Below are 112,442 nucleotides of genomic sequence, written 5' to 3'. Positions count from 1 at the left end.
TCGCCGGCCTTGCGTTCCCAGCCGGCCAGACGGGCCTGCCACTTGGGTGACGCGAGCGGCGGACGATAGCACCCGAAGCGGCGTTTCTCCAGCGCGAAGCCCAGCAGGTTGAGCCAGTCGGCCACCCGTGACGGCGAGATGCAGCGCGCCTGGCGCAACGCATCATGGGCGAACACATGGCGCAGCCCCCAGGTGCTCCAGGGATTGATGCCGACGATCAGCAGATGCCCGCCGGGGCGTACGCTGCTGGCCGCTTCGCGCAACAAGCCGTGGGGCGACAGGCAGAAATCCAGGCCATGCTGCAACACCACCACGTCGGCGGCGTGCTCGCTCAACGGCCAGGCCTGTTCTTCGCAGACGATCTCCACGCCCGGCAACGGCGCGCCCAGCCGCACATTGCGCTGCACCTGCGGCGCCGAGGGCGGTGTTTCGGCGGACGGGCCGTAATGCACCAGATAGCCGCCGAAGAACCGACCCAGCTCGTCTTCGAGCATGCGCCGTTCTTCGTCCAGCAGAAATTGCCCGAGGGGGCCGGACAGCCATTCACGGGCTGCACCGATCAGCGCGAGCCAGTCAGGATCGGCCTGAGCGAACGCTTTATCGATCATTGCATTCTCCAACACGCCAGGAACCTCTAAGATGCGCCAATGTTACCCGCTTGGCGAATTCGACGATGATACAGATCAGTGCCCTGCCCGCCTTCACCGACAACTACATCTGGTTGTTACAGGATCATGCCACCCAGCGTTGCGCAGTGGTCGATCCGGGGGATGCCGCCCCCGTGCAGGCGTGGCTCGACGCGCATCCGGGCTGGGTGCTCGGCGACATTCTCATCACTCACCATCACCACGACCATGTCGGCGGCGTCGAAACGCTGAAAAAGGCCACCGGCGCCACGGTCTACGGACCGGCCAGCGAAAGCATTCCGGGGCGCGACGTGGCGCTCAAGGACAACGACACGGTGCGCGTGCTCGGCTGGGACTTCGACGTCTATGCCGTGCCCGGCCACACTTTGGGACACATCGCCTACTACCATCACGGCCTGCTGTTCTGTGGCGACACCCTGTTCGCTGCCGGCTGCGGCCGACTGTTTGAAGGCACGCCGCAACAGATGCACCATTCGCTGAGCCGTCTGGCGGCGCTGCCGGAAGACACGCTGGTCTACTGCACCCACGAATACACCCTGAGCAACCTGAAATTCGCCGCCGCCGTGGAGCCGGGCAACCGGGACATCGCCGCCCGTCTGGAAAAAGTCAGCCAGCAACGTGCCAGCGGCGTGATGACCCTGCCCTCGACCCTCGCGCTGGAAAAGCTCACGAACCCCTTTTTGCGCACCGGTGAAATATTAGTTACACAAAAAGTGGACGAACGGAACGGCCCTCAAAACCGGGCGCCGAGTGAGGTTTTTGCGGCTCTGCGGGCATGGAAAGATACGTTCTAAGTGGCTTACTGCTTGGTACAAAAATTCTGAATGGTTGACCGCAGGGGGTGCGCTTTCTAGAATCGCCCGACATTTTTGCCCGGAACTTACTTCCAGCCAATGTCGTCATCCATACGTAAGTCCGTCAATTCAGATGCTTTGACCCGCCTGGCGCAAGCCATCGCGGTGGCTGTGTCCGCCACACTGGCGGGCTGTTCCAGCCATGCTCCGCAGACTGAAGCGACACATACGCCGAACATTGCTGCGCGAGCCAAGCAGAAGCCTATCTGGTTGTCGGAAAAGCCCAGCCCGCAGGTGCCTCAGGACATCTGGGAGCGCATGCGCGGCGGTTTCCAGCTGCAGGAAGGTCTGGGCGTGAACCCGCGCATCGAGCAACAGCGCCTGTGGTTCGCCAGTAACCCTTCCTTCCTCGAAAACGCCGGCGAACGCGGCAGCCTCTACATTCATTACATCGTCGAGCGCCTCGAAGAACGCAACATGCCGCTGGAACTGGCCCTGCTGCCGGTCATCGAAAGCGCCTACAACCCGATGGCCTATTCCCGGGCCGACGCGGTGGGCCTCTGGCAGTTCATCCCTTCCACCGGGCGTTACTTCAACCTGCGTCAGACCCGTTTCTACGATGGCCGTCGTGACATCACTGCTTCGACCACGGCAGCGATGGACTACCTGACCCGCCTGCACGACATGTTCAACGGTGACTGGCTGCTGGCACTTGCTGCCTACAACGCCGGTGAAGGCACGGTCAGCCGCGCCATCGAGCGCAACGAAAAGCTCGGCTTGCCGACCGACTACTGGAACCTGCCGTTGCCGGCGGAAACCCAGGCTTACGTGCCGAAACTGCTGGCGCTCTCGCAAGTGGTCCTGACGCCTGAAGCCTATGGCGTGAACCTCAACCCGATCGCCAACGAACCGTATTTCCAGGTCGTCGAAATCAACCAGCGCATGGACCTGTCCAAGGTCGCGGCGGTGGCCAACATCGACGAAGACGAGTTGTTCCAGCTCAACCCGGCGTTCAAGCAGCGCACAACCATCGACGGCCCGCAGCACCTGCTGGTGCCGACCTCGAAGGCGCAACTGCTGACCGCCAGCCTGCAGACCATGCGTCCTGAAGAGCTGATCAGCCCGCGTTCGCTGAAACCGGTGTTCGAAGGCGCCGATCCGAGCGAGATCGCCCAGGCCAAGCGCGCCTATCGGGTCAAGCGTGGCGACAACCTCGGTTCCATCGCCAAGGCCAACAAGGTCGAGGTCAAGGACCTGCAACGCTGGAACAAGCTGACCGGCAAGAACCTCAAGGTCGGCCAGACCCTGGTCATGCGCGACACCACCCAGCCCACGCCTACCCGCAAGAGTGGCGGACGCATCAATACGGTCGTCGCTGCCAACAGCAAGACCAGCAGCAAGGCCAAAGACAAGGACGACAGCAAGCAGCAGACCCAGTACAAGGTCAAACGCGGCGACACGCTGTACGTGGTCGCCAAGCGCTTCAACGTCGAGATGCAACATCTCAAGCGCTGGAATCCGGGCGCTGGCAAGGCGCTCAAGCCTGGGCAGATGCTCACGGTCTACCAGCCGCACTGACAAAGAGCCCCTGAATTTCAGGGGCTTTTTTTGGTTCGAATTTTGCGGTGCCATTAAGATCCACCCCTCACCCCAGCCCTCTCCCCAAGGGGGCGAGGGGGAAAGGGAGCCGATTGGGGGCTTTTCAAATCCTGAGCTCGGCTCGATATTTCAGGTCGGCGTACGTCTCATAAACACCTCGGTCAGTCCCCTCGCCCTCCAGCAATCCAACGTTTCGGGAGGGCTGGGCGGCGTGCCGGTGAGGGGAAAGGGAGCCGATTGGGGCTTCTCAAATCCTGAGCTCGGCTCGATATTTCAGGTCGGTGTACGTCTCATAAACACCTCGGTCAGTCCCCTCTCCCTCCGGGAGAGGGTTAGGCGGGCGGCGTTCCGATGAGGGAGCGCTTTACCTTGCCGATTAACCCCACATTAACCTCTGTCTTTTTCCTGTCCATACAAGCTGTTACTGTACGGCCCACAAAGCCCAAGCCGCCTGGATCGGATCTGACTTGAAGCGTCCCCTCCTCCTGCTCCTGATCAGCCTGGCCTTGAGCTCCCCCGTCAGCGCGACGATCACCGAAAGCCACGGTTATGCGCAGTTCGGCACGCTCAAGTACCCGGCCAGATTTACCCACTTCGACTGGGTCAACCCGCAAGCGCCCAAGGGCGGCACCTTGCGGGTGATGGCGTTTGGCACCTTCGATACGCTCAACCCCTACACCTTCAAGGGCACCAGCCCGGTCACCACGGCGAATTTCCTGCAATACGGCATCAACGAGCTGAACGAGCCATTGATGGTCGGCACCGGGCAATACGCGCCGTCGGGGGACGAACCGGCCTCCAGTTATGGCCTGATCGCCCAATCGGTGGAGTACAGCGAAGATCGCAGCTGGGTGGTGTTCAATCTGCGCCCGCAAGCGCGCTTCCACGACGGCACGCCGATCACCGCGTACGACGTGGCGTTCTCCTATCGCCTGCTGCTCAAGGAAGGTCATCCGCTATACCGCACTGCCCTTCAGGAAGTGCTGCGCGTCGATATCCTCAACCCGCAACGCATCCGGTTTGTGCTCAAGCGCAGCGGCAATCCGTTGCTGATCCTGCGTCTGGGCGAGTTGCCGGTGCTGCCCCAGCATTACTGGAAGGGTCGCGATTTCAAGGCCACCACTTTCGAACCGCCGCTGGGCAGCGGGCCGTACCGCATCACGTCGGTCACGCCGGGGCGGCAGTTGATTTTCGAGCGGGTCAAGGACTACTGGGGCAAGGACTTGCCGGTCAATCGCGGCAAGTACAACGTCGACCGCATGGAAGTCGAGTTCTACCGCGACAGCGATGTGGCCTTCGAAGCATTCAAGGCCGGCGAGTTCGACATTTATATCGAGCATCAGGCCAAGAACTGGGCCAACGGCTACGACTTCCCGGCGATCCGTCGCGGCGACGTGATCAAGGCGCAGATCCCGCACCAGATCCCGACCCAGAGTCAGGGTCTGTTCATGAACACCCGGCGCCCGGCCTTTGCCGATATCAAGGTGCGCGAAGCCCTGGGCCTGATGTTCGACTTCGAATGGACCAATCGCGCGCTGTTCAGCGATGCCTACAAACGCACCACCAGTTATTACCCCAACAGCGAATTCAGCGCCGTCGGCCTGCCGGTCGGTCATGAATGGCTGATGCTCAAGCCGTACAAAGATCAACTGCCGGGGCGGCTGTTCACCGAACCGTTCACGCTGCCGCAGACCGACGGCCGCGGCATCCCCCGGGAAACCATGCGCAAAGCCCTGGCGCTGCTGGCCGAGGCTGGCTGGAAGCTCAACGGCCAGCGCCTGCAGAACGCCGCCGGCCAGCCGCTGCGTTTCGAGCTGCTGCTGGTCAATCCGAATCTTGAGCGGATCCTCCAGCCGTACATCGAGAACCTCAACAGCATCGGCATCGACGCGCGCCTGCGCACCGTGGACCGTGCCCAGTACAAACAGCGTCTGGATCAGTTCGATTTCGACATGATCCTGATGACCCTCAACCAGACTCTCAGCCCGGGGCTGGAACAGTGGCAGTACTTCCACTCCAGCCAGGTCGGGGTCAAGGGCAGCAAGAATTACGCGGGCATCGCCAACCCGGTGGTCGATCATCTGCTCGAGCAACTGCTCGCCGCCCGCACCCGCGATGAACAGGTCGCCGCCGGCAAGGCGCTGGACCGCGTGCTGCTCTGGCAGCACTACAGCATTCCCAACTGGTACCTCAATTATCACCGTCTGGCGTACCGCAACCGGTTCGCCTTCGTCACCACGCCGCCCTACACCCTGGGCCTGAGCGCGTGGTGGCTGAAATCTTCGGAGAAAGATCGATGAAGCCTATCCGCGCCCTGCTCGTGCAGGCCAGCGGTCTGCTGTTCGCCGGGCTGGCCTTTGCCGCCCCGCAACACGCCGTGACCCTGTACAACGAGCCGCCGAAATACCCCGCCGACTTCAAGCACTTCGATTACGTGAACCCCGACGCGCCCAAGGGCGGAATCTTCCGCCAGGCCGGCTTCGGCGGTTTCGACAGCCTCAACCCGTTCATCAGCAAAGGCGTGCCGGCGGACGATATCGGCCTGATCTACGACACCCTGGCCAAACAGGGTCTGGACGAGCCGTTCACCGAATACGGCCTGATCGCCAGCAAGATCGAAAAAGCCCCCGACAACAGCTGGGTACGCTTCTACCTGCGTCCCGAAGCGAAATTTCACGACGGCCACCCGGTACGCGCCGACGACGTGGTGTTCAGCTTCCAGACCCTGACCAAGGAAGGCGCGCCGATGTATCGCGGCTACTACGCCGACGTCGAGGAAGTGATCGCCGAAGATCCGCTCAAGGTGCTCTTCAAGTTCAAGCACACCAACAACCGCGAACTGCCGCTGATCCTCGGTCAGTTGCCGGTGCTGCCGAAACACTGGTGGGCCGAGCGCGATTTCAACAAGGGCAACCTGGAAATTCCGCTGGGCAGCGGCCCTTACAAGGTCACCGAAGTGAAGGCCGGACGCTCGGTGCGTTATGAGCGGGTCAAGGATTACTGGGGCAAGGACCTGCCGGCCAACCGTGGTTTCTACAACTTCGACGTGATGACCACCGACTACTACCGCGACAACACCGTCGCGCTGGAAGCGTTGAAAGCCGGGCAGTTCGATTACTGGCTGGAAATGGCCGCGAAAAACTGGGCCAACGCCTACAACGTGCCGGCAGTGACCGAAGGACGGCTGATCAAGGAACAGATTGTTAACAGCAACCCGACCGGCATGCAGGGCTTCGTCTTCAATTTGCGCCGCCCGGTGTTTCAGGACGTGCGAGTACGGCAGGCCCTCGGTCTACTGTTCGACTTCGAATGGACCAACAAGCAATTGTTCAACGGCGCTTATGCGCGCACCCGCAGTTACTTCGAAAACTCGGAAATGGCCGCCACCGGCCTGCCTGATGCAGAACAGGTGGCGATCCTCGATCCGTTCCGCAGCCAGCTGCCGGCGCAGGTGTTCAGCGAAGCCTTCGAGAATCCGAAAACCGACGCCAGCGGCATGATCCGCACGCAACAGCGCGAGGCGTATCAGTTGCTGCAAGAGGCTGGCTGGAAGATCGTCGACGACAAAATGGTCGACGCGACCGGCAAACCGGTGGTCATCGAATTCCTCCTGGCGCAAACCGAATTCGAACGCGTGTTGTTGCCGTTCAAGCGCAACCTCAGCGACCTCGGCATCGATCTGGTGATTCGCCGTGTCGACGTGTCGCAATACGTCAATCGCGTGCGCTCGCGAGACTTCGACATGATGGTCGGCAGCTTCCCGCAGTCCAACTCGCCGGGCAACGAGCAGCGCGAGTTCTGGATGAGCGCTGCGGCCGACAAGGCCAGCAGCCGCAACTCGATGGGCCTCAAGGACCCGGTAGTCGATCATCTGGTGGAAAACCTGATCAACGCCGATTCGCGCAAAAGCCTGGTGGCCCACGCCCGCGCCCTCGACCGTGTGCTGCAATGGGGTTATTACGTGGTCCCCAACTGGCACATCAAGACCTGGCGTGTGGCGTACTGGAACCACATCGGCCACCCGAAAGTCTCCCCCAAGTACGACATCGGCATTAACACCTGGTGGGTCAAACCCGATGCGAAACCTGCGGTAGAAGTCGAAACCCAACTGCAAGCCGACCCTGTGGGCACGGAGTAATCAGATGCTGGCGTACATTTTTCGGCGACTGCTGCTGATCATCCCGACCCTGTTCGGCATTCTGCTGATCAACTTCGTGATCATCCAGGCCGCGCCCGGCGGGCCGGTGGAGCAGATGATCGCCAAGCTCGAAGGCTTCGAGGGCGCCACCAGCCGCATTGCCGGCGGCGGTGCCGAGGTGTCGGTGGCCGGCTCCTCCTATCGCGGCGCACAGGGTCTGGACCCGGCGCTGATCAAGGAAATCGAGAAGATGTACGGGTTCGACAAGTCGGCCCCGGAACGTCTGTGGATCATGGTCAAGAACTACGCCCGGCTGGATTTCGGCGACAGCTTCTTCCGCGACGCCAAGGTCATCGACCTGATCAAGGAAAAGATGCCGGTGTCGATCTCCCTCGGGCTGTGGAGCACGCTGATCATGTACCTGGTGTCGATCCCGCTGGGGATCGCCAAGGCCACGCGGCACGGCAGTCATTTCGACGTCTGGACCAGTTCGGCGATCATCGTCGGTTATGCGATTCCGGCGTTCCTGTTTGCGATTCTGCTGATCGTGGTGTTTGCCGGCGGCAGTTATCTGGACTGGTTTCCTTTACGCGGCCTGACCTCGAACAACTTCGATGAGCTGAGCCTGGGCGGCAAGGTTCTCGATTACTTCTGGCACCTGGCGCTGCCGGTGACGGCGCTGGTGATCGGCAACTTCGCGACCATGACCCTGCTGACCAAAAACAGCTTCCTCGACGAAATCAACAAGCAGTACGTGGTCACCGCCAAGGCCAAGGGCCTGACCCGCCACCGCGTGCTCTACGGCCATGTGTTCCGCAACGCGATGCTGCTGGTGATCGCCGGCTTCCCGTCAGCGTTCATCGGCATCTTCTTCACCGGTTCGTTGCTGGTGGAAGTGATCTTCTCCCTCGACGGCCTCGGCCTGATGAGTTTCGAAGCGGCGATCAACCGCGATTACCCGGTGGTGTTCGGCACCCTGTTCATCTTCACCCTGCTGGGGCTGGTGGTGAAACTGATCGGCGACCTCACCTACACCCTTGTCGATCCGCGCATCGACTTTGCCAGCCGGGAGCATTGAGATGAACCTGTCCCCTCTCAACCGCCGGCGCTTCGAACTGTTCAAGGCCAACAAGCGTGGCTGGTGGTCGCTGTGGCTGTTCCTGATCCTGTTCGGCGCAAGCCTCGGTGCCGAACTGATCGCCAACGACAAACCGCTGGTGGTGCACTACGACAACAACTGGTACTTCCCGGCGATCAAGCGCTACCCGGAAACCACCTTCGGCGGCGAATTTCCGCTGGAAGCCAACTACAAGAGCCCGTACATCCGCGAACTGCTCAAGGCCAAGGACGCGTGGGTGCTGTGGGCGCCGATTCCGTTCAGCTACCAGAGCATCAACTACGACCTGAAAGTCCCGGCCCCCGCCCCGCCGTCGGCGGACAACCTGCTGGGTACCGACGATCAGGGCCGCGATGTGTTGGCGCGGGTCATCTACGGCTTCCGGGTGTCGGTGCTGTTCGCCCTGACCCTGACCGTCCTCAGCTCGATCATCGGCGTGATCGCCGGCGCCTTGCAGGGCTTCTATGGCGGCTGGGTCGATCTGGCCGGCCAGCGCTTTCTGGAGATCTGGTCGGGTTTGCCGGTGTTGTACTTGCTGATCATTCTTGCCAGTTTCGTCCAGCCGAATTTCTGGTGGCTGCTGGGGATCATGCTGCTGTTCTCGTGGATGAGTCTGGTGGACGTGGTGCGCGCCGAGTTCCTGCGCGGGCGCAACCTCGAATACGTGCGCGCAGCCAGAGCGCTGGGCATGCAGAACGGCGCGATCATGTTCCGCCACATTCTGCCCAACGCCATGGTTTCGACCATGACCTTCATGCCGTTCATCCTCACCGGCGCCATCGGTACCCTCACCGCCCTGGACTTCCTCGGTTTCGGCTTGCCGGCCGGCAGTCCGTCGCTGGGTGAACTGGTAGCCCAGGGCAAATCCAACCTGCAGGCGCCGTGGCTGGGCATGAGCGCGTTTGCGGTGCTGGCACTGATGTTGAGTTTGCTGGTGTTCATCGGCGAGTCCGCTCGCGATGCCTTCGACCCGAGGAAGTGACATGAATCAGGACAATCTGATCGAAATCCGCGACCTGGCCGTCGAATTCGGCATCGGTGATCGCGTGCAACGGGTGGTCGAGGGCGTGAGTTTCGACATCAAGCGCGGCGAAACCCTGGCGCTGGTGGGCGAGTCCGGCTCGGGCAAGTCGGTGACGGCGCATTCGATCCTGCGTCTGCTGCCCTACCCGCTGGCGCGGCATCCGGCCGGCAGCATCAACTACTCCGGGCAAAACCTGCTGGAGCTGAGCGAAAAGACCCTCCGTCACATTCGCGGCAACCGGATCGCGATGATCTTTCAGGAGCCGATGACCTCGCTCAACCCGCTGCACTCGATCGAGAAGCAGATCAACGAGGTGCTGGGCATCCACAAGGGCCTGACCGGCAAAGTCGCGACCAGGCGCACGCTGGAGTTGCTGGAGATGGTCGGCATCCCCGAGCCGCACAAGCGCCTCAAGGCCCTGCCCCATGAGTTGTCCGGCGGCCAGCGCCAGCGGGTGATGATCGCCATGGCCCTGGCCAACGAGCCGGAACTGCTGATTGCCGACGAACCGACCACTGCGCTGGACGTGACCGTTCAGCTGAAAATCCTCGACCTGCTCAAGGAATTGCAGGCTCGATTGGGCATGGCGCTGTTACTGATCAGTCACGATTTGAACCTCGTGCGAAGAATTGCGCATCGAGTATGTGTCATGCAGCGCGGTTGCATCGTCGAACAGGCATCGTGCGAAGAGCTGTTCCGTTCGCCACAGCATCCGTACACTCGGGAACTGCTCGGCGCGGAGCCCAGCGGAGGCCCGGCGAGCAATAAAATCGGGACGCCGCTGCTTGAAGTCAAGGATCTGAAAGTCTGGTTCCCGATCAAGAAAGGCCTGCTCAAGCGCACGGTGGATCACGTCAAGGCAGTGGACGGCATCAATTTCAGCCTGCCTCAGGGTCAGACCTTGGGGATCGTGGGGGAAAGCGGTTCCGGTAAATCCACCCTGGGTCTGGCGATCCTGCGGTTGATCGGCAGCAAAGGGGCGATCCGTTTTGAAGGCAAGCAGCTAGACTGCCTGACGCAAAGCGAAGTCCGGCCGCTGCGTCGGGAAATGCAGGTGGTGTTTCAGGATCCGTTTGGCAGCCTGAGCCCGCGGATGTGCGTGAATGACATCGTTGGCGAAGGCCTGCGGATCCACAAGATGGGCACCGCCGCCGAGCAGGAAGCGGCGATTATTGCGGCATTGAAGGAGGTAGGTCTGGATCCGGAAACCCGGCACCGCTACCCCCACGAATTTTCCGGTGGGCAACGGCAGCGAATTGCCATAGCCCGAGCCCTGGTGCTCAAACCGGCGCTGATCCTGCTGGACGAGCCGACTTCGGCCCTCGACCGGACGGTGCAGCGGCAAGTGGTGGAGCTGTTGCGTTCACTGCAAGCCAAGTACAACCTGACGTATTTGTTCATCAGCCATGACCTGGCTGTTGTGAAAGCGCTGAGCCACCAGCTGATGGTGGTCAAGCATGGCCAAGTGGTCGAACAGGGAGACGCGCAAAGTATCTTTGCCGCCCCCCAACATCCGTATACACAGCAGTTGCTGGAGGCCGCTTTCCTGGCACCAGCCACTGCGCAATAACCTGAAAGAGGAGCAACACATGGGTTTTCTCGCCGGTAAGCGCGTACTGATCGTCGGTGTCGCCAGCAAGCTGTCCATCGCATCCGGCATCGCTGCCGCCATGCATCGCGAGGGCGCTGAGCTTGCCTTCACTTATCAGAACGACAAACTGAAAGGTCGCGTTGAAGAGTTCGCACAGGGCTGGGGTTCGAGCCCTGAGCTGTGCTTCCCGTGCGACGTGGCCAGCGATGAAGAAATCGCCAAGGTCTTCGAAGAACTGAGCAAGAAGTGGGACGGCCTGGACTGCATCGTGCACTCCGTCGGCTTCGCCCCGGGCGACCAACTGGATGGCGACTTCACCGAAGCCACCACCCGTGACGGTTTCCGCATCGCTCACGACATCAGCGCCTACAGCTTCGTGGCCCTGGCCAAAGCCGGTCGCGAAATGATGAAAGGCCGCAACGGCAGCCTGCTGACCCTGTCGTACCTGGGCGCCGAGCGCACCATGCCTAACTACAACGTGATGGGCATGGCCAAGGCTTCGCTGGAAGCCGGCGTACGTTACCTGGCCGGTTCCCTGGGCCCGGACGGCACCCGCGTCAACTGCGTATCGGCCGGCCCGATCCGCACCCTGGCAGCTTCGGGCATCAAGAACTTCCGCAAGATGCTGGCCGCCAACGAAGCGCAAACCCCACTGCGCCGCAACGTCACCATCGAAGAAGTCGGCAACGCCGGCGCCTTCCTGTGCTCCGACCTGGCGTCGGGCATCAGCGGTGAAATCATGTACGTGGACGGCGGCTTCAACACCACCGCCATGGGCAACATCGAAGAGTAATCTTCGCGCTGCCGATAAAAAGCCCGCCTATTGGCGGGCTTTTTCATGCCTGCGTTTTACGATCTCTCAGCCAAGCACACCTATCACCTTGGCATAGGATTCCTGAAGGTTGGGCTCGATTTCGGCAGCAAACAGGATTCGATTGCTGTTCGCTTGAAAAAGACCATCACTCATATATCCGCCGTCGTACCAGACTTTTCCTGCTTCACCGAAGGTCGGATCCAGTTCGCCTGCCTGGTTGATACGTAGCCAGCCGAGCGGCTGCGGCCGGCTCGGAGAAACGAACGTGTGGTACCCAATGACGATTTTCCCGTCTGGCTGCACGACAATCGCTGCAGGAAACACTGCAGCCACAGCAAGATCAACGAACAGCACCTGCCCCTCATTGAATGAAGGATCGTCCACGCCGTTCGGTAATACGCGGTGCACCGCAAGCAGGGAAGCATCATTAGCAGTGGCCAACGTTGCGAAGAATATCCGGTCTCCAGCAATCGACATTTTCCCCAGTGATCCAACATACGACCACTCCCGAAAACCTCGGTCGCCAAACGTTTCGTCGAGTACTCCCTGAGGGGAATAGCAGGCCAGCACCGCCCGCTGGTTGGTCAGGCCATCCGAAGGGCGATCCAGCGTGCCAAACACAATAATTCGCTGATCCGCAAGCTCAGAGACACTGTGGATCTCCGACTTTTCACCCTTGAACCGAACTTCGACACAACCAGACTTCCCGAACGTGGGATCGGGCTTTCCATCCTTGTCAAAACGGTAGATAAGACCGACACGGATGTCTGAACCGTCAGAAGCTGATATTACGAATCCGGAAGTCACCAACAGTTGGTTATCGGATGTCAAACAGGCGTCAGGTTCCTGGATACTCAGCTGATGATCTGGAGGAACGGGGACATCCGGATACGGAATAATGACTGTCCCGTGGATCAAATCAGGCGTGCCGTTATCGTTGAAGCGCGTGAAAGCGATATGTTGCTTGAACGGTTCATTACCGGTCAGACCGAGAAGCAGAAGTTTGCCATCTGCCTTAGCCAGAATTTTCTTGGGTCGGGTATTTTCTGACAAGTTGAACCGCCATCTGACGTCCCCCTCCGGCATGCCGAACTCCGGATCGGCATCGCCGTTAGGCATTGCCCGACGCAAGACACACCAGCCCTGGTCAAACACTCCGTGGACGATTTGCAACTTGTTAGTCACTGTAATGCATCGTGTGCTTGCACGCGCGCTCGAAGGAATATTGATCAATCCATCTTCCGCGAAATCCTTGTCCAGATATCCCGCTGTGTCTTTTGGAGTAACCGCACTCATGCTCTTGCCCTCGACAAATACGAATCTCTCCACCCCGGACAAGAACCGTCATCAAACCCGACAACGGAGGAGAGTCAGTTGAGGAAATACAATTGCATCAAAACAGGCTTGACCGCTACTGACAGAAATAGCAGTTGCGTTATTGCAAAATCAGAGCGCTGATGCCGATTGGCCGAATCTCTCTCCCACAATGTCATTCGCACTCAAGACAATTGGCGAACAACTTATGGATTGGCAAGCTGCGCTGGCTGTAACGCTGCAAAACCACCATCTCCCGATAAAACGTCAGTTCTCCCAGTTCGATCACCCTCACCTTCAGCGGATGCTCCAGCCACAGCCCGACTCTGGGCAACAACGAAACCCCGAGCCCGCATTCGACCATCTTCACGATCGCTTCCAGCTCGTCCAGCTCAAGCGCTACCTGGACATCAATCCGCTGCTCGCGCAGAAACTGCGTCACCAGCCGTCCACCAAACGAGTTGCGGTCATAACGCACGTGAGGATGCTCGGCCAGCAGTTGCAGCGGATCATCGCCCTCAACCGTTGTCGGCACGATCAGCACAAACGGCTCGCGGCGAATAACCTGCGCCGACAGCTCCTTGGGCAATTCGAACGGTGGCTTGATCATGATCGCCAGATCGACTTCCCCGGCATCCACCTGGCTCAGCAGGTTCAGCGACACACCCGGCACCAGTTTCGGCTCCACGCCTGGCGCCTGTTGCCGCAAGCGCAACAAGGCCTGAGGCAACAACCCGGTTTGCGCGGTCGCCACGGCGCCGATTTTCAGCTCACCGCGAAACTCGCTGACATCTTCGCTGACCGCCATGCGACTGAAGGTGGCGAGCATTTCCTGCGCCATCGGCACTGCGCGCTGCCCTGCCGGATTAAGGATCGCCTGTCGCCCGGTGCGATCGAACAGACGCACGCCCAAGGCTTGCTCCAGATTGCGGATCTGCGCACTGACCGCCGATTGCGTCAGGCCGATATGCAGGCCGGCGGCGGCAAACGTGCCATGCCGTGCCACCGCCAGAAAGGTTTTCAGTTCACGCAGCATGGGCGCCTCGACTGATCGAAATAATTTGAGCTCGGCGCAAAAACTATCGTCTTTCAATCGAAAAACACAGCGCTAGACTCAATTCATCCCAACCGTTGATAGAGACCGCGCCTATGTCACTCAGCCCTTTCCACTTGGCCATTCCGGTGCACGACCTCGCCGCTGCCCGGCATTTTTACCGTGAAGTGTTCGGACTCGATGAAGGTCGTTCCAGCGATCACTGGGTCGACTTCAATTTCTTCGGGCATCAACTGGTGATTCACCTGGCCCCGAAAAACGCCTCACAGGAAGCCGCGCACACCAACGCCGTGGACGGGCACGACGTGCCGGTGCCGCATTTCGGTGTGGTGCTGGGGATGGAGGAATGGCATGCGCTGGCCGAGCGTTTGAAATCACTGGGCACGCGGTTTGTGATCGAGCCGGGGATTCGGTTTCAGGGACTGGTGGGCGAGCAGGCGACGATGTTCTTGTTTGACCCGTGCGGCAATGCGCTGGAGTTCAAGGCGTTCAAGGATATCGGGCAGTTATTTGCCAAGTGACTTGTGGTGCCTTCACTGGCGCCATCGCCAGCAGGCTGGCTCCCACAGGGAATGCATTTCAAATTGTGGGAGCCAGCCTGCTGGCGATGAGGCCAAAATTAACAGCGCTTCAAAGCCTGCTTGTGCGCATACATCGCCCCGTCCGCATCCGCCAGCAGCTTGTCCACGGTGTCATGGCGCTGCGGGTTGTATTCGATCTGGCCGACGCTGAAGCGAATCGCGTAACCGCGGTGCAAGGTGGCATTGCGCTCTTCGAGGATTTCCTTGAGCCGTGCCATGATCGCCGTGGTTTCGACATGGCTTGAGCCGGTCAGCAACGCCACGAACTCATCGCCGCCCAGGCGTCCGACCACATCGCTTTCGCGAAAGGCGATGCGCAGCACATCGGCGAAGTTCTTCAGCGCGCTGTCGCCCTCGGCGTGCCCATAAAGGTCGTTGATCTGCTTGAAGTCATTGAGATCGAAAAACAGCAGCGTCGCCGGTTTTTCCAAGCGCGCGCAGGCGTCGAGCGCGTGCTGGGCCAGCATCTTGAAGCCGCGACGGTTGGACAGCAGCGTCAGCTCGTCCATGCTCGCCATCTGCACGGCCATCAGTTCCTGCTCGGCCATGCCGGCGAGATCGCGCAGCAGGTCGCGCTCTTCGTCGTCGAGTTCGCGGGGTTTAGTGTCGATCAGGCACAAGGTGCCCATCTTGTTGCCGTTGGGCACGGTCAGCGGATAACCGGCGTAGAACCGGATGTTCGGCTCGCCGATCACCAGCGGATTATCGTGAAAGCGCTCGTCCTCGCGGGCATCGCGCACCAGCAGCAGTTCGTCCTTGAGAATCGCGTGGCCGCAGAACGAAACGTCCCGTGGGGTTTCGGTCGCGTCCAGGCCCACGCAGGACTTGAACCACTGCCGATCCTTGTCCACCAGCGTGACCAGTGCGATCGGCACGTTGAACAGACGCTTGGCCAGTCGCGTCAGCCGGTCGAAGCGCTCCTCCGGTGCGGTGTCGAGCAGCTTCAGGTCCTGCAGCGCTTGAATGCGCACAGCTTCATTGGCGGGTTTGCCGGGTACCAGCATCACACACTCCTTTGTCGTCGATGCACTTGAGCGTAGACCGAATCAGCAATGACTCAACTTCTCATCCGCCGGCCACCGGACACGGCCCGCCTGCATCGGCCCACAGTTTGAACTGGGTCACGAAGATGTCGTGCGGCACCGGCACCGGCGCGCGCCCTGCCCCGGGATTCCAGCCCCAGAGCACCAGTTTGTCCTCGTTGACGTGTTTGATCAGTGCGGCGAAATCCCGGTCGCCGTTGCTGGCGCGGTCCTTGATCATCGCGCACAAACGGTCCGGCGGCAGGCCGATCCAGGCCATTTTGTGCGCGGCTGGCGGCAGGCTCCAATGCGGCGCGCCCGGTGGCGCGTGAGGGCCGTAACTGGCCGGCGGATTGCTTTCGGCGTGGCAGGTGGCACAGGGCAAACCGGCCGCGCCCTTGCCGTCCATGCCGCGCACCACGCTCATGGCGTGAGGAATGCCGGCGTCGAACTGTAACGGTGAATCCCCGGGAATGTGGCAGTTCTGGCAGCGCGGGCTCTGGAAAACTTTCTGCACCGTGCCGAAAGCTTTCAAGGCTTCCTGATCGTCAGCGAACAGATCCGACGCGTAACCTCCCAGCCCAAGCAGAATCACCGTGCCCAACAACAGATGTCGTTTCATCTCACACCCCCGACAAGAGCAGCGGCAGTTCCCGCAGGCGCTGCCCGGTCAGGGCGAACACCGCGTTGGCCACCGCCGGCGCCGTGGGCGGCACACCGGCCTCGCCGATGCCACCGGGTTTGTCGGTGCTCGGCACGATGTGCACCTCGACCACCGGCATTTCATTGAGCCGCAACACCTGATAGTCGTGATAGTTGGACTGCACGACATGGCCATCCTTGAGGGTCAGTTTGCTGTGCAGCGCCATGCCCAGGCCGAAGGTGATGCACGACTCCATCTGCGCCGCGATACTCTGCGGGTTCACCGCAATCCCGCAGTCCACCGCGCAGACCACCCGATGCACGCGAATCGCCAGATTGTCCTGGGACACCTCCGCTACCTGCGCCACGTAACTGCCGAACGACTCGTGCACCGCCACGCCCAGCGCATGGCCGTCCGGCAGCGGGGCTTTCCAGTTGGCCTTCTCCACCGCCAGGTTCAACACGCCGAGATGCCGGGCATGATCCTTGAGCAGCGTTCGTCGGTACTCCACCGGGTCCTTGCCCGCCGCGGTGGCCATTTCATCGATCAGCGACTCCATGACAAACGCGGTATGGCTATGGCCCACCGAGCGCAGCCAGAGCACGTTGATCCCGGTGGTCGGCGAATGCAGATCGACCTGATGATGGGCCAGGCCCTTGATGTACGGGCTGTCTGAAACGCCTTCGACCGACGTCTGGTCGACGCCGTTCTTGACCATGGTTTTCTCGAGCATGGTGCCGGCCATGATCGACTGCCCGACCAACACATGCTGCCAGGCCAGCGGCATGCCGTCGGTGCCGAGGCCGATCTTCGCCTGATGCAGGAACATCGAGCGGTAATAACCGCCGCGAATATCGTCTTCGCGCGACCACACGGTTTTCACCGGCATCGCGGCAGCCTTGGCCACTTGCACCGCTTCGGCGACAAAATCCGAGGTCGGATTGGCCCGCCGGCCGAAACCGCCGCCGAGGAATTCGGTGTGAATCTCGACCTGCTCCGGTTTGAGCCCGGTGATCTTGCCGGCGACCATCTGATCCAGCGTCTGGAACTGGGTGCCGGTCCAGATCTCGCACTTGTCGGCGCTGATCTTCACGGTGCAGTTCAGCGGTTCCATCGGCGCATGGGCCAGGTACGGCACGCTGTATTCGACGTCGATTTTCTTCGCTGCCTTGCCGAAGTTGCCCTTGGCATCGCCTGCCTGCGCCGCCGAAGTGCCCGGCGTAGCCGCCAGTTTGCGGAAACTCGCCAACAGCTTTTCACTGCTCAGATCAGCGTTCGGCCCCAGGTCCCAATCGACCTTCAGCGCATCGCGCCCGAGTTTCGCCGCCCAGTAATGCTCGGCGACCACCGCTACACCGGTCGGCACTTGAACCACCTTGTGCACGCCGGGGATCGCCAAGGCTTCTGCGCCTTCGAAGGATTTCACCGTGGCGCCAAACGCCGGGGCGCGCGCGACCATCGCCGTCATCAGCCCGTCGAACTGCACGTCCATGCCGAACTTGGCGCGGCCGGTGATTTTTTCCGGGGTGTCGAGGCGTTTGGTGGGTTTGCCGATGACCTTCCAGTCCTTGGCTTCCTTGAAGGTGATCGACTTCGGATCCGGCACCGGCAGTTGCCCGGCGGCGTCCGCCAGTTCGCCATAGGTGGCGCGGTTGTCGCCGGCAATCACCACGCCGGATTCGGTGCGAATCGTCGACGGTGCCACGTTGAAACGCTTGGCCGCCGCTTCGATCAGCATCTGCCGCGCTGTGGCGCCGGCGAGCCGGTAGCGGTCGAACTCCATCCAGGTTGAAGTGGAGCCGCCGGTAATCTGCATCCCGCCAAAACCGGGCATGCCGTAATCGGCCGCCGAGGCTGGCGAGTGCTCGACGCGGATTTTCGACCAGTCGGCGTCCAGCTCTTCGGCGATCAACATGGTCAGGCCGGTCCAGATGCCCTGGCCCATTTCCGAATGGCCGAGCAGCACGGTGACGCTGTTGTCCGCCGCGATCCGCAGGAACGCGTTCGGCGCAAAGACCTTGCCTTCATTCTCGGCTGCCATGGCAAACCGGTTGCCGCCGGGCACCACGAACGCCACCACCAGGCCACCGCCAAGCACGGCGCTGCCCTTGAGAAATCCGCGACGGGATACAGGACTGTTCATCACTCACCTCCCCTCGCTCAGCCGATGTCGGCGGCGCGTTTGACCGCCGCGCGGATTCTTGGATACGTGCCGCAGCGGCAGATATTGCCGGAGAGCGCCTGATCAATATCGCTGTCGGTGGGTTTGGGGATTTTCGCCAACAACGCGGCGGCGGACATGATCTGCCCGGACTGGCAGTAACCGCACTGCACCACGTCCAGCTCGGCCCAGGCCTGCTGCACCGGGTGCGAGCCATCGCTCGACAGGCCTTCGATGGTGAGGATTTTCTGGCCATGGGCGACGGCCGTGGCCGGGGTGATGCAGGAGCGCAGCGGCGCGCCATCGACGTGCACGGTGCAGGCACCGCACTGGGCCATGCCGCAACCGAATTTGGTACCGGTCAGGTGCGCGACATCGCGCAGGACCCAGAGCAACGGCATGTCCGCGGGGACATCGAGCTCCTGATCCTTGCCATTGATGTTCAAGGTCAGCATCGGGGACTTCCTCAGACTCACGGTGTTCTGAAGGGCGCTGCTACGGCTCTCGCTGGCCGTGCGCGCCTCGGCTTATCCCTTTCAGCTAAGCGCATTTTGACCCGACGACCAGCCGCTGCGACCACCGGTCATGGCTGTTTGGTGAGCGGCACCGGCAAGTTCAGCACGATCTGCGCGTCCTTGATCACGTCCAGGCGCAGGATCCGCGTAGCCCCGAGGCCATCGAGCAACTGACTCAGCGGGCCGCCGTTGCGATCCAGCTGCACATCGCGGGGAAACAGGCGTTGGGCAAAGGATAGTGTGTTGCTCTGCACCACGCTCTCGTGCCACAGGCCATCGACCTGATGAATCATGGTGGCGGTGCTCATGCGCGATTGCGGCGTGACGTTTTTCAGGGTCGGCAGCGGCGCTTTCAGCACCAGGTCCGGCAAGCCCTTGGGCCCGTCGATGCGGGCACTGACGCTGGTGCCGATGTTCACGTTGATGTCGGCGCGCCACTTGGGCAGTTGATAGCCGTGCACGCCGCGCACCCGGGCGATTTCGGTGTTCACCGGCAGCGCCAGCACATGGGCGGTGAAACTGCGTCGACGCATGGCGTCCATCAGTTCCCGCGCGTGGGAGCCACGTGCGCCAGGACGACGCACGACAATCGCCACGGAGACTTCGTCGTACGGGTCGTTGTCGCAAACCGAATAGGAGAAAAACGTCAGCGCCACCAGGCCGTAGCCGGGAAACGCCCGCAGCGGTTCAAGCGGCGCAGGCAAGGTGGCGCGCAGTCGGTCCAGCGGCGCCAGGAACAGCAACTGCACGCTGCCGGAACGGTAATAGAAGTTCGGCGCCCAGGTCGGCCCGACTCTCGACGCGACCTGCTGCTTGGGAATGCGCCGGAAGAAGTCGATGTTGCCGGCTGCCTTGTCCCGGGCTACTTCGTCGAGGTTCGGGTTCATCCGGAATCGGTCGTAGTAGCCGCCCTCCAGCACTTCGACCTTGTGCGTTCCGAATTCCACCTCTGTAAAGCGCTTGTTCATGTTCGCTGACCTTCTCGCTGATTGACCCGGCGGATGGCCGGTGAGCAAGACTCTAAGGTTCAACCAAACTTTAAGGTCAAGCGCACAACGCCTATGACCCACCATTCACGCCAGCGATGACCGTTCGGAACTTGCTTGACCTTGAAGTGCACTTCAATCCTAGAGTTGATAACGCTTGTCATCACTCCCTTCGGGGTCACGTTCCGCATTTTCCAGGAGTCGCGAACATGGGATATGTCACAACGAAAGACGGCGTCGAAATCTTCTACAAGGACTGGGGCCCGAAAGACGCCCCGGTGATCCACTTCCACCACGGCTGGCCGCTCAGCGCGGACGACTGGGATGCACAGATGCTGTTCTTCCTCGCCCAGGGCTTCCGGGTCGTGGCCCATGACCGACGGGGTCACGGGCGTTCGAGCCAGGTCTGGGACGGCCACGACATGGATCATTACGCCGACGATGTGGCGGCGGTGGTCAACCATCTGGGGACGCAGAAAGCCGTGCATGTCGGCCATTCCACCGGGGGCGGTGAAGTGATTCATTACATCGCCCGCCATGGCGAGGATCGGGTGTCGAAAGCCGCGATCATCAGCGCCGTGCCACCGTTGATGGTGAAAACCGACAGCAGCCCCGGTGGCCTGCCCAAATCGGTGTTCGACGATCTTCAGGCGCAACTGGCGGCCAATCGCTCGCAGTTCTATCACGACGTGCCGGCCGGCCCGTTCTACGGCTACAACCGGCCCGGCGCCAAACCTTCGGAAGCGGTGGTTCTGAACTGGTGGCGCCAAGGCATGATGGGCGGCGCCAAGGCGCACTACGACGGGATCGTTGCGTTCTCGCAGACCGACTTTACCGCCGACCTGAAAAGCATCTCGATCCCGGTGCTGGTCATGCACGGCGACGATGACCAGATCGTGCCGTATGAAAACGCCGGTGTGCTGTCGGCGAAACTGCTGAAAAACAGCACGCTGAAGATCTATCCGGGCTTCCCCCACGGGATGCCGACCACCGAGGCGCCGACGATCAACGCGGATCTGCTGGCGTTCATTCGCGGCTGATATTAGTCGGGGTCAGGCACCCTGCCTGACCCCGGCTATTCTTCGGCTCGCCCCGTACCCTCGCGATCACGCACGTAGTGTCTGGCCAATGGGAAGGCCGGCAGCCACGACTCGCGACGCACCGTCCACAGCTCATAGGTGGGCTGGAACTGATCCGGTGCATCCAGCGCACCCAGATTGACCTCGACTTCATCACCACTGCGGCCGAACACCGACGAGCCACAGCGCGGACAGAAATGCCTCCCCGCATAGTCATGGGTCTCGCCGCTGATCGTCACCGAGTCCTCGGGAAAGATCGCCGACGCGGCAAACAGCGCGCCATGGTGTTTGCGGCAATCCAGACAATGACAAACGCCGACCCGGTAGGGTCGCCCTGACGCCTCAATCCGCACTTCGCCGCACAGACAACCGCCGGTCAATCGGTCCATGGGACACCTCGTCTGAAAATGGAATATCCGGTGAGTGAAAATAGCAGCCCACTGGGGGAACGCTTACAATCGTGGCCCATTAATACTATTCAGGCAGAACCGTTCTTTCATGGCGCTCGATCCTCTCACGATGCTCACCATTTCCACCGCCCTGGCCGCGGCGGCCGCCCTGTATCTGGCGGTCGAATGGCGCAGCATCCGCGAACCTTCCCTGCTGTTCTGGAGCGCCGGTTTCGCCACCATCACCGTCGGCTCGAGCCTGGCCCTGTTGCGCGCCAATGGTTATCCGCTGATCGGCATCTGGTTCGCCAACGGCCTGCTGGTGGTCGCGCACTGGCTGTTTCTGCTGGGGGTCGCGCGGTTTACCCAGCAGCGGTTGTCACGGGCCTGGTACTTGATGTTCCTGCTCTGGCTTTCGTTGCTGCTGTTACCGGAAAATCCGTCGTGGTCGAAGATTATGCTGATGGCCAACTCGCTGCTGGTGGCCGCTTTGATGCTGCGAGCCAGCCTGTTGCTGCGCCCGCACGGCAAATCGCTGAGCGTCGGCGCGGTGCAACTGCGTTATGTGCTGCTGATCCACGGCGCGTTCTATTTCACCAAGGCGATCATCGCGGTGATTCCGGGCACGCTGATCGATCTGGCGTCGCTGCGCGGCGAGATCATTCAGATTTCCCTGGTCGAAGGCGCGATGGCGATCATGCTGATCGCGCTGTCGATGACCGGCACCGAGCGCTATCGCCGGGAAAAACAGATTGCCGAACTGGCCGCCCGGGATCCGCTGACCGCGCTGTACAACCGCCGCGCCCTCGAAGTCCGCGCACCGCGCCTGCTTGATGAAGTCTCCAGCGCCCGCCCCGGCGCGCTGCTGCTGATCGACATCGACAACTTCAAACTGATCAACGACCTCTACGGCCACACCGCCGGCGACCGCTTGCTTATCGCCCTCAGCGAAATGATCCGCGCGGTACTGCCCAAAGGCGCGCTGGCGGCACGGCTGGGCGGTGACGAATTCGTGATGCTGCTGGGCGATGCGTCCCACGCACAGATCATGGTGCTGGGCAGTGCGCTGCGTGAACAGTTTCAGCAGATGACTTCCCAGACCTACACCACCCCGCAGGCGGTTACCCTGAGTATCGGCGCCAAGGTGTTCGATCAGCCGCCGGCCAGCCTCGCGGCGTTGATCGAACAGGGTGACAGCGCGCTCTACGAATCCAAGCGCGGCGGTCGCAACCGGATTCAGCTGGCCGACTACACCTGACCTATCCTTGCCTGCATCCCGTAACGTCGGAGTTCGCAATGTCCTCGCCTGAATCCACCCTCCTCCAGAGCTGGCACCACAACGCACGAGCCTGGACCGAAGCCGTGCGCAGCGGCGCCATCGAGAGTCGCCGGCAGGTCACCGATCAGGCCATTCTGCTGGCGGTGATGGGGCGTCAGCCGGAGCGCGTGCTCGATCTGGGATGCGGCGAAGGCTGGCTGTTGCGGGCGCTGGCCGAGCGAGGATTCGAGGCGGTCGGCGTGGACGGCGATGCGACGCTGGTCGAGGCCGCGCGGGTGACCGGTTCAGCGCCCGTGCATGTCGCCAGCTACGAAGATCTGGTTGAGGCGAAGGTCGACATCGGCCGTGATTACGACCTGATCTGCGCCAATTTTTCCCTGTTGCATCAGGACATCATTCCGCTGCTCGCGGCGATGAATGCCCTGCTCGTGCCGGGCGGTGCGCTGGTGATCCAGACGCTGCATCCGTGGTCGGTGGCCGCCGGTGATTATCAGGATGGCTGGCGGGAAGAAACCTTCGATGGGTTCCAGGGCGAGTGGTCGCCGATGCCATGGTATTTCCGCACCCTGTCCAGTTGGCTGAATGCGCTGGACATGGCCGGCCTGCAGCTGACTGGCCTGCGCGAACCGCAACATCCGCAAAGCCCGGTGCCGCAGTCGTTGTTCATGATTGCCGAGCGTCGCGGGTAAAAACCTTAGAGCCTCGGCTGAAGCAGAATCCCGGTGTAATGCCGCAAAAACAGCGCGAACCCCGCGCACCAGAGCATCACCGACAACCCCAGCCCCAGACTGGAAAACGGCACCAGCAACACCCGGCAACCCGCCGCAATCAGCACCAGCGCAAAGCCCAGCACCATGCCTTTCGAGGGCTGTAACAACCGGCCGGTGTGACCGAGACTGACCCGCGCAATCATCGCCAGAATCAACCCGCCCACCCCGCCCACCGCCAGTGCATGGGTCGCCAGGCTCTGCTGACCGATCAAGCTCAGATGCCACAGCACCATGGCCCAGATTGCCAACGCCATCCAGCCGTAAGCCAGGTACAGCGACCACAGCAGCGGCACGCGCCACATCCCGCGATCATGCCAGCGGATCAGCCGCATCAACTGCAAACTGCCGGTCAGCACGAACAGGCCCGCCAGCCACCACCGTGGCGAATCATTGAGGCCCGCCGCGAAGGTGACGGCGGTCAGCAGGCTGCCGATCAACAGCAAGCGGGTTGGCAGTGGATTGGCGGCCGGCGCTGGCGGACGGTTCAAGCCGCGCTGGATAAAGAACGGAATCACTCGCCCGCCGATCACGGTCATCAGCGCCGCCACCAGCCACAACGCGCCCAGCACACCCTGGCGTTGCAGGCCGGCGTCGTCGTTGTACAGGCCGACCAAAGTCAGCGCCTGACAACCCGCCATCAACCCAAGCACCAACACAATCGGGTAGTTGTCACGTTTGTGGGCGGCAACCAGATCTCGTCCCAGCATCACCGCCAGCAGCGGCAGAAAACCCCATTGCAGCGCCAGAATCAGCCCGGTCGGCAACGGCAGCCACCAGGCCAAACGCCCGAGCAGCCAGACCGACACCAACGCGATCAACGCCCCGCCGCGCACGCCGGGAATGCCTGTCCAGTTGGGCACCGCCGTCAGCAGGAACCCGGCAACGATCGCCGCCGCGAAACCGAACGGCATTTCATGTCGATGCCAGGCAAACATGCCGCCCGCCGGTTGCAGATCGAACCAATGGCCGCTAAGCCACAGACCCCAGATCAGGATCGCCAGCGCAGCGAATCCGGCCCCGGCCAGAAACAGCGGCCGAAAGCCCAGGCTGAACAGCGGTGCATCGGCGAGTCTGCGCATGTTCAAGCCACCACGGCGGCGTGATGCTGGCCCAGCCGATATTGGGACAGGAGCCGCATCACGTAGCCGATTTTCAGCAGGGTCGGGCCGATGATGGTCATCGCATGCATCGCTACCAACAGCGCAATCGGCATGTGGCCCTGATACAGATAAGCGCCGTAGATCCCGGCCAGCAACATCACGAGACCAGCGACGAGCACTTTGCTCGACAGGTGCAGAACATTCAGCGGATTCTCGAAGAAAGTGAACATGTTTCGTACTCCTGAGCGGATCAGTTTGTACATAAGGCTGTTCAACTTGCGTGCCAGATTTCCAGCCCAGCAAAATCAACGGGTTGTGAAAATACGAGTCAATTTGACACAAACACGAAAGAGTCCTTTTGACACCAGCAAAGGTCAATACGACTACATTCCATCCTCAAAACACCTAACCACTCGATCCATGGCACTGCCAGCTGACCACAGACTGACTACGCTATTAATCCAGCGTGTCTAACCTGCCGAGGATGACTGCCATGCAACGCTTTCAAAAGCTGACGCCGTGCCTGTGGTTCGACGATCAGGCCGAAGCGGCGGCAAAGTTCTACTGCTCGATCTTCGACCACTCGAAAATCACCGCCCTCACCCACTACAGCAAGGTCGGCCAGGAATTCCACGGCCGCCCGGAAGGCTCGGTGATGACCGTCAGTTTCGAACTCGACGGCCACACCTTCACCGGCCTCAATGGCGGACCGATTTTCAAATTCAATGAGGCAATCTCGTTTCAGGTCAATTGCCAGAACCAGGAAGAGGTCGACCATTTCTGGGGCAACCTCAGCGCCGGCGGGCCGGTAGAGGCGCAGCAATGCGGCTGGCTCAAGGACAAGTTCGGCGTGTCGTGGCAGATCGTGCCGGTGGCCTTCATGCACATGATGACCGACCCCGACCAGACCAAGGTCCAACGGGCGATGCAGGCCATGTTCGGAATGAAAAAACTCGACATCGCCGAACTGGAACGAGCCTTCGCCGGCCAGAGCTAATACACTCGGGCACTGGCCTGCCGAGAACTCCCATGATGAAACACGCTGCCGCCAAGAACCCCGAACATGCCCCGCGCTTCTGGCGCGACGACGCCCTGCCCTTCATCGAAGCGCGCGCCATCGCCGACGGGCGTGAGGTCTGCTATTCACGGCATTCCCACGCGCACTTCTCCATCGGCGCGATCACCGCCGGGCGCAGCACTTACGTGCATGAGCAATCCTCGTACGAAGTGGCGGCCGGCACGGTGGTGCTGATGAACCCGGGGGACGTGCATGCATGCAACCCGATCGATGATCAGCCGTGGTCGTATTTGATGTTGTATGTGGAAACGCCGTGGCTGACGGATCTGCAGCATCAACTGGAGTTCAGTGCGGAGCTTGAGTTTCGGCGGTTTGCCGATACGCATTTGAATGATGCTCGCCTGTTTCGCGACTTGAATGCGTTATACGGCGTGTTGGTCGACGAACAGCAAGACGTGCTGCGCAAACAGAGCGCCGCCGTGGAGTTTTTCAGTGACCTGCAACTGCGCCTGAATCCCATCGAGTCACGTTTACGCGAGCCAAACTTCAAACTCGAACGCGCCGCCGACTTCATCCGCCGGCACTGCACCGACCTACTCAGCCTGGACGACATCTGCGCGGCGGCCGAACTGTCACCGTCCTACCTCATCCGCGCGTTCAAACAGCATTACGGCATGACGCCTCATGCGTTCTTGATCAATCAGCGCATTCAGTTTGCCCGCGAGTGTTTACGGCGCGGGCAGTTGATTGCGGATGTCGCGCTGGAGGCGGGGTTTGCCGATCAGGCGCATTTTCAGCGGGCGTTCAAACAGCATCTGGCGGCTACGCCGGGGCAGTATCGGGGTTAACAACAAAAACGGCCCGCGTTGGATTTTGGATCGTTCCCACGCTCCGCGTTCCAGCTCTGGAAGGGACGCGGAGCGCCCCGGGCTGCATTCCCACGCAGAGCGTGGTAACGATCAGGTTACAGAGGCGCCTCGGCCTTCAGTTCCAGATTATCCAGCGCCCGATTCACCGCCAGCTCCCCCAGCATGATCAGTTGCGCAATCCCCAGCAGCACATGCCGGTGCGAACCATCCACCAGCCCGGCGAAGTCGGTGGCCATGACTTTGGCTGAGGTCAGGGTTTCGCAGGCGTCGGCCAGCAGTTCTTCGCTGGCAATGCCGGGGGCAATGAGGTAGCGGGTGTTGGGTTTGAACAGCGGCTTTCTGGGTAGCAACGGATTGAGGTAGTGGTCGAGGGCGCGTTCGGCGGCTTCGTGGAATTTCTTGGAATCGAGGGTTTCGTAGGGCGAGGTGGTGTCGGTTTCGGGTGGGTTTGGCGTTGGTTTGATCATGGTGAACTCCCTGATTGATGGAGCTGCCACGGTTCGCTGCGAAACGAAGGGAGGTGACAGCTGTACGCGGGTTCGCAGACCGGGAATCAAGGAACCCGGCATACCCGAAGGTATCCCGCGCACAACCGCCATTACGCGACCAGCAAAAAATGCTGAACGGAAACGACGCTCTGGGCGCCTTGATTGATCCGGGCTGCGAAACCCGATCGCTGATTCGTCAGCGACCGACCCACAATAGAACCCGCCCCCAAGGCGCACAAGCCGGCGGATTCTGGCTGATGCGTAGGCAATGGCGCAAGGTGTTGTGGCTTGCCGGAAGTATCCTTAAACACCTTTAAACCGCCCCAGCCACCCCGCCGCTTCGCCACAGCTGATTACTCCCTCACACTTTTTCGTGCCATTTCAAATCTGTATTCAGAGCGATCAACTGTGTTTACCCGTTCACTTTCATAAGTCTACATACCCGGAAAGATATATATATTTATCGCCAACAAAGTTTCAGGCCTTTAAAAACAGCCTCCCCTCTCATTCACGCCAAACCAAAGAAACACTTCGAACATTAATCCACGTGAACTTTTCGACCTGGATCCTTACTCTAAAAACCTGTCTACCGCACAAACACGACAATCAACAAACAACCACCACACCTCATTTATTTCGCCATTAGAGAATGGATTCCGAATCATGAAGCCAATGGACAACTATGTTTACGATTCCACAACCACACTTCAGAAAAAGGCAGTAAGCCAGACCATTACAAACTTTATCAGCGATGAATACGCCATTGAACGCCTTGGCTGGAAATGGGATGAAATTCTGGTTCCGTGCGTGGAGGACAGCACATTTGACCGAATTCATCGCAGCGGCAAAATCTCGCTTGCCATACTTCTGCGCCACGACGACTTTCGCTTTATACGCGCTCGCCGCAAGATTCCGGACAACGCTGTTTTTCTGCTGGATGAGAATGCTCGACTCTATTCCAGCTATCGAAACATGGTCTCCAGCGGAGGCCGGCCCGCTACCCCGTTTGTTTCTCTGCGAGAGATCACCGCTGATATAGCAGGTCTGGCTGACTTCGCCGACAACCTTCCGATATTGGCCAAGGTCGCCGCCTCCAGTGGCGGCTGGATCATTACAGGAGACGAAGTTACGGTCGGCCAGTGGCTGCGTTTCCACGGGCTGCAAGTGCCGGACAACGAACAGGACACCCGCAACCTGCTTGATCTGTTGAACTTCTCGACATTGCCCGCGCCGCCGAAGTACGGAAACTATTGGCAACTTCTGGACGCGTCCGACGAGTCGCCATTCAAACTTGAGGGAAATAACCGGTCTATCATTCTTGATCTGATACAAAGCTACACCCGTGATTTTGAAGCCATCGTCAATGTCCTCGGCAGACGTTTGCTGATTGAAAGCACATCGGGTGACGGCGCTATAACCAGCACGGACTATCGCCTGCAGCAATTGATCGAAAGTGCTGCGTCCCGGCACGGGCAACATTACCTGTCCAGATTGGGCTGGCTTAATGAACAAGCAGAAACAAAACAATCGACGGAGCTCATGGAGCAACTGGCGGTTGCCGTGATCTTGCTTGACCTCGACCCGGCGCTCGATATCGCCAATACCCACTTCGCCGGTTTCGATCTGTATTCCAGACGTTACTTCAAACAATATCCTTCCCGGGTTCGGGCAGACCTGGAAGCGCATCTGATCAAGAACCTGAACGTCGAGCCCTCGCTCGCCCCTCTGGTATCGCAGATGGTTCTGGCGGGGATGGCACCGGAATATCTCTTTAGCGATTGGCCGTCCAGCCTGTTGATGGGGACGCCGGCCTGGGTGATCGCCACGCAGGCCGTGCATCTGGTCGAAGCGTTGGCGCCTGGCGCCAGCCGCAAAATGACTTATCAACATTTGATGGGGTTCAGCCAGTCGACAAAAGCGCTCGCGCCACTGGCAGCACTGCAGGCTGAGGGCTCAGTGGATCCGGTGGTGACCTGGGCCTGGATGAACGGCTTCATCACGCGAGATGCGCAAGGTGAACTCGGCGCGCAAGAGATCGAGCGCGCCATACGCGAATACGATCATTACATTGGCTTGACGCTGGAAGCCGCCGAACACTTTTCCAGGCCGTTTCCCGATCGCAGACAGCTCGCATTGAAAGAGCTGAAGACCCAGGAACGCGATTGCGACCCCGATGAGCTGTTGGTCAAACATCGCGGCTCGGGCGGTGGCGCCGGTCGCAAAGTGTCGGTGCTGGATCTCTACATGGGTGACGAACTGCACACCCAGGACTGGGATCGCATCAGGGGCACCAGTATCTACAAATCCTTCCCGGAGCTGCCCTATCTCTATCCCGTTGCCGAGCTTTACGAGTCGGCGACCACCCGTCATTTCGACGCTGTACTCGGGGGGCTGGCGCGCAATATCCAGATCGCCATTTCACAGGTACTCCCGGAAGATGCAGCGTCCCTCGAATACGGTGCGATCGGGGTCTATTGCGTTCAGAAAATGAACTACAGACCCGCGCGGACCAACGGCCGCGGCGGCATCAGTCCAGCTACGTACCTTCCGGGAGAGACCGGTCGTTACGGTGTCATTCTCTGTGTGAAGCACGGTTACGCCGTCAAGTGCTTTGAGCTGCTTCCACTCAGGATGGAGTGTCGCTACAACCCGGATCTCGAAGCGTTCTTCGAGCCGCTGGTATCCGGAAACTTCTACCAGCTCGACACTCGTTTCGCCGACCAGAAACAACTTGAGAAGGTCCCCATTGATCTACAGGCCTACCTGCAAAACGTGCCGCCCAAAACCGGCGTCCAGTCCAGAATCCAGGTCCGCAGGATCGGTGTCCTTGAAGCACCCGCCGACCACAGCGACCGGGATAATCAAATCCCCCTTTATCGATCCTCTCGCATGGAGACACTGGGTTGGATGGTCGCCAGGAAAAATCCGTACACCACCGAGCAAGAGATTCACCAGCTGGGTCTGCAGCAAACCGCACGAGAAAAAGCGATTGAAAAGACCGACGCCATCTTCAACATGATTCTCAACCTGATCATTCCCTTCAAGGGTTGCGTGGAAGGACTGAACTCCGGTGATCCGAAAAAGCAGGGTGGTGCCATTTTCGACTGCATTGTCGATGCCGCGGTATTGGCGATAACCCTTTTCGCCGCACCCGTTGCCATCGCTGCCGCTGCCAGCAAAGCCGCGACCATCGCCGGCAAACTGCTGTCGGCCTCGAGGATTCTGGCAAGCACGGCCCTCAGCCTGTTCAACCCGTTGTCGGGTTTGCCGCAACTGCTCAAGGCCGGTGGCAAACTGCTCGGCCGAGGCGTCGCCAGGCTGAGCGGCCATGCCCTCTCGCTGGCACATCATGCCAGGCAGCAACTCAGGTTCTTGACCGGCGCAAACAGTTACGACCTGCTCAAAGTCATTGATCACACCGGCTCGGCGGCACAGGCGCGAATGTCTCTGGACACGGTTTCCCATGCGCGGGCACTGCTGAAAAGCGATGCCATCGAAACCGCTCAACACATTGTCACGCGCTTGAGCGACACGAACTTCAAATTGCCCAAAGGTGCTACCGAAACTGAATTGCGCCATCTTGCGAACAACGCCGTGAAGGAAACCGCGTATCAGTCGAAACAGGCAGGCGATCTGGAGTCGCTGATCGGTCGCAAGGCTTTGGAAGAGTTGACAGAGGCGTTCATCAAGGGCCACCCCGTGCAGCTCAACAATACGCGCAGCACGGCGCAGGGTTACACCGAAACGCTGGCAGTCCTGTACGAGCTTGAAAGCAAAAAGGCCCGATACATGACGGGCTATCAGCAAGACATTCTGAAACTGGATCTGGGCAAACCGCCGTACAGCGACGTGATGCCAGAAGCGCTCTTCAATCCTCTTGGCTATACCGATCCTTCACAACGAGCAACCGCCTGGATGTTGAAAGGCTCGACCTCCAACGGCAACGACTTCGACAATGTTCTCGGCGTATTGCGCGATTACACCGCGAACAAGGCCTCCCTGACCGATCCGAACGTGATCCGGGATATCCATCGCAAACTGGTACCGGAAGCCGTCGACAAAGTGCGCGACGCCGGCGCCCCGACCAAGTACGGCAGCAGCCCGACCGGGTTCGCGTTACTGGAGCAGCATTTAAAGCACCTGGACCCAAGCCACCCGCACTTTGACAAGCAGGTGCTGGGGGCGGTGGTCGGTTTCCAGGGTTTTGGTGATGGCAATGGCCGCACCGCCAGTGCGCTGTACTCGATCAGCCAGTTGCGTAACAAGCAGTTCACGGCCATGCCACCCCACGTATTCAGGGAGCTCAACGGCATTTTCTGATGATGCCCGATTGACCTGACTGCAACAGGTCCGTACTCCGCTTTCCGGAGTACGGATCACGGAAACAGCAAATACCCCGCACTCACCGCCAACAGCAACGCCATTACCCGGTTGAACAAACGCATCCCCGCCGGATTCCCGAGATAGCCACGCAAAAACGTCCCGGCATACACCCAGCACCCGACCGACAGATAACAGATCACCAGATACACCGCCGCAAACTGCCACACCAGCCGCGCCTCGCCATCGGCGACAAACGCGCCCATCCCCGCGACGCAGGCCAGCCACGCCTTGGGATTGAGCCACTGCATCACCGCGCCGTAGAGCATCGACGGCGCCCTGCCCGATTCTCCCGCATTCAACTGGCCGTCATCGGTAGCCAGTTTCCAGGCCATGAACAGCAGAAACGCCACCCCGGCCAGTTGCACCACGCGGGTCAGCGACGGCCACAGCGTAAGCACTTCATGCAGTCCCAGCCCCATCAACACCAGCAACAACACAAACCCCAGCGTCGCCCCCGCCACATGCCGTTGACTGGCACGAAAGCCGAACTGCGCCCCCGAGCTCAACGCCACGATATTCACCGGCCCCGGGGTAATGGACGCGGCCAGGGCAAACGCCGCCATCGACACAATCAGACTCATCGCACACCTGCTTCAAATCGAGGAACAAGGCACTCACAGTAGCCAGCACACAGCACGCGGTATTGAAGGAAATTACCCCCGCTCGCGCAGACCCACTACGCTCTGGCTATGCGACCACTTTTGACCAGGAAGTCTGCCCTCGATGATCTTGATTCTGCTGCCCTCTGCCGATTACGACCCCACCGAAAGCAGCGTGCCCTGGCAGGCAATGCGCAAGGCGGGTATCGAAGTACGTTTTGCCACACCGCAAGGCTTGCCCGCCCACGCCGATCCACGGCTGGTGGATATCGGCTTCGGCCTGTTGAGTTCGATGCTGATGACGCGCAAGGCCGATCTGGACAGTTACACGCAGATGATCGAGTCCGAGGCGTTCAGGCAGCCGCTGGCGTATGCCGATGTCGACACGACCCAATTTGACGGTCTGCTGATTCCCGGCGGGCATGCCAAGGGGATGCGCACGCTGTTGGAATCGACGCAGGCTCAGCAAATCGCCCTGCAATTCTTCAAGGCCGAAAAACCCGTGGCGGCGGTGTGTCATGGCGTGTTGTTGCTGGCGCGCACGCTCGACCCCGATACCGGGCGTTCGGTGTTGTTCGGGCGCAAGGTCACGGCACTGCTGGCGGCAACCATGGAGATGCCAGCGTGGCTGATGACAGCTGCCTGGCTGGGGCGCTACTACCGCACCTACAAGCAGACCGTCGAAGCGGAAGTGAAGACCGTGCTGGCCAGCAAAGCCGACTTCATACGCGGGCCGCTGATCGCCAAACGCGATTGTGCGCAGAAACTGCAATCAGGATTTGTGGTGCGCGACGGCCAACTGCTGACAGCGCGCTGGCCCGGCGATTGCCATCGATTCGCCGCCGAATGGGTGGCCATGTTGCAGGCCCCCCAGCGCTGATCGGCGTTTTCAGTCCTGACGCGGCACGGTGAAGCGGAATTCGCTGCCCTGCCCCGGCTCGCTCTCGGCAACGATCCGCCCGCCGTGAGCCTCGACGATGCCTTGCGTGATGTACAGGCCCAGCCCGGTACCGTTCGGATTGCCTTCCTTCACCGTCCAGTAGCGGTCGAAAACGTGCGGCAAGTGATCCTTGGGAATGCCTTCGCCGCTGTCACGTACCGTGAAGACGATGTCGTCACCGACCGATTTGGCATACACATCGACCGTACCCAGGCGCGGCGTGAACTTGATCGCGTTGCCGACCAGATTCGACAGCACCTGGAACAGCCGCTCGGGGTCGGCGTGGATGCTCAGGTCGGGGTCAGCCTCGAACGAGATGCTGATGTCCTTGTCCAGCGCCAGCGGCGCGAGCAGCGATTGCGCCTCTTCGAACATCTGCGCGACATCGAGTTTCTGCGGCGCGATGGTGTAGCGGCCGGCGTCGATTTTCGAGGTGTCGAGCAAGTCTTCCAGCAGCGTGTTCATGCGCCCGGCGGCTTGCTGCATGGTGTCGATCGCAGTCGAGATGCGCCGCGAAGTGTGCGGCCCGTCCGAGCTGAAGGCCTTCTGCATCATGCCGCACAGCATCGAGATCACGGTCATCGGATTGCGCAGATCGTGAGACACCACCGCCACCAGCTCATCGCGGGCGCGCACCGCTTCCTGCTCGCGGCGCACCTGACGGGCCAGATCATTTTCCAGCGCCGAGCGGCGCAGGTCGTTGGCAGCGAACAGATCGCCGTGGCTCCACTTGGTGGAAATCCCGGCCATCTCGACCTTCCAGATTTCGAACGAGGTACGCGGCCGCAGACGCAGGCCGGCGTCGGAGTTTTCCAGATCCAGCGGCTTGCGCGGGTCGCCGCTCCAGTTGATGTTCTCTTTGACTTCGGGGCGGAACCACAGCACGCCGTTGTCCACCGGTTTGGGCAAGCTCAAGGCGAGCACGCCGCTGGCGACCTGCTGATACTGCGCGGCCGGCGGATAGACGCTGGCCAGGTGATGACTGGCAAACACCGGCTCGCCGCGCTCCTGCAACCACTTGTGCAGGGCACGAATCTCTTCCGGCTCCGGGCAGTTGCCGTAACGGTGCAATTGCTTGTCTTCGATGATCGCGATGCCGCCGGCATTGGCCAGCGCCATCAACACCTGCGGCTGGTTGGCCAGGCCATCGAAGACGTTCTGTGGCGAATCGATCATCGCCTGATTGAGCAGCGCCAGCGACTCGACCTTTTCCTCGCGTTGACGGCTGACCTCCAGCGCTTCCATCGCACTGATCTGCAACGACAGCACCTGGCCGATGGTCTGGCATGCGGTGCGCAACTCGTGCGGCACGTGCAGCGGCTGGCGGTTGCCGCAACTGATCAGGCCCCAGAGGCGGTCGCCCTTGAGCAGGGAAATGCTCATCGAGGACAGCACGCCCATGTTCTTCATGTACTGGCAGTGGATCGGCGACACGCTGCGCAATGTGGCGAAGCTCAGGTCCAGCGGGGTCTGTGTGTCCGGGCGCAACTTGGGCACCAGCGGCACCGGTTGGTAGTCGGCATTCGGGATGATCCGCAGCCAGTTGGTGCGGTACAGCTCCCGGGCCTGCTCGGGGATGTCGGAGGCCGGGAAAAACAGACCGTTGAAGACTTCCATCGACGGGTCGGACGCTTCGGCGATGACCTGACCGTGGCCCTCTTCTTCGAAGCGATAGATCAGCACCCGGTCGTAACCGGTCATGGCCTGGATTTCCTTGACGCTGATGTCGTACAGCGCCTGCAGGCTCTGAGCCTTTTGCAGGCGCGCGAGCATCCGCCCCAGATGGGTTTCGGTGCCGGCGACGTTGCGCGGCTGGAAGTTCTCGACGTGGATTTCCAGCTCCAGAATCAAGACGTCCTGATGCCGGTGCAGCAAGCCTTCGAACGCAGTGCCGTTGAGGCGAAAGTGCAGCGGCGGCGCATCGGACAGCGCCGGCTGCTGCAAGGCCTCGCGAACCTGCGCGGCATGGGCATCGCCGATCAGGCTTTGCAGTGGCTGGCCGATCAGTTCTTGTGCCGGTCGGGCGAGCAACGTTTCGACGTTGGCGCTGATCTGGATGATCGAAAGGTCCGGCTCGCTCAGGGTCAGCAGCAAACCGTGCGGCTGGATCGCGCCGGGAAAGCGGATCGGCTCGTCGGCGCAGTTGGCCAGCAACTCTTCAAAGGCTTCTTTGTCTTGCGGGGTCATACCAGAACCTCCTGGCTTTCGAGCCAGCGCTCGAAACAGCTGAATGTGGTGTGGGCGGCCGCCACGACGGCTTCACGCTCGTCGGCGTCCATCGGGCGACTGCCCAGGTATTCGATGAAATCGCGCCAGCGCCGGCCGGTGGCAGCGCCGTAGATGTCCAGAAACGCTGCACCGTTGTCCGCGTCCAGGCTCAGTCGTGCGGCGATTTCCCGGCGCAGGATCTGCCCGCCGAGGGTGGCGCCTTCCAGCACGTACAGCACGCCCAGGCAGGCGGCGGCGGAGTCGATGGAGGGCAACTGGCGGCAGAGCGGAAAGTCCCCGTTGTTTGCGCACAACGCTTGCAGGTCGCGTTGCAGGGTCGGGGCCTTGAGGCGTGAAACCAGATCGAAATCGGCGGGGATCTCGCCGCTGTCCTGCAATGCACTTTCCAGTGGCTGATAGAAGCCGTAATAGGCGCGCATCAGTCGCTCGAAAGCGTGCAGATCAAGGGTGTCGGAGAAGAAAGGAAGGCGTTTTTCCAGTGCAATGTGCAGTTCGGCCGTGCCGGCGCGCAGATCCTGCAACACCGGTGGTACATGAACCTCGCGGGCCTTTGCTTGCATGTAGGTCGCTCGTACAGTGGGCCGCCTGCGGCCATGGGGGAATGGAAAAGCATTGCGTGAAAGCTTACACGGCAATTGTCCTTTCTGACCCGACAGATGGTTTTTTCTGGCGGATTCATCACCCTGTGACGGTTTCAGAGTTGACGGGACGGCAGAAAGTTCGAACGGATTTACGCCCGATCATCGCTGTACTGCGACACTGCTGCCTGACTGTACGGTTCAGGGCCGCACGCCCGCGTGATAAAAGTAGCGCTCCCGTCACCGGAGCCCGCACCATGGATCTCGCCACCCTCTCCCTGTTTCTGCCCGCCTGCTTTGCCTTGAACATGGCGCCGGGGCCGAACAATCTGCTGTCGGTCAGCAACGCCACCCGCTACGGCTATCGTCGCGCCTGCGTGGCCGGTGTCGGTCGGTTGCTGGCGTTTGCCGGGATGATCGCCCTTGCGGCGGCGGGGCTGGCAGTGGTGCTGCAAACGTCCGAACTGTTGTTCTATGGGATCAAGCTCATCGGCGCGGGGTATCTGCTGTATCTGGCGTGGCAGCTGTGGCGGGCCAATCCTGCCGCCGAAGACGCGGTTACTGCGCCGGCGAGCGGGCTTCTGGCCCTGGCGCGTCAGGAGTTTTTAGTGGCGGCAGGAAACCCCAAGGCAATCCTCATCTTCACCGCATTCCTGCCGCAATTCGTCGACCCGGCCCGCGCCATCACCCCGCAGTTCATGCTGCTGGGTGTGCTGTTCCTGCTGCTGGAATGGATCGCCATCAGCGCCTACGCCTACATGGGCCTGCACATGCGCCGCTGGTTCGCCGAGCCGCGCGGCAAGCGGATATTCAACCGTTGCTGCGCGGGGCTGCTGTCGGCGGCGGCGTCGGTGTTGCTGATGGCCAAGCGGGCTTAGGCTTCGGACGGGCCTTTGAGTTCGACCTGATTGCCGTCCGGGTCGAAGCAGTACAGCGACAGGCCGTAGCCCTCGGCGCCAAAACGGGTGGCGGCTTTTTCGACGGTCAGGCCGCAGGCTTGCAAATGACTGACCAGCGCCGCTTCATCGAACGGCTCGATGCGCAGGCAGAAGTGATCGACGTTGCGCCGTTCGCTACCGGCAGCGGCGCCGCCCTTGCGGCCGATTTCGCCGTCGAGGTCGACCAGATCGATCATCGACGTACCGGCGCGCAGGTGCACCAGACCGAACTTTTCGTTGCGCTTGACCACTTCGGCGCCGAAGACCCGGTCGTAGAAATCAATGCTGCGTTGCAGATCGGCAACGCGCAGCACGATGTGATCGATGTGTTGAATCGTGAACGGTGGCATACCTTCATTTCCCGAGTTGTAGCGACCCGATCACTGTAGTGCAGCGGCCCGAAAATTCACTGTCGATTTTTCGGTGGAGCCATCAAATAACTGGTTTTATCCTCGGCCCATGAACATACAGACCGCTGTCCTGCCCCCTCACGCCGAAATGGTTCGCGCCATGCTCGCAAGCGACACTGCCTATGAAGGCGTGTTCTTCACGGCTGTGAAAACCACCGGGATCTTTTGCCGCCCTACCTGCACGGCGCGCAAGCCGAAACCGGAAAACGTCGAGTTCTTCGCCCACGCTGACGACTGCCTGTCCGCCGGTTATCGCGCCTGTTTGCGCTGCAAACCGCTGGATGCCGCAGCCATCGCCCCGGACTGGGTGCAACGACTATTAAAAGCCGTCGACGCCGATCCGGAGCTGCGCTGGAGCGATGCGCAGTTGCTCGCCGAGGGCATCGAACCGTTGAAGTTGCGGCGCTGGTTCAAACAGCATTTCGGCATGACCTTCCATGCGTGGCTGCGCACGCGCCGGCTCGGAGTGGCATTGGGCGGGATCAAGCAAGGCACATCCATCGACCACGCGGCGTTCGATTCCGGTTATGAATCCCTCAGCGGTTTTCGCGATGCGTTCCAGAAGTCGTTCCACATCACGCCGGGACGCGCGGCAGCCAGCGAGCCGCTGCTGTTCACCCGGCTGACCACGCCGCTGGGGCCGATGATCGCCATGGCCGAGCGTCGCGGGCTGGTGCTGCTGGAGTTTCTCGACCGCCCGGCGCTGACCCGGGAAGTCGAGGAACTGCAAAACCGCTACGGCTACGTGGTCGCACCGGGGCACAACGCGCATTTGCAGCAGATCGAAAATGAGCTGGCGCTGTATTTCGCCGGCAAGCTGAGCGAATTCAGCGTGCCGCTGCACCTGCCTGGCAGCGAGTTTGCCCGCCAGGTCTGGGCCGAACTGCGGCAAATCCCCTACGGCCATACCAGCACTTACGGCACCATCGCCGCACGGCTGGGCAAACCCGGCGCCAGTCGCGCAGTGGGGCTGGCCAACGGGCACAATCGGCTGTCGATTGTCGTGCCGTGCCATCGGGTGATCGGTGCGGACGGCTCATTGACGGGCTATGGTGGTGGGCAACCGCGCAAGGCGTTTTTGCTTCGGCTGGAAAGCGCCGCCGTGCAGCTCACGCAACAACTGGCTTTCTAAAACAATAGACAAGAAGGGATCTCGATGAACGCGCTCGACACTCAATTTCACCAGTTGCACCACGATGGCCTGTTGATCCTGACCAACGTCGCCGACGCCACCGGCGCGCGTCTGGTCGAGCAATTGGGCGGCAAAGCCGTCGCCACCAGCAGCGCCGCTGTCGCTTGGGCCCACGGTTATCCGGACGGTAACACCCTGCCGCTGGAACGGTTGATCAGCACCGTGGAGTCGATTGCCCGAGTCATCCAAGTGCCGTTGAGCGTGGACATCGAGGCCGGTTATTCCGATGACCTCGACCGGGTCGCTGAAGTGATCGATGCCGTCGTCGCCTCAGGCGCGGTCGGGATCAATATCGAAGACGGCAGCGGCACGCCGGAACTGCTGGTGCGCAAGATCGAAGTCGCGCGACAAGTGGCCGAGAAGCGCAATGTGAAGCTGTTCATCAACGCCCGCACCGACGTTTATCTGAAAAGCCTGGTGCCGGCCGAGGATCGTGTCGCCGAAACCCTGCACCGCGCCGCACTGTATCAGGCAGCTGGGGCCGATGGTTTGTTCGCCGCCGGCGTCACGTCCGCCTACGAAATCGAAGCCATCTGCAAGGGTACGACGCTGCCGGTGAACGTCCTGGGCTTCGCTTGCCTGCCCTCCCCCGAAGAACTGCAAACCCTCGGCGTGCGCCGCTTGAGCGCCGGTTCCGGGATCGCCGAGTTCATGTACGGCGCCATGGGTTCGCTGGTGAAAAGCTTTCTCGCCAGCGGCAAACTCGACACCCATGACCTCAAGGCCTTCACCTATGGCGAAGTCAACGGTCTGCTGAAGTAAGCCATGCCTGATCCCTATCAACGGGCCAGTGAATTTCTGGCCACTCTCGACGCCGACTGGCAGCGCCACATTGCTGCGGTCGGCCCTTGCCTGCATCAGCCGCACCCGGCGCGCGACCCTTATGAGTCGCTGGTGCGTGCAATTGCCTATCAGCAACTGCACGCCAAGGCGGGCGATGCGATTGTCGGGCGGCTGGTGGGGTTGTTTCCCGGGCAGACGTTTCCGCGTCCGGAGCAGATTCTGGCGACGGACTTCGATCAATTGCGCGGTTGCGGGTTTTCGGCGGGCAAGATTGCGACGATTCAGGGGATTGCCCAGGCGACTATGGACGGCGTGGTGCCGGATTACTCGACCGCGCTGGCGATGGAGGATGAAGCATTGATCGAGCGGTTGGTCAGTCTGCGCGGGGTTGGGCGCTGGACCGTCGAGATGTTGCTGATCTATAGCCTGGAGCGCCCGGATATCCTGCCGGCGGATGACTTTGGGGTTCGCGAGGGGTATCGGCGGTTGAAGGGGCTGGAGGTGCAGCCTGCGCGTAGGCAGATGATTGAGATCGGGTTGGCGTGGAAGCCGTTTCGGACGGTGGCGGCCTGGTATTTGTGGAGGGTGCCAAAAGCGCCCTCACCCTAGCCCTCTCCCGGGGGGAGAGGGAACCGATTGGGGGATATTGGCGACTTCCGCCGACCTGGAATAGCACCTGTGAATCCATTGATGCCAAGACGTTGGCGAACCCATCGTTGCCAAGACTTTAGTGAATCCATAAATGCCAAGACGCTGGTGAATCCATAGTCGACTCGGTGTTTCAGGTCGATGTAAGACGCAAGACACCTCGGTCGGCTCCCTCTCCCTCCGGGAGAGGGCTGGGGTGAGGGGGAGCTACAGACCCGATTTCAACTTGCTGAACGCCCGAATTAAAGCCCGGTTGAACGCCTTGCCATTATCATTCTTGCTATACAAAGAAGCCCTCACCGCCTCAGGCGGATACGTCCCCGGATCATTACGAATCGCCGGATCAATCAACCCGTCCGCCGCCGTAATCGCGTTGGCGTAGTGAATCGTATCGGTAATCGGCGCAATTACTTCAGGCGTCATCAAATAATCCATCAATGCCAGCCCGGCCTCCGGATGCGGTGCATCCTTGGGAATGACCATGGCATCGAACCAGATCAGCGTGCCCTCCTTCGGGATCCGGTAATTCAACTTGAACGGCTTTTTCGCCGTTTCAGCCTGACCTGCCGCGATGGCAACGTTGCCGTTCCACGACATCGCCACGCAGGTGTTGCCGTTGGCCAGGTCGCTGATGTTCAGGTCATTGTCGAAGTAGCGGATGTACGGGCGGATCTTCGCCAGTTGCTGTTCGGCGAGTTTCAGGTCGTCGAGGCTCTGGCGATTGATGTCCAGGCCCATGTACTTCATGACCGCCGCGAATACTTCGTTCGGATCGTTGAGCAGGCTCACCCCGCAATCGGCGAATTTCGACACCACCGCCGGATCGAACAGCATCGCCCAACTGTCCCGTGGCGCGTCCGGCAGGCGCTGCTTCACGGCCTCCTCCTGATAGCCGACGCCGGTGGTGCCCCAGGCATAGATCCCGGCGTAGCGATTGCCCGGATCGAACACCGCCATGTGCTGACGGAATTCGTCACCGACACCGGCAAAGTGCGGAAGCTGCTGCTTGTTCAGGGTCTGGATCGCGCCGCTTTCGATGGCCCGCGACAGGTGCTGGCCGGCGGTCAGCACCAGGTCGTAACCGCTGCGGCCGGTGAGCAGTTTGGTCTCGACGGTTTCCAGTGAGTCGAAGTGATCGGCGACCACCCGAATCCCGGTTTTCGCCTCGAAATTCTTCAGGGTATCCGGGGCCAGGTACTCGCCCCAGATGTACAGGTTGACCACCGGTTTCGCCGTTTCGGCGGCCTGCACACACAGGGGTGCAAGCACCAGCAATAACGCTTTACTCAGTTTGTGCAGGCCCATGGTCAGGCTCCTTTTTTCTGGCCGGCGTATTGCGGCATGGTGATGCACGCGACGTTGCCGCCACCGAGCAGGATTTCCCGGGAGTTTTCGATGCCGACGATCTTGTGCTGCGGGAACAGCTCGGCGAGGGTCGCCAGCGCCACCTGATCGTTGCGATCACCGAACAGCGGCACCACGATCGAGCTGTTGCCGGCGTAGTAGTTGATGTACGACGCACAGATTTTGGTACCGGCCTGGCGGGTGTGGGTGCTGTCCTGCTGATCGAGGCCTTCGGCTTCTTCGGCGGTCCACTCCAGCACGTCCGGTTGCGGCAACTTGTGCACGATCAGTTCGCGGCCACGGCTGTCGCGGGTGCTGCGCAGGATGTCGTAGGCCTCCTGATAGATTTCCCACTGCGGATCGTCGCGGTTGTCGGTCCATTGCAGCACCACTTCGCCGGGGCGCACGAAGCACGCGAGGTCGTCGACATGGCCGTCGGTTTCGTCAAACTTGCAACCGCGCGGCAGCCAGATCACTTGCTCGGCGCCGAGATAATCAGTCAGCCGGCGGGTCACTTCGTCCTTGCCCAGGTGCTGGTTGCGATTGCGGTTGAGCAGGCATTGCTCGGTGGTGAGGATGCTGCCCTGGCCGTCGCTCTGGATGCCGCCGAGTTCGGCAATCAATGGCGCGCGATAGCGGTCGAAGCGTTCGATTTCGAGAATTTTGCTGGCGATCTGGTCGTCCTTGTCCCACGGGTAGTAGAGCCCGCCGTCGAGGCCGCCGTAGGCGTTGAATTCGAAGTCGACGCCACGCACTTCACCGCTCTGGTCGTTGACCACGAAGCACGGGCCGCTGTCGCGGAACCAGGTGTCGTTGCAGGTCATCTCCACCACCCGCACCTGCGGCGGCAACTGGCGGCGGGCGGTGGCGAACTGGGATGCCGAAGCGCAGACCGTCACCGGTTCGCTGTGGGAGATCGCGGTGACGATCTGCACCCAGACTTTCTGCGCTGGCTTGGCGCCGTTGCGCCAGACGTCGGTGCGCTCAGGCCAGCCGAGCCAGCAACCGGACTTGGCTTCGAATTCGCCGGGCAGACGGAAGCCGTCCTGTTTCGGGGTGGAGTCGAGCAAACGTGCCATGGTCAAACCTCGTCATCGGGATGGGAATGACCTCAGGCTACGGTCGTGGGCGGTCGCGCCGCCAACGATGATTATTTCGGAACAGTTGAATTCAACTCATCAATCCGCCAGCTGATCGTTGAACCACTCCAGCATTTGCGCCACCGCCGGGCGCTCCAGCCGCACCCGCTCGCAGACCAGCGCGTATTGGCCCAGCGCGGTCATGCTGGAGGTGAACGGCCGCACCAGACGCCCGTTCTGCAAATCCTCCTGCGCCGTGAGGTTGTCGCCCATCGCCACGCCCTGCCCTTGTGCCGCCGCTTCCAGCGCGAGGCCGGCATGGGCGAAATACAACTGGCGTTCCGGGCGCAGGTCGCCGGCATGGCTGGTCAGCCACGCGGTCCAGGTCTTGCCATCCTGATCGTCGTGCAGCAGGCAATGGCGGGCCAGGTCCTTCGGGGTTTTCAGAGTGCCCTGGTTGAACAGGCCGGGGCTGCATACCGGGAAGAACTGCAACGCCGGCAACGGGCGAACGAAATATGCGCTGCTGTCCACCGGGCCGGTGCCGTAGGTAATCGCCAGATCGATGTCTTCGCCGGGTGCGGTGGCGTCGATCGGTTGTTCGTAGAGGTGCAAGGTGATGTGCGGATAACGCGCGTAGAAATCGGTGAGACGGTTCATCAGCCACTTCTGCGCCAGTTCCGCCGTGACCGCCAGCCGCAAAACCGCGAGCGAGGACGGATCACGCAATTCATCGCAGGCATCGCCGATCAGTTCGAAGGCCTGTTGCAGGCTATGCATCAAGCGCCCGGCGGCGATGGTCGGGCGAATCTGCCGGCCCTCGCGGATGAACAGCGACACGCCCAGTTGCTCTTCGAGCTGGCGGATCTGGTGGCTGACGGCGCTGTCGGTGACGCACAGCTCGGCGGCGGCCCGGCCGAAATGCGCATGGCGGGCAGCGCATTCGAAGGTTCGCAGGGCGGCCAGGGAAGGTAGTCGGCGCATGGGTTTGGGTCCCGATTTTTTGCGTCCATGCTGACCGGGCTTTGTGCGAGCGTCCAGTTGCACCGCGTTATCGTTCGCCGCCCAGTGGCATGAACGGCTGGGACCGAGCCGGTAACCGCCTTCACAGTCTTTGACAGTTTCCCGACAAAGCTGCCAAAGATTGCCGGCCAATGCCCGCCTAGCATGGCGCATCCACATTTCGCTCGGGTGCCCCATGCCGGTTTCGTTACGCACATTTTCGCTGTCCCTGACCTCCCTCTGCCTGCTGCTGCCGGGCGATTCGCTGCGCGCCGAAGACTGGCACACCACCCTGCGCGCCGGTGCGGCCAGTGCGCCGCGTTACAGCGGCAGTGATGAGCGGGTGGTGGCGCCATTGGTGGGCGTGGAAATCGTCAGCCCTTACGGCGTGTTTCTCGACAGCAGCCGGGGCCTGGGCTGGGGCTTCGACGAAGAGGACTTCGGCCTCAGCGTCTATATCGGTGCCAGCGACGTGCGCAAGGATCGCAAGACCGGATTCAAAGGCTCGGACGAGCTCAACGGCATGGGTTCGATCAAGTCGCGCCCGGTAATCGGGCTCGACGGCACGTATCACATGGGCCCGCTCATTCTCGGCGCGAGCTTCGAGCATGCGCTGGAAAAGGACGACGATGACCACGACACCGGCTCGTCGTGGAACCGCCTCAAGCTGAGCATCAGCGCGCCGTTCTACGAAGGGCGTTTCGGCAAGATTACCGGCGGCCTCAACAGCCAGTTCGGCGACAGCAATTACATGCGCACCTGGTACGGCGTCAGCGATGCCCAGGCCTCGCGCAGCCAGTTTCGCGCGTACACGGCCCGGGCCGGGTTGGTCAGTCGTGGTGCGGATCTGACCTGGTCGTTGCCGCTGGATGAACAATGGAGCGTGTCGACCGTTCTGGCGGTGCAGTACCTGAGCCACGAAGCGGCCGACAGCCCGATAGTCGAGCGCCGGTTGCAGACCTCACTCGCCGGGCAAGTGGTCTACACCTTTTGATCGCACTCAGAACAGCTCGCTGAACGGGATAAAACGCAGCGGATCGCCCCTCTGCAAGGTGCTGTTCTCGGGGATTTCCACCAGCCCGTCGGCCCAGGTCGCGCCGAGCAGAACCCCGGAACTCTGGTTCGGATACAGCGCCGCCTGCCCGCCCTCCAGACGCACCCGCAGGTATTCGCGACGGCTGCCGGGTTTCGGCCAGTCGAAGCCGGCGTTGACCGTGAAGCTCAGCGGCATCACCTCTTCCACGCCTTGGATGCGCAGCAGGTACGGGCGCGCCAGCAGGCCGAAGGTCACCAGTGCCGAGGTCGGATTACCCGGCAGACCGATCACCGGCACCGTGCCGAAATGGCCAACGGTCAGCGGCTTGCCGGGTTTGATCGCGAGTTTCCACAGCAGCGGTTTGCCGTTGTCGCGCAGCACCTGGCCGAGGCAATCGGCGTCACCGGCAGACACGCCGCCGGTGGTCAGAATCAAGTCGGCCGCGACCTGCAGTTGCTCAAGTTTGAGCCGGGTCTGCGCCGGGCGATCGGGCAGAATCCCGGCGTCGATCACTTCGCAACCCAGCTCGCGCAACCAGTGGTCGAGCAAAGTGCGGTTGCTGTTGTAGATGCTGCCGGGACGCAGCGGTTGGCCCGGTTCCACCAGCTCATCACCGGTCGACAGCAATGCCACGCGCGGACGACGCACCACCGGAAAATGGGTCATGCCCTGCCCCGCAGCGACCGCCATCTCGAACGGGCCGAGGCGTTTGCCGGCGCGCAGCAAGGTGTCGCCGACGCGGTTCTCCTGGCCCTGGGCGCGGATGTTCTGGCCGACTTTCAGCGGTTGCAGGAAACGGACGCGGCCGTCTTCGAGCACCTCGACGTTTTCCTGCATCTCCACGCAATTGGCGCCATTGGGCAACGGCGCCCCGGTGAAAATCCGCGCGCAAGTGCCGGGCAGCAAGGCGTCCGGCGCCAACCCGGCGTAGACCCGTTGCGACACGCCCAACGGTTGGCGATGCAGGTCGGCAAGGTTCAAGGCGTAACCGTCCATGGCGCTGTTCGGCCACGGCGGCAGATCGAGGGTGGCGACCAGATCGCTGGCCAGCACTCGCCCCCGCGCTTCATTGAGTGGCACCGATTCACTGTCCGGCAGACGTTGTTCATCGGCCATCGCCAACAGTTGGTCGAGGGCGTCCTCGACCGGCATCAATGCAGGCTCGGTCATCCGCGTGGCCCGCAGGCTTGCACCGGTTTGAGGTGCGGAACGAAGTTGCACGGGCGATGGCGGTTATCCAGTTGTTCGGCGAGGATGCCTTCCCACGCGGTGCGGCAGGCGCCGGTGGAACCCGGCAGGCAGCACACCAGCGTGCCGTTGGACAGGCCGGCCAGCGCACGGCTTTGTACGGTCGAGGTGCCGATGTCGAGAATCGAGATGGCGCGAAACAGCTCGCCGAAACCGTCGATCTGCTTGTCCAGCAGGCAGGCCACAGCTTCCGGAGTGCTGTCACGCCCGGTGAAACCGGTGCCGCCGGTGATCAGCACCACTTGAATGTTGTCGTCGGCGATCCAGTGCGCAACCTGGGCGCGGATCTTGTACAGATCGTCCTTGAGCAGGTTGCGTTCACTCAAGGTGTGGCCGGCCTCCAGCAGACGGCTGACCAGCAACTGGCCGGAGGTGTCGCTGGCGTAATCGCGGGTATCGCTGACCGTCAGCACGGCAATATTCAGGGGAACGAACAAGGCATCCGATTTAACACTCATGGCACTCTCCGGCCGTCGTCAATTCAATGGATGACGAGCCTAAGTGCCGCTTGCGAGGACTGTCTAATCACTCTGGCCAACCACACTATCGACCTGCTCTATCGGTGATTTTTTTCAACCCCTCGACCGCTGTCCGGGCCAATGAAACCGGGCGTCATCGAAACCCTCGATAGGCTCTTAAACACTGCCGATTGGACGAAAAAAGCCCTCAATGGGATCGTCGCTGCCTGCGCTTTCCGTGCGCCGTACGCATCTGCGTCAATACTCAATCAAAATTCCTTATCGAGCAGGTGCCGTCGTGGACATCAAACAACTCAAGTTCCTGATCGCGCTGGACGAAACCCGCCACTTCGGCCAGGCCGCCGCACGCTGCCACATCACCCAGCCGACCCTGTCGATGCGCCTGCGCAATCTGGAAGACGAGCTGGATCTGGTGCTGGTCAATCGCGGCCAGCGCTTCGAAGGTTTCACCCAGGCCGGCGAACGCGTACTGGCCTGGGCCCGGACCCTGCTGGCGGCCCACGACGGATTGTTTGCCGAAGCTGCGGCTTGCCGGGGACAACTGGTCGGTAGCCTGCGCCTGGGGCTGGTGCCGCTGAGCAACTTCAATCCGGTGAATTACATTCAGGGATTGTCGGGGATTTATCCGGAGCTGAAATACAGCCTGTCGTCGCTGAGTTCGGACGAGATCATCGAAGGCCTGGGCAACAATCAGCTGGATCTGGGCGTGTGTTATCTGGACCACGTCAACCCGAACTATTTCGAGTTCTTCGAGATTGGCGAAACCCGCGTCGGCCTGCTCTACGACACCCGTCACTTCCATTTCGAAGGCCCGGAAATGAGCTGGGAAGACGCCGCCGAACTGCCGCTGGGAATGATCACCACCGGCATGCACTACCGAAAATCCATCGACCTGAGTTTCCGCAGTCGCGGGTTGAATCCACAGCCGATCATGGAAAGCGACTCGACCTATCAACTGCTCCAGGCGATTCACCAAGGCTTCTGCTGCTCGATCATGCCGCTGGACAGCGGGCTGGAGGAGCCGATCGAACACCTGGCTTTCATCAATCTGCCGGATGCCAGCGTGCTCGCGCCGCTGGGGCTGGTGATGCGCAAGACCGAACCGCGTTCGGCGATTGCCGAGAAGTGTTTTGCCGAGGCGCGCAAGATGTTCGGGATCGAGGCGCCTGCCGTTTAACCCTCCCCAAGTAGCCTGAAACGCTGCACTTGGGTGCAGCGTCTTCAGGTTCGTCTGCGGTGATCGACCAATCCAATCACTGCATCGGAACAAGCGATTGGACGCACTTTTCCCTGCCCCGTAGCCTGAACTCACTTCAGCGCTTCGGGGACTTTCAAGATGCTGTGCCAAGTTGAACAACTCATTGAACCGGGCGACGCCAACGCCCCCGCGCCACAACCGGCGCAAGTGGCCTACCGCGAATACCTCGACGACGCGCCGGTGTCCCACGCGGCGTTGGCAGCCGAAATCGCTTTGGCCATCAGCTACAACGGCCTGAATCAAGCCGTGATGATGGTCTCGCCAGGCAATATCGAGGATTTCATTCGCGGCTTCAGCCTGAGCAACGCCATCGTCGACCGCCTCGACGATATCCACGACATCCGCCTGACCCATTTCGACCAGGCCTGCCAGGCCGACGTGCAGATTTCCAGCCGTGCGTTCTGGGCCCTGAAGGATCATCGCCGGCAGATGGCAGGCACCAGCGGTTGCGGCCTCTGCGGTGTGGAAGCCCTTGAGCAGGCGCTGCCGCAACTGGAAATTCTGACCCCGACACCGCTGCCACCGGCCGCGCATTTCGACGGCATCCGCCAACGCATCGAACAGGCCCAGCAACTGGCCCGCAGCAGCGGTGCCCTGCACGCGGCGTTGTACTTCGACGCCGACGGCGAAGCGCTGCTGTGCCGTGAAGACATCGGCCGCCACAACGCCCTCGACAAGCTGATCGGCGCCCTGCAGTTCGAAGGCCTCGATGCGCGTCAGGGCTTCGTCGTGGTCACCAGCCGTTGCAGCCTCGAACTGATCCACAAAGCCGTGCGCGCCCGCCTCGGCACCCTCGTCAGCCTGTCCGCCCCCACCGCGCTGACCGTGCGCTGGGCGCTCAAGCACCGCTTGAACCTGATCCACGTCCCGCACCGCAACGCCCCCCGAATCTATAGCCCGATCCAGGAGCCCACCGCATGAGCAACACCCTCACCCACCTCGACGATCAGGGCCGCGCCAACATGGTCGACGTCAGCGACAAAGCCGCGACCCGCCGCGAAGCCACTGCGCAAGCCTGGGTGCAGATGCGCCCGGAAACCCTGCAAATGATCCAGTCCAACGGCCACCCCAAGGGCGATGTGTTCTCCGTGGCGCGGATCGCCGGGATTCAGGCGGCCAAGCGCACCCACGAGTTGATTCCGCTGTGTCATGCGCTGCTGCTCAGTTCGATCCACGTCGAGCTCAAGGCCTGCGAACCGGACCGCGTGCAGATCACCAGCACCTGCCGCCTCACCGGCCAGACCGGTGTCGAACTCGAAGCCCTGACCGCCGCCAGCGTCGCCGCTTTGACGATCTATGACATGTGCAAAGCGGTGGACCGGGCGATGGTCATCGGCGACATCCGCCTGCTCAGTAAACAGGGCGGCCGCTCGGGCCACTTTCAATGGGAGAACCCGCAATGATTCTGATCAACTACTTCGCCAGCTACCGTGACCGGCTCAATCTGGGGGGTGAAAAGATCCCGGCCAGCGACACCCTCGCTTGTGTCGAGGACGTGCGGCAGATGCTGATGCAGCGCGGCGATGTCTGGCGTGAAGTGCTCGGCGCCGGCAACCTGATGTGCGCGGTGAATCAGGAGCTGTGTCAGCCGGATCAGGCGATCGAGGATTTCGACGAGATCGCGTTTTTCCCGCCGGTTACGGGAGGTTGAGGCATGGGTGTTCGAGTCCAGCGTAAAGGCTTCGATGCCGGTCAGTTGATTGCCCACCTGCATGCGCGCAATCCACGGGTGGGCGCGGTGGTGAATTTCATTGGTTATGTGCGGGATTTGAATGTCGGGCAGTCGGTGAACGAGCTGTTTCTGGAGCACTATCCGGGCATGACCGAGAAGGCTCTGGAGCAGATTGCCGAGCAGGCTCGCGAGCGTTGGCCGCTGATGGCGGTGGAGATTGTGCATCGGGTCGGTGCGCTGTCGGTGAGCGAGCCGATCGTGTTTGTTGGCGTGAGCAGCAAGCATCGGCATGCGGCGTTTGAGGCTTGTGCGTTCATCATGGATGTGCTGAAAACACGTGCGCCGTTCTGGAAGCGTGAGACTACGCCTGAGGGTTCGCATTGGGTCGAGGCGCGGGAGAGTGATCAGAATGCGGCGTTTCGCTGGAGTCTGGCGCATGCCTGAAGACCGAAGGCCCTCACCCTAGCCCTCTCCCGGAGGGAGAGGGAACCGATTGGGGGATATTTCAGAAATACGCCGACCTGAACGTACAGCGCTGAATCCGGATGCCGGTTTGAATGCGTAGCACTGAATCCTAGCCTGAACTCATAAGGTTGAATCCGAATGCCTGAAGGCGGTGTGCCAAATCCATAATCGACTCGATTCTTCAGGTCGATGTATGACGCAAGACACCTCGGTCGGCCCCCTCTCCCTACGGGCGGTCCGACGTTTCGGGAGGGCTGGGGTGAGGGCAAGGCAGACGCCACAAATTCACAAAAGCCTGATTAGATAGCATCTCCGACAAAACCAACCCTGGAGCCTCGTTTGAGCACTACGCCCAACGACTTGCCCAAACCAGATCCCATCCCCCTGCGCCAGGCCTGGCCCTTCTGGCTCAAACTCGGCTGCATCGGCTTCGGCGGCCCCGCCGGACAGATCGCGATCATGCACCAGGAACTGGTGGAGCGCCGGCGCTGGATCTCCGAGCGGCGCTTCCTGCATGCGCTCAACTACTGCATGTTGCTCCCCGGCCCCGAGGCCCAGCAGCTGGCGACCTACATCGGCTGGCTGCTGCATCGCACCCGTGGCGGCGTGCTGGCCGGGGCGCTGTTTGTATTGCCTTCGCTGCTGATCCTGATCGCTTTGTCCTGGGTGTACATCGCGTTCGGCGACGTGCCGGCGGTAGCCGGGGTGTTTTACGGGATCAAACCGGCGGTGACCGCGATTGTGCTGCACGCGGCCCATCGCATCGGTTCGCGAGCCTTGAAAAACAACTGGCTGTGGGCAATTGCCGGGGCCGCGTTCGTGGCGATTTTTGCCTTCAACGTGCCGTTCCCGCTGATCGTGCTCGGCGCGGCATTGATCGGCTATTTCGGCGGACGCTGGGCGCCGCATCGGTTTAGCAACGGCGGTCATCGCGGCAGCGAAAAGTCCTTCGGCCCGGCGCTGATCGATGACGACACACCGCCGCCCGAACATGCACGGTTCAGCCTGCCGAGGCTGCTGCGTCTGCTGCTGATCGGCGCGTTGCTGTGGAGTCTGCCGATGGCGCTGCTGACGGCGCTGTTCGGCTGGGACGGCACCTTCACGCAGATGGGCTGGTTCTTCACCAAAGCGGCGCTGCTCACCTTCGGCGGCGCTTACGCTGTGCTGCCTTACGTGTATCAAGGCGCGGTCGGACATTACGGCTGGCTGGCGCCGACGCAGATGATCGACGGCCTGGCCCTGGGCGAAACCACGCCGGGGCCGTTGATCATGGTGGTGGCGTTTGTCGGGTTTGTCGGCGCTTACGTGCAACCGACGTTCGGCCCGGAACATGCGTTTGCCGCTGGCGCGCTGGCCGCAACGCTGGTGACCTGGTTCACCTTTCTGCCCTCGTTCCTGTTCATCCTCGCCGGCGGGCCGTTGGTGGAGTCGACGCACAACGAACTGAAATTCACTGCGCCACTGACCGCGATCACCGCAGCGGTGGTCGGGGTGATCCTCAATCTGGCGTGTTTCTTTGCTTACCACGTGTTCTGGCCCAACGGTTTTGCCGGTCAGCCCGATGTTTTCTCGATCCTGCTGGCGTTGGTGGCCGCCCTCGCCCTGTTCTTTTTCAAGCGCGGCGTGATCGAGGTGTTGATCGTTTGCGCCCTCGTCGGGCTGGGGTTTTACCTGCTGCGTTGAACCGGGGGGCACGCCACCGCTCGCGGAATCAGGCGTTTACTTATCCGGGGATTCCCCCTTACTATCCAGCCACACCGGCATGGCGGGACTCTCCCGCCGCCGACGTTTTCCGCCAACGGAAACACGCGTCATGAGCACGTCACTACAACAATCAGAATCGTTGAACGTCTCTGCACCGTGCGCCCTCCTTCACAGGGGCCGCGCATGAATCGCATCGTCAATCTCCCCATGGCCCTGAGCCGCTCCAAGCTGCGTCACTCCGCACGCCCGCCGGATATCTGCCTGCCCGTCTGATCGCGCCGGTAAAAATCGCGACAGCTCCCCCCTCTTTTTTCGATATCCCTGCCAGGACGCCCGCGCCTTTTGCCGAGCTGCGTCCGGCCCGAATCTGCGCGCCTGTGCGGCGCCATCGTGAGTGATTGATTATGAAATTCGCAGCCATTGAAGACGCCCGTACCTTTCTTGAGCAGAACCCCGACATCGACATGATCGAGCTGTTCATCCTCGACGCCAACGGCGTGCCGCGCGGCAAGCTGTTGCACCGCGAAGAACTGCTCGCCGTGTACGAAAGCGGACGCCCGCTGCCGAGCACCATCCTCGGCCTGACCGTGCATGGCGAGGACGTGGAGAACTCCGGTCTGGTCTGGGACGTCGGCGATATCGACTGCCGCGCCTATCCGCTGGAAGGCAGTCTGGTGCGCCTGCCGTGGCGGCAGATTCCGACCGCAGCGGTGCAGGTCAGCATGCACCCGGAACAAGGCATGCCGGCGAGCATCGCCGATCCGCGTCATCTGTTGATCAAGGTGATCGACCGCTTGAAAACCGAGGGTTACCACCCGGTGATGGCCTGCGAACTGGAGTTCTATCTGCTCGATGCCAAACGCGATCACAACGGTCGCCCGCAACCGGCGCTGGATGCCGACGGTGGTCGACCGAGGCACACGCAGGTCTACGGTTTGCGTGAGCTGGAGCAGATCGAACCGTTCCTCGCCGATCTTTATAGCGCCTGCAAACTGCACGGCATTCCGGCACGCACGGCGATCTCGGAATACGCGCCGGGCCAGGTGGAAATCACCCTCGAACACGGCGATGCGCTGGAGGCGATGGACCAGGCCGTGCGCTACAAACGGCTGGTCAAAGCCGTAGCGCACAAGCACGGCATGCAGGCGACCTTCATGGCCAAGCCGTTCGATCATCTGGCCGGCACCGGCATGCACATGCACGTCAGCCTCGCCGATGCCGAGGGACGCAATCTGTTTGCCTCCGAAGATCCGGCCGGTACCCCGCTGCTGCGCACGGCGATTGGCGGGATGCTCGCCTCGTTGCTCGATTCGCTGCTGCTGTTCTGCCCCAACGCCAACTCCTACCGTCGTTTCCAGGCCAACAGCTACGCGCCGCTGGCGCCGACCTGGGGCGTTGACAACCGCACCGTCAGCCTGCGCGTGCCGGGCGGCCCGGCCAACACCCGGCACATCGAACACCGCATCTGCGGCGCCGATGCCAACCCGTATCTGGCAGCGGCGGCGATCCTTGCCGGTATTCATCGCGGGATAAAAGAAGAGATTGATCCGGGCGAGCCGGTGGAAGGCAACGGTTATGCGCAGGCGAAAGAATTGCTGCCGACTGACTGGCTGACTTCGCTGACCGCGTTGGAAAACTCGGTGTGGGCGCGGGATGCGCTGGGGCAGGAATTTCTCGGGGTGTATCTGGCGGTGAAACGTGCGGAATACCGGCAGTTCATGGCCGAAGTGGGTGAGCAGGACTGGCGCTGGTACCTCACAGAAGCCTGATTAATCACTCCGCCCCCTTGTGGGAGCGAGCTTGCCCGCGAAGGCGTCGTCACATTCAACACTTCAGGTGAGTGACCCATCGCTTTCGCGAGCAAGCCCGCTCCCACAGGGTTCGTGCACCGACTCCCGAATCTGGACACTGAAATGACTGAACGCAGCAATTCCTACTACACCGCAACCCTCAACCGCGACACCGATTACCCGACCCTGCAAGGCCGGCACAAGGTCGATGTGGTGATCATCGGCGGCGGTTTCACCGGCGTCGCCACCGCCGTGGAACTGGCCGAAAAAGGCCTGAAAGTCGCCATCGTCGAAAGCCACAAGATCGGCTGGGGCGCCACCGGGCGCAATGGCGGTCAGGTCACCGGCAGCCTGTCCGGCGACGGCGCGATGCGCAAACAGATGCGCAATACATTGGGCGATGAGGTCGATGATTTCATCTGGCACCTGCGCTGGCGCGGCCACGAAATCATCAAGCAGCGGGTCGAGAAATACGCGATCGACTGCGACCTCAAGCACGGCCACTTGCACGCCGCGTACAAACCGAGCCACATGGCCGGGTTGCGCAGCGACTACGACGAAGCCGTGCGTCGCGGCATGGGTGATGAGGTCAGCCTGCTCGACCGCAGCCAGGTGCGCGACCTGCTGCAAAGCGAGCTGTATCACGGCGCAGTCAAGAACACCCGCAACATGCATTTGCACCCACTCAACCTGTGCATCGGCGAAGCGCGGGCGGCGGAAAGCCTCGGCGCGCTGATCTTCGAAAACAGCGAAGTGCTGGAGATCATTCATGGCGACAACCCGGGCGTGCGCACCGCCCACGGCCGGGTCGACGCCAATCAGGTGCTGCTGGCTGGCGACGTCTACCACAAGCTCGAACCGGGCCAGCTCAAGGGCAAGATCTTCCCGGCCATGGGTGGCATCGTCACCACCGAACCATTGGGCGATCTGGCAAAGCAGATCAACCCTGAGGACCTCGCCGTTTACGACTGCCGCTTCGTCCTCGATTACTACCGCCTCACCGCCGACGGCCGCCTGCTGTTCGGCGGCGGCGCCAACTACAGCGGCAAGGATTCACGGGACATCGCCGGCGAATTGCGCCCGTGCATCGAACAGACTTTCCCGGCGCTCAAAGGGGTGAAGATCGATTACCAGTGGAGCTGCGCGATGGGCATCGTCATCAACCGCATCCCGCAACTGGGCAAGCTCTCGGACAACGTCTGGTATTGCCAGGGCTACTCGGGCCACGGCATCGCCACGACCCACATCATGGGTGAAATCATGAGCCGGGCGATCACCGGGCAGATGCAGCAGTTCGACACGTTTGCCGCGTGCTCGCACATTCGCGTGCCGATGGGCGATCTGCTGGGGAATCCGATGCTGGCGGCGGGCATGTGGTACTACCAGATGCTCGAAAAACTGCGCTGATCGAACAGGCCCCATCTCCAGTGATGGGGCCCTTTTTTTGCCGCAAAACCTCAGTCAGGCAACTGCTCCACCTCAATCCCCAACCGCCGATAATCCTCGACACTCCCCGACGCCACATGCCGCTCGGTGATCAGCGTGTGCAAGCGCTCGCACGGCGCCACCACAAAAGGTTCCACCGCGCCGAGCTTGTCCGCCGTGGTCACGGCAATCACCCGCGCCGCACAGTCGAGCAGCGCCTGTTTGACCGGCACCTCATCGAAATGCAGCGAGGTGATGCCCACCTCCGGATGAATCGCGCAGACCCCGGTGATCGCCAGATCAGCCTTGATCCCCGACAGCAGCCGCAGCGCCTCATGACCACCCGAGGACATGGTTTTCGGATTCAACTGCCCGCCCGCCAGAATCACCTTGATGCCCGGATATTCGGACAACGCAATTGCCGTCATCGGTGACGCCGTGACCGCCGTGAGGCTGATATCCCTGGGCAACGAGCGCGCCACCTGTAACGAAGTGGAACCGGAATCGAACATCACCGTCTGCCCGTTCCGCACCTGCTGCGCTGCCAATTGCGCCAGACGAATCTTCACTTCGTCGATCTCGTCCAGCCGGGTGAAGTAATCTTTGCCGGTGTCCTTGGGCCTCGGCAGTGCGCCGCCGTGCACCCGCTGCACCAGCCCGGCGTTGTCCAGCTCGGCGAGATCCCGGCGGATGGTGTCTTCGGACACCGCAAAATGCTGGCTCAACTCGGACGCCATGACCTTGCCGTCACGTTCGAGGATCAGAAGGATTTTCTGCCGGCGCAGGGAAGGAAGCTCGGAAGCGGAATGATCGTGCATGGTTTTGCCTGTTTGTGCTTTTAATTGCAGGTTTGCCCGAGCTTAGCCAAGCAAACCTGCAAACACAACGCCGGTATCAATGGCTTCGATCATTGGAATCACGAAGCCGAATTTTTTCTTTTGACCCGCCCCCGGCAGAATGGCCCCACTTTCAAAAGGACCAGGATGAACACCCCATGAACCTCAATTTCGCTTTCGCCTGCATGGTCGTCGTATCGTTTGCCATTGCGCTCGGGCATGCCTGATCGAAGGCCGTTGCTGAAAAACGCACCTTTATTCCGTCACCACCCGCGCCTTGCGCACGAACAGCGCATGCACCTTGTCCCAGAAATTGCCGCCCAGCACGAAAAAGCTGCCGATGAACATCAAGTCGCCCAGCGCCTGCATCTGCCAGAGGTTGGGCCGTACGCCCGGGAAGAAGTTGTCGAAATACGGCTCCAGGAAGGACGACAGCAGCGGCAGGCAGAACATCACCACGCCGATCTTGTGGCGCATCGGGCTGACTTCGGCCACCGGGGTCGGAATCACGCCGGAAATATAGTGGCCGATCGTGCGTTTGAGTTCGGCGAACCCGGCCTTGCCCATCACCGCGATCACCAGCAGCAACAGCACTTTATTGCTGATGAACAACACCCCGGTCAGCGCCGCGACTTTCGAGCCCGGCACGTCGAGGGCGGCGGCAATCGGCACCATCAGCCACGAACCGAGCATCAGGCAGATGATTGCCACGCCGACCTTGAAACGCCAGCTGGCGCTGGTGGGGGCAAGTGGTTCTTGAGCAGTGTCCATGGCTTCCTACCTTTTCGTCGGGGCGGTTCAGGGGAGTTCGCCTGAAAAAGCGTAGCAGCTGATTGCTTCGATCAACCCGCAATCTGCGGTCTATGCTCCAGTGACATTTCCCGCTGGGGCCGTCCGGTATGCCCGCAACGCCAGTCCTGTTGACCCGTCCCGGCCACCTGCTGCTGCTCGGTGTGCTGAGCCTTGGCGGCTGCCTGCGGCTGGGCCCGGATTTCCAGCCGCCGGCCGAGGACTGGAGCAAGCAATGGCAAAGTCCGGCGCTGGAACAGGCCAGCGAACGCGGCACGCTGCCGGACCTGCGCCAATGGTGGCAGGTGTTTGCCGACCCGATCCTCGACCGCTTGATCAGCGACGCCGAAGCCCGCAACAGCAGCCTGAAGATCGCCGGCCTGCGGGTCCTCGAAGCCCGCGCGCAACTGGGCATCGCCGACAGCGGTCGCTACCCGCAGCTGCAACAGGCCAGCGCCGACAGCCTGTACATCGACCGCCACCAGTCCGGCGGCGGCAACCCGCAGGACTTGCACTTCTGGCAGCACAGCGCCGCGTTCGATGTCGGCTGGGAGCTGGATTTCTGGGGTCGTTTCAGCCGCGCCATCGAGTCCGCCGATGCCAGCTACTTCGCCGCCCAGGCCAACTACGAAGACGCCCTCGTGCTGCTGCGCGCTCAAGTGGCTGACACCTACTTTGCCCTGCGCACCACCGAAGCCCGGCTACGGGTCGCCCGGGAAAACGCCGCCCAGCAAAAACGCAATTTCGAGATCACTGAAAAACTCTTTCGCAGCGGCCAGACCGCCGAACTCGACCTGCAACAGGCCAGAACCCAATACCTCGGTACCCTGAGCAGCATTCCGGCGTTCGAAGATCAATTGCTGCGCACCCGCAATGCGCTGGCGGTGCTGGTCGGCCAGCCACCCGGTGGTGCGGCGTTTCTGGCGGAGCAACCGGGGCTGATTCCGCTGGTGGATCGCGCCGTGTTGCAGGACGTCCCGGCCAACCTGCTGCTGCGCCGTCCCGATGTGCGCGCGGCGGAGCTGAACGTTGCAGCGCAATCGGCGCTGGTCGGCGTGGCTGAAACCGATCTGTACCCCTCGCTGACCTTGCTCGGCAGCATCGTCTGGTCCAGCGACACCCTCGGCGCCACCCCGCGCAGCCTCGACCTGATCGGCGGCCCGAGCCTGCGCTGGAACCTGTTCGATTACGGCCGCATCCACAACAACATTCGCGTGCAGGACGCGCGCTTGCAGCAACTGATCGAGGCCTATCGCGACAAAGTCCGCCAGGCCGCCCGCGAAGCCGACGACGCCGCCAGCGGCCTGACCAAAGCGCTGGAACGCGAGCGCATTCTCGGCGAGGCCGAAGGTGCGGCGCGACGTTCGCTGGTGCTGGCCAACACTCAATATCGCGAAGGCTATTCGGATTTTCAGCGGGTGCTCGACGCCCAGCGCGCGTTGCTGGAGCTACAGGACAACTATCTGGTCAGCCGCAGCAACGCCGTGAGCAACCTGATCGCCCTGTACCGCGCCGTGGGCGGCGGCTGGCAAAGCGCCGGGCCGCAAATTGATTCAGCGACCCGGCAGCAGATGCAGCAACGCACCGATTGGGGCGATCTGATGACCGCCCCGCCGCCCCAACCGACCTATCCGATTCCCTCGCAGGTAGACCGCCATGAGTGATGAAGCGCCGCCGGATCCGGCGAAAAAAGGCATCCGCTGGGTGCTGTTGGTGATTGTGCTGAGCCTGGTCTGGTATCTGCTGGCCGACCGTTTTACGCCCTACACCCAGCAGGCGCGGGTCGGCGCGTTCGTGATCCCGGTGGCGGCGGAAGTCGCGGGCCGGGTGATAAAGGTCAACGTGCGCAACAATCAGGACGTGCAGGCCGGCGACATCCTCTTCGAGCTCGATCCGCAGCCGCTGCAGATCGCCGTCGACCGGGCCCGCGCCGATCTGGAAAACACCCGGCGCACGGTCGGCGCCAGCACCGCCGGCATCGCTTCGGCCCAGGCGTCATTACGTGCGGCCCAAGCCAACGAACTCAAGGCGCGCCAGGACAATCGACGGCTGGAAGGCTTGTATAAAGAAGATCCGGGCACGGTGTCCGTGCGGCTTCTGGAAGTCTCCCGGGCCAACCACGAAGCGGCGGTCAGCAAGGTCTCCGCCGCCAAGGCCGAAGTGCTGCGCGCGCAGGAGCAGGAAGGCGGCAACACCGACACCAACGCCAAACTGCTCAGCGCCGCCGCCACACTGGCGAAGGCCGAACTGGATCTGGCCAACACCCGCATCGGCGCGCGTTCGGCGGGCCTGATCACCGACCTGCGTACCGATGTCGGCCAGTTCGCCGCTGCCGGCAGTCCGGTGATGACGCTGATCACGATCCAGGACGTGTGGGTCAGCGCCGACCTCACCGAAAACAACCTCGGCCGGATCAAGCCCGGCACACCGGTTTCGATCATCCTCGACGCCCTGCCCGGCGAAGTGCTCGACGGCCGGGTGCGCAGCGTCGGTTATGGCGTCAGTGTCGGCCAGACACCTCCGCCCGGCACACTGCCGACGATCCAGAACAGCCGCGACTGGCTGCGTCCGGCGCAGCGTTTTCCGGTGATCATCGAGTTCAGCGAGGAGGCGAAAAAGCGCCTGTTCGAGAGTCGTTCGATTCGCGCAGGCGGGCAGGCGGAAGTCATGGCGTTTCCCAGCGAAGGCAATCTGCTCAATCCGCTGGGGCGGGTGTTTGTCTGGCTGATGAGCTGGCTGAGCTATGCCTACTGAGCGGCCTATTGGGCGCAGCGTCCCGGCGCAACGGGCCTTGCGCCTGGCCTGCGGCACTGCGTTGTGCACTGCTGCCAGTTACGGCCTCGCCTTGCCGCTGTCGTTTTTGTCGCCGGTGCTCGCGGTGTTGCTGCTGGCCAGCATGCCTCGACCGTTGCCGGTGAAAATGGCGCTGGTGCTGACGTTGGTCGCCGCATTCACAACCAGTCTCGGGCTGTTGCTGGTGCCGTTGCTGCGGTATTACCCGGTGTGCGGCGTGCTGCTGATCGGTGTTGGGCTGTTTCTGGTATTCACCTACGGCTTGCGCGGCGGCAACGTGCTGATCATGACGTTTCTGGTGATCGGCATGACCATGATCTCCGCCGCCGGTTTTGCCTCATTCGAGCTGGCGATGGCGGTGATCGGCGCGCTGGTCAAAGGCCTGTTGCTGGCCGTCGTCATCGTCGGCCTGAGCCACGTCCTGTTTCCGGAACCGGCCAACAGCCCCGCGCCACAACCCGCTCCCGCCCTGCCCGCTCCCGCCCTGCCCGCCGAAGACGTGCCCCGCGTGGCGATGCGCGCAACGCTGATCGTGCTACCGACCTTCCTGCTGGTGCTGATCGACCCGGCCAGCTACCTGCCGATCATCCTCAAAGCCGTCAGCCTCGGCCAGCAAAGCACCACCACCCGCACCCATCACGCCGGGCGCGAATTGCTCGGCTCGACCTTATTGGGCGGGCTGCTGGCGGTGTTGTTCTGGTGCGCGTTGAGCCTGTTCGTGCACCTGTGGATGTTCTTCCTGTGGATGCTGCTGTTCGGGCTGTTGGTGGCGCGCAAACTCTATCGACTGCACCCGACGCAACTGACGCCGGGGTTCTGGCTCAACACCCTGATCACCATGATCATCCTGCTTGGCCAATCCGTTGAGGACAGCGCGGCGGGCAAGGACGTTTACACCGCGTTTGCGGTGCGGATGGGGCTGTTCATTCTGGTGACGCTCTACAGCGGCGTGATGATGCATCTGCTCGTCGCGCACCGGGAAAGCCGTCAGGGCGTGACCTGATAACCCCGCCCTTGCAGGCATCCTGTGTAGGCGCTTGAACTGGCTGAAGCATCGGTCCGCCGCTGCTCGCGCCGATCCTGCCGCTGCCGCGCCCCGCCAACCACCGCACCGGCCGCAGCCGTCTCTTTGGCTCGGTTCTGGCGGTAATCCTGCTTGCGATCATCGTCCACGGCTTCGTAAAACTCGTCGTGCTGACGACCGCGTACTTCAGCGGCGGTGGCACCGGCAGCGGCACCCACTGCGGCGCCCTTCAACCGACCGCCGGCCTGGGGTGTCGACGTGGTTGAGGTGGACGCGATGGAATGGCAGTCGTTGATGTCGATCTGGGTTTGCTGGGAAGTCTGGCCCTTGAGCGGGACGACGGATTCAGCGCTGGCCTGTGTGGCGCACAGGCACGCTGCGATGAACAGTGAATGACGGAACATGATGACCTCCGACGCGGCGGGGTTGCCTGTGGGGCGGGGTAATCAGGGAGTGTAGTTCACGGGGCGCAATGCCTGTGTTCAAGCGTCCTCCCGCACCCGCCGAACCTGCACCAGCAACGCCGGCGCGAAGTGCAGCACCACCATTCGTGCCAGATGGTGAGTGAGGATAAACACCACATTCAGCCCGCCGGCGAACGCCACAATCGCGATGGTTTCGATGGCCCCAGGCATGTAGGCGAGCCACAGCGACAACGCATCGCTGCCCAGCAACCGTGCCGCCGCCAATGCAAAAACCGCCGCGACCAGAATCATCAAACCCACCGACACCAATGCCGTGCGGCCATGACGTCCCAGTTCCGCGAGGCCCAATCCCTGGAATCGTGAGCCGATTCGCACACCGAGAATCAGCGCCGCCAGATTCAAACTCCAGTCCGGCATGTGAAAACCCTGCAGCCATCCCGATTTCACGAACACGGCGGTGATGATGATTGCCGTCAACATGAACGGCGCGGGCACGCCAACGGCCAGCAGCAATCGCCCGAGCACCACGCTCAAACCGATCACCGACAGCACGGTCAGCGCCATGCCCGTCGACAGCGGCTCGACCTCGGCCGCCGCAACCGGTGCCGTTCCCGGAATCAGCAAACTCACCAGCACCGTGATCAGCAGCAACCGCATCAAGTGCACGATGATCACCTTGCTCGACGCCTGATGCGACTCCAGCAAATCGAACACCGCTGCCAACGCCCCGGGATACACGGCCAGCAAGGCATCCGTGCGATTCCACCCCGCCCCGCGCGACAGCCACCACGCGGCCAGCGCCACTTGCACTGCCAGGCACAGCAGCAATACGCCGAGGCTCGGCAACATCGTCGAGACCGTCGCGCTGTCCCAGGCTTCAAACATCAACCCGGTGGCAATGCCCAGCGTGACCTGGATGTAGCCAAGGCCATAGGGCGTCGCTGGCGCGAATTTGAATTTGGTGACGACCAGTGCCGTCACAAGAATCGAGCCCAACAGCAAACCGTGGGGCACGCCTTCGAACTGCAACAGCGCGCCGAATCCGGCAGCAATCAACAAACACAGAATGGATTTCATGGTCGCCTTCCTGGCTATTCAAGGTGCTTTTCAGTTAAATCAGGCGCGCAACCGTCCAATCGCCCGCCGATATTTTTCGATCCGCTCCAGATCCTCCCAACTCGGCGAGGCAATCCGCGACAGGTCGCTGTTCTCTTCCAGATCGGCCAGCTTCACCACCCGCCCGATCGGGTTCTGCGCCGCGCGCTCGACGAAGTCCTCGTAGGATTCGCCCGGCACTTTGGTCACCGATTCGATGGCGGACAAAACGGCTTCGCTGAAACCTTCCTTGCGCAAATCCTCCAGGCTGATGCCGCAATCCTCGACCACATCGTGCAGCACCGCGACGATGCGTTCTTCCAGGCTGCTCATGCGCAACATGACCTTCAGCGGATGCAAGATGTACGGCGCACCGCCCTTGTCCACCTGCCCCGCGTGGGCCGTGGCGGCAATCGCGATGGCGCGTTCCAGAGTCTGGGTCATGGGGATTTCCTCAGGTCAGACGCCGTACCGGCCGCCAATATAGAAGTGGCGCTTGAACCAGCGCCCAATCGCCAGCAAACGCCCGTGTGGCTGCGCCGGCTCGGCGTAGCGCTGAAGGATCAGCGAGACCAGATCAGCCTGGCTCTCCCCCGAATGCGCGTCCATCAACTCGGCCACCCAGGCGCATCCGGCCTTCTTCAAATGCTCACGCCACTCGCCGGGCCAGCCATCCAGCTCATCCAGCGCCAACCACCGCGCACCACCCTGCGCGACATGCCCGCCGCCAATCGATTGCTCAAAGCAGAATGGGGTTGCCGGGCGCGACAGGTCGATGCTGAAGATGTAGATGTCTTGGGTTTGGTGCTGCGGCGTGGGGGCGTTGTTGCGGCTGCCGATCTGAATCATGCGCGGGTCCGTCCGTGGGAGAGGCATTACAACTTGTTTCGCAGTCTACGACGTGGTGCTGATGGGGGGAACCTTTGGCAGTGAACCTCCTAAAAAGGACGGTTCAGCAACAGGCACTCCTTTGCTCTCTTCGACTTTGGTCTCGCCCCCTTCCCCTGACAAAAACTTACTGGCACTCTGACATCTACGCAAGAGCTCAAGAAGCCCCCAACCCTGCGCAACTCATACAAATCGGCATTTCGCTGACGCGCTGTACTTTCAACAGAACGCCTCCTTGACCAACCAGTACCAGGACAATCAGATGAAATCTTATAAATATGGTGAATTAATATCCAGAATGGAATCAGCCGTAGAGGAAGAGTTCTATCTGGAAGCATGCTGGATTGCTTATTCAATACTTGAAGACCGATTGACATCGATTCTCAAGGAGTCAGGTGGGGGGCACGAAAAAATAAGAATGATGGGACCAAAACTCAAGGAGATCAACACTCGAACAGCCAGTAACTTGAATATGCGGAAAGCGTTTTTCGGGAACATGCTGATCGACGTTGAACAATGGAAAAACAAACGAAACAGCCTGATGCACGCCATGGCAGATGAATCCAGAACAATTTTTGAGATCGACGATGACGCCATGACACTTGCAAAAGAAGGAAAGGAAATTGTACGAACATTATGCGCTGCCTGCAGGCGCTTCAAAAAAATGAATTCAAAGTCCACAGCCTAGCCAATGCCCCCCGGAACGCCCCGCCTTCAACTTTCCACCAAGCAAAAAATTAAAAAATCAATCACTATGCAAACTAAACAAAACCCACCAAAAAACCACCATTACGTTCCGGAGCTGTACCAGAAAGGTTTCTGTCAGGAAAACGGGAAAACCTGGCGATATTTCAAAAAATACAATGATTTCAAAGAAAAATATCCAAGCTCCATATTGTATGAAAAAGACCTGCACACCGTATCGATTCGTCGAAATACCACCGTAATGATTGAGCGGTTCTATTCGCAGATCGAGGATCAGTTTGCCAAGTATCTTAATTTTATTCAGGAAAACGTAGGAAAACCCGAGCTTATTAACGAACTTAAAGACAACGAGAACTTTCTTAATGTACTGAAGTTCATCGTTGCCTTTCAGTTCTGGAGAACACCCTGTCAGACACCCGCAGCGAAGATCTTGTCGGCAAGACTGTTACACTTGTACGACAACGCCAATCCAGAAACTCAAAAACTGCTAAAACAAGACAGACGCTTTATAAAAACCATTCAAAAAAAGTCCAGAAAAGCACAACCACTGAAAGTTGCGCAACACTTGCTGTTGCCCATCCTGGCTTTCGATCACAGCGTCACACTTGGTGAAATTCAATTTTGTTATATCAAGGACGAAAACAAAACGATTTTCACCTCGGACAGACCTGTCTCATATGACACTGAGGCGCTACTGTTCAAGTTCGAAGAGTTTCTGTTTCCCATTTCGAAAAACCTGTTTGTTATCTCGACAAAACGCAGAGCCAAACGGATAGATCTCAAAAAACTGAACAGAATAATTTTCGACAAAGCTCTGAACTATGTCCTGTCTCCCAGCAAGGAACGTTTGGCACAACATGTCCAACTAAGCACATCAACCGAAGAAAAACTATTGATTGCAGACTGCGTGATCGAATCTGAACTAAATTCGTAGGGACATACCCGGATCTGCGCGGGATGTCTGGCAGCAAACCAAGCAGTCCTTGCTAGCTCTCGCAAAAACAACAGCTGACACCCAAGCGGCCATTCCTGGCTCAAGTGTCAGTCTCTCAACAGAACTTGGCCACTCACCCGTATCAAAAATTCGCCGGCGTATTCGCACTAATAATCTCCGCCTCATCCGCTCCAATATTCCGGAACTTGTGCGGCAGCGTCGTCGGGAAGTAATACCCATCCCCCGCACTCAACACGCTCACCTGCCCATCCACCGTCAACTCCACGGTGCCACGGGTCACCAACCCACACTCCTCACCTTCCGCGTGAACAATCGGCTCTTCCCCCGAACTCGCGCCCGGTGCGTATTGCTCGCGCAGCAAGCGCATCTGGCGGCTGGGGACAGAGGCGCCGATCAGGAGCAGGCGCAGGCCGTGGCGGCCGAGGTCGGGTTGTTCGTTGGCGCGGAAGACGTATTGGTGTTCGCGAGGTGGCTGGTCGAAGGTGAAGAAGTCGGCCAGGGACATCGGGATGCCTTCGAGCAGCTTTTTCAGTGAGCTGACGGAAGGACTGACACGATTCTGTTCGATCAGGGAGATGGTGGCATTGGTCACGCCGCTACGCCGGGCCAGCTCGCGCTGGGAGAGTTTGTAGCTTTCGCGTACTAGTTTGAGTCGAGAACCCGTATCCATGACAGCCTTATGTGAGAACGACTTAAGGGTAATGGGGGTGGGTGGCGGGTGCCGCGCAGGTCGCGCGGATCACGTTGCTCCCGTGTCCCGGAACCGTGAAAGGCGGCTATTAAATCACGTTTGTCGGTGTTGCTCAGCAGGTTCGATGGACGGCACATGAAAAAGCCGGCGACGCCCTTTTTGGGGGCGCCGCCGGCGAGGTTAATCAGATGCCGAAACGGTCGCGCAACGAGTAGTACACGGCGCCGAGGGCGGTCAGTGGCGCGGAGAAGGTCCGGCCGCCGAGCATTGGCATGTGCGGCAAGGAGGCGAAGGCGTCGAAGCGTTCGGCGTCGCCACGGATCATTTCCGAGATCAGTTTGCCAGCCAGGTGCGAGCAGGTGACGCCGTGGCCGCTGTAGCCCTGCATGTAGTAGGCGTTTTTCTCGATGCGGCCGAATTGCGGCATGCGTGACATGGTCAGCAGGAAATTGCCGGTCCAGCGGTAGTCGATTTTTACGTCCTTGAGCTGCGGGAAGGTCTTGAGGATCTTCGGGCGGATCAGGGTTTCGATGTCGTCCGGTTCACGGGCGCCGTAGACCACGCCGCCGCCGTAGAGCAGACGGTTGTCGGCGGTGAGGCGGTAGTAGTCGAGCAGGTAGTTGCAGTCTTCGACGCAGTAGTTGTTGGTGATCAGGCTGCGGGCCTGCTTTTCGGTCAACGGTTCGGTGACGCAGATCTGCGAGCCGCACGGCATGCTCTTGGCGGTCACGCGGTTGTCGAGGCCTTGCGGCAGGTAGGCGTTGCCGGCGATCAGCAGGTACTTGGCGCGGACCTGGCCTTTGGCGGTGCACACGACGTTGGGCTCGCCGTACTTGATTTCCACGGCAGCGGATTGCTCGTAGATCTTGCCGCCCAGACGCACGATGGCCGCGGCTTCACCGAGGGCCAGGTTCAGCGGGTGGATGTGGCCGCCCTGCATGTCCAGCAGACCACCGACGTAGGCGTCGGAACCGACTTCGCGGCGGATGTCCGCAGCGTCGAGCATCTTCAGGTTTTTATTTCCGTAACGTTCCCAGCTACGTTTTTGTTCGGCCAGGCCGTTCAATTGTTTCTTGTTCATCGCCGCGAAAATTCCGCCCGGGCGGTAGTCGCACTTGATGTCGTATTCCTTGATGCGCGAACGGATGATGTCGGCGCCTTCGAAGATCATGCTGCCGAGGATTTCGGCGGTCTTGTCGCCGTAGCGCTCTTCGATCACGTCGACGTCGCGGCTGTAGGAGTTGACCAGTTGGCCGCCATTGCGACCGCTGGCGCCGTAGCCGACTTTCGCCGCTTCCAGCACCGTCACCTTGTAGCCGGCTTCGCTCAGGAACAGCGCCGAGGACAGGCCGGTGTAGCCGGCGCCGATGATGCAGACATCGCACTCCACCGATTCTTCGAGGATCGGGAAATCGATCACTTCGTTGCGGGTGGCGGCGTAGTAGCTGTTCACGTGTTGTTGTTTCATTTTTTTATTCTCCGAGGGTCGCCGGTTGCAGGCGACCACCGCTGTAAAAGAGTCAGAGCTTGATCCAGGTCGCTTTCAGCTCGGTGTACTTGTCGAACGCGTGCAGCGATTTGTCGCGACCGTTGCCCGACTGTTTGAAGCCACCGAACGGCGCGGTCATGTCGCCGCCGTCGTACTGGTTGACCCACACGCTGCCGGCGCGCAGGCCACGGGCGAAGGTGTGGGCCTTGCTCAGGTTGCTGGTCCAGACCCCGGCGGCGAGGCCGAAGATGCTGTCGTTGGCGATGTGCAGCGCTTCCTCAACGGTGTCGAAGGTGATCAGCGACAGCACCGGGCCGAAGATTTCTTCCTTGGCGATGGTCATCGCGTTGGTCACGCCGTCGAAAATCGTCGGCTCAATGTAGGTGCCGCCGGTTTCTTCGAGAGTACGTCGGCCGCCGGCGATCAGCTCGGCGCCCTGCTCCCGGCCGATGCTGATGTAGCGCAGCACGTTGTCCAGTTGACGCTGATCGACCACGGCGCCGACGGTGGTCGCCGGATCCAGTGCGTGACCCGGTTTCCACGCTTGCAGCGCTTCCACCAGCAGCGGGATGAATTGCTCGCGGATCGAACGCTCCACCAGCAGGCGCGAGCCGGCGGTGCAGACTTCGCCCTGGTTGAACGCAATGGCGCCGGCCGCCGCTTGTGCTGCCGCGCGCAAGTCCGGTGCGTCGGCAAACACCACGTTCGGGCTCTTGCCCCCTGCTTCGAGCCAGACGCGTTTCATGTTGCTTTGGCCGGCATAAATCATCAGTTGCTTGGCAATCGCGGTGGAACCGGTGAAGGCCAGAACATCGACGTCCATGTGCAACGCCAGCGCCTTGCCAACGGTGTGGCCGAAGCCTGGCAGGACGTTGAACACGCCTTTCGGAATGCCCGCGTCCAGCGCCAGTTGCGCGATACGGATCGCGGTCAGCGGGGATTTTTCCGAAGGTTTGAGGATGAACGAGTTACCCGCCGCCAATGCCGGGGCAAATTTCCAGCTGGCCATGATCAGCGGGAAGTTCCACGGCACGATCGCAGCAACAACGCCGGACGGCTCGCGGGTTACCAGACCGAGTTGATCGTGCGGGGTGGCGGCGACTTCGTCGTAGATCTTGTCGATGGCTTCGGCGCTCCAGCGGATCGCGTTGGCGGTCGCCGGGATGTCGATGCTCATCGAGTCGCTGATCGGTTTGCCCATGTCGAGGGTTTCGAGCAGCGCCAGTTCTTCCTGATGTTGCAGGATCAGATCGGCGAAGCGGATCAGGATGCGCTTGCGCTCGGCCGGGGCCTTGTTCGCCCACACGCCGGAGTTGAAGGATTGGCGCGCGGCTTCGACGGCGAGGTTGGCGTCGGCTTCATCGGTGCTGGCGACGGAGGCCAGAAAACGGCCGTCGACGGGGCTCAGGCATTCGAAGGTTTCGCCGCTGATGGCCGGGCGGTATTCGCCGTTGATGAAGGCACGGGATTCGAGGGTCAGGGACTGGAAGCGTTGTTCCCAGTCGTTGCGGGTCGTTGTCATGGTGGTGGCTCGACGCGGGGGAATTTGGGGGTGTCTGGTGTGTGTGTGTTCGGCTTGAGATGGCTGCCCTCACCCTAGCCCTCTCCCGGAGGTAGAGGGGACCGACCGGGGGATGCTGGAGAGCTCCTCCGACCTGAAACATCTCTTCCGAATCCATAATCGACTGGATCGGTCAGGTCGCCGGATATCCCGAGACAACTCGGTCAGTCCCCTCTCCCCCTGGGAGAGGGTTAGGGTGAGGGGCTTTTGAAGGCCTCACACCGTATGCAGATACCAGTTGTACTCAAGGTCAGAGATCGAGTTTTCGAACTCGGCCAGCTCGCTTTCCTTGCACGCGACGAACACGTCGATGTACATCGGGTCGATGTAGCGGGCCATGACTTCGCTGTCGTCCAGCTCACGCAGGGCGTCGCGCAGGTTGTTCGGCAGGCTCTGTTCGTTCTGCTCGTAGCTGTTGCCTTCGACCGGGGCGCCCGGTTCGATTTCGTTGGTCAGGCCGTGGTGAATACCGGCCAGCACGGAAGCCATCAGCAGGTACGGGTTGGCGTCGGCACCGGCTACGCGGTGCTCGATGCGCACGGCGTCCGGCGAACCGGTCGGCACACGGACAGCCACGGTGCGGTTGTCGATGCCCCAGCTCGGCGAGTTCGGCACGTAGAACTGTGCGCCGAAACGGCGGTACGAGTTGACGTTCGGGCACAGGAAGGCCATTTGCGCAGGCAGGGTCTCCAGCACACCGCCGATCGCGTGGCGTAGCGCGGCGTTCTGCTCGGGATCCTCGCTGGCGAAGATGTTGTTGCCTTCTTTATCCAGAATCGAAATGTGCACGTGCAGACCGTTGCCCGCCTGGCCCGGATACGGCTTGGCCATGAAGGTGGTGTCCATCTCGTGGTCGTAGGCGATGTTCTTCACCAGACGCTTGAGCAGGACGGCGTAGTCGCACGCCTTGATCGGATCGGACACGTGGTGCAGGTTGACTTCGAACTGCGCCGGGGCGCTTTCCTTGACGATGGCGTCGGCAGGAATGCCCTGCTCTTTCGCGCCTTCGAGGATGTCTTGCAGGCAGTCGACGTACTCGTCGAGGTCGTCGATCAGGTAAACCTGGGTCGATACCGGACGCTTGCCCGACACCGGCGAACGCGGCGATTGCGGACGGCCGTTCACGTTGTCCTGGTCGATCAGGTAGAACTCGAGTTCGAACGCGGCGCAGATGGTCAGGCCCATTTCGTCGAACTTGCGCACCACGTTGGCCAGCACTTCACGCGGGTCGGCGAAGAACGGCTCGCCTTCCAGTTCGTGCATGGTCATCAGCAGTTGTGCGGTCGGGCGCTTCTGCCAGGGCTCGATGCTCAGGGTGCCAGGGATCGGGTAGCAGATACGGTCGGAGTCGCCGATGTCCAGGCCCAGACCGGTGCTTTCCACCGTGGAGCCATTGATGTCGAGGGCAAAGAGCGAGGCCGGCAGATTGATGCCTTTCTCGTAAACCTTATGAAGACTGGTGCGCTCGATGCGCTTGCCGCGCACCACACCGTTCATGTCTGCAATCAGAAGGTCGACGTACAAAACCTCAGGATGTTTCTTAAGGAATGCGTTTGCTTCGTTGAGTTGAACGGCACGCAGAGGGACCGACATGATGCACCTATTTAGCTGTTAATTATTATGTTCACTGCTGTTTCGCCGAGCCAGTCAACCCGAACGGCAAAGTGAAGTCAATAGCGAACATAGGGCCGCTCAGCGTTTATTTTTCGGGCTTTTTTTAACACTCTCGTGCCAAAGCAGGCGCCAGAGCCCCGGTCTTGATGAAGATTTGATGAACGGCGTTTAGAATTTTTTACATGGGAGTTGTTAATTAAAATCAACGAGGCTAAGCTCCGGAAAAGCTCGTTCAAGTGTCAAACTTCGAGGTGAATAAAAATGGCATTCAAGCCATTGATCGGCGTTACTGCGTGCGTCAAACAGATTGGCCTGCACCCCTATCACATCAGCGGCGACAAGTACGTTCGCGCTGTCAGCGTTGCGGCGCTGGGGTTGCCCGTCGTCATTCCTTCCCTTGGCAAACTGACTGAAATCGAAGACCTGCTGGGTCAGCTCGACGGTCTGTTGCTGACCGGCTCGCCGTCCAACGTGGAACCTTTCCACTATCAGGGCCCGGACAGCGCTCCCGGCACGGATCACGATCCGGCGCGGGATGCCACTACCCTTCCTCTATTGCGTGCAGCCATCGCGGCGGGCGTTCCGGTACTCGGCATCTGCCGGGGCTTCCAGGAAATGAACGTGGCGTTCGGCGGCAGCCTGCATCAGAAAGTGCATGAGCTGCCGGGCATGCTCGATCACCGCGAAGCCGACAGCCCGGATGTCGCCGTGCAGTACGCCCCGGCCCATGCCGTGACGGTGCTGGCCGGCGGCGTGTTCGAAGCGCTGGAGCTGCCGGGCGAATTCCAGGTCAATTCGATTCACAGTCAAGGCATCGACCGCCTCGCTCCCGGCCTGCGCGCCGAAGCCGTGGCGCCGGACGGCCTGATCGAGGCGGTCTCGGTGGAGCACAGCCCGACCTTCGCCCTCGGCGTGCAATGGCACCCGGAATGGCAAGTGCTGGACAACCCGAACTACCTGCGGATTTTCCAGGCATTCGGCGAGGCTTGCCGCCAGCGTGCGGCGCGACGCAACCAGCGCTGACGCCACCCAACGATTGCAAAAACATTTACTGCCCCCGCGGGGTCGGCGGCTGCGCGTTTGCGCATCCGTCATCCGCGATCAGCAACACACCGCGAAAACAAAAAGCACCACCCGGCAGCCAGGACGGCGGCGCCGAACAACCCGCACGGTGCGGGTCTGCAATCCACTCTTAAGCCAGGCCGCGTTGGCCCGGCGACTGAAACCTGTTGGGAGTTTCACATGGCAAACGCCTCCAGCACTTACAGGAAGGCTCTTGAAGGTCATCAGCAACCGAAAAAGGTTCTGGTGAAGGTCGATCGAGTCACCAAGAAGTTCGACGAAACCACTGCGGTGGACGATGTGTCCCTGGAGATCCATCAGGGCGAAATCTTTGCCCTGCTCGGCGGCTCCGGCTCGGGCAAATCGACCCTGTTGCGCATGCTCGCCGGTTTCGAACGGCCGACTGAAGGACGCATTCTGCTCGACGGTGTGGACATCACCGACATGCCGCCGTACGAGCGGCCGATCAACATGATGTTCCAGTCCTACGCCCTGTTCCCGCACATGACTGTCGCGCAGAACATCGCCTTCGGCCTCAAGCAGGACCGTTTGCCGGCCAGCGAAATCGACGCCCGCGTCGAAGAAATGCTGCGCCTCGTCCACATGACCCAATACGCCAAGCGTCGCCCGCATCAACTGTCCGGCGGTCAGCGTCAGCGCGTGGCCCTCGCCCGCTCCCTGGCCAAGCGTCCGAAGCTGTTGCTGCTCGACGAACCGATGGGCGCGCTGGATAAAAAGCTGCGCTCGCAAATGCAGCTTGAGCTGGTTGAGATCATCGAACGCGTCGGCGTGACCTGCGTGATGGTGACCCACGACCAGGAAGAGGCCATGACCATGGCCGAGCGCATCGCGATCATGCACCTGGGCTGGATCGCCCAGATCGGCAGCCCGGTCGACATCTATGAAGCGCCGGTCAGCCGCATGGTCTGCGAATTCATCGGTAACGTGAACGCCTTCGACGGCACCGTAGTCGAGGACCTCGAAGGCCACGCGATCATTCACAGCCCGGACTTGCAGCAAAAGATCTACGTCGGTCATGGCGTCAGCACTTCGGTGCAGGACAAGTCGATCACCTACGCGATCCGCCCGGAAAAAATGCTCGTCAGCACGATCAAGCCGGAGACCCGCTACAACTGGTCCGAAGGCAAGGTGCATGACATCGCCTACCTCGGCGGCCACTCGGTGTTCTACGTCGAATTGCCGAGCGGCAAGATCGTCCAGTCGTTCATGGCCAACGCCGAACGCCGTGGCGCGCGGCCGACCTGGGACGACAAGGTCTACGTCTGGTGGGAAGACGACAGCGGCGTGGTACTGCGCTCATGAGAACCTTCAATCAGCAATTCCTGCGCCTGGTGCCCAGCGGGCGAAAGTTCGTCATCGGCATCCCGTTCATCTGGCTGTTTCTGTTCTTCATGCTGCCGTTCTTTCTGGTGATGAAGATCAGCTTCTCGGAAGCCGCGCTGTCGATCCCGCCGTACTCGGAGATCTACACCTACGCCGAACAGAAATTCCAGCTGTTCCTGAACATCGGCAACTACACCATGCTCGGCGAAGACGAGCTGTACCTGTCGGCGTATCTCGGTTCGCTGAAGGTGGCGCTGCTCAGTACGCTGATGTGTCTGGTGATCGGTTTCCCGATGGCCTACGCGATCACCAAGACCGGCAAGGAAACGCAAAACGTCCTGCTGCTGTTGATCATGATGCCGACCTGGACCGCGATCCTGATCCGCGTCTATGCATGGATGGGCATCCTTAGCAACAACGGTCTGCTCAACGCGTTCCTGATGTGGACCGGGCTCACCGATCACCCGATCGAGATCCTCAACACCAACACAGCGGTGTATATCGGCGTGGTCTACGCCTACCTGCCGTTCATGGTGCTGCCGCTCTACGCCAACCTGGTGAAGCACGACGGCAGCCTGCTGGAAGCCGCGCAGGATCTAGGTTCGAGCAACTTCAACAACTTCTGGAAAATCACCGTGCCGCTGGCCAAGAACGGGATCATCGCCGGATGCATGCTGGTGTTCATTCCGGTGGTGGGCGAGTTCGTGATTCCGGAACTGCTGGGCGGCCCGGAGACCCTGATGATCGGTCGCGTGCTGTGGCAAGAGTTCTTCAATAACCGCGACTGGCCGGTGGCGTCTGCCCTGGCGGTGGTGATGCTGTTGATCCTGATTGTGCCGATTCTGCTGTTCAACCGCAGCCAGGCCAAAGAGATGGAGGCACGGGGATGAAACGCTTCGGATTTTCAAAGTTCATGCTGATCTTCGGCCTGACGTTCATTTATCTGCCGATGCTGATTCTGGTGATCTACTCGTTCAACGCCTCGAAACTGGTGACGGTGTGGGGCGGGTGGTCGGTGAAGTGGTACGCCGGCCTGCTCGACAACACCCAACTGATGGGCTCGGTGGTGCGCTCGCTGGAAATCGCCTGCTACACCGCGATTGCTGCCGTGGCGTTGGGCACCCTCGCCGCTTTCGTGCTGACCCGCGTTACACGCTTCAAAGGTCGCACGCTGTTCGGTGGTCTGGTCACCGCGCCGCTGGTGATGCCTGAGGTGATTACCGGTCTGTCGCTGTTGCTGCTGTTCGTGGCGATGGCGCAACTGATCGGCTGGCCGCAGGAGCGTGGCATCGTCACGATCTGGATCGCCCACACCACGTTTTGTGCCGCTTATGTGGCGGTGGTAGTCTCCGCCCGCTTGCGCGAGCTGGACCTGTCGATCGAAGAAGCGGCGATGGATCTGGGCGCGAAACCGTTCAAGGTGTTTTTCCTGATCACCATCCCGATGATCGCGCCGTCGCTGGCGGCGGGCGGCATGATGTCGTTCGCCCTGTCGCTGGACGATCTGGTGTTGGCTAGCTTTGTGTCCGGCCCGGGTTCCACCACCCTGCCGATGGAAGTGTTCTCGGCCGTGCGTCTGGGCGTGAAGCCCGAGATCAACGCCGTGGCCAGCCTGATTCTGCTGGCGGTGTCGCTGGTGACCTTCCTGGTCTGGTACTTCGGCCGCAAGGCAGAAGCCAACCGCAAGCGTGCGATTCAGGAAGCGATGGATCAGACCGCCAACGAATCGTGGCAGCAACCGCAACCTCAACGAGTGGCAGCGACGGCCTAGGGCCGTCGCGTTTTACGGCTTTGCGCTTTTGCTTAAAAGCTTTTGAATAAAAAGAATGGAGTTTCACCGATGAAAATGTTTGGCAGGACTCTGCTGACACTGTCCTTATTGGGCGCAATCGCCACGGGCGCCCAGGCCAACGACAAGGTGCTGCGCGTTTACAACTGGTCGGATTACATCGCCCCGGACACCGTCAAGAAGTTCGAGGACGAGACCGGCATCCGCGTGACCTACGATGTGTTCGACAGCAATGAAACCCTAGAGGCACGTCTGCTCGCGGGTAAATCCGGCTACGACATCGTGGTGCCGTCCAACAGTTTCCTGGCCAAGCAGATCAAGGCCGGGGTCTATCAGACCCTGGACAAATCGAAGCTGCCAAACTGGAAAAACCTCAACCCGGTGCTGCTGAAAAACGCCTCCGCCAGTGATCCGGACAACGCCCACGCGTTCCCGTACATGTGGGGCTCGATCGGCATCGGCTTCAACCCGGACAAGGTCAAGGAAGTGCTCGGCAAGAATGCACCGACCAATTCCTGGGACCTGCTGTTCAAACCGGAAAACGCCGAGAAGCTGAAGGCCTGCGGTATCAGCTTCCTCGACTCGCCGACCGAAATGCTCCCGGCCGCCCTGCACTACCTGGGCTATCCGGTGAACGACAAGGACGTGAAGCACATCGCCGAAGCCGAAGCGTTGTTCATGAAGATCCGGCCGTCGGTGGCGTACTTCCATTCGTCCAAGTACATCTCCGATCTGGCCAACGGCAACATCTGCGTCGCGGTCGGTTACTCGGGTGACGTGCTGCAGGCCAAGGCCCGCGCGGTGGAATCGGGCAACAAGGTCGAGATCGACTACAGCATTCCCAAGGAAGGCGCCGGCAGTTTCTATGACATGGTCGCCATCCCGCGCGATGCCGCCAACGTCGAAAACGCCTACCTGTTCATGAACTTCCTGATGCGCCCGGACATCATCGCCGAAGTCACCAACAGCATCGGCTACAGCAACGCCAACGAAGCCGCGACGCCGCTGGTGGATGAAGCGATCCGCAACGATCCGGGTTCGTACCCGCCACAAGCGGTGATGGCCACGTTGTATGCGGTGCCGGATCAACCGATTGCCACGCAACGGATCATGACCCGGGGCTGGACCCGGGTGAAACTCGGCAAGTAATGGCACCACGATCGTTCCCACGTCGAGGCGTCGAACCGTCCGCGTGGGAACGATCAGTCAGTATCGATTTCCGTTCATGCAGCGCCTTACCACCGCTGCCCCCTGCTCTGAACGGCGTCACCTGGCTTCCTCGGTTCAGGTGAATTCAGGCGCCCTCGGGCGCCTTTTTTTGTGGGCTCAGATCAGTGGCCAGTCGGCCAGCGAGCGGTAGCGGCCCTTGTGGGATTCAAACAACGCAAAGCGTTCAGCCCGCAGGAAGAACTCCGGCGGCGTGGCGGATTCCGGTTCCGGCGCCCGATAGTCCCGGGCCAGTGTCAGGTGCGGACGATACTCGCGCGTCGCCTCTTCAAAACCGAACGGCAACATCGCCTGCTCCAGCGCATACACCAGCCGCAGCAATCCCTGCGGTGCCTGCTCAGGCGCCAGCGACAACACCCCGGCACGCCGCCAGACCTGCAACCGATCCAGCGAAATCCTCAACGCCTCCCCCGGCGTACGCACTTTCGCCGCCGCCTCGCAGACTTCGCCAATCTGCGCCAACGGCACCACACCGAGAAACAGCAGCGTCAGGTGAAAGTTGTCCGCCGGCACCGGTTTGCCGGTACGCAAACCCAGTTCGCCGCGCCACTGGGCAATCGCCTTGCGCTGCGCCGGCGGGCAGTCCAGGGCGAAAAACAGCCGCTTGAACGGTTGATCCCCGCGCGTTTCGTCCGTCATAGCCACGCTCCTTCGTTCGTCGAGATCCGTGGATTCTACACGCCCGTTTCTGGCGACTCTCGGCACGGGGTTTATAGTTCAACGATTGCCATCAACCGGAGGACGTCATGCGCGAGATCCTCAGCAAAGAACCCTGGTGGGCCCGACCGCCGAATCCCGGACAGGATGAAAGCGAACTGGAATGGGGCTGGCTGGTGCATTACAGCGAAGGTGAGCCGCGTTTCGAATTCGTCCGCGAGCGGCCGACGGACGAGCAGATTCGCAACCGCAAAGGCTGCCGGATCACCCCGTCGGCGGACTGACCCGGCAACGAGGCATCAAGGCTCGAGAATGTCCTTGAAGCCACCGAAGATCATCCGCTGCCCATCGAACGGCATCGGATTGACGTCCGGTTGCATGCGCGGGTCTTCCATCATTTTCGCCATGCCGGCGTCGCGGGTGGCCTTGTCCGGCCAGACCAGCCAGCCCGCCGATACGGTTTCGCCTTCCTTGAGTTTCACCGCCATCGGGAATGAGGTGACCTTGCCGTCCGGCACGTCATCGCCCCAGCCCTGAATCACCTCCAGAGCGCCGTATTCCTTGAACAGCCTGGCGGCGATTTCGCAGTGCTTCTTGTACTGTTCGCGGTTGGCATTCGGCACGGGCGCCACGAACACATCGATGTAAGCCATGATCATTCTCCTTGCAGGGTGGGTTCGATCTGCTGAGTAGTCGACTCGGGTGGCCGCCATTCGACAGGCTTGACGCCCAACCCGACCGACGGCTCGTCCCGCCCGCCCAGATTGCCCTCGACCTGCGCCGCCATGTGCAGTGTGCCGGCCATCACGCCGGTGGTCGGGTTCTGCACCAGTTTCACCCAGGCCTTGTCGAAGGTGTTGCCCAGACTGCTGCGGATCAAGGCCTCGCTGTCGGGGCGGTCGTTGGCCTGAATGATCGCGCGGATGCCCGCCACCCCGACCGAAATCAGCGCCCCGGCCAGTTTGCCTGCCGCTGCCGCCACCGCACTGGCAGCACCGCGCGGGGCCATTTCCGCCTCCATGCGCTGGCTGGCGCGCTTGGCCACCGGCGCCATCGCCGTATCGGTCGAGGCCACGCCTTTCGAGCCGCCGTCGGTGTGGATCTTGTCGATCAACGCGGCGTAGGCCGGCAGCGTGTTCAACGGTTCAGTGCTGACAACCTGATACAGCGAAGCATCGCGAGCCGGCGGCGGGCCAAGGGCGATGGCGGGGATTTTCTGCAACCGCCCGTTGAGCTGGGCGATGGGCACGCCGTGGCGCTGGGCGATGACCGGCATCTGCTGCGCCATCAGCTGAGCGTAGAACGCGGTGGACTGGCCGAGGATCGCGTCCGGGTCGATCTCCACCGCCACCGGCGCCAGCACCCGTTCCTGATATTGCTCCAGCAGATAGGCCGCCAGACGCTTGGCCGAGGCATCCTGCTCGCCGCTGGCACTGATCGTGTACCAACTGACCTTCATCGACAGCCATTCCTGGGTCCAGTAACTGCTGAACCACGGGATGAAATTTTCTTCAGTTTGCTCATAGACCCGAATGCGCCAATGTTCCATCGAGCCACGGGCGAACAGCTTGACCTGCTCGGTGGCCTGCTTCGAGGCGCTGACGATTTCCCGGTCGATCTGCTGCCAGGTGGCCGGCGAGACCACCACCGCCGGCGCGCTCACCGGGGCCCGCGCCGTGGTAGCGCAGCCGGCCAGCAACACCAGTGCGGCGACGAGCAGCGCACGCAGGTTCACGGTGGCGGTCCTTATCTGTTCTTCGGGCAGGAGGCCCGAAGAATCCGGGAGAGATGAAATGAGTATAGGTGCGTGCGGTGCGCCGTTTATCCGCTGGTCAGGGCTGCATCCGTCCAATCATCAATGGCGTCGATATTCACCATTGCGACGATTGCCTTCCGCCGACCGCTCGCCAAAGGCACGATTAACCCATCCGAAACACACAGCACGAGGAGTTCACATCATGATCAGTACCGTCACCCTCGCCGTGAGTTTCCCGGTCTTCGGCAGCAACTACTACGATCAGCACGCCGTGTCGCGCAAGACTCAGGCGCTGGTGTTCGACGAAGCCTTCGAAGATCTGTTGATGCCCGCCGCCAGCAATCATTTCAGCAATGAAGTGGTCGGCCTCAACGATCAGTTCCGTTTTCTGAGCGACATTCTCGCCACCCATTTGCTGGACATCGAGGCCTCCGTGCCTGCGCGATCCAGCGTCCGGGCGAGCGCTCATTTTTAATGCCAGAGGGCGTTCCCGTCGGGGAACGCCCTCTTCGTTTCAATCAGTCATCATCCCGGTCGCGGTGATAACGACGCCCGTCGCGGCGGTCGTCGTCGCGGTCGTCCCAGCGTCGGTCGTGATCGTAGTAACGGCCATGATCGCGGTCGTAATGCCGGCCATGGCGATGGTCATCATCGAAATCCGCCACACAGCCGCCCAGCAATACGGCGGCGGAAACAGTCAGCAGCAGGCTTGTTGCACGCATCATTCAGATTTTCCCTAAAACCAAGGTCTTGACGACGGAAACTGTCAGCGCTGCCCACGTCGATAAGGCGCGGTGCGCGCTGCCGCAGATACGACCGGGGAAAAAGGCTTTGATTCAGTGGCCATCAACGACCGTTCATCGCCCTGCTTGCCGCGTCCTTCCCGTCCATCCGGTGGCTGTTTGATGGCTTTGACTGGGGCGAAATCCGACAAAACCTTTTCCTCCCCCCTGCGGTCACTCCTAGAACAGACCAAGACTGGCTACCACGCCGGCGTGCCCTGGCGGGTCATTTGCAACCTGCCGCCCTGATCAGAGGAAGCCCAGCCATGAACGACCATCCGCCGTTGGCGATTTCCCGACGCCGTTTCCTGATTCTCGGGGCCGTGACCGCGACTGCGTTCGCGATGCCGCCCTTCATCAGCCTCAAGGCCTACGCGGCCACTCTGGAGCAACCGGCCATGGCCAAAGTGACCCTTGAAGTCAACGGCAAGCCGCAGACGCTGGAGATCGACACCCGCACCACACTGCTCGATGCGCTGCGCGAACACCTGCACCTGACCGGCAGCAAAAAGGGCTGCGACCACGGCCAGTGCGGCGCCTGCACGGTGATCGTCGATGGCCGGCGAATCAATTCCTGCCTGACCCTGGCGGTGATGCAGGACGGCGCCAACGTCACCACCATCGAAGGCCTTGGCATGCCCGACCATCTGCATCCGATGCAGGCGGCGTTCATCAAGTATGACGGTTACCAGTGCGGCTACTGCACGCCGGGGCAGATCTGTTCGGCGGTGGCGGTGCTTCAGGAAATCCGCGACGGCATCCCCAGCCACGCCAGCGCCAGCCTCACCGAACCGCCGCAACTGATCGCCAGTGAATTGCAGGAACGCATGAGCGGCAACATCTGCCGTTGCGGCGCCTACTCGAACATCATCGAAGCCATCAGCGAAGTCGCGGAGGTGCCAGCATGAGAGCGTTCAATTACAGCCGCGCCGACTCTCCTGCCGCAGCCGCCGCCCAAGCCGCGCAAATCGAAGGTGCACGTTTCATCGCCGGCGGCACCAATCTGCTGGACTTGATGAAACTCGACATCGAAACGCCCCAGCAACTGATTGACGTCAACCACCTTGGCCTCGACCAGATCGAAGCCACCGACGACGGCGGCTTGCGCATCGGCGCACTGGTGCGCAACACCGATCTGGCCGCCGACAGCCGAGTCCGGAAAGACTACGCGCTGCTCGCTCGCGCCTTGCTTGCCGGCGCATCGGGCCAGTTGCGCAACATGGCGACCACCGCCGGCAATCTGCTCCAGCGCACGCGCTGCCCGTATTTCTACGACACCAATAAGGCCTGCAATAAACGCAAACCCGGCAGTGGCTGCGCGGCGATTGGTGGTGTCAGTCGACAACTCGGGATCATCGGCGTCAGCGACGCCTGCATTGCGACTCATCCGAGTGACATGGCGATTGCGATGCGTGCGCTGGATGCCCAGATTGAAACGCTCAAGGCCGATGGCAGCACCCGGAGCATTGCCATGGCGGATTTCCATCAATTGCCCGGCACCACGCCGAATGTCGAAACCAGCCTGACACCCGGCGAGCTGATCACCGGCGTCACCCTGCCCGCACCGGTGGGCGGCACCCATGTCTATCACAAGGTGCGCGACCGCTCGTCGTACGCCTTCGCCCTGGTTTCCGTCGGTCTGATCCTGCAGAAGGATGGCGGCGGTCGCATCGCCGTCGGCGGCATCGCGCCGAAACCCTGGCGGGTCGAAGCGGCGGAAGCGCTGTTGCCGCAAGGCGCGAAAGCTGTCAGCGCGCGCCTGCTCGACGGCGCCACGCCGACCCCGGACAACCAGTTCAAAGTGACGCTGGTCGAGCGCACGATCGCCTCGGTGCTGGCCCAAGCGAGGGACGAAGCATGAAATTCGACACGCCCGCCACGACCAACCCGATTGATCAGCTGAACGTCATCGGCAAACCCACCGACCGCATCGAAGGCCCGCTGAAGACCAGCGGCCAGGCGCCTTACGCCTACGAGCAACATGAAGCCGTCAAGAATCAGGCTTACGGCGTCATGGTCGGTTCGGCCATTGCCAAGGGTCGCATCACCCACATTGATCTGGATGCCGCCCGCGCCGCGCCGGGGGTGCTGACCATTGTCACCGCCGCCAACGCCGGCAAGCTCGGCAAAGGCAAATACAACGCCGCGCACCTGCTGGCCGGGCCGCAAGTGCAGCACTATCACCAGGCCGTGGCGCTGGTGGTCGCCGAAACATTCGAACAGGCGCGGGCCGCCGCGCAATTGGTCAACGTCGAATACGCGGCCGACAAAGGTCAGTTTGATCTGGCCAGCGTGCGCGATCAGGGCGTGGAGCCGAAAGACGAACTGCCGGACGTCACACACGGCGATTTCGCCAGCGCTTTTGCCGCCGCGCCCGTGCAGTTCGATCAGACCTACACCACGCCGGATCAGTCCCACGCGATGATGGAGCCCCACGCGACACTCGCCGCCTGGAAAGGCGATCACGTGACGCTCTGGACCTCCAACCAGATGATCGCCTGGAGCGTCGGCGACATCGCCACCACCCTCGGCCTGCCCAAGGAAAACGTGCGGTTGATCTCGCCGTACATTGGTGGCGGTTTCGGCGGCAAGCTGTTCATTCGCGCCGACGCGATCCTCGCCGCCCTCGGCGCACGTCTGGCGAACCGGCCAGTGAAAGTTGCCCTCGCCCGCCCGCAGATCGCCAACAACACCACCCACCGCCCCGCCACCGTCCAGCGCATCCGAATGGGCGCCACGGCGGACGGCAAACTCACAGCCATCGCCCATGAAGGCTGGTCGGGCAACCTCGCCGACGGCAAGGTCGAAGTCGCGGCCCAGCCGAGCCAGTTGCTCTACGCCGCAGAAAATCGCCTGGTGAGCATGCGTCTGGCGCCACTGGATCTGCCGGAAGGCAACGCCATGCGCGCGCCCGGTGAAACGCCGGGGTTGATGGCGCTGGAGATCGCCATGGACGAGATGGCGGAACAGCTCAAACTCGATCCGATCCAGTTCCGCATCCTCAATGACACGCAGGTAGATCCGGTGAAAACCGAGCGCCCGTTCTCCCAGCGGCGGCTGATCGAATGCCTGCAAACCGGCGCCGAACGCTTCGGCTGGGATAAGCGCAATGCAACGCCCGGCAGCCGTCGCGAAGGTCGCTGGCTGATCGGCATGGGCGTCGCGGCGGCGATTCGCAACAACCTGCTGGTAAAGTCCGGCGCGCGAGTGCGGCTGGAGCGCGACGGCAAGATCACCGTCGAAACCGACATGACAGACATCGGCACCGGCAGCTACACGATCATTGCCCAGACCGCCGCCGAAGTGATGGGCGTGCGTCTCGACGATGTGGTTGTGCATTTGGGTGATTCGAATTTTCCGGTGTCGTCCGGCTCCGGCGGCCAGTTCGGCGCCAACTGCTCGACTGCCGGGGTCTACGCGGCGTGCATGAAACTGCGCGAGGCGGTCACGGCCAAACTCGGCATGAGCGCGGGTGAAGCGCAGTTTGCCGACGGCCACGTGCGGCTGGGCAGCAAGAACGTGCCGTTACGTGAGGCCGCGCAACACGCCGCAATCGAAGTCGAGGACAGCATCGAATTCGCCGACCTCGCCAAGCAGTACCAGCAGTCGACCTTCGGCGCGCACTTCGTCGAAGTCGCGGTCGATGCCGCCACCGGCGAAGTCCGCGTGCGGCGCATGCTCGCGGTCTGCGCCGCCGGGCGGATTCTCAATCCGAAATCGGCCCGCAGCCAGGTGATCGGCGCGATGACCATGGGCGTCGGCGCGGCGTTGATGGAAAAACTCGCGGTGGACAAACGGCATGGCTTTTTCGTCAACCATGACCTGGCGGGCTACGAAGTGCCGGTGCATGCCGACATCCCGCATCAGGAGGTGATTTTCCTCGATGAAACCGACCCGGTTTCCTCGCCGATGAAAGCCAAGGGGGTCGGTGAGCTGGGGATCTGCGGCGTGAGTGCGGCGGTGGCGAATGCGATCTACAACGCCACGGGCGCGCGGGTGCGGGAGTACCCGATTACCCTGGACAAGATTCTCGATGCATTGCCACCGATGATCTGAAACCAGTTGCGCTCCCGGGAGATGGCTAGCTCACCAGCGCAATCAACTGTTGACGCTGCGCATCGGTCAGCATCAGCCCGAACCCGGCGCCGGCGTTGTCGGCCATGTACAGCGGATTGCTGGTACCAGGAATCACGCAGGTCACCGCCGGGTGCGCCAGCAGGAATTTCAGCGCCAGTTGCGGCCAGCTCTTGGCCCCGACTTGCGCCGCCCAGCCCGGCAGCGGCTTGCCCTTGAGCCGTGCGAGCAGGTCGCCGCCGCCGAACGGCCGGTTGCAGATCACTGCCACCCCGCGTTCGCGGCACAGCGGCAGGATGCGCTTCTCGACCCCGCGATCATCCAGGGCGTAGTTGATTTGCAGGAAATCCAGCGGCTCGGCCTTCAGCACCGCTTCCACCTCCTCATAGGCCGACGGCGTGTAGTGGGTGATGCCGATGTAGCGGATGCGGCCCTGCTCTTTCCATTCGCGCAGGGTCGGCAGGTGGGTTTGCCAGTCGAGCAGGTTGTGGATCTGCATCAGGTCGATGCGCTCGGTGCGCAGCAGGCTGAACGACTGCTCCATCTGCGCGATACCCTCCTCGCGGCCACGGGTCCAGACCTTGGTCGCCAGGAATGCCGGCGAGCGCGGTTCGTGGATCGACAGCAATTCACCGGTGGTTTCTTCCGCGCGGCCATACATGGGCGAGCTGTCGATCACCGTGCCGCCCTTTTTGAACAGCTCGCCGAGCACCGCCGGCAATTGTTTGTAGACCGGATCGCCGGGGGCGACATCGAAACCGCGATAAGTGCCCAACCCCACCAGCGGCAGTGGCTCGGAGCTCGAAGGGATGGCGCGGGTCTGCATGGTCTGGGCTCCTGTGGCGTTCGGCGACGTAATGGCGGCCAGCGCCCGGTCAAAGGTGAAAACCGCTGACACCCCGGCTGCCAGCGTCAGCAACCGGCGGCGGGAATATCCCTCAGTGTGGTTCATGCTGGCGCCCTTGCCCTGTGGATCTGTTGCACCTTGTGTTTTGACGCAGCCCGCAAAACCGTTGGACTACACTGCGACAGCCAACCTGCGCGCCCGGTTAAAGTTAGTCGAATGTCCAGAACCCTGTTGTCACTCGTCGCATTGATCGTCGCCGTGTACCTGATCCTGTGCGCGGCGCTGTTCGTTTTTCAGCGGGCGCTGATCTATTTCCCCCAGCCCGCCAGCCTCGATTCGCCAGAGTCACGGTTGACGCTGGCCATGCCCGACGCCGAGATCCGCGTGACCGTGCGCGAGCGCGCCGGGCCCAGGGCGCTGATCTATTTCGGCGGCAATGCCGAAGATGTTTCGCGCAATCTGCCCGAGTTTTCCGAGGCGTTTCCTGACTATTCGCTGTATTTGCTGCATTACCGGGGTTTTGGCGGCAGCGGCGGCTCGCCCTCCGAAGAAACGATTGCCGAGGATGCGCTGGCGCTGTTCGATCAGGTGTATGCCAGTCATCCGCAGGTCGCGCTGCTGGGGCGCAGCCTCGGTTCCGGGGTCGCGGTGCGGCTGGCCAGCCAACGGCCGGTGGCGCGGCTGATTCTGGTCACGCCCTACAACAGCCTCGAAGAAATCGCCGCCCGCCAATACCCGTGGGTGCCGGTGCAGTGGTTGCTCAAGGATCGTTTCCGGTCAGGTCAGTACGCGGCGCACATCCGCGTGCCGACGCTGCTGCTGGCGGCGAGCGATGACGAGGTGATTCCACGGGCCAGCACCGAGCGCTTGCTGCACAGTTTTCCCGACGGTGTGGCCACGCTCAAAGTGGTGAAGGACTCGGCACACAATTCGATTTCCGAACGGCCGCAATATCTGCAATGGATCGAGGATGTGTTGAATCGCTGAGCACTTCGTCGGCGGGCCGTTTAAACCCGGCGCGGCTTCGTGAACCAAGTGCAAAAAGGCCAGTCCTACCCGCGCCGCGTTCTGCGGTTCACTCCCCTTCTGTGTTGTCCTTTTTCAGAGCTTTGCGTCCCATGCGCCACGCCGTTCGTTCGTCTCGCTTCGTTTCGCTGTGCCTGTTGATCCTTTCTCCCCTGCTTTCTCCCTCTGCCCACGCCGGCGCCGAGCGGCAACTGGTGGCTGCCATCAACGACTACCGCGCCCACCCGCAACGCTGCGACCGGCGCCCGACCCAACGGCTGGCGCCGCTGACGCTGAAGTCGAACCTGGCGTTGCCGGTCGGCTATGGCTACGGCGGTGGGTTGCGCGAACGACTGAAGGATTCCGGCTACGCGGCCGTGGCGGTGCGCAGCATCCGGATCGTCGGTGCGCAGGACGCCGAAGAGGCGTTCGATCTGCTGCAAAGCGATTACTGCGGCGCGCTGCTCGACGGTCAATACGCCGACATCGGCATCAGCCGCGCCCGCAGCGAATGGCAAGTGGTGCTGGCGCGGCCAGTGCTCGACAGCCGCGTCGGCGACAACCGCAGCGTCGGCAAGGCCTTGCTGGCCGAGGTCAACGCCGCCCGCGCCCGACCGCGTATGTGCGGTCGCCAGCGCTTCGCCGCCGCCCGGCCCTTGAGCTGGAACCCGGCACTCGGCGCCGCCGCCCAGGGCCACAGCAAGGCGATGGCCTACGGCAACTACTTCGCCCACCGCGACCCGGACGGCGACGGCCCGGCCGATCGCGCCCGGGCGGCCGGCTACCGTGGCCGGCAGATCGGCGAAAACATCGCCGCCGGGCAAAGCTCACCGGGCAAGGCCATGGCCGGCTGGCTGGCCAGCCCCGGACACTGCGCCAACCTGATGAACCCGATGTTCACCCAGGTCGGCGCCGGGTTTGCCAGTGAGGCGCGCAGTGATGAAGGGGTTTACTGGACGATGCTGTTCGGGGCGCAATGACCCCGGCCGTCAGCCCAGCATCTTGACGCTCTCGAGCAGCGCCGCCAGACCGACAGGCACCAGCGGCGACTGCTCCGTGAAGCTTGAACTGTCCTGCCAGCTCACGGTGAACGGAGCGCCGTCGCTTTCGTGGCCGTCTATCTGCAATTGCTCGTACACCTGCGCGTCTTCGAAACGGGCGTCATACACCTGGACAATTTCATGCCCCGGTTTGCCGTTGTAGACGAACAGGCTTTCAAGCGTGCCGAGCAGGCGTAGATCCTTCATTGAAAGACCCAGCTCCTCCTGCACTTCGCGCACGATCGCCTCGCGACTGGTTTCGCCAAACTCTATGCCGCCACCGATAGGCCGGTAGAAGGATTTGTCTGCGACCGGGTCGTGGAACCGGTTAACCAGAATCTTGCCCTGGTGGTGAAAGACACACAGTGCAAGTGCGCGAATACGCTGCTCGGCCATGGGGTGAAATCCGTTTGCTGGAAAAAAGGCCGGCGATTAGATCACACCCCACAGGGATCACGCTGCAGTTGATCTCAGACCGGAGAAATCGTGGCAAGGACGCCAATCATGATGGTCAACACAAGAAAGCCGCCGAGGAAAATCGCCATCTTAGCCATGAAGGCCTCCTGAATACTGAATGTCCGGCGCACCGGGCGCTCCGGAATGAAGCGCGTCGCGTATGGCCGAACGGCAGGGGTATTTTGGGCCCGTGGCTGAGATGGTTACAGATGCAGATTCGACAGGAAAAAGCGGATCAGATGGATCGGGCTGGCGCATGGGTCGATATTCAGATCGGTACAGATGGTTTCCATCTCGCCGCTTTGATCTAGAGTCATGGGCGCCGCGCAAAGAACAACAAAAAATACAGGAGTGAAACCATGTCCGACCTGAACCTGCACCCCAACGCCGCCGAATCCCTGAACCGCTGGCACGAGATGATCCGCACCGGCAACCTCAAGGCCCTGCCCGAGTTGCTCGATCCCAAAGCGGTATTCCGCTCGCCGATGGCACACACGCCTTACCCGGGTGCCCCCGTGGTCTCGATGATCCTCAACACCGTGTTCGAAGTGTTTGAAGACTTCAAATACCACCGTGAACTGGCGACGGCCGATGGCCTGAATGTGGTGCTGGAATTCAGCGCCAAAGTCGGAGCGAAAGAGCTCAAGGGCATCGACATGATCCGCTTCGATGAACAGGGCAAGATCGTCGAGTTCGAGGTGATGGTGCGGCCGTTGAGTGGGTTGCAGGCGTTGGGCGAAGAAATGGGCCGGCGGCTGGGGGCTTATCTGGCGGCCGCCAAGGCCTGAAACCCGGACACAAAAAAGCCCACTGACCGTCGCCGGTTCAGTGGGCTTCGTGTGTCAGGCGTCCGGTTACAGAGCCATGTCACGTGCAGCGCTTTCTTTAGGAGCCGGGGCTTTTTCAGCCGAGGCGTCCGCCGCTGGAGCTGCAGCCTGGCCAATCACCGGAGGGGTTGGCAGTTGCAGGATCTTGGCGGTGTAGGCCCACTCTTCAGCCACTTTGGCTGGATCGTTGTTCAGCTGGGTGCCATAGCTTGGAACGATCTGGTGCAGCTTGGCTTGCCACTCTGGGCTGGCGACTTTGTCTTTGAAGACTTTCTGCAGCACGCTCAACATGATCGGTGCAGCGGTCGACGCGCCAGGGGATGCGCCCAGCAGACCGGCGATGGAGCCGTCCTTGGAAGCAACGATTTCGGTGCCCAGTTTCAGCACGCCGCCAGCGGCTTCATCACGCTTGATGATTTGCACGCGCTGGCCGGCTTGCCACAGGCGCCAGTCTTCGGCTTTGGCGTTCGGGAAGTATTCCTTCAGCGCGTTCAGACGGTCCTCATCCGACAGCATCAGTTGACCGGCCAGGTACTCGACCAGCGGGTATTCCTTGATGCCGACCTTGGTCATAGGCCAGATGTTGTGGGTGGTGGTGCTGGTCAGGAGGTCCAGGTACGAACCTTCTTTCAGGAACTTGGTGCTGAAAGTCGCGAACGGGCCAAACAGGATGACGCGCTTGCCGTCCAGGACACGGGTGTCCAGGTGCGGAACGGACATCGGAGGCGCGCCAACCGAAGCTTTACCGTAGGCCTTGGCCAGGTGCTGCTCGGCGATGGCCGGGTTATCGGTCACCAGGAACGAGCCGCCTACCGGGAAGCCAGCGTATTCCTTGGCTTCTTCGATACCGGACTTCTGCAGCAGGTGCAGTGCACCGCCGCCGGCGCCGATGAACACGAACTTGGCGTCGGTTTCAGTCTTGGTACCGTCTTTCAGGTTCTTGTAGCTAACGCGCCAGGTGCCATCGGCATTCTTGGTGATGTCCTGCACTTCGCTGGACAGCTTCATGCTGAAGTTAGGCTTGGTCTGCAGGTAACCGGCGAACTGGCGGGTGATTTCGCCGAAGTTCATGTCGGTACCCAGCGGGCTCCAGGTGGCCGCGATTTTCTGGTTCGGGTCACGCCCTTCCATCATCAGCGGAACCCACTTCTTGATCACAGCCGGGTCTTCGGAGTACTGCATGCCGGCGAACAGCGGGCTCGCTTGCAGGGCTTCGTAGCGCTTTTTCAGGAACTTGATGTTGTCATCGCCCCACACGAAGCTCATGTGCGGAGTGGTGTTGATGAACGAACGAGGGTCCTTCAGGACGCCTTGACGAACCTGCCAGGCCCAGAACTGACGGGAGACCTGGAACGCTTCGTTGATCTCGACCGCTTTCGGGATCGTGACGTTGCCCTTGTCGTCTTCCGGGGTGTAGTTCAGCTCGGCCAGGGCGGAGTGACCGGTACCGGCGTTGTTCCAGCCGTTGGAGCTTTCCAGGGCGACGCCGTCGAGGCGCTCGACCATTTCCATCGACCAGGTCGGTTCCAGCTCATTGATCCACACACCCAGGGTGGTGCTCATGATGCCGCCGCCGATCAGCAGGACGTCGACTTTCTTTGCTTCTTCGGCATTGGCGGAAGACATCCCCATCGCCAAAGCCAGCCCCAGCAAGGCTGTGTTCACTTTTTTAAACATCTGTTGCACCTATGATAAAACGCCTTCCGCCCGCCGCTGTTGTACGTATGAGGTCCCCTTTTGCGCGACACTCAGGCCAGCGTCGCGGGTTCCGGCACACTTCAATTTTGACGGGTGGGCACACAAGGCCGACAGGCTGCGTCGACCTCAGTTATATGTCCCTTCTGAACTGACTTCTTATCATTATTGGCTTCAGCTACTTGAGCGACAGGGGTTCTGTCTGGCTCGCCGAAAAGCGCGCCAGACTGAATTAGGTCAAACCAAGTGGGGCGAAGAATATCACGTCATGGCAAACCCGCGCGTCTGTTCCCGACTCGATAGTCTTTATCCGTTCAAGGACTTATCGGCTGCCTGTAGCCGAACATGACCCCCGTCAGCGGCTCTGGCTTAAGCCTTTCAACCGTTTGAGCAGCCATGCCATTCCAGAATCCGGACTTTCACTTGTTACAAATAGGGTTCCGGCGCCGATCAACTGCAGGATCCAACAGCCCTCACAATCTGAACCGATCCACCGACTGCGCCAGCCTCCCCGCCAGACTCGACAGTTCATCCGTGGTATTGGCCGTCTGGCCGATCACCTTGCTGTTGCCCTCCGACATGCCCGCGATCATCTCCACCTGATGGGCAATTTCGTTGCTCGCCTGGCTCTGTTCGCCGATGGTGCGGGTGATGTCGTTGACCAGTTGTGTGGTGCTGAGGGTGGCGTCGAGGATTTCGCGGATGGCGCGCTCGACGTCGGCGGTGACCGCCATGCCCTTGTCGACCTGGGCGACACCGGCCTCCATGCTGCTGACAGCTTCGCGGGTGCTGTTCTGGATGCGCGCGACCATCGCGGCGATTTCCTGGGTCGAGGCGCTGGTGCGCGCAGCCAGGCTGCGGACCTCATCGGCTACCACCGCGAAGCCCCTGCCCTGCTCGCCCGCCCGGGCGGCCTCGATGGCCGCGTTGAGCGCCAGCAGGTTGGTCTGGTCGGCGATGCTCTTGATCACCTGGATGATGTTGAAGATGCCCTCGGATTCCTGATCGAGGGTGCGGATCACCTGCGCCGATTGCTGGGCGGAACGGGCGATGTCGTCCATGTCGCTGACCACCTGATGGATCACCTGCCCGCCGTTTTTCGCCAGTGACTCGGCCTGGCTGGCCATGTTCAGCGCCCGCTCGGCGTGACGGGTGATTTCCTCGATGCTCGCGGTCATCTGGCTCGCGGCCGCCGCCATGGTGCCGGCGGCGGTGCTTTGCTGCTGACTGCTGTCGGCCACCTGATGGCAGCCGTGGCTCAGTTGTTCGCTCATGCCGCTGACGCCGTGGGCATTGCGTCGCACCACGTCGATCATGTCCCGCAGGTCGCGCTGCATGGTGGCCAGCGTGCGGATCAGCGCACTGGCTTCGTCCTTGCCGGACGGTTCGGCGATCGGTTCGCTGAGGTTGCCGTGGGCGATGCTTTCGGCGATGCGGCTGGCGGATTTCAGCGGCCCCATGATGCTCAGGATCACCCAGCGACCCTGGGCCAACAGCAGCAACAGACTGGCGATCAGAACGATGCCGAGCGCGACATTGGCGTTGTGGATCGCCGCTTCGGTGCCTTCGCTGGTCTGCCGGGTATTGGTTTCGATCAGCTCGCTGAGGGCGGCCATCTGTTCTTCGAGCTGGCTGAATGCGGTGCTGAAGGTGCCGAGATGCTGCTGGGCGCTGTCCGGGTTTTCCAGTGCAAGACCGACGATCTGCTCGCCGGCACTGATGTAGGTGTCGAGACTCGGCTTGATCTGCTCCAGCGCGGACCTGATCGTCGGGTTCACCGGCAGCTTGAGGTTTTCACCCAGCACCTCGCGAAAATGCGCCGCATGCTCTTCGACCGAGCTGCGTACCTCATCCGCCGTGCTCGTGCTTTTGCCCAGCCCCACCAGCATTGCCGAATACACGTCGGCACGCAGGGCGTCGTGCATCATGTCGGCTTCCATGTGGTTGCGCAGCGCGCTCATGCTGACCGCGTTGTCACCGACCGCCGAAGCCATCCGCTGATTGCCGACGTAACTGACCAGGCTCACGATCAACGCCGTCAGCAGGCTGGTCGCAATCAGCAACACCAAACGCAGTTTGATCGACACCGTGATTTCCTCCCTGGTCGCGCCACACGGCGCCTTTCAACGCTTCAGTTAAGCCTATTTGGGTGAATCCGCCGCTTTAGAGCGTCGCAGGGTGTGTCGTTACATCCGGTAAAAATGAGGACTGTGCGGCGGTTCTCGTTCTGTGCCCGCTACCGCCCGGCCCGGCGCATGGAACTCCCGTACCGTCCGGCACCTCTCACATTATGTGGTACTTCCTTTTCGCTTTACGCTGCTGGAGGAACACCGTCATGCGCCGTTTATTACTCGTTTCGTCTCTCATGCTGTGCCTGCCGTTCGGCTCGGCCCTTGCCCGCGTGGACGCAGGGGATGTCGCCACTTCGGCGGGGGTTTCGGCCTCGCTGTACTCGACCTTCAAGGATCACAAAATGGTGATTCCGGCCCGTGACGACTTGTCCGCATTCGTCGCCAGCGGCGGAACGATCCGTGGCGTGTATCTGGAATCGGTGCTGCAACAGGTACGTCAGGAAAATCCCGGCCTGAACGCCAGCGATGAAGAGCTGGCCAATGCCATCCTGGTTCACTACGAAGGTCTGTCGCAGTAACCACGGCACGTTCGATGATGGTGGCTGACGGACTCGCCACCGTTGTGCCCTGCCGATGGACGGCTGGCGAACGACCATGGGCAAAACCGTCGAACGGCCTCTATGATGGAGGCCATGACGATTTCTGCCCCGATCCGTTCCCCCTGCCCGCCCGGAGCCTGCACTTGCGGGCGCGAGCCGTTGCTGGAACTGCCCGGCGCGGATATACGCATCCTGCTGCTGACTCGTCAGGAAGAAAAGCGCCTGCTCGATCGATTGGAAAATCTCCAAAGCCTGGCTGACCTGGAGCGTCTTCAACGCCGGATGTTCGAGCAGTTGGGCATTCGCGTGGACATTTCACCGGGTGACACCGTGGTGAAAACCATGCTCGGGATCGAAATCAGGATTCAGGAGTTCCCAGGCCTGTGCCGCAAGACTCAACAGTCGATACCGGCCGCCATTCGCCGGGGGCTGAAGAAAAATCCGCAAGTCGCCTTCGACCTGCTCAACGCCCACGATTTGCTGCGCGGCACCTGATCATTTCTTCATGCCCACCCGCTTGCGCATCTCGGCCGTGATGCTCTGCCGGGTTTTCTTGATGTCCGCCCAGGGCTCATCGCCCACTTCCGCCAGCCGTTCGTGAACGTTGCGCACGTTCCATTGATCGGCGCCCTTGATCTCCCCGACTTCCTCCCGAAACAGCGGAACCGACACCGGCAGCCCTTCGCGAGTACGCGCTGCATAGGCGCAGATAGTGGTGGCGCCCAGACCGTTGCGCAGGTAATCGATGAAGATCCGCCCCACCCGATTTTTCGGCCCGGACACCGCAGAAAAACGCTCCGGCAGCAACTTCGCCATGTGAGTGACGATGGCATGGCTGAAATCCTTGACCTCGTCCCAGCCATGCTTGCGGGTCAGCGGCACCACCAGATGAATACCCTTGCCGCCGCTGGTCTTGAGGAACGCCTTGAGGCCCAACTCGTCCAGCACGGTCAGGGTCAGCGCCGTGGCTTCGACCATGCTTTTCCAGGGCAGCGCCGGATCCGGGTCGAGGTCGAGTACAAAGCGGTCGGGCTTGTCCAGATCCGTCGTGGTGGCGTTCCAGGTGTGCAGTTCGACTGTGCTCATCTGCACCGCGCCGATCAAGGCTTCGGCGTTGTTGATCAGCATCACCGGCTGGCCGGTCAGCTCCTTGTCGAGCGTGCGGATGCCGGGGATCGCCAGGTTTTCGGCGTTCTTCTGGAAGAACAGATCACCGGCGATACCGTCCGGTGCACGAACGAGCGCCACCGGGCGATCCTTGAGCTGCGGCAGAATCCATTCGGCGACGCTGGCGTAATACTCGGCCAGCTGCATTTTGGTGGTGCCACTGCTGGCATCGATCACCCGGTCGGGGTGAGTGATCCGCACCTTGCCGTCGGCCAGATCGGATTGGGACGGCGCGGTAGATTGAGCCTTTGACGTCTTCATCGGTTTGGCGCGCTCCTCGGTGATGTCCTTGGCCGGTTTGTCCTCGCGCAGGCCATGGAACACGGCGTGGCGCACCGAGCCGTCCTGGGTCATTTCGGCAAACGCCACTTCCGCCAGCAGACTCGGTTTGAGCCAGTGCACACCCTTGGCCTCAAATCCCGTGGGCGGATTGACCACCGCCGCTTTCTTCACCCGCAACGGTTTGAGCTGCGTGAGAATGCTCTTGAGGGTGGTTTCATTGAACCCGGTGCCGACCTTGCCGGCATACCGCAACTCGCCGCTGTCACGATCATGCAGACCCAGCAACAGCGCGCCGAACGCACTGCGCGCGCCTTTCGGATCGGTGTAGCCGACGATCACGAATTCCTGGCGATGCTTGCACTTGAGCTTGATCCAGTCGCTGCTGCGGCGCGACACGTAAGGCGAGCCGAGGCGCTTACCGATCAGCCCTTCCATGCGCATCTGGCAAGCGCTGTTGAGCAACGCCTGCGGGGTTTCGTCGAACGCTTCGGAAAAGCGCAGCAGCGGATCTTCATGAGCTTTCAACACCGTGGCCAGCGCCGCGCGCCGTTCCTGCACCGGCACTTCACGCAGATCGACACCGTTGAGATACGGCAGATCGAACAGGTAATAGAGGATGTTTTCGCTGCGGCCCGCATCGAACGCATTTTGCAGGGCTTGAAAATCCGGCACGCCGTCCGCGTCGGCGACGACCATCTCACCGTCAAGCCACGCCGATTCCAGACCCAGCGCCGCGAGGGCTTGCGCCTGTTTCGGTAATTTGTGCGTCCAGTCATGGCCATTGCGGGTGAACAACTGCACATCGTCCTGATCGATGCGCGCCATGATCCGATAGCCGTCGAACTTGATTTCGTACTGCCAATCCCCTTCCGGCGCACTCTCCACCAGGGTGGCCAGTTGCGGTTTGAGCTGCGCGGGAATCCTGGCCTTGTGCGCCCCGGCAAGTTTGCCCGAGGCCGGCTTGCGCGGTACTTTCCGCGAGGCTTTCAGCGGCTTGACCTGCTTCGCACTGAGGCTGGGTTTGTCGACGATCGTGCGTTCACTAAGGACGCTGTCGGGCTCGGCGACCAGCACGTCGTAATCGCTTTGCGGGCGCGCGGCGCTGTCCTGATGCTTGATCAGAAACCACTGCTCTTTCTTGCCCGGCATGTGGGTGCGCACCAGATTCCACACCCCGGCGAGCTTCTCGCCTTGCAGTTCGAATTTGAGCTTGCCCTTGGCGTAGGCCTTTTCCGGGTCTTCCAGCGGAATCCACACACCGCGATCCCAGACGATCACATCGCCAGCGCCGTAATGCCCCTCGGGAATGCTGCCCTCGAATGTCGCGTAGTCCAGCGGATGATCCTCGACGTGCACCGCCAGCCGCTTGACCTTGGGATCCAGCGACGGGCCCTTGGGCACCGCCCAGCTCTTGAGCGCGCCGTCGAGTTCCAGGCGAAAGTCGTAATGCAGGTGCGAAGCATCGTGTTTTTGAATGCAGAATTGCAGGGCATGGTCGCCGGCGGATTTCTTGCCCCGACGGCGTTCAGCCGCCGGTTCAGAGGTCGCCGAAAAATCGCGCATCCGGTTGTAGTCGTCGAGATTCCTGCTCATCCTGCACCTGCCTTGTTTCAGCCTGTTCGAGTCACAGTCAGTGCGACCACGGCGATCCGGTCGACGCGCTGATAGCCTGGATTCAGCAGCTCTTCACCAAACACATCGGGATCGAGTTCGCGGTAGGTCCAGCCGAAGCGTTTTTCATCCATCCGTGGCAATACGGTATCGAGGAAGGGATCGCGGCCATCGACCATCGCCACGCCGGTGTACAGCAGCAACGAGCCGCCCACTGTCAGGCGATTGAGCGCCTGCTCGACGATCCGCAGCGACAGACCCGCCCCCAGCGTCCCGCCACCGTGGCGGTAAGCTCGACCGGCCGGATCGGCCATGTAGGGCGGGTTGGCGACGATCAGGTCGAATTCACCGTCGACGCCTTGCAGTACATCACTGGCGCATACTTCGACATTGGCCACTTCGGCCAACGCCGCGTTGATCGTGGTCAGGCGCAACGCGGCGGGGTTGATATCCACCGCCAGCACTTGCGCTTCTCGCCGGGCACGGCCAATCAGGATCGCACCGACTCCGGCGCCACAACCAATGTCCACCGCCCGGTGGATGGGCGCAAAGTTCTGCTGCAAATGGCTGTGAATCAGTTGAGCAAAGCGATAGGTGTCCGGGCCGAAGAACACCGAATCGGCTGCGTCGGTGGGAAATCCGGAATGCACGAAAAGCAGATCGTCCAGGCTCGACCAGCGCACCCGGCTCTTCAAGCGCCCGTCGAACTCATCGATCACCTGGGCTTCCTGCAATTGCCGCTGTTCATCGGCAGACAGCAGGCCCGGTTCGAACGGACGCGACCATCCGAACACATCCCGCAGGCAATCGGCGGCCTGCCCTTCGTCGCGCTGGTTGACCCGTTGATGAGTCAGCGGCGTCGGGGTGATGAAACGATAGCCGTCGGCCTGCAAGCGCCGCCCCAGTTGCAGCAGCACGAGATCGTTGGCGGACAGTTGTTCTTCCTGATTCATTGATGACTTCCTTAACGCAGGCCGGATTTGAGTTGGATGAATCGGCGAGTGGCGAGCAGCCCGGCCGGATGGGCATGGCGTGCCGGTGCGAGCCACGGGATCAACGTTGCGATTTGGGTGTGAGCGTCCTGCTCCTGAAGTGCCGCATTCAGGCGCTGCACATCGGGGTCCTGTTCGGGCACCTCGATCGGCGCAGGGACTGAAGGGCGGCGGCGGACCAAGACGGGGTTGTCTGCAGAAACCCAGTCGCCGGCAATCCAGTCGTGAACCAGTTGTTTTTCATAGGCGCTGAACACGCCGAACATCGCGGCACCATCGCCATCGATCAATTGCCAGAAGCGGCTGCCCTGCGGATCTTCGTTGCGCTTGATCCAGCCCTTGTCTTGCAAGGCTTGCAGAAACCCGGGCAATTGCTGCGGATCGGCCAGCCATTGATTGACGGTCTTGCCTTCGAAGCGGCAATAGTCGGAGTGCATGTGCTGAGCGAACGGACACTTGCGCTCAAGCATCGCCAACAATTCGCGCTCCAGGTCGAACCCCTCGATGATTGCGCGGCTGCCCTGCCCCAGGTCATTGAGCCGATAGCCCAGCGATACCCGGCGCAGGAAATCACTGCGATCAGCCTCCAGAGGCAGCAGATCAAGCACGGCCTGAACGGCTTTTTGCGCATGACCGGTGCTGGCGTTATCGATGGTCACGTGCAGGGTGAAATAGTAAGGATCGATCCCCAGTTCACTGAGTTCGTAACTGCTGATCAGCAGGTGCAACGGCAGTTGCTCGTAACCCAGGTTGTAACCGATCACCTCTGGCAGAAAATCCATGCCGCCGGCACCGAGGGCCAATTGCAGCGCGCCTTGCAGATAGCGCTCGTCGGGCAGCGGGCTGCCGGGCTCCAGACCGTGTTCGGCGAGCAGTTGCCGGTAGATCACCACGTGATTCTGCGCCGGATTGCCCTCGCCCAGTTCTTCCAGATAGGTGCTGATCAGACTGCTGAAGCGCGGATCGCGCCATTGGGCCAGCAAACCGTAAAGCCAGGCGCCATCAACCAGCTTGGTGGGCGCCACCGCTTGCAGGAAATACAGCGCGTGAGCCTTGCAACTGAAGAACTGCCGAGCTCCTCCAGCCTTGCGTTGTTGCAGGTAGTCGGCATATTGCCGGGCGACGTCGGCGCAGTGCTGCGCCACCCAGGCGTGCCAGAGCGCTGGATCCGACGGCAGTTCTTCCTTCAATTGCGCGGCGTGCTGGAGATGGTGTTGCAGAAAGGCGCTCGCCAGCGGCTGCGGAGGTTCGTCGGATAAAAGCGCTGTATGAATGCGCCGCCACTCACCCAGTAAATCGAGCGGTTGCGATTGGGCAGATGCACCTTGCAGGCGTGTCAGGACAGTCATGGCAATATTCTCGATCGATTGGCAGGACGCTGAGTCACTCGCCTCTAATGCAGCAGAGAGGCGGCGCCTGCCGAAAATTCAATCGACGTTAAATTTGCCCGGACGGACGGAGCCTTCGGCACGCCACTGGCGTGAACAGAAGCGCTCGAAGGCTGCGAGGTTTTGCGGTCAGGCCGTGCCCTTGGCCTGCTGCTCCAGGTGAACCTGCAACTCGGGGTCGATCTGCAACGCCGCCGCCAGTTCATCCAGATAATTGCGCTCGGCGTCCTGCTGATCGTCCACCAGCATCACGCTGGCCAGGTACATTTCGGCGGCCATGGCCGGATCGTTCTGCGCCGCCTGGGCGACTTCGGTGGGGTCCAGCGGTTTGGCGACTTCGTCGTCGAGCCATTGCTGCAGGTTCGGGTCATCGGTGTGCTTGCCGATTTCACTGCTGATCAGGTGTTTTTCCGACTCGTCGATCCGCCCGTCAGCCTTGGCTGCCGCGATCAACGCACGCAGGACGGCGTGGCTGTGTTCTTCGACTTGCGGGCCGGACAGCAGATCGGCGGTTTGCGGGGTTTGCTGCGGCGCAGCAGAAGCCTGACTGCGTTGCCAGGCCTGATACGCCTGGAACGCCATCATGCCCAGCGAGGCGAGTGCTGCGTAATTGGTCCCGCCGGAACGACTCTGCGTCCCGCCGAGCGCCCCGCCACCGCCAAGCAGTCCACCGAGCAGCCCGCCCAGACCACCGAGCCCGCCAGCCGGAGAACCGCCGCCGCTGGTGCCGCCACCGCCCAGCAGACCACCGAGCAATCCGCCAAGACCGCCCAGTCCCCCACCGGCCGACGCGCCACCTTGTTGTCCCGCCGAGGCCTGGCCTCGCAGCAGTTGTTCGAGCAGATCACTGGTGTTCATGACGTCGTCCTCAGGCAAAGGGGTATGACTGCGTCAGGCAACGATAGTCCTCTTGATGCGATGTGCCAGCACCGTTGGGCTGACGCCGGGCATCAACCCGGACTCTTTTCCCGGCGCATCTGTGTCACCAGCGTGAAACGGTCTTCGGGGTGCGTGGTTTCCGATACCACCATCAGGGCGCCGTCCTCGTCACGGTACTGGCGAATGATGTTCAGCCCCGGCGACCCGGCTTCGGCGTTGAGGCTTTTGGCGATCTCCGGACTCAGCAACACCGCGCGCACCTGTTGGTCGACCACGTCGATGTGCCGGCCGAAATGGCGCTCGATCAGGGCGGCGATCAGTTCGTCCGGATGCTGTTCGGCCAGTTCGATGACCTCGGCGTAGGTTTCCTGCGCGTAGACATCGGTCCAGCACAGCGGCGCCCGCCGGTTCTGCTCGTCGACGCGAATGCTCGACACGCAAAAATAATGTTCGCCCGGCTCCATGCCCAGGCGTCGGGCCTGGGCGATGTCGGCGACAAAACGGGTGACGTTCTGAATGCTGCGCATCTGGGTTTCCGCCAGGTGCACCAGGTCGGACACCGAGGCCAGCGACTGCGAGTACCCGCCCTTGGGCGAGATGGACTCGACGCGGGTGCCGACCCGCTTGCGCCGCGAGACCAGCCCCTGATTCTGCAACTGCGTAATGGCCGCCCGCACGGTGTGCCGGCTCACGTCGTACAGCTCGCACAGTTCGAACTCGGTCGGCAGCAGCGATCCGAGCGGATAGCGACCGCTGGAGATGCCCTCCATCAAGTCTTTTGCAACGACCGCATAGCGCGTGTTCATACCTTTCATCAGTCCCGATGGTTAAGCGAGTTGACAGTGTATCAGCGAGGGCGCAAGAATTATGTACGGACATAATAAATATGTCCGATCAATAACAAACATATTCAGGATTCCCTCATGTCCAGCACTGTCTTCGACTCCGCCCTGTTCCGCGACATGTTCGGCACCGCCGAGATGCGCAGCGTGTTTTCCGACCAAGCCCTGATCGAACGCTATATTGAAGTGGAAGTCGCCCTGGCCCGGGCCGAAGCGCGCTGCGGCGTGATCCCGGCGGCTGCCGCCGAGCAGATTGCCGAGCTGGCCACCTATGCCTCGCTCGATCTGGCATTGATGCAGCACGAGACCGAAATCGTCGGTTACCCGATCCTGCCGCTGGTGGAACAGCTGTCGAAAACCTGCGGTGAAGCCGGCCGTTACGTGCACTGGGGCGCGACCACCCAGGACATCATGGACACTGCCGTCGTCCTGCAAGTCCGCGCTGCGCTGGCCATCGTCGAGCGCGACATTCAATCGGTGCGCGGGTTGCTCGCCGACCTTGCCAAGCGCTATCGCGACACGCCGATGGCCGGCCGCACGCATTTGCAGCACGCACTGCCGATCACCTTCGGCTACAAGTGCGCGGTGTGGCTGAGCATGTTCGACCGCCATGCCGAACGTCTGGTAGAGCTGCGTCCACGGGTGGAAATCGGTCAGTTCGCCGGCGCGGCAGGCACCCTCGCCTCCCTTGGCGACAAGGGTCTGGAAGTGCAGGAAGCGCTGATGGCCGAACTGGGCCTGGGCGTGCCGCAAGCCACCTGGCACGTCGCCCGCGATGGTCTGGCAGAAACCCTGAACTTCCTCGGTCTGGTCACCGGCTCGCTGGGCAAGATTGCCCTCGACGTCATGATGATGATGACCAGCGAGCTGGGCGAAGTGTATGAGCCGTTCGTCAAGGGCCGTGGCGCCAGCAGCACCATGCCGCAAAAGCGCAATCCGATTTCCTGCGAGCTGATGTATGCCGCTGCCAAAGGCGTGCGCCAGCAGGCGGGTCTGATGCTCGACGCGATGATTCAGGACTTCGAGCGCTCCACCGGTCCGTGGCAAGCCGAATGGATCGCCATCCCGGAAGCCTTTGCCCTCAGCGCTGCCTCGCTGGGTCAGGCGAAGTTCATGCTCGCCGGCCTTGAAGTGCGCACCGAGCGCATGCGCAAAAACCTCGACATGACCCAGGGCCTGATCGTCGCCGAAGCCGTAATGATGGGGCTGGCGCCAGCACTCGGTCGTCAGGTTGCGCATGACGTGGTCTATGCCGCCTGCCGCATGGCCAACGATCAGGGCACCAGCCTGCTCGACGCGCTGTTGGCCCAGGGTGAGGCCACCGCGCAACTGGATGTCGAGGAACTCAAGCGCCTGACCGATCCGGCCAACTACCTGGGCCTTGCGCCGCAGATGGTCGACATCGCCCTGGCGCGTGAGGGTTCGGTCAAACGCTGATCCTCACCGGGCTCGCCGCTCGCGAGCCCTCTGCCCATCGCTCGCCAATAACAACAACGAGACCGCAGACATGACCACCCCCGACAAAAAACCGCTGTACAAGGACCTGACCTTTCAGGTGATCGCCGCCATGGTGCTGGGGATTGCCTTCGGCTTCCTGGCGCCGGAACTGGCGGCCAGTTTCAAGATCCTCGGCGACATCTTCCTCAAGCTGATCAAGACCGCCGTCGCGCCGCTGGTGTTTTTCACCGTGGTCCACGGCATCGCCTCGGCCGGCGACATCAAACGCGTGGGCAAAGTCGGCCTGCGTGCCTTGATTTACTTCGAATTGGTATCGACCATCGCCCTGGCCATCGGCCTGCTCTGGGGCAATTTGCTGAACATCGGCTCCGGCATGCACGACGCTCACCCGAGCAGCGCCACCGCCGCAGCCGCCAGTGCCGCCGTCGCCAAGGGCCATGCCCCGGCGTCGACCCTGGACTTCATCTACGGGATTTTCCCGGACAACTTCGTCGGCGCCTTTGCCGGCGGGCAATTGTTGCAAGTGCTGGTAATTTCGGTGCTGTTCGGCTTCGCCCTGCTGGCGTTGAAACCGGAACGCCGCAGCGTGATCGAGGATGGTCTTAGCCGGGTCTCGGAGTGCTTCTTCGAGTTCATTAACCTGATCATGAAATTCGCCCCGCTCGGCGCCTTCGGCTCGGTGGCTTACGCAGTCGGCAGCAACGGCTCGGCGGTGCTGATGTCACTGGCCAATCTGGTGCTGATGTTCTACGTCGGCGTGGCGTTTTTCATCTTTGTCGTACTGGGTGCGGTCTGCCGTATTTCCGGGTTCAGCCTGTGGCGGTTCCTCAAGTACATCAAGGATGAGATTTTCATCGTGCTCGGCACCGCTTCGTCGGAAAGCGCCCTGCCGCGTCTGCTGCAAAAACTCGAGAAGTTCGGTTGCTCGAAACAGAGCGTCGGTCTGGTGTTGCCCACCGGCTACGCGTTCAACCTCGACGGTACGTCCATCTATATGTCGTTGTGCGTGCTGTTCATCGCCAATGCCTACGGGGTGCCGATGAGCTGGGAGCAACAACTGGGCACCATCGCGATCATGCTGGTCACCTCCAAAGGCGCGGCGGCGGTATCCGGTGGCAGCTTCGTGGTGTTCGCCGCGACCGTCACGGCGATTGGCGTACTGCCGGTGGAAGGTCTGGCGCTGCTGTTCGGCGTCTACCGCTTCATGTCGATGGCCATCGCCACGTGCAACACCATCGGCAACAGCGTGGCCACCGTGGTGGTGTCGAAGTGGTCGGGCGAGTTCACCGAGCAGACCGCCAAGGCTGAATACAACCGGGTGTTCGGGCGCAGTCCGGAAGCCGCGCTCTGACGGTTACCGATGTCACATAAAAATGCCCCGGCCACGCCGGGGTATTTTTTTCAGGGCCAGCTAATCTTCAAGAATGGGTGAACCTTGACCCGGCCCGACCGGTCGATAGCTGCAACCCCGACCCGGTTAGTCGCCACCCTTGCTGCCCAAGGGTCTACGCGGCTTGCTGCACTTTCTGGAGAACGCCTTCGTGATATCGACCGTCCACATCGCCAGGCTCAAGGCCTGGGGCGCCCATGGTTTCACCGCGACCGGCGTGGTCACCGCCTTTCTGGCCACCCTTGCCCTGCTGGAAAACCAGCCGACCCATTGCCTGATGTGGCTGGGCGTGGCGCTGATCGTCGATGGCCTCGACGGGGCGCTGGCGCGCAAGGTCAACGTGCAGTCGGTGCTGCCGAGCTTCGACGGATCGATCCTCGATCTGGTGATCGATTACCTGACCTACGTGTTCATCCCGGCGCTGTTCATCTATCGCTACATTCCCCTGCCCGACTACACCCTGCTGCTGACCGTGTCGCTGATTCTGGTGTCGTCGCTGTTCTGCTTCTGCAACGTCAACATGAAGAGCAAGGACAACTACTTCGTCGGCTTCCCTGCTGCGTGGAACGTGGTTGCGCTGTGTCTGTACATCATCGATCCGGGGCCTTGGATCACCTTCCTGACGGTGATTGGCCTGGCGCTGCTGACCGTGACCCGGATGAAGTTTTTGCACCCGTTCCGGGTTCGCCGGTTCATGCCGATCAACATTGCGGTGACGGCGATCTGGTTGCTGTGCAGTCTGTCGCTGGTGCTGAACCACCCGGTGATCAACCCGCTGGTGATGGGCCTGTGGCTGCTGGCGTCGGCGTATTTTCTCGGCATCTGCATCTGGCGCACGGCGCTGGAGTGGTTTGACAGTGCGCATCTGAAATAGAAAAACCCGTGGGAGCGAGCCGGCTCGCTCCCACAATGGCTTCAGCGTTTGGTAATCACCACCTCCAGATATTCACTCGGCAGCACCATCGATTCCGCCCCCGCCCGATTCAGCCCGTCGATCAGTTGCGTCAAATCCCCTTCCAGCGCCTGCCCACTTTCCGGCGGCAACGCCGCGAACGCCTTGTGCACCGGGCCGTACCAGTGGCGAAACACATCAATGAAATGCGCCGCCGAGCGGTAGCGGAAGTTGAAGTGGCGGCGAGTCACCTGCACCTGGAACTGGCGATCGTCGAAGTGCGAATGCAGCCAGGCTTCCGCGCCCCAATTCGAGGGTGGTTGCGCACCGGGTGGCGGTGGCAGATGCCGGCCGAGGGTCTTGAACATCTGGCCGACGAAGCCTTCCGGTGTCCAGTTGGCCAGACCGATCCGGCCGCCACGACGACAGACCCGCGCCAGCTCCTTGGCCGCTTTCGCCTGATCCGGGGCGAACATCACACCGAAGGTCGACAGCACCGCGTCGAAACTGGAATCGGCAAACGGCAGCGCTTCGGCATCGGCGACCTGAAAGGTCACGTCCAGATGCTCGGCGCGCGCCCGGTCCTGGCCGCGTTCCAGCAGCGCCGCGACATAGTCGGTGGACGTCACCAGACAACCACGGCGCGCGGCCGCCAGCGTGGCATTGCCATTGCCGGCGGCCACATCCAGCACTTCCTCATCGCAGCGCAGGTCGCAGGCTTCGGCGAGGGTTTCGCCGACGATCTGCAAGGTGGTGCCGATCACGGCGTAGTCGCCACTGGCCCAGGCGACTTTCTGGCGTTCCTTCAGGGCAGTGAGATCAATGGGGGTACTCATGAATAGGTGCTCCGCGGCAGAGGGGTCAATCGGCGGTGGTCGGGTCGATGATGCTCGTCACCCGGGACACGCTGTTGGCCGGAAATCCCCCACGCTTGGCGTGTTCGCGCACCAGTTCCTCGTTGGGTGCGATATACACGCAATAGATCTTGTCGGCCGTCACATAACTCTGCAGCCACTGCACCTCTGGCCCGAGTTCACGCAGCACGTTGCAGGACGTTTGCGATACGGCCTTGAGTTCTTGCTCCGATAGCTTTCCGGCTCCTGGAATCTCGCGTTCAATCACGAACTTCGGCATGGCAACCTCGCTTTCTTTTTATGGATGTCAGAACCGTTGGCGGCCCTGCTCGCCCACTATCGCGCGGGCGCTGTGCGGCGTCCCTGCCAATCGTCCGGAGAGCCCGTAAAACCGGGCGCTGGCCGATGAATGGCGGGATTATGTAAAAGCCTCGAAACACTGTCGGGGGTTGCCAACGCGCCGGCTGATCGGCTCTCATGCAGGCCCTCCCCCGGAACGGAATTCGATCATGTCCTTGCGCTTCGAATGGCTCGCCGATCACATGCAGCACAGCGACACTTACGCGGCGTGGATCCACCGCCAGTTTCATTACGAATATGCCGAGCAGCCCCTGGCCGAATGGCAGCGCGAATTTGCCGAGGGCCAGACCAATGGCGACTGGCGTTGCCTGATTGCGCTGGACGGGGATCGACTGCTGGGCGGTGCGGCACTGGCCCGGGCGGACCTTGCCCTTCGACCGGATCTGGGGCCGTGGCTGGCCTGTGTGCTGGTCAGCCCTGAATCACGCGGCCAGGGTCTGGCAGAAAGGCTGATCGAGGGGATTGCCGAAGAAGCGAAACACCGGGGCCTGCCGCGTTTCTACCTGCACACCCAAAGCAAACAGGACTATTACGCCAAACGCGGCTGGACGGTGCTGGAGCGTTTTCACGCCTGGGGTAACGAACAATGGCTCATGGTGCGCGACCTGTGAGCCATTGAGTTTTGCGGTTTACGCAGCCGGCGCCTTGGCCTCTTTGAGCAGTTGCTGGATCATCTGCTCCTGCGCCTGATAACTGCCTTCGCCAAAGTGGGTGTAACGCACCTGCCCCTTGGCGTCGACCAGGTAATGCGCCGGCCAGTACTGGTTATCGAAGTTGCGCCAGATCGCGTAGTTGTTGTCGATGGCCACCGGGTAAGTGATGCCGAGCTTCTTCACCTGATCCTTGACGTTGTCGATGATCCGCTCGTAGCCGTATTCCGGGGTGTGCACGCCGATCACTACCAGACCGTCCTTGCCGTACTTTTTCTCCCACTCCTTCACGTACGGCAGGGTGTGCTGGCAGTTGATGCAGTCGTAGGTCCAGAAGTCCACCAGCACCACTTTGCCGCGCAGGGACTCAGCCGTCAGTTCCGGCGAGTTCAGCCACTGCACCGCGCCGGACAGCGACGGCATCGCGCCCTTGCCGGCCTCGTCTTCGGTCGAGTCCGCACGAACTTTGCTGACGAAGTAGTCCACCACCTTCGGCACGTTTTCCAGCACGCTTTTCTCGACCGACGCCACGCCTTGGGAGGAGGTGTTGGCCAACAGCAGGTTGTCGGCACCGGTGGCGATCACCGCCGCCGTCGCCAGCACCGCGACACCCGCACCGCGACGGAACCAGCCGGTGAATGGAATCGACGGTTTCAGCCGGTTGACCAGGCCGCGACCGGCGAAGATCAGCGTCCCCAGCGACAGCGCACTGCCTGCACCGTAGGCCAGCAGCAACAGGCTGGTCTGGGCGTTGGCGCCTTGCAGCATGGCACCGGTGAGGATCACGCCGAGGATCGGCCCGGCGCACGGTGCCCACAAAAGACCGGTGGCGACACCAATCATGATCGACGCCATCGGACCGGCCTTTTTCCGGCTGTCCGGGTCGAGGCGGTTGCCCAACAGCACGAAGGGCCGGGCCAGCCAGTCACCGATGCGCGCGGAAATCAGCGACAGCGCAAACAGCACCATCACCGCCAGCGCAATGTGGCGACCGGTGTTACTGGCCTCGATCACCCACTCGCTGCTGACCACCGCCAGGCTGGAGATCAGGGCAAACGTCAGGGCCATGCCGCCGAGGGTCAGCAGGATCGAAGAACGGGTGCGGTCGGCACCGGCGAACAGAAACGGCACCACCGGCAGGATGCACGGACTGAGGACAGTCAACAGACCGCCCAGGAAAGCGATGAGAAACATGAGGTTCACCTTTTGAATGAGGGGTGGTCTGTTGAGTGGATCGGGGGCCGCGCGTTACGGGCAGCCCCCTTCAATCCTCAAGCCGTCTGGCTGTCCAGCCATTGGCTTTGCGGCGTACGGCTGGCACCGTTTTCAGCCACCATCTGGCCTTGCGGCGTATGGCTGGAACCGTCGGCGGCGACCCTCTGCCCCTGCGGTGTGCGGCTGGCGCCGTCGGCCGCGATCAGGGCGTCGCTGCCCGGCTTGGCCGCCGGGGCCAGTTGAAAGCAGGTGCTGCTGCCACAGCTGTTCTGTTCGACGGCCGCGTTGGCGTGGGCCGCGACGCCGGCGAGGGAGAAGGCAACAGAGGTCAGATAGCGCGTTACGTTGTTCATGGCGATGTTCCTTTTATAGAGGTGGGTAATCAGTTGTCTTCGTTGCAGCCGTCGGCGAATTTGCGGTAGTCGAGCACCTGGGTCTTGCCGGCCGAGTCGAGGTAGGTCAGGCGGGCGTCGACGATGCCGCAGGTCATCGAGTTGTCCTGTTTCAGCGACACGACTTTCTGGATGTCCAGGTGGCTGCCGTAGGAGTAGGTTTGCGGGGTGACATCGGCTTCGGCGCGGGCCGACAGGGTGCAGATGTTCAAAGCGGCAAACAGGCAGGCGGCAGCGATGGATTTGGTCTTGGTGTTCATGGCGTTTTCCTCGGGGCTTCAATGGTTGAGTCGTTGAGTGGGCCGAGGCGTTCTGTGTGTGCCTCGATGGAGCTCATTTAAAGCTCGCGAGGTATCGCGCATGTGTCGGCAAATGCCGTGTATAAATCGCTACGTATCCACGCGCGTCCGGGATACACAGCGATACAAAACCCTGTAAAAATCCGCTTTTTGCGTCGGCGTGTATCCGTCACAGCGCTGGATACACTGCAATACAAAGGCAGGCAGGCGGCCTCGCGCAGGCTCGATAGACTGCCCGGCAATCCCCTTTGATTGAGGTTTGGCCCCATGGAACATGTCGATCACATCCTGATCGTCGACGACGACCGCGAGATTCGCGAACTGGTCGGCAATTACCTGAAGAAGAACGGCCTGCGCACCACGGTGGTTGCCGATGGCCGGCAGATGCGCAGTTTCCTGGAAGCCAACACCGTCGACCTGATCGTGCTCGACATCATGATGCCCGGCGACGATGGCCTGCTGCTGTGTCGCGAACTGCGCTCGGGCAAACACAAGGCCACGCCGATTCTGATGCTCACCGCGCGCAATGATGAAACCGACCGCATCCTCGGCCTGGAAATGGGTGCCGACGACTACCTGACCAAACCCTTCGCCGCTCGCGAACTGCTGGCGCGGATCAACGCCGTGCTGCGGCGCACACGAATGCTGCCGCCGAATCTGGTGGTCACCGAAAGCGGCCGGCTGCTGGCGTTCGGTCGCTGGCAGCTCGATACGTCGGCCCGGCATCTGCTGGACAAGGACGGCACCATGGTCGCGCTGAGTGGCGCGGAATACCGTTTGCTGCGGGTGTTCCTCGACCATCCGCAACGGGTGTTGAGCCGCGATCAGTTGCTGAATCTGACCCAGGGCCGTGACGCCGATCTGTTCGACCGCTCCATCGATCTGCTGGTCAGCCGTCTGCGCCAGCGCCTGCTGGATGACGCCCGCGAACCGGCCTACATCAAGACCGTGCGCAGCGAAGGTTATGTGTTCTCGCTGCCGGTCGAAGTCCTCGGAGCCCCCGCATGAATGTTGCCCTGCGCTGGCCGCGCACCCTCGCCTCCCGCTTGTCGCTGATTTTCCTGATCGGCCTGATCCTCGCTCAGGCGCTGTCGTTCGGCGCGCAATATTACGAGCGCTACGAAAGCGCGAAGAACACCATGCTCGGCAACCTCGAAACCGACGTCTCGACCTCGATTGCCATCCTCGATCGCCTGCCCGCCGAAGAGCGCCCGATGTGGCTCAAGCGCCTGGCGCGTAACAACTACGGTTATCTGCTGAGCGAAGGCGAGCCGGGCACGCCGATTGGTCCGGGTGAAGTGCCGATTGCGGTGACCTCGATCACCGATGCGATCGGCGAAGCGTACCCGCTGACCTTCACCGACATTCCCGGCCCGAAAAAACACTTTCAGGGCCACCTGCGCCTGAGCGACGGCAGCCCGGTGACCATCGATGTGCGTCCGTCGATGGTGCCGCTGTCGCCGTGGCTGCCGGTGGTGTTGCTCGGGCAACTGGCGCTGATGCTCGCCTGCACCTGGCTGGCGGTGCGCATCGCCATCCGCCCCCTCACCCGCCTCGCCAACGCGGTGGAAACCCTCGACCCCAACGCTCACCCGATCAACCTCGACGAAAAAGGCCCGAACGAAGTGGCCTACGCCGCCCGCGCCTTCAACTCGATGCAGGCGCGCATCGCCGCGTACCTGAAAGAGCGCATGCAACTGCTCGCGGCGATCTCCCACGACCTGCAAACCCCGATCACCCGCATGAAACTGCGGGCAGAGTTCATGGACGATTCGGCCGAGAAAGACAAACTGTGGAACGACCTCGGCGAGATGGAACATCTGGTGCGCGAAGGCGTGGCCTATGCCCGCAGCATCCATGGTTCGACCGAAGAAAGCCGGCGCACCAACCTGGATTCGTTCCTCGACAGCCTGGTGTTCGACTATCAGGACATGGGCAAGGAAGTGCAGTTGAGCGGCAAGAGTGACGCGGTCATCGACACCCGCCCCCACGCGTTGCGCCGGGTGCTGGTCAATCTGACCGACAACGCGCTGAAGTTCGCCGGGGCTGCCGAGTTGCTGATTCAGCGCGACAAGAGCGGCCTCTCGATCAAGGTCATGGATCGCGGCCCGGGCATCGCCGAAGAGGAACTGGCCCAGGTGATGGAGCCGTTCTACCGCGTGGAAAACTCGCGCAACCGCAGCACCGGCGGCACTGGACTGGGGCTGGCGATTGCCCAGCAACTGGCGATGGCGCTGGGCGGTTCGCTGACGCTGAGCAATCGCGAAGGTGGCGGGTTGTGTGCGGAGCTGAAACTGCCGCTACAGGCCTGAACCAACAAAAAGCCCTGTGGGAGCCAATGCTCTCACAGGGCTTTTTGTTGTCGGTGAGATCAGTTGATGCCGATCACCCCGTCCTCATGCAGTTGCTGCAACAACGCCAGACCGCTGTCCATGAATGACACTTTTTCCTGCAACCCCGCCTCCAACGCCAACCCTTGCAGTTGCTCACGACCGCTCAGCAACGGGAATTCCTCGATCCGCTGCAACAACCGCCACGCCAGCGGGCTCAACTCGGAAAACTTCACACTCCAGTCCGTGGTTCGCCGCACCAGCAAAAGCGTCGGCTGGGCTGGTGGCGTGGCCGGTTGATGATCCGGCCCCAGCATCTGCACCGGCCAGGTGTACGCCAAGGGCCAGGCCAGTGCCGAAACCTGCAACGACTGCTCCAGCAACTGCGCCGGATCGCTCGCAGGCAAAGGTTCGGCGTCGGACTGCTGCAACACCATTTCCACCCACTCGTAGTGCGCCAGCTCCACCAGAAACGTCGGCCATTTTCCGTCATTCAACACCGCCGGCTCCGACGCGAGGTAACCGACAAACTCCTCGGCGATCTCACCGAATTTCGGCGTCTGCGCGCGGTAGTCCCGCAGGAAGCCACGAATCAATGTGCGCCAGCGTTCCTGGCCGATGATCCGGATCAGCACCGGAAACGTACCGCCCAGCAGTTGCGAGACGTTGTTGAACACCAGATCGCGATAGACATTGACCCGCGCCGCGTTCATGTCGGCGGGTGGCGATTCGTGGTCCGGATCGCGCAGGTAGCGGGTCAGGGCCTGTTGTTGCAGCAGAAGATTATCCACGCGGACCTCCTTCGGTTTGCAGACGGCGGATGGTTTGCAGTTCGGCCACCAGTTCAGAAAACGCCGGAAAATTGAAATCTCGCTCCAGCAAGGTCGGCTGCGCGCCGAATCGGCCATAAGCGTCGGCCAGCAACGACCAGACCACCGGTTTGACCGAGGCGCCGTGGGTGTCGATTTTCAGCGTGTCGGACTCATCAAAGTGCCCGGCCACGTGCATGCCGACCACCCGGCCCGGCTCGATGGCGGCCAGAAACGTCTGCGGATCGAAACCGTGGTTGATCGAATTGACGTAGACGTTGTTCACGTCCAGCAGCAGGTCGCAATCGGCCTCGCGTAGCACGGCGTTGGTGAAGGTCACTTCGTCCATGTCCTGCCGGGGCGCGGCATAATAGGAAACGTTTTCCACCGCCAGCCGCCGGCCGAGAATGTCCTGGGCCTGGCGGATCCGCGCGGCGACGTGGTGCACCGCTTCTTCGGTGAATGGCAACGGCAACAAGTCGTAGAGGTGACCGTCGTCGCTGCAATAGCTCAGGTGTTCGCTGTACAGCGGCACCTTGTGATGATCGAGAAAGGTCCGCACTTCCCGGAGAAAACCGACGTCCAGCGGCGCCGAGCCACCGAGCGACAACGACAATCCGTGGCAGGACAACGGATACCGCTCGGCCAGCTCACGCAACGCGGCGCCATGGGCACCGCCGACGCCGATCCAGTTTTCCGGGGCGACTTCCAGAAAGTCGAAATCGCCGGTGCGAGCGGCTTGCAGGTCTTTCATCAGGCCGCGACGCAGGCCGAGCCCGACACTGGCCTGCAAGGTGGGGTGGGGAATCTGCATGGGCAAGATCTCTGCTGAGGAGCCGCCGGGCGTGGCGACTGACAGGCTCAGTTAAACCGGCGGGTGTATCGCGGCTGTGTGGACAATGCGCGGGAAGTGGCGGGTTTTGTATCGGCGGCGGGCCTGTACACAATGGGATACAGACTCGCTGCCCTTCTTCGTGAACGGCGAGTTCATCGGTTTAAACCAACTCAAAAACTGTACATACAACCCTGTATATCCAGAGCTTACGGATGACACCTACAGATGCCGGCGAAATGCCCTACCTTCGCACGAGAACCATCTTATTGAATTATCATTTTTGACAGATCAATGAAACAAAAAAAACCCGCATCAGCCGAAACTGACACGGGCTTTTCCCCACATCAACGACCGTTACTTCAGGTCGTCAAAGTGGTCTCGCAGGAACTCGTAAAAGCGAAACGCTTTCAACAATCTCCATACGAGGCTCAACGTACGCAACAAAAGCTTCATACGTTTTGGCCTCCAAGGTTTGGGGCCAAACCTCCAGCGCACTTACCGGATCACGCGTACCTTCGGAAGAACACGCCAGTACTTCCGGTGAGGCGGCCGGTTGAAATCCCTCCGAATCATCATTCCGGCACGGATGCAAAACCGTGTCAGAGGGCGTGAAACCGTTAGGCCACCAGCCAAACCCTACCGCTGCACCAGGGTGTGAGCGCGGGCATATTAACCCAGAATCGCAGGTGGTAAGTCTCGGCCCAGTGATTCTTAAATGAAAGAAGCGCGCATTTTGTAAACCGTTATTTCTGTCAGCACTATCCTCCTACATCAGGTGCTGAAAACACGTTCCAGGATCTCAAATACACCCACTCATTGTGGGTAAAAATTACGTTGCAAGGATAGGAAAAGCTCAATAACATGACTTCTACGCCAGTGCTTCCGGTGAGACGCACTAAGCCTCAGCCGCAATCTGAGGCTTGCTAAAAAACCGCCCCGCAAGGCGGTTTTTTTTCGCCATCATTTGCTCCAGGCGGACATGGGCCGGCGCTTTGTCTTGGCCTCTTAGCGGAATCAAATTCGGGAGCCCACGCTAAGGTGGAAGAGTGCACCGTCGCGATACACAACGATTCACAGCCTCGAAATCAACGCAACCCGCTCCCACCGGCGCCAACAACGGCTAGACTCAATCAGTACCCAGTCGAGGGGGACGCAGGACAGCAGTGTCGCCCTGCCCGTTTCCACGACCACCGCCCGGTGGTGAATGCCTCGACCCCCAACGCCACCGGACTGTGATCCTGTCAAAGGAGCACATGAAATGGACGAGGCCAGACTCAACGAATTCATGGGCAAACTGGTCAACGACATGGGCGGCGCGGCGATGCTGGCCAATGTCATTGTCGGCGAAGAACTCGGCCTGTATCGGGCAATGGCCGACAGCCAGCCGATCAGCCCCGAATCCCTCGCTGCAAAAACCACCTGCAATCCGCGCCTGGTGCGCGAATGGCTGAGCGCCCACGCGGCGTCCGGCTACATGGAACATCACGACGGCAAATTCCGCCTGCCGGAAGAACAGGCGCTGGCCCTGGCCAAGGAAGATTCGCCGGTGTACGTGGCCGGCGGCCTCGGCGTAGTGGCGTCGTTTTTCCATGACAAGGACAAACTGGTCAAAGCCATGCGCGGCAACGGCGCCTTGTCCTGGGGCGATCACCATCCGTGCATGTTCACCGGCACCGAGCGCTTCTTCCGCCCCGGCTACAAGGGGCATTTGATTGCCGAGTGGCTGCCGGCGCTGGACGGCGTGGTGGCCAAACTCGAAGAAGGCGCCAAGGTCGCCGACATCGGCTGCGGTCACGGTGCGTCCACGGTGATCATGGCTCAGGCCTATCCCAACTCGCGGTTCGTCGGCTTCGACTATCACGCGCCTTCGATCACCGTCGCCACCCAACGGGCCGAAGAAGGCGGCGTCAGCAGTCGCGCGCGGTTCTTCCAGGGCACGGCGAAAAGCTATCCGGGCGATGACTATGACCTGATCTGCTATTTCGACTGCCTGCACGACATGGGCGATCCGGTCGGCGCGGCACGGCATGCCTACGATTGCTTGAAGGACGACGGCACGGTGTTGTTGGTCGAGCCGTTTGCCAACGACACCCTGGACGAAAACATCACGCCGGTCGGGCGCTTGTTCTATGCCGCGTCAACGTTCATCTGCACGCCAAATTCGCTGTCCCAGGAAGTGGGACTCGGCCTCGGTGCGCAGGCGGGAGAATCGCGCTTGCGCAAAGTGTTTACCGAAGCGGGTTTCAAACACTTCCGGCGGGCGACGCAGACGCCGTTCAACCTGATTCTGGAGGCGCGCAAGTAACCATCGTGCAGCGGACGCCTCTGAAAAGAGGCGTCCGTCGGTGCTAACCTGCAAGGCACCTACAGCCTGCGGAGCGCTGATCATGCTCGACCGTCCCCTCCCCGACCCGCTCGACTATCTGCAACAGGTCATGGCCGACGGCGACTTCATTGTGCTGACCGGCGCCGGCATCAGCACGCCGTCAGGCATCCCGGACTACCGCGACACCGACGGTGTGCGCCGTGGCCGGCAGCCGATGATGTACCAGGAATTCCTCGCTGCCCCGGAGTCGCGCCGCCGCTATTGGGCCCGGGCCATGCTCGGTTGGCCGCGCGTTCGCCAGGCACGGCCGAACGCCGCCCATGAGGCGCTGGCCAGTCTGCAAAGCCAAGGCCGGATCGGCGGTTTGATTACCCAGAATGTCGACACCCTGCACGATCAGGCCGGCAGTCGCGATGTCGTCGAACTGCACGGCAGCCTGCACCGGGTGCTGTGTCTGGATTGCGGTCAGCGCAGCGAGCGGGATTCGATCCAGCAATTGATGGAAAAGCAGAACCCGTATCTGGCCGGCGTCGATGCCGTGCAGGCACCGGACGGCGACACCCTGCTCGACCCGGCGTTCGAGGCACGCTTCCAGGTGCCACACTGCCCGTATTGCGCAGGCGAACGGATGAAACCGGACGTGGTGTTTTTCGGTGAGAACGTGGCGCAGCCTACGGCGGCGCGGGCCATGGCGCTGGCGGAAAATGCTGCCGGGATGCTGGTGGTTGGTTCGTCGTTGATGGCGTATTCGGCGTTTCGCCTGTGTCGGGTGATTGCGGATCGTGGAAAGCCGCTGATTGCGATCAATCTGGGGAAGACGCGGGCGGATGAGCTGCTGGATTTGAAGATTGAAGCGTCTTGTGAGGCGTTGTTGCCGCTGTTGGCTCAAGCGATGAATGGTTGATGCCGGGAGGGAGATGTCCGGCTTGCGATCCCTAACCCCTCACCCTAGCCCTCTCCCAGAGGGAGAGGGAACTGACCGTGTTGTACTTTAGAGGTACATCGACCTGAAATATCGAGTTGATCCATCAAGAGTTGTAAGGCCTGAATCCACGTAAGTCACCTCGACGCCGACGTGAACTAATTCGCCGTGAGTCCATATTCGACTCGATTTTTCAGGTCGATGTATGACGCGAGACACCTCGGTCGTCTCCCTCTCCCTCCGGGAGAGGGCTGGGCG

At 61.4% G+C, this 112,442-nt stretch carries 108 protein-coding genes and 1 pseudogene (1 of these 109 running past the window's edge); 57 read left to right on the top strand and 52 right to left on the bottom strand.

Annotated elements, in window-relative coordinates:
* Positions 1-608, bottom strand: partial view of a methyltransferase domain-containing protein gene (locus M5G18_RS05630; protein ID WP_007956935.1) — the 5' portion only. 151 nt of this gene lie to the left of the window's left edge; only the first 608 of its 759 coding nucleotides appear in the window; the start codon lies at positions 606-608; its stop codon lies beyond the left edge, outside the window.
* A 65-nt stretch (positions 609-673) separates the two neighbouring features.
* On the opposite strand from M5G18_RS05630, the gene gloB reads away from it, so the two are divergent.
* The 8 genes from gloB to fabI all read left to right on the top strand — a co-directional run bounded on the left by gloB (position 674) and on the right by fabI (position 11,703).
* Positions 674-1,441 (top strand): hydroxyacylglutathione hydrolase, encoded by a 768-nt coding sequence (gene gloB / locus M5G18_RS05625; RefSeq protein ID WP_207985807.1) that lies wholly within the window; start codon positions 674-676, stop codon positions 1,439-1,441.
* 99 nt (positions 1,442-1,540) lie between these two features.
* Positions 1,541-3,019 (top strand): transglycosylase SLT domain-containing protein, encoded by a 1,479-nt coding sequence (locus M5G18_RS05620; protein ID WP_007956939.1) that lies wholly within the window; start codon positions 1,541-1,543, stop codon positions 3,017-3,019.
* A gap of 488 nt (positions 3,020-3,507) precedes the next feature.
* A complete protein-coding gene (locus M5G18_RS05615) occupies positions 3,508-5,340 on the top strand; it encodes an extracellular solute-binding protein (RefSeq protein ID WP_273897226.1) in 1,833 nt (610 codons plus the stop codon).
* The gene (locus tag M5G18_RS05610) at positions 5,337-7,178 is read left to right on the top strand and encodes an extracellular solute-binding protein (protein ID WP_273897225.1); all 1,842 of its coding nucleotides are present in this window, start codon (positions 5,337-5,339) and stop codon (positions 7,176-7,178) included. Before M5G18_RS05615 ends, M5G18_RS05610 begins: the two co-directional genes overlap by 4 nt.
* A gap of 4 nt (positions 7,179-7,182) precedes the next feature.
* On the top strand, positions 7,183-8,256 hold the full coding sequence (locus tag M5G18_RS05605) for a microcin C ABC transporter permease YejB (RefSeq protein WP_007956943.1): 1,074 nt from the start codon (positions 7,183-7,185) through the stop codon (positions 8,254-8,256).
* Position 8,257: 1 nt separating this feature from the next.
* Entirely contained in the window at positions 8,258-9,277 is a 1,020-nt protein-coding gene (locus M5G18_RS05600; protein ID WP_273897224.1) for an ABC transporter permease, read from the top strand.
* 1 nt (position 9,278) lies between these two features.
* Positions 9,279-10,889, top strand: a complete 1,611-nt coding sequence (locus tag M5G18_RS05595) for an ABC transporter ATP-binding protein (RefSeq protein WP_273897223.1) — start codon at positions 9,279-9,281, stop codon at positions 10,887-10,889.
* Positions 10,890-10,908: 19 nt separating this feature from the next.
* The gene (gene fabI / locus M5G18_RS05590) at positions 10,909-11,703 is read left to right on the top strand and encodes an enoyl-ACP reductase FabI (protein WP_007956947.1); all 795 of its coding nucleotides are present in this window, start codon (positions 10,909-10,911) and stop codon (positions 11,701-11,703) included.
* Between the two features lie 66 nt (positions 11,704-11,769).
* Here fabI and M5G18_RS05585 read toward each other — a convergent pair whose 3' ends face one another.
* Entirely contained in the window at positions 11,770-13,020 is a 1,251-nt protein-coding gene (locus M5G18_RS05585) for an NHL repeat-containing protein (protein ID WP_273897222.1), read from the bottom strand.
* A 193-nt stretch (positions 13,021-13,213) separates the two neighbouring features.
* A complete protein-coding gene (locus M5G18_RS05580) occupies positions 13,214-14,074 on the bottom strand; it encodes a LysR family transcriptional regulator (RefSeq protein WP_273897221.1) in 861 nt (286 codons plus the stop codon).
* A 113-nt stretch (positions 14,075-14,187) separates the two neighbouring features.
* Here M5G18_RS05580 and M5G18_RS05575 point away from each other — a divergent pair, with 113 nt between their 5' ends.
* Positions 14,188-14,613 carry a VOC family protein gene (locus M5G18_RS05575; RefSeq protein WP_273897220.1) on the top strand — a complete coding sequence of 142 codons (426 nt, stop codon included), beginning with the start codon at positions 14,188-14,190 and terminating at the stop codon, positions 14,611-14,613.
* A 98-nt stretch (positions 14,614-14,711) separates the two neighbouring features.
* Here M5G18_RS05575 and M5G18_RS05570 read toward each other — a convergent pair whose 3' ends face one another.
* The 5 genes from M5G18_RS05570 to M5G18_RS05550 form a co-directional block, all read right to left on the bottom strand.
* Complete coding sequence (locus M5G18_RS05570; protein WP_273897219.1) at positions 14,712-15,677, bottom strand: sensor domain-containing diguanylate cyclase; 966 nt, start codon at positions 15,675-15,677, stop codon at positions 14,712-14,714.
* 61 nt (positions 15,678-15,738) lie between these two features.
* On the bottom strand, positions 15,739-16,317 hold the full coding sequence (locus M5G18_RS05565) for a hypothetical protein (RefSeq protein WP_085608968.1): 579 nt from the start codon (positions 16,315-16,317) through the stop codon (positions 15,739-15,741).
* Between the two features lies 1 nt (position 16,318).
* Entirely contained in the window at positions 16,319-18,481 is a 2,163-nt protein-coding gene (locus tag M5G18_RS05560) for a xanthine dehydrogenase family protein molybdopterin-binding subunit (RefSeq protein ID WP_273897218.1), read from the bottom strand.
* Positions 18,482-18,498: 17 nt separating this feature from the next.
* Positions 18,499-18,954, bottom strand: a complete 456-nt coding sequence (locus M5G18_RS05555) for a (2Fe-2S)-binding protein (RefSeq protein ID WP_007956954.1) — start codon at positions 18,952-18,954, stop codon at positions 18,499-18,501.
* Between the two features lie 128 nt (positions 18,955-19,082).
* A complete protein-coding gene (locus tag M5G18_RS05550) occupies positions 19,083-19,982 on the bottom strand; it encodes an acetoacetate decarboxylase family protein (RefSeq protein ID WP_273897217.1) in 900 nt (299 codons plus the stop codon).
* 227 nt (positions 19,983-20,209) lie between these two features.
* Here M5G18_RS05550 and M5G18_RS05545 point away from each other — a divergent pair, with 227 nt between their 5' ends.
* Complete coding sequence (locus M5G18_RS05545) at positions 20,210-21,040, top strand: alpha/beta fold hydrolase (protein ID WP_085608972.1); 831 nt, start codon at positions 20,210-20,212, stop codon at positions 21,038-21,040.
* Positions 21,041-21,075: 35 nt separating this feature from the next.
* Here the strand turns inward: M5G18_RS05545 and M5G18_RS05540 are convergent, their stop codons facing one another.
* Positions 21,076-21,468 (bottom strand): GFA family protein, encoded by a 393-nt coding sequence (locus tag M5G18_RS05540; RefSeq protein WP_273897216.1) that lies wholly within the window; start codon positions 21,466-21,468, stop codon positions 21,076-21,078.
* A gap of 109 nt (positions 21,469-21,577) precedes the next feature.
* On the opposite strand from M5G18_RS05540, the gene M5G18_RS05535 reads away from it, so the two are divergent.
* Both M5G18_RS05535 and M5G18_RS05530 read left to right on the top strand, forming a co-directional pair.
* A complete protein-coding gene (locus tag M5G18_RS05535) occupies positions 21,578-22,726 on the top strand; it encodes a GGDEF domain-containing protein (RefSeq protein WP_273897215.1) in 1,149 nt (382 codons plus the stop codon).
* Between the two features lie 38 nt (positions 22,727-22,764).
* Positions 22,765-23,436 (top strand): class I SAM-dependent methyltransferase, encoded by a 672-nt coding sequence (locus M5G18_RS05530; protein ID WP_273897214.1) that lies wholly within the window; start codon positions 22,765-22,767, stop codon positions 23,434-23,436.
* Between the two features lie 5 nt (positions 23,437-23,441).
* Here the strand turns inward: M5G18_RS05530 and M5G18_RS05525 are convergent, their stop codons facing one another.
* Together M5G18_RS05525 and M5G18_RS05520 are read right to left on the bottom strand one after the other, a co-directional pair.
* The gene (locus M5G18_RS05525) at positions 23,442-24,596 is read right to left on the bottom strand and encodes an NnrS family protein (RefSeq protein ID WP_273897213.1); all 1,155 of its coding nucleotides are present in this window, start codon (positions 24,594-24,596) and stop codon (positions 23,442-23,444) included.
* A gap of 2 nt (positions 24,597-24,598) precedes the next feature.
* Positions 24,599-24,847: a transmembrane sensor/regulator PpyR gene (locus tag M5G18_RS05520; protein WP_273897212.1), complete on the bottom strand. Its 249-nt coding sequence runs from the start codon at positions 24,845-24,847 to the stop codon at positions 24,599-24,601.
* A 263-nt stretch (positions 24,848-25,110) separates the two neighbouring features.
* Here M5G18_RS05520 and M5G18_RS05515 point away from each other — a divergent pair, with 263 nt between their 5' ends.
* Positions 25,111-25,614: a VOC family protein gene (locus M5G18_RS05515; RefSeq protein WP_127797682.1), complete on the top strand. Its 504-nt coding sequence runs from the start codon at positions 25,111-25,113 to the stop codon at positions 25,612-25,614.
* Positions 25,615-25,649: 35 nt separating this feature from the next.
* On the top strand, positions 25,650-26,483 hold the full coding sequence (locus tag M5G18_RS05510; RefSeq protein WP_273897264.1) for a helix-turn-helix transcriptional regulator: 834 nt from the start codon (positions 25,650-25,652) through the stop codon (positions 26,481-26,483).
* Positions 26,484-26,599: 116 nt separating this feature from the next.
* Here the strand turns inward: M5G18_RS05510 and M5G18_RS05505 are convergent, their stop codons facing one another.
* Positions 26,600-26,971, bottom strand: a complete 372-nt coding sequence (locus tag M5G18_RS05505; protein ID WP_273897211.1) for a DUF6124 family protein — start codon at positions 26,969-26,971, stop codon at positions 26,600-26,602.
* A 684-nt stretch (positions 26,972-27,655) separates the two neighbouring features.
* Between M5G18_RS05505 and M5G18_RS05500 the strand changes: the two genes are divergently transcribed.
* Positions 27,656-31,312: a hypothetical protein gene (locus M5G18_RS05500; protein WP_273897210.1), complete on the top strand. Its 3,657-nt coding sequence runs from the start codon at positions 27,656-27,658 to the stop codon at positions 31,310-31,312.
* A gap of 56 nt (positions 31,313-31,368) precedes the next feature.
* On the opposite strand, the gene M5G18_RS05495 is transcribed toward M5G18_RS05500, so the two are convergent.
* Positions 31,369-31,956 (bottom strand): LysE family translocator, encoded by a 588-nt coding sequence (locus M5G18_RS05495; protein WP_273897209.1) that lies wholly within the window; start codon positions 31,954-31,956, stop codon positions 31,369-31,371.
* A 142-nt stretch (positions 31,957-32,098) separates the two neighbouring features.
* Here M5G18_RS05495 and M5G18_RS05490 point away from each other — a divergent pair, with 142 nt between their 5' ends.
* A complete protein-coding gene (locus tag M5G18_RS05490; RefSeq protein ID WP_273897208.1) occupies positions 32,099-32,854 on the top strand; it encodes a type 1 glutamine amidotransferase domain-containing protein in 756 nt (251 codons plus the stop codon).
* A gap of 9 nt (positions 32,855-32,863) precedes the next feature.
* Here M5G18_RS05490 and M5G18_RS05485 read toward each other — a convergent pair whose 3' ends face one another.
* Together M5G18_RS05485 and M5G18_RS05480 are read right to left on the bottom strand one after the other, a co-directional pair.
* Positions 32,864-35,101: an ATP-binding protein gene (locus M5G18_RS05485; RefSeq protein WP_273897207.1), complete on the bottom strand. Its 2,238-nt coding sequence runs from the start codon at positions 35,099-35,101 to the stop codon at positions 32,864-32,866.
* The gene (locus tag M5G18_RS05480) at positions 35,098-35,703 is read right to left on the bottom strand and encodes a biliverdin-producing heme oxygenase (RefSeq protein ID WP_273897206.1); all 606 of its coding nucleotides are present in this window, start codon (positions 35,701-35,703) and stop codon (positions 35,098-35,100) included. The genes M5G18_RS05485 and M5G18_RS05480 overlap by 4 nt, the downstream gene beginning before the upstream one ends.
* A gap of 275 nt (positions 35,704-35,978) precedes the next feature.
* On the opposite strand from M5G18_RS05480, the gene M5G18_RS05475 reads away from it, so the two are divergent.
* Positions 35,979-36,599, top strand: a complete 621-nt coding sequence (locus M5G18_RS05475; RefSeq protein WP_273897205.1) for a LysE family translocator — start codon at positions 35,979-35,981, stop codon at positions 36,597-36,599.
* Here M5G18_RS05475 and M5G18_RS05470 read toward each other — a convergent pair.
* Positions 36,596-37,009 carry a VOC family protein gene (locus M5G18_RS05470; RefSeq protein WP_039770856.1) on the bottom strand — a complete coding sequence of 138 codons (414 nt, stop codon included), beginning with the start codon at positions 37,007-37,009 and terminating at the stop codon, positions 36,596-36,598. The genes M5G18_RS05475 and M5G18_RS05470 overlap by 4 nt on opposite strands.
* Before the next feature lie 109 nt (positions 37,010-37,118).
* On the opposite strand from M5G18_RS05470, the gene M5G18_RS05465 reads away from it, so the two are divergent.
* From M5G18_RS05465 to M5G18_RS05455, 3 genes are read left to right on the top strand one after another with little or no spacing between them, the layout of a single operon-like run.
* Positions 37,119-38,201, top strand: coding sequence for a bifunctional transcriptional activator/DNA repair enzyme AdaA (locus M5G18_RS05465; protein WP_273897204.1), 1,083 nt, complete (start codon positions 37,119-37,121; stop codon positions 38,199-38,201).
* A 24-nt stretch (positions 38,202-38,225) separates the two neighbouring features.
* Positions 38,226-39,023 carry an isocitrate lyase/PEP mutase family protein gene (locus M5G18_RS05460; protein ID WP_273897203.1) on the top strand — a complete coding sequence of 266 codons (798 nt, stop codon included), beginning with the start codon at positions 38,226-38,228 and terminating at the stop codon, positions 39,021-39,023.
* 3 nt (positions 39,024-39,026) lie between these two features.
* A complete protein-coding gene (locus M5G18_RS05455) occupies positions 39,027-39,653 on the top strand; it encodes a DNA-3-methyladenine glycosylase family protein (RefSeq protein WP_273897202.1) in 627 nt (208 codons plus the stop codon).
* Positions 39,654-39,899: 246 nt separating this feature from the next.
* Here the strand turns inward: M5G18_RS05455 and M5G18_RS05450 are convergent, their stop codons facing one another.
* The 3 genes from M5G18_RS05450 to M5G18_RS05440 all read right to left on the bottom strand — a co-directional run bounded on the left by M5G18_RS05450 (position 39,900) and on the right by M5G18_RS05440 (position 43,099).
* Positions 39,900-40,997 carry an extracellular solute-binding protein gene (locus tag M5G18_RS05450; RefSeq protein WP_273897201.1) on the bottom strand — a complete coding sequence of 366 codons (1,098 nt, stop codon included), beginning with the start codon at positions 40,995-40,997 and terminating at the stop codon, positions 39,900-39,902.
* Positions 40,998-40,999: 2 nt separating this feature from the next.
* Positions 41,000-42,115: an agmatine deiminase gene (aguA, locus tag M5G18_RS05445; protein WP_007957016.1), complete on the bottom strand. Its 1,116-nt coding sequence runs from the start codon at positions 42,113-42,115 to the stop codon at positions 41,000-41,002.
* A 99-nt stretch (positions 42,116-42,214) separates the two neighbouring features.
* Positions 42,215-43,099: a LysR substrate-binding domain-containing protein gene (locus M5G18_RS05440; protein WP_273897200.1), complete on the bottom strand. Its 885-nt coding sequence runs from the start codon at positions 43,097-43,099 to the stop codon at positions 42,215-42,217.
* A 214-nt stretch (positions 43,100-43,313) separates the two neighbouring features.
* Between M5G18_RS05440 and M5G18_RS05435 the strand changes: the two genes are divergently transcribed.
* Positions 43,314-44,111 carry a MipA/OmpV family protein gene (locus M5G18_RS05435; protein WP_273897199.1) on the top strand — a complete coding sequence of 266 codons (798 nt, stop codon included), beginning with the start codon at positions 43,314-43,316 and terminating at the stop codon, positions 44,109-44,111.
* A 6-nt stretch (positions 44,112-44,117) separates the two neighbouring features.
* Here M5G18_RS05435 and M5G18_RS05430 read toward each other — a convergent pair whose 3' ends face one another.
* A complete protein-coding gene (locus M5G18_RS05430; RefSeq protein ID WP_273897198.1) occupies positions 44,118-45,323 on the bottom strand; it encodes a molybdopterin molybdotransferase MoeA in 1,206 nt (401 codons plus the stop codon).
* The gene (gene moaB, locus M5G18_RS05425) at positions 45,320-45,859 is read right to left on the bottom strand and encodes a molybdenum cofactor biosynthesis protein B (protein WP_127797663.1); all 540 of its coding nucleotides are present in this window, start codon (positions 45,857-45,859) and stop codon (positions 45,320-45,322) included. Before moaB ends, M5G18_RS05430 begins: the two co-directional genes overlap by 4 nt.
* 298 nt (positions 45,860-46,157) lie before the next feature.
* Here moaB and M5G18_RS05420 point away from each other — a divergent pair, with 298 nt between their 5' ends.
* The 8 genes from M5G18_RS05420 to M5G18_RS05385 all read left to right on the top strand — a co-directional run bounded on the left by M5G18_RS05420 (position 46,158) and on the right by M5G18_RS05385 (position 54,176).
* Positions 46,158-47,057 carry a LysR family transcriptional regulator gene (locus M5G18_RS05420; protein ID WP_273897197.1) on the top strand — a complete coding sequence of 300 codons (900 nt, stop codon included), beginning with the start codon at positions 46,158-46,160 and terminating at the stop codon, positions 47,055-47,057.
* A 159-nt stretch (positions 47,058-47,216) separates the two neighbouring features.
* A complete protein-coding gene (gene fdhD / locus M5G18_RS05415) occupies positions 47,217-48,059 on the top strand; it encodes a formate dehydrogenase accessory sulfurtransferase FdhD (protein WP_102687386.1) in 843 nt (280 codons plus the stop codon).
* A complete protein-coding gene (gene moaC, locus M5G18_RS05410) occupies positions 48,056-48,541 on the top strand; it encodes a cyclic pyranopterin monophosphate synthase MoaC (RefSeq protein ID WP_273897196.1) in 486 nt (161 codons plus the stop codon). Before fdhD ends, moaC begins: the two co-directional genes overlap by 4 nt.
* Entirely contained in the window at positions 48,538-48,789 is a 252-nt protein-coding gene (locus M5G18_RS05405; protein WP_007957033.1) for a MoaD/ThiS family protein, read from the top strand. The genes moaC and M5G18_RS05405 overlap by 4 nt, the downstream gene beginning before the upstream one ends.
* Before the next feature lie 3 nt (positions 48,790-48,792).
* Complete coding sequence (gene moaE / locus M5G18_RS05400) at positions 48,793-49,254, top strand: molybdopterin synthase catalytic subunit MoaE (protein WP_273897195.1); 462 nt, start codon at positions 48,793-48,795, stop codon at positions 49,252-49,254.
* A gap of 360 nt (positions 49,255-49,614) precedes the next feature.
* Complete coding sequence (chrA, locus tag M5G18_RS05395; protein ID WP_273897194.1) at positions 49,615-50,958, top strand: chromate efflux transporter; 1,344 nt, start codon at positions 49,615-49,617, stop codon at positions 50,956-50,958.
* A 425-nt stretch (positions 50,959-51,383) separates the two neighbouring features.
* Positions 51,384-52,748 (top strand): glutamine synthetase family protein, encoded by a 1,365-nt coding sequence (locus M5G18_RS05390; protein ID WP_273897193.1) that lies wholly within the window; start codon positions 51,384-51,386, stop codon positions 52,746-52,748.
* A 144-nt stretch (positions 52,749-52,892) separates the two neighbouring features.
* On the top strand, positions 52,893-54,176 hold the full coding sequence (locus tag M5G18_RS05385; RefSeq protein WP_273897192.1) for an NAD(P)/FAD-dependent oxidoreductase: 1,284 nt from the start codon (positions 52,893-52,895) through the stop codon (positions 54,174-54,176).
* 50 nt (positions 54,177-54,226) lie between these two features.
* Here the strand turns inward: M5G18_RS05385 and M5G18_RS05380 are convergent, their stop codons facing one another.
* Positions 54,227-55,012, bottom strand: coding sequence for a DeoR/GlpR family DNA-binding transcription regulator (locus M5G18_RS05380; RefSeq protein WP_273897191.1), 786 nt, complete (start codon positions 55,010-55,012; stop codon positions 54,227-54,229).
* Between the two features lie 273 nt (positions 55,013-55,285).
* On the bottom strand, positions 55,286-55,801 hold the full coding sequence (locus M5G18_RS05375) for a transporter suffix domain-containing protein (RefSeq protein WP_273897190.1): 516 nt from the start codon (positions 55,799-55,801) through the stop codon (positions 55,286-55,288).
* Positions 55,802-55,929: 128 nt separating this feature from the next.
* Here M5G18_RS05375 and M5G18_RS05370 point away from each other — a divergent pair, with 128 nt between their 5' ends.
* From M5G18_RS05370 to M5G18_RS05360, 3 genes are read left to right on the top strand one after another with little or no spacing between them, the layout of a single operon-like run.
* Entirely contained in the window at positions 55,930-57,483 is a 1,554-nt protein-coding gene (locus M5G18_RS05370) for a TolC family protein (protein WP_273897189.1), read from the top strand.
* Complete coding sequence (locus M5G18_RS05365; RefSeq protein ID WP_273897188.1) at positions 57,476-58,573, top strand: HlyD family secretion protein; 1,098 nt, start codon at positions 57,476-57,478, stop codon at positions 58,571-58,573. The genes M5G18_RS05370 and M5G18_RS05365 overlap by 8 nt, the downstream gene beginning before the upstream one ends.
* Positions 58,563-59,615, top strand: a complete 1,053-nt coding sequence (locus M5G18_RS05360) for a DUF2955 domain-containing protein (protein ID WP_273897187.1) — start codon at positions 58,563-58,565, stop codon at positions 59,613-59,615. The genes M5G18_RS05365 and M5G18_RS05360 overlap by 11 nt, the downstream gene beginning before the upstream one ends.
* Here the strand turns inward: M5G18_RS05360 and M5G18_RS05355 are convergent.
* The 4 genes from M5G18_RS05355 to M5G18_RS05340 form a co-directional block, all read right to left on the bottom strand.
* Positions 59,600-60,040: a YMGG-like glycine zipper-containing protein gene (locus M5G18_RS05355; RefSeq protein ID WP_007957067.1), complete on the bottom strand. Its 441-nt coding sequence runs from the start codon at positions 60,038-60,040 to the stop codon at positions 59,600-59,602. The two genes, M5G18_RS05360 and M5G18_RS05355, sit on opposite strands and share 16 nt — an antisense overlap.
* A 78-nt stretch (positions 60,041-60,118) precedes the next feature.
* Positions 60,119-61,138 (bottom strand): AbrB family transcriptional regulator, encoded by a 1,020-nt coding sequence (locus tag M5G18_RS05350; RefSeq protein ID WP_273897186.1) that lies wholly within the window; start codon positions 61,136-61,138, stop codon positions 60,119-60,121.
* A gap of 39 nt (positions 61,139-61,177) precedes the next feature.
* Positions 61,178-61,600 carry an HD domain-containing protein gene (locus M5G18_RS05345; RefSeq protein WP_064382327.1) on the bottom strand — a complete coding sequence of 141 codons (423 nt, stop codon included), beginning with the start codon at positions 61,598-61,600 and terminating at the stop codon, positions 61,178-61,180.
* A 15-nt stretch (positions 61,601-61,615) separates the two neighbouring features.
* Positions 61,616-62,005, bottom strand: a complete 390-nt coding sequence (locus M5G18_RS05340) for a hypothetical protein (protein ID WP_273897185.1) — start codon at positions 62,003-62,005, stop codon at positions 61,616-61,618.
* Positions 62,006-62,306: 301 nt separating this feature from the next.
* Between M5G18_RS05340 and M5G18_RS05335 the strand changes: the two genes are divergently transcribed.
* Together M5G18_RS05335 and M5G18_RS05330 are read left to right on the top strand one after the other, a co-directional pair.
* Positions 62,307-62,732 (top strand): hypothetical protein, encoded by a 426-nt coding sequence (locus M5G18_RS05335; protein ID WP_273897184.1) that lies wholly within the window; start codon positions 62,307-62,309, stop codon positions 62,730-62,732.
* Positions 62,733-62,798: 66 nt separating this feature from the next.
* Complete coding sequence (locus M5G18_RS05330; RefSeq protein ID WP_273897183.1) at positions 62,799-63,683, top strand: DUF4238 domain-containing protein; 885 nt, start codon at positions 62,799-62,801, stop codon at positions 63,681-63,683.
* Positions 63,684-63,825: 142 nt separating this feature from the next.
* Here M5G18_RS05330 and M5G18_RS05325 read toward each other — a convergent pair whose 3' ends face one another.
* From M5G18_RS05325 to M5G18_RS05310, 4 genes are all read right to left on the bottom strand, one after another.
* Positions 63,826-64,374: a cupin domain-containing protein gene (locus tag M5G18_RS05325; protein WP_011333561.1), complete on the bottom strand. Its 549-nt coding sequence runs from the start codon at positions 64,372-64,374 to the stop codon at positions 63,826-63,828.
* A 205-nt stretch (positions 64,375-64,579) separates the two neighbouring features.
* Complete coding sequence (locus tag M5G18_RS05320) at positions 64,580-65,863, bottom strand: NAD(P)/FAD-dependent oxidoreductase (protein WP_273897182.1); 1,284 nt, start codon at positions 65,861-65,863, stop codon at positions 64,580-64,582.
* A 52-nt stretch (positions 65,864-65,915) separates the two neighbouring features.
* Entirely contained in the window at positions 65,916-67,406 is a 1,491-nt protein-coding gene (locus M5G18_RS05315; RefSeq protein WP_064595397.1) for an aldehyde dehydrogenase, read from the bottom strand.
* A 255-nt stretch (positions 67,407-67,661) separates the two neighbouring features.
* Entirely contained in the window at positions 67,662-69,038 is a 1,377-nt protein-coding gene (locus tag M5G18_RS05310; protein ID WP_007957099.1) for a glutamine synthetase family protein, read from the bottom strand.
* Between the two features lie 282 nt (positions 69,039-69,320).
* On the opposite strand from M5G18_RS05310, the gene M5G18_RS05305 reads away from it, so the two are divergent.
* From M5G18_RS05305 to M5G18_RS05285, 5 genes are all read left to right on the top strand, one after another.
* Complete coding sequence (locus M5G18_RS05305; RefSeq protein ID WP_007957108.1) at positions 69,321-70,082, top strand: gamma-glutamyl-gamma-aminobutyrate hydrolase family protein; 762 nt, start codon at positions 69,321-69,323, stop codon at positions 70,080-70,082.
* A 219-nt stretch (positions 70,083-70,301) separates the two neighbouring features.
* A complete protein-coding gene (potA, locus tag M5G18_RS05300) occupies positions 70,302-71,444 on the top strand; it encodes a polyamine ABC transporter ATP-binding protein (RefSeq protein ID WP_007957110.1) in 1,143 nt (380 codons plus the stop codon).
* On the top strand, positions 71,441-72,355 hold the full coding sequence (locus tag M5G18_RS05295) for an ABC transporter permease subunit (protein ID WP_007957117.1): 915 nt from the start codon (positions 71,441-71,443) through the stop codon (positions 72,353-72,355). The genes potA and M5G18_RS05295 overlap by 4 nt, the downstream gene beginning before the upstream one ends.
* A complete protein-coding gene (locus M5G18_RS05290) occupies positions 72,352-73,236 on the top strand; it encodes an ABC transporter permease subunit (protein WP_273897181.1) in 885 nt (294 codons plus the stop codon). Before M5G18_RS05295 ends, M5G18_RS05290 begins: the two co-directional genes overlap by 4 nt.
* Positions 73,237-73,305: 69 nt before the next feature.
* The gene (locus M5G18_RS05285; RefSeq protein ID WP_039770922.1) at positions 73,306-74,403 is read left to right on the top strand and encodes a polyamine ABC transporter substrate-binding protein; all 1,098 of its coding nucleotides are present in this window, start codon (positions 73,306-73,308) and stop codon (positions 74,401-74,403) included.
* Positions 74,404-74,580: 177 nt separating this feature from the next.
* Here M5G18_RS05285 and thpR read toward each other — a convergent pair whose 3' ends face one another.
* Positions 74,581-75,120 (bottom strand): RNA 2',3'-cyclic phosphodiesterase, encoded by a 540-nt coding sequence (gene thpR, locus M5G18_RS05280; protein ID WP_273897180.1) that lies wholly within the window; start codon positions 75,118-75,120, stop codon positions 74,581-74,583.
* A 107-nt stretch (positions 75,121-75,227) separates the two neighbouring features.
* On the opposite strand from thpR, the gene M5G18_RS05275 reads away from it, so the two are divergent.
* Positions 75,228-75,422 (top strand): hypothetical protein, encoded by a 195-nt coding sequence (locus M5G18_RS05275; protein WP_273897179.1) that lies wholly within the window; start codon positions 75,228-75,230, stop codon positions 75,420-75,422.
* 15 nt (positions 75,423-75,437) lie between these two features.
* Here M5G18_RS05275 and M5G18_RS05270 read toward each other — a convergent pair whose 3' ends face one another.
* Positions 75,438-75,791 (bottom strand): DUF1428 domain-containing protein, encoded by a 354-nt coding sequence (locus tag M5G18_RS05270; protein ID WP_179695550.1) that lies wholly within the window; start codon positions 75,789-75,791, stop codon positions 75,438-75,440.
* A gap of 2 nt (positions 75,792-75,793) precedes the next feature.
* Positions 75,794-76,873 (bottom strand): hypothetical protein, encoded by a 1,080-nt coding sequence (locus M5G18_RS05265; RefSeq protein WP_273897178.1) that lies wholly within the window; start codon positions 76,871-76,873, stop codon positions 75,794-75,796.
* A gap of 223 nt (positions 76,874-77,096) precedes the next feature.
* Here M5G18_RS05265 and M5G18_RS05260 point away from each other — a divergent pair, with 223 nt between their 5' ends.
* A complete protein-coding gene (locus tag M5G18_RS05260) occupies positions 77,097-77,369 on the top strand; it encodes a hypothetical protein (protein ID WP_085607515.1) in 273 nt (90 codons plus the stop codon).
* A 43-nt stretch (positions 77,370-77,412) separates the two neighbouring features.
* Here the strand turns inward: M5G18_RS05260 and M5G18_RS05255 are convergent, their stop codons facing one another.
* Positions 77,413-77,619: a hypothetical protein gene (locus M5G18_RS05255; RefSeq protein ID WP_064382340.1), complete on the bottom strand. Its 207-nt coding sequence runs from the start codon at positions 77,617-77,619 to the stop codon at positions 77,413-77,415.
* A gap of 323 nt (positions 77,620-77,942) precedes the next feature.
* Between M5G18_RS05255 and paoA the strand changes: the two genes are divergently transcribed.
* Genes paoA through paoC form a run of 3 tightly spaced genes read left to right on the top strand, consistent with a single transcriptional unit; the run spans position 77,943 to position 81,732 of the window.
* A complete protein-coding gene (gene paoA / locus M5G18_RS05250) occupies positions 77,943-78,584 on the top strand; it encodes an aldehyde dehydrogenase iron-sulfur subunit PaoA (protein ID WP_273897177.1) in 642 nt (213 codons plus the stop codon).
* On the top strand, positions 78,581-79,537 hold the full coding sequence (locus M5G18_RS05245; protein ID WP_273897176.1) for an FAD binding domain-containing protein: 957 nt from the start codon (positions 78,581-78,583) through the stop codon (positions 79,535-79,537). The genes paoA and M5G18_RS05245 overlap by 4 nt, the downstream gene beginning before the upstream one ends.
* Complete coding sequence (gene paoC, locus M5G18_RS05240) at positions 79,534-81,732, top strand: aldehyde oxidoreductase molybdenum-binding subunit PaoC (RefSeq protein ID WP_273897175.1); 2,199 nt, start codon at positions 79,534-79,536, stop codon at positions 81,730-81,732. Before M5G18_RS05245 ends, paoC begins: the two co-directional genes overlap by 4 nt.
* A 25-nt stretch (positions 81,733-81,757) precedes the next feature.
* On the opposite strand, the gene M5G18_RS05235 is transcribed toward paoC, so the two are convergent.
* A complete protein-coding gene (locus M5G18_RS05235; RefSeq protein ID WP_273897174.1) occupies positions 81,758-82,702 on the bottom strand; it encodes an aldo/keto reductase in 945 nt (314 codons plus the stop codon).
* 111 nt (positions 82,703-82,813) lie between these two features.
* On the opposite strand from M5G18_RS05235, the gene M5G18_RS05230 reads away from it, so the two are divergent.
* Together M5G18_RS05230 and M5G18_RS05225 are read left to right on the top strand one after the other, a co-directional pair.
* A complete protein-coding gene (locus M5G18_RS05230) occupies positions 82,814-83,584 on the top strand; it encodes an alpha/beta hydrolase (protein WP_273897173.1) in 771 nt (256 codons plus the stop codon).
* A gap of 131 nt (positions 83,585-83,715) precedes the next feature.
* Positions 83,716-84,582, top strand: a complete 867-nt coding sequence (locus M5G18_RS05225) for a CAP domain-containing protein (protein WP_273897172.1) — start codon at positions 83,716-83,718, stop codon at positions 84,580-84,582.
* Between the two features lie 9 nt (positions 84,583-84,591).
* Here the strand turns inward: M5G18_RS05225 and M5G18_RS05220 are convergent, their stop codons facing one another.
* Complete coding sequence (locus M5G18_RS05220) at positions 84,592-85,038, bottom strand: NUDIX hydrolase (protein WP_273897171.1); 447 nt, start codon at positions 85,036-85,038, stop codon at positions 84,592-84,594.
* A 419-nt stretch (positions 85,039-85,457) separates the two neighbouring features.
* Here M5G18_RS05220 and M5G18_RS05215 point away from each other — a divergent pair, with 419 nt between their 5' ends.
* Complete coding sequence (locus M5G18_RS05215) at positions 85,458-85,886, top strand: nuclear transport factor 2 family protein (protein WP_273897170.1); 429 nt, start codon at positions 85,458-85,460, stop codon at positions 85,884-85,886.
* Between the two features lie 66 nt (positions 85,887-85,952).
* Here M5G18_RS05215 and mqo read toward each other — a convergent pair whose 3' ends face one another.
* From mqo to M5G18_RS28990, 3 genes and pseudogenes are all read right to left on the bottom strand, one after another.
* Complete coding sequence (gene mqo / locus M5G18_RS05210; protein ID WP_007957153.1) at positions 85,953-87,602, bottom strand: malate dehydrogenase (quinone); 1,650 nt, start codon at positions 87,600-87,602, stop codon at positions 85,953-85,955.
* Between the two features lie 491 nt (positions 87,603-88,093).
* Complete coding sequence (locus tag M5G18_RS28995) at positions 88,094-88,819, bottom strand: methyl-accepting chemotaxis protein (RefSeq protein WP_371857362.1); 726 nt, start codon at positions 88,817-88,819, stop codon at positions 88,094-88,096.
* Between the two features lie 129 nt (positions 88,820-88,948).
* Positions 88,949-89,707: pseudogene (locus M5G18_RS28990) on the bottom strand (MCP four helix bundle domain-containing protein); the annotation flags it as partial.
* A gap of 248 nt (positions 89,708-89,955) precedes the next feature.
* On the opposite strand from M5G18_RS28990, the gene M5G18_RS05200 reads away from it, so the two are divergent.
* Both M5G18_RS05200 and M5G18_RS05195 read left to right on the top strand, forming a co-directional pair.
* Positions 89,956-90,270: a DUF2388 domain-containing protein gene (locus M5G18_RS05200; RefSeq protein ID WP_007957157.1), complete on the top strand. Its 315-nt coding sequence runs from the start codon at positions 89,956-89,958 to the stop codon at positions 90,268-90,270.
* A 114-nt stretch (positions 90,271-90,384) separates the two neighbouring features.
* Complete coding sequence (locus M5G18_RS05195; RefSeq protein WP_273897168.1) at positions 90,385-90,786, top strand: hypothetical protein; 402 nt, start codon at positions 90,385-90,387, stop codon at positions 90,784-90,786.
* On the opposite strand, the gene ligD is transcribed toward M5G18_RS05195, so the two are convergent.
* The 5 genes from ligD to M5G18_RS05170 form a co-directional block, all read right to left on the bottom strand.
* Positions 90,787-93,333: a DNA ligase D gene (gene ligD, locus M5G18_RS05190; RefSeq protein ID WP_273897167.1), complete on the bottom strand. Its 2,547-nt coding sequence runs from the start codon at positions 93,331-93,333 to the stop codon at positions 90,787-90,789.
* Positions 93,334-93,350: 17 nt separating this feature from the next.
* The gene (locus M5G18_RS05185) at positions 93,351-94,304 is read right to left on the bottom strand and encodes a methyltransferase (protein WP_273897166.1); all 954 of its coding nucleotides are present in this window, start codon (positions 94,302-94,304) and stop codon (positions 93,351-93,353) included.
* A gap of 11 nt (positions 94,305-94,315) precedes the next feature.
* Positions 94,316-95,692, bottom strand: coding sequence for an iron-containing redox enzyme family protein (locus tag M5G18_RS05180; protein WP_273897165.1), 1,377 nt, complete (start codon positions 95,690-95,692; stop codon positions 94,316-94,318).
* A 168-nt stretch (positions 95,693-95,860) separates the two neighbouring features.
* Complete coding sequence (locus tag M5G18_RS05175) at positions 95,861-96,589, bottom strand: tellurite resistance TerB family protein (protein ID WP_273897164.1); 729 nt, start codon at positions 96,587-96,589, stop codon at positions 95,861-95,863.
* A gap of 92 nt (positions 96,590-96,681) precedes the next feature.
* Entirely contained in the window at positions 96,682-97,416 is a 735-nt protein-coding gene (locus M5G18_RS05170) for a GntR family transcriptional regulator (RefSeq protein ID WP_273897163.1), read from the bottom strand.
* A 117-nt stretch (positions 97,417-97,533) separates the two neighbouring features.
* Between M5G18_RS05170 and M5G18_RS05165 the strand changes: the two genes are divergently transcribed.
* From M5G18_RS05165 to pcsA, 3 genes are all read left to right on the top strand, one after another.
* Positions 97,534-98,889: a class-II fumarase/aspartase family protein gene (locus M5G18_RS05165; RefSeq protein ID WP_273897162.1), complete on the top strand. Its 1,356-nt coding sequence runs from the start codon at positions 97,534-97,536 to the stop codon at positions 98,887-98,889.
* 70 nt (positions 98,890-98,959) lie between these two features.
* Positions 98,960-100,261 carry a cation:dicarboxylate symporter family transporter gene (locus M5G18_RS05160; RefSeq protein WP_273897161.1) on the top strand — a complete coding sequence of 434 codons (1,302 nt, stop codon included), beginning with the start codon at positions 98,960-98,962 and terminating at the stop codon, positions 100,259-100,261.
* A gap of 190 nt (positions 100,262-100,451) precedes the next feature.
* Positions 100,452-101,174, top strand: coding sequence for a phosphatidylcholine synthase (gene pcsA / locus M5G18_RS05155; protein ID WP_115079921.1), 723 nt, complete (start codon positions 100,452-100,454; stop codon positions 101,172-101,174).
* A gap of 41 nt (positions 101,175-101,215) precedes the next feature.
* On the opposite strand, the gene M5G18_RS05150 is transcribed toward pcsA, so the two are convergent.
* The gene (locus M5G18_RS05150; protein WP_007957178.1) at positions 101,216-102,028 is read right to left on the bottom strand and encodes a class I SAM-dependent methyltransferase; all 813 of its coding nucleotides are present in this window, start codon (positions 102,026-102,028) and stop codon (positions 101,216-101,218) included.
* Between the two features lie 25 nt (positions 102,029-102,053).
* Positions 102,054-102,326 carry a DUF4242 domain-containing protein gene (locus M5G18_RS05145; RefSeq protein WP_007957179.1) on the bottom strand — a complete coding sequence of 91 codons (273 nt, stop codon included), beginning with the start codon at positions 102,324-102,326 and terminating at the stop codon, positions 102,054-102,056.
* 229 nt (positions 102,327-102,555) lie between these two features.
* Here M5G18_RS05145 and M5G18_RS05140 point away from each other — a divergent pair, with 229 nt between their 5' ends.
* A complete protein-coding gene (locus M5G18_RS05140; protein WP_115077336.1) occupies positions 102,556-103,017 on the top strand; it encodes a GNAT family N-acetyltransferase in 462 nt (153 codons plus the stop codon).
* Between the two features lie 18 nt (positions 103,018-103,035).
* Here M5G18_RS05140 and M5G18_RS05135 read toward each other — a convergent pair whose 3' ends face one another.
* From M5G18_RS05135 to M5G18_RS05125, 3 genes are all read right to left on the bottom strand, one after another.
* Entirely contained in the window at positions 103,036-104,250 is a 1,215-nt protein-coding gene (locus M5G18_RS05135) for a cytochrome c biogenesis protein DipZ (RefSeq protein ID WP_085607559.1), read from the bottom strand.
* A 77-nt stretch (positions 104,251-104,327) separates the two neighbouring features.
* Complete coding sequence (locus M5G18_RS05130) at positions 104,328-104,624, bottom strand: hypothetical protein (protein WP_273897160.1); 297 nt, start codon at positions 104,622-104,624, stop codon at positions 104,328-104,330.
* Between the two features lie 29 nt (positions 104,625-104,653).
* A complete protein-coding gene (locus M5G18_RS05125; protein ID WP_007956290.1) occupies positions 104,654-104,923 on the bottom strand; it encodes a DUF2790 domain-containing protein in 270 nt (89 codons plus the stop codon).
* A gap of 306 nt (positions 104,924-105,229) precedes the next feature.
* On the opposite strand from M5G18_RS05125, the gene M5G18_RS05120 reads away from it, so the two are divergent.
* Positions 105,230-105,970: a response regulator gene (locus M5G18_RS05120; RefSeq protein ID WP_011333526.1), complete on the top strand. Its 741-nt coding sequence runs from the start codon at positions 105,230-105,232 to the stop codon at positions 105,968-105,970.
* Positions 105,967-107,274: an ATP-binding protein gene (locus M5G18_RS05115; RefSeq protein ID WP_273897159.1), complete on the top strand. Its 1,308-nt coding sequence runs from the start codon at positions 105,967-105,969 to the stop codon at positions 107,272-107,274. Before M5G18_RS05120 ends, M5G18_RS05115 begins: the two co-directional genes overlap by 4 nt.
* A gap of 59 nt (positions 107,275-107,333) precedes the next feature.
* Here M5G18_RS05115 and M5G18_RS05110 read toward each other — a convergent pair whose 3' ends face one another.
* Complete coding sequence (locus M5G18_RS05110) at positions 107,334-108,083, bottom strand: HvfC family RiPP maturation protein (RefSeq protein ID WP_273897158.1); 750 nt, start codon at positions 108,081-108,083, stop codon at positions 107,334-107,336.
* A complete protein-coding gene (locus M5G18_RS05105; protein ID WP_273897157.1) occupies positions 108,076-108,915 on the bottom strand; it encodes an HvfB family MNIO-type RiPP peptide maturase in 840 nt (279 codons plus the stop codon). The genes M5G18_RS05110 and M5G18_RS05105 overlap by 8 nt, the downstream gene beginning before the upstream one ends.
* A 1,279-nt stretch (positions 108,916-110,194) precedes the next feature.
* On the opposite strand from M5G18_RS05105, the gene M5G18_RS05100 reads away from it, so the two are divergent.
* Positions 110,195-111,241: a class I SAM-dependent methyltransferase gene (locus M5G18_RS05100; protein WP_273897156.1), complete on the top strand. Its 1,047-nt coding sequence runs from the start codon at positions 110,195-110,197 to the stop codon at positions 111,239-111,241.
* 82 nt (positions 111,242-111,323) lie between these two features.
* On the top strand, positions 111,324-112,166 hold the full coding sequence (locus M5G18_RS05095; protein WP_273897155.1) for an NAD-dependent protein deacetylase: 843 nt from the start codon (positions 111,324-111,326) through the stop codon (positions 112,164-112,166).
* The last annotated feature ends 276 nt before the right edge of the window (positions 112,167-112,442 follow it).

The organism is Pseudomonas aphyarum (genome assembly GCF_028657055.1).
Taxonomy (GTDB): domain Bacteria; phylum Pseudomonadota; class Gammaproteobacteria; order Pseudomonadales; family Pseudomonadaceae; genus Aquipseudomonas; species Aquipseudomonas aphyarum.
Note: the sequence above shows the minus strand (reverse complement) of the source record. Positions and strands in the feature narration are given on the sequence as shown.

Excerpts from the sequence above, each read along its gene's own strand:
- gloB (WP_207985807.1), top strand. The coding sequence starts at position 674 with ATGATACAGATCAGTGCCCTGCCCGCCTTCACCGACAACTACATCTGG.
- M5G18_RS05620 (WP_007956939.1), top strand. The coding sequence starts at position 1,541 with ATGTCGTCATCCATACGTAAGTCCGTCAATTCAGATGCTTTGACCCGC.
- M5G18_RS05610 (WP_273897225.1), top strand. The coding sequence starts at position 5,337 with ATGAAGCCTATCCGCGCCCTGCTCGTGCAGGCCAGCGGTCTGCTGTTC.
- M5G18_RS05605 (WP_007956943.1), top strand. The coding sequence starts at position 7,183 with ATGCTGGCGTACATTTTTCGGCGACTGCTGCTGATCATCCCGACCCTG.
- M5G18_RS05600 (WP_273897224.1), top strand. The coding sequence starts at position 8,258 with ATGAACCTGTCCCCTCTCAACCGCCGGCGCTTCGAACTGTTCAAGGCC.
- M5G18_RS05595 (WP_273897223.1), top strand. The coding sequence starts at position 9,279 with ATGAATCAGGACAATCTGATCGAAATCCGCGACCTGGCCGTCGAATTC.
- fabI (WP_007956947.1), top strand. The coding sequence starts at position 10,909 with ATGGGTTTTCTCGCCGGTAAGCGCGTACTGATCGTCGGTGTCGCCAGC.
- M5G18_RS05585 (WP_273897222.1), bottom strand. The coding sequence starts at position 13,020 with ATGAGTGCGGTTACTCCAAAAGACACAGCGGGATATCTGGACAAGGAT.
- M5G18_RS05580 (WP_273897221.1), bottom strand. The coding sequence starts at position 14,074 with ATGCTGCGTGAACTGAAAACCTTTCTGGCGGTGGCACGGCATGGCACG.
- M5G18_RS05575 (WP_273897220.1), top strand. The coding sequence starts at position 14,188 with ATGTCACTCAGCCCTTTCCACTTGGCCATTCCGGTGCACGACCTCGCC.
- M5G18_RS05570 (WP_273897219.1), bottom strand. The coding sequence starts at position 15,677 with ATGCTGGTACCCGGCAAACCCGCCAATGAAGCTGTGCGCATTCAAGCG.
- M5G18_RS05565 (WP_085608968.1), bottom strand. The coding sequence starts at position 16,317 with ATGAAACGACATCTGTTGTTGGGCACGGTGATTCTGCTTGGGCTGGGA.
- M5G18_RS05560 (WP_273897218.1), bottom strand. The coding sequence starts at position 18,481 with ATGAACAGTCCTGTATCCCGTCGCGGATTTCTCAAGGGCAGCGCCGTG.
- M5G18_RS05555 (WP_007956954.1), bottom strand. The coding sequence starts at position 18,954 with ATGCTGACCTTGAACATCAATGGCAAGGATCAGGAGCTCGATGTCCCC.
- M5G18_RS05550 (WP_273897217.1), bottom strand. The coding sequence starts at position 19,982 with ATGAACAAGCGCTTTACAGAGGTGGAATTCGGAACGCACAAGGTCGAA.
- M5G18_RS05545 (WP_085608972.1), top strand. The coding sequence starts at position 20,210 with ATGGGATATGTCACAACGAAAGACGGCGTCGAAATCTTCTACAAGGAC.
- M5G18_RS05540 (WP_273897216.1), bottom strand. The coding sequence starts at position 21,468 with ATGGACCGATTGACCGGCGGTTGTCTGTGCGGCGAAGTGCGGATTGAG.
- M5G18_RS05535 (WP_273897215.1), top strand. The coding sequence starts at position 21,578 with ATGGCGCTCGATCCTCTCACGATGCTCACCATTTCCACCGCCCTGGCC.
- M5G18_RS05530 (WP_273897214.1), top strand. The coding sequence starts at position 22,765 with ATGTCCTCGCCTGAATCCACCCTCCTCCAGAGCTGGCACCACAACGCA.
- M5G18_RS05525 (WP_273897213.1), bottom strand. The coding sequence starts at position 24,596 with ATGCGCAGACTCGCCGATGCACCGCTGTTCAGCCTGGGCTTTCGGCCG.
- M5G18_RS05520 (WP_273897212.1), bottom strand. The coding sequence starts at position 24,847 with ATGTTCACTTTCTTCGAGAATCCGCTGAATGTTCTGCACCTGTCGAGC.
- M5G18_RS05515 (WP_127797682.1), top strand. The coding sequence starts at position 25,111 with ATGCAACGCTTTCAAAAGCTGACGCCGTGCCTGTGGTTCGACGATCAG.
- M5G18_RS05510 (WP_273897264.1), top strand. The coding sequence starts at position 25,650 with ATGAAACACGCTGCCGCCAAGAACCCCGAACATGCCCCGCGCTTCTGG.
- M5G18_RS05505 (WP_273897211.1), bottom strand. The coding sequence starts at position 26,971 with ATGATCAAACCAACGCCAAACCCACCCGAAACCGACACCACCTCGCCC.
- M5G18_RS05500 (WP_273897210.1), top strand. The coding sequence starts at position 27,656 with ATGAAGCCAATGGACAACTATGTTTACGATTCCACAACCACACTTCAG.
- M5G18_RS05495 (WP_273897209.1), bottom strand. The coding sequence starts at position 31,956 with ATGAGTCTGATTGTGTCGATGGCGGCGTTTGCCCTGGCCGCGTCCATT.
- M5G18_RS05490 (WP_273897208.1), top strand. The coding sequence starts at position 32,099 with ATGATCTTGATTCTGCTGCCCTCTGCCGATTACGACCCCACCGAAAGC.
- M5G18_RS05485 (WP_273897207.1), bottom strand. The coding sequence starts at position 35,101 with ATGACCCCGCAAGACAAAGAAGCCTTTGAAGAGTTGCTGGCCAACTGC.
- M5G18_RS05480 (WP_273897206.1), bottom strand. The coding sequence starts at position 35,703 with ATGCAAGCAAAGGCCCGCGAGGTTCATGTACCACCGGTGTTGCAGGAT.
- M5G18_RS05475 (WP_273897205.1), top strand. The coding sequence starts at position 35,979 with ATGGATCTCGCCACCCTCTCCCTGTTTCTGCCCGCCTGCTTTGCCTTG.
- M5G18_RS05470 (WP_039770856.1), bottom strand. The coding sequence starts at position 37,009 with ATGCCACCGTTCACGATTCAACACATCGATCACATCGTGCTGCGCGTT.
- M5G18_RS05465 (WP_273897204.1), top strand. The coding sequence starts at position 37,119 with ATGAACATACAGACCGCTGTCCTGCCCCCTCACGCCGAAATGGTTCGC.
- M5G18_RS05460 (WP_273897203.1), top strand. The coding sequence starts at position 38,226 with ATGAACGCGCTCGACACTCAATTTCACCAGTTGCACCACGATGGCCTG.
- M5G18_RS05455 (WP_273897202.1), top strand. The coding sequence starts at position 39,027 with ATGCCTGATCCCTATCAACGGGCCAGTGAATTTCTGGCCACTCTCGAC.
- M5G18_RS05450 (WP_273897201.1), bottom strand. The coding sequence starts at position 40,997 with ATGGGCCTGCACAAACTGAGTAAAGCGTTATTGCTGGTGCTTGCACCC.
- aguA (WP_007957016.1), bottom strand. The coding sequence starts at position 42,115 with ATGGCACGTTTGCTCGACTCCACCCCGAAACAGGACGGCTTCCGTCTG.
- M5G18_RS05440 (WP_273897200.1), bottom strand. The coding sequence starts at position 43,099 with ATGCGCCGACTACCTTCCCTGGCCGCCCTGCGAACCTTCGAATGCGCT.
- M5G18_RS05435 (WP_273897199.1), top strand. The coding sequence starts at position 43,314 with ATGCCGGTTTCGTTACGCACATTTTCGCTGTCCCTGACCTCCCTCTGC.
- M5G18_RS05430 (WP_273897198.1), bottom strand. The coding sequence starts at position 45,323 with ATGACCGAGCCTGCATTGATGCCGGTCGAGGACGCCCTCGACCAACTG.
- moaB (WP_127797663.1), bottom strand. The coding sequence starts at position 45,859 with ATGAGTGTTAAATCGGATGCCTTGTTCGTTCCCCTGAATATTGCCGTG.
- fdhD (WP_102687386.1), top strand. The coding sequence starts at position 47,217 with ATGCTGTGCCAAGTTGAACAACTCATTGAACCGGGCGACGCCAACGCC.
- moaC (WP_273897196.1), top strand. The coding sequence starts at position 48,056 with ATGAGCAACACCCTCACCCACCTCGACGATCAGGGCCGCGCCAACATG.
- M5G18_RS05405 (WP_007957033.1), top strand. The coding sequence starts at position 48,538 with ATGATTCTGATCAACTACTTCGCCAGCTACCGTGACCGGCTCAATCTG.
- moaE (WP_273897195.1), top strand. The coding sequence starts at position 48,793 with ATGGGTGTTCGAGTCCAGCGTAAAGGCTTCGATGCCGGTCAGTTGATT.
- M5G18_RS05390 (WP_273897193.1), top strand. The coding sequence starts at position 51,384 with ATGAAATTCGCAGCCATTGAAGACGCCCGTACCTTTCTTGAGCAGAAC.
- M5G18_RS05385 (WP_273897192.1), top strand. The coding sequence starts at position 52,893 with ATGACTGAACGCAGCAATTCCTACTACACCGCAACCCTCAACCGCGAC.
- M5G18_RS05380 (WP_273897191.1), bottom strand. The coding sequence starts at position 55,012 with ATGCACGATCATTCCGCTTCCGAGCTTCCTTCCCTGCGCCGGCAGAAA.
- M5G18_RS05375 (WP_273897190.1), bottom strand. The coding sequence starts at position 55,801 with ATGGACACTGCTCAAGAACCACTTGCCCCCACCAGCGCCAGCTGGCGT.
- M5G18_RS05370 (WP_273897189.1), top strand. The coding sequence starts at position 55,930 with ATGCCCGCAACGCCAGTCCTGTTGACCCGTCCCGGCCACCTGCTGCTG.
- M5G18_RS05365 (WP_273897188.1), top strand. The coding sequence starts at position 57,476 with ATGAGTGATGAAGCGCCGCCGGATCCGGCGAAAAAAGGCATCCGCTGG.
- M5G18_RS05360 (WP_273897187.1), top strand. The coding sequence starts at position 58,563 with ATGCCTACTGAGCGGCCTATTGGGCGCAGCGTCCCGGCGCAACGGGCC.
- M5G18_RS05355 (WP_007957067.1), bottom strand. The coding sequence starts at position 60,040 with ATGTTCCGTCATTCACTGTTCATCGCAGCGTGCCTGTGCGCCACACAG.
- M5G18_RS05350 (WP_273897186.1), bottom strand. The coding sequence starts at position 61,138 with ATGAAATCCATTCTGTGTTTGTTGATTGCTGCCGGATTCGGCGCGCTG.
- M5G18_RS05345 (WP_064382327.1), bottom strand. The coding sequence starts at position 61,600 with ATGACCCAGACTCTGGAACGCGCCATCGCGATTGCCGCCACGGCCCAC.
- M5G18_RS05340 (WP_273897185.1), bottom strand. The coding sequence starts at position 62,005 with ATGATTCAGATCGGCAGCCGCAACAACGCCCCCACGCCGCAGCACCAA.
- M5G18_RS05335 (WP_273897184.1), top strand. The coding sequence starts at position 62,307 with ATGAAATCTTATAAATATGGTGAATTAATATCCAGAATGGAATCAGCC.
- M5G18_RS05330 (WP_273897183.1), top strand. The coding sequence starts at position 62,799 with ATGCAAACTAAACAAAACCCACCAAAAAACCACCATTACGTTCCGGAG.
- M5G18_RS05325 (WP_011333561.1), bottom strand. The coding sequence starts at position 64,374 with ATGGATACGGGTTCTCGACTCAAACTAGTACGCGAAAGCTACAAACTC.
- M5G18_RS05320 (WP_273897182.1), bottom strand. The coding sequence starts at position 65,863 with ATGAAACAACAACACGTGAACAGCTACTACGCCGCCACCCGCAACGAA.
- M5G18_RS05315 (WP_064595397.1), bottom strand. The coding sequence starts at position 67,406 with ATGACAACGACCCGCAACGACTGGGAACAACGCTTCCAGTCCCTGACC.
- M5G18_RS05310 (WP_007957099.1), bottom strand. The coding sequence starts at position 69,038 with ATGTCGGTCCCTCTGCGTGCCGTTCAACTCAACGAAGCAAACGCATTC.
- M5G18_RS05305 (WP_007957108.1), top strand. The coding sequence starts at position 69,321 with ATGGCATTCAAGCCATTGATCGGCGTTACTGCGTGCGTCAAACAGATT.
- potA (WP_007957110.1), top strand. The coding sequence starts at position 70,302 with ATGGCAAACGCCTCCAGCACTTACAGGAAGGCTCTTGAAGGTCATCAG.
- M5G18_RS05295 (WP_007957117.1), top strand. The coding sequence starts at position 71,441 with ATGAGAACCTTCAATCAGCAATTCCTGCGCCTGGTGCCCAGCGGGCGA.
- M5G18_RS05290 (WP_273897181.1), top strand. The coding sequence starts at position 72,352 with ATGAAACGCTTCGGATTTTCAAAGTTCATGCTGATCTTCGGCCTGACG.
- M5G18_RS05285 (WP_039770922.1), top strand. The coding sequence starts at position 73,306 with ATGAAAATGTTTGGCAGGACTCTGCTGACACTGTCCTTATTGGGCGCA.
- thpR (WP_273897180.1), bottom strand. The coding sequence starts at position 75,120 with ATGACGGACGAAACGCGCGGGGATCAACCGTTCAAGCGGCTGTTTTTC.
- M5G18_RS05275 (WP_273897179.1), top strand. The coding sequence starts at position 75,228 with ATGCGCGAGATCCTCAGCAAAGAACCCTGGTGGGCCCGACCGCCGAAT.
- M5G18_RS05270 (WP_179695550.1), bottom strand. The coding sequence starts at position 75,791 with ATGGCTTACATCGATGTGTTCGTGGCGCCCGTGCCGAATGCCAACCGC.
- M5G18_RS05260 (WP_085607515.1), top strand. The coding sequence starts at position 77,097 with ATGATCAGTACCGTCACCCTCGCCGTGAGTTTCCCGGTCTTCGGCAGC.
- M5G18_RS05255 (WP_064382340.1), bottom strand. The coding sequence starts at position 77,619 with ATGATGCGTGCAACAAGCCTGCTGCTGACTGTTTCCGCCGCCGTATTG.
- paoA (WP_273897177.1), top strand. The coding sequence starts at position 77,943 with ATGAACGACCATCCGCCGTTGGCGATTTCCCGACGCCGTTTCCTGATT.
- M5G18_RS05245 (WP_273897176.1), top strand. The coding sequence starts at position 78,581 with ATGAGAGCGTTCAATTACAGCCGCGCCGACTCTCCTGCCGCAGCCGCC.
- paoC (WP_273897175.1), top strand. The coding sequence starts at position 79,534 with ATGAAATTCGACACGCCCGCCACGACCAACCCGATTGATCAGCTGAAC.
- M5G18_RS05235 (WP_273897174.1), bottom strand. The coding sequence starts at position 82,702 with ATGAACCACACTGAGGGATATTCCCGCCGCCGGTTGCTGACGCTGGCA.
- M5G18_RS05230 (WP_273897173.1), top strand. The coding sequence starts at position 82,814 with ATGTCCAGAACCCTGTTGTCACTCGTCGCATTGATCGTCGCCGTGTAC.
- M5G18_RS05225 (WP_273897172.1), top strand. The coding sequence starts at position 83,716 with ATGCGCCACGCCGTTCGTTCGTCTCGCTTCGTTTCGCTGTGCCTGTTG.
- M5G18_RS05220 (WP_273897171.1), bottom strand. The coding sequence starts at position 85,038 with ATGGCCGAGCAGCGTATTCGCGCACTTGCACTGTGTGTCTTTCACCAC.
- M5G18_RS05215 (WP_273897170.1), top strand. The coding sequence starts at position 85,458 with ATGTCCGACCTGAACCTGCACCCCAACGCCGCCGAATCCCTGAACCGC.
- mqo (WP_007957153.1), bottom strand. The coding sequence starts at position 87,602 with ATGTTTAAAAAAGTGAACACAGCCTTGCTGGGGCTGGCTTTGGCGATG.
- M5G18_RS28995 (WP_371857362.1), bottom strand. The coding sequence starts at position 88,819 with ATGGCGGCGGCCGCGAGCCAGATGACCGCGAGCATCGAGGAAATCACC.
- M5G18_RS05200 (WP_007957157.1), top strand. The coding sequence starts at position 89,956 with ATGCGCCGTTTATTACTCGTTTCGTCTCTCATGCTGTGCCTGCCGTTC.
- M5G18_RS05195 (WP_273897168.1), top strand. The coding sequence starts at position 90,385 with ATGACGATTTCTGCCCCGATCCGTTCCCCCTGCCCGCCCGGAGCCTGC.
- ligD (WP_273897167.1), bottom strand. The coding sequence starts at position 93,333 with ATGAGCAGGAATCTCGACGACTACAACCGGATGCGCGATTTTTCGGCG.
- M5G18_RS05185 (WP_273897166.1), bottom strand. The coding sequence starts at position 94,304 with ATGAATCAGGAAGAACAACTGTCCGCCAACGATCTCGTGCTGCTGCAA.
- M5G18_RS05180 (WP_273897165.1), bottom strand. The coding sequence starts at position 95,692 with ATGACTGTCCTGACACGCCTGCAAGGTGCATCTGCCCAATCGCAACCG.
- M5G18_RS05175 (WP_273897164.1), bottom strand. The coding sequence starts at position 96,589 with ATGAACACCAGTGATCTGCTCGAACAACTGCTGCGAGGCCAGGCCTCG.
- M5G18_RS05170 (WP_273897163.1), bottom strand. The coding sequence starts at position 97,416 with ATGAACACGCGCTATGCGGTCGTTGCAAAAGACTTGATGGAGGGCATC.
- M5G18_RS05165 (WP_273897162.1), top strand. The coding sequence starts at position 97,534 with ATGTCCAGCACTGTCTTCGACTCCGCCCTGTTCCGCGACATGTTCGGC.
- M5G18_RS05160 (WP_273897161.1), top strand. The coding sequence starts at position 98,960 with ATGACCACCCCCGACAAAAAACCGCTGTACAAGGACCTGACCTTTCAG.
- M5G18_RS05150 (WP_007957178.1), bottom strand. The coding sequence starts at position 102,028 with ATGAGTACCCCCATTGATCTCACTGCCCTGAAGGAACGCCAGAAAGTC.
- M5G18_RS05145 (WP_007957179.1), bottom strand. The coding sequence starts at position 102,326 with ATGCCGAAGTTCGTGATTGAACGCGAGATTCCAGGAGCCGGAAAGCTA.
- M5G18_RS05140 (WP_115077336.1), top strand. The coding sequence starts at position 102,556 with ATGTCCTTGCGCTTCGAATGGCTCGCCGATCACATGCAGCACAGCGAC.
- M5G18_RS05135 (WP_085607559.1), bottom strand. The coding sequence starts at position 104,250 with ATGTTTCTCATCGCTTTCCTGGGCGGTCTGTTGACTGTCCTCAGTCCG.
- M5G18_RS05130 (WP_273897160.1), bottom strand. The coding sequence starts at position 104,624 with ATGAACAACGTAACGCGCTATCTGACCTCTGTTGCCTTCTCCCTCGCC.
- M5G18_RS05125 (WP_007956290.1), bottom strand. The coding sequence starts at position 104,923 with ATGAACACCAAGACCAAATCCATCGCTGCCGCCTGCCTGTTTGCCGCT.
- M5G18_RS05120 (WP_011333526.1), top strand. The coding sequence starts at position 105,230 with ATGGAACATGTCGATCACATCCTGATCGTCGACGACGACCGCGAGATT.
- M5G18_RS05115 (WP_273897159.1), top strand. The coding sequence starts at position 105,967 with ATGAATGTTGCCCTGCGCTGGCCGCGCACCCTCGCCTCCCGCTTGTCG.
- M5G18_RS05105 (WP_273897157.1), bottom strand. The coding sequence starts at position 108,915 with ATGCAGATTCCCCACCCCACCTTGCAGGCCAGTGTCGGGCTCGGCCTG.
- M5G18_RS05100 (WP_273897156.1), top strand. The coding sequence starts at position 110,195 with ATGGACGAGGCCAGACTCAACGAATTCATGGGCAAACTGGTCAACGAC.
- M5G18_RS05095 (WP_273897155.1), top strand. The coding sequence starts at position 111,324 with ATGCTCGACCGTCCCCTCCCCGACCCGCTCGACTATCTGCAACAGGTC.